Annotated in this window: 120 protein-coding genes and 5 tRNA genes (2 of these 125 only partly in view); 54 read left to right on the forward strand and 71 right to left on the reverse strand. The window is 45.3% G+C overall.

The window, feature by feature from the left end; genetic code table 11:
* The 8 genes from ispF to ICV89_RS05285 all read left to right on the forward strand — a co-directional run.
* Positions 1-454, forward strand: partial view of a 2-C-methyl-D-erythritol 2,4-cyclodiphosphate synthase gene (gene ispF, locus ICV89_RS05250; protein ID WP_215310214.1) — the 3' portion only. The gene continues 50 nt to the left of window position 1, outside the view; only the last 454 of its 504 coding nucleotides appear in the window; its start codon lies beyond the left edge, outside the window; its stop codon occupies positions 452-454.
* 81 nt (positions 455-535) lie between these two features.
* Positions 536-622: transfer RNA gene (locus ICV89_RS05255), tRNA-Leu, on the forward strand.
* A gap of 57 nt (positions 623-679) precedes the next feature.
* The gene (gene tig / locus ICV89_RS05260) at positions 680-2,017 is read left to right on the forward strand and encodes a trigger factor (protein WP_215310215.1); all 1,338 of its coding nucleotides are present in this window, start codon (positions 680-682) and stop codon (positions 2,015-2,017) included.
* Between the two features lie 27 nt (positions 2,018-2,044).
* Positions 2,045-2,674 (forward strand): ATP-dependent Clp endopeptidase proteolytic subunit ClpP, encoded by a 630-nt coding sequence (gene clpP / locus ICV89_RS05265; protein ID WP_215306976.1) that lies wholly within the window; start codon positions 2,045-2,047, stop codon positions 2,672-2,674.
* Between the two features lie 35 nt (positions 2,675-2,709).
* Positions 2,710-4,062 (forward strand): ATP-dependent Clp protease ATP-binding subunit ClpX, encoded by a 1,353-nt coding sequence (gene clpX, locus ICV89_RS05270; protein ID WP_370624487.1) that lies wholly within the window; start codon positions 2,710-2,712, stop codon positions 4,060-4,062.
* Positions 4,063-4,239: 177 nt separating this feature from the next.
* Positions 4,240-6,672: an endopeptidase La gene (gene lon, locus ICV89_RS05275; RefSeq protein WP_215310217.1), complete on the forward strand. Its 2,433-nt coding sequence runs from the start codon at positions 4,240-4,242 to the stop codon at positions 6,670-6,672.
* A gap of 117 nt (positions 6,673-6,789) precedes the next feature.
* Positions 6,790-6,865: transfer RNA gene (locus ICV89_RS05280), tRNA-Val, on the forward strand.
* A gap of 105 nt (positions 6,866-6,970) precedes the next feature.
* Positions 6,971-8,437: a peptidylprolyl isomerase gene (locus tag ICV89_RS05285; protein ID WP_215310218.1), complete on the forward strand. Its 1,467-nt coding sequence runs from the start codon at positions 6,971-6,973 to the stop codon at positions 8,435-8,437.
* 1 nt (position 8,438) lies between these two features.
* On the opposite strand, the gene ICV89_RS05290 is transcribed toward ICV89_RS05285, so the two are convergent.
* Entirely contained in the window at positions 8,439-9,089 is a 651-nt protein-coding gene (locus ICV89_RS05290) for an arylesterase (RefSeq protein WP_215310219.1), read from the reverse strand.
* Positions 9,090-9,114: 25 nt separating this feature from the next.
* Here ICV89_RS05290 and ICV89_RS05295 point away from each other — a divergent pair, with 25 nt between their 5' ends.
* Genes ICV89_RS05295 through ICV89_RS05305 form a run of 3 tightly spaced genes read left to right on the forward strand, consistent with a single transcriptional unit; the run spans position 9,115 to position 14,632 of the window.
* Positions 9,115-9,795 (forward strand): ABC transporter ATP-binding protein, encoded by a 681-nt coding sequence (locus ICV89_RS05295; RefSeq protein WP_215310220.1) that lies wholly within the window; start codon positions 9,115-9,117, stop codon positions 9,793-9,795.
* Positions 9,796-9,816: 21 nt separating this feature from the next.
* Entirely contained in the window at positions 9,817-13,851 is a 4,035-nt protein-coding gene (gene purL / locus ICV89_RS05300) for a phosphoribosylformylglycinamidine synthase (RefSeq protein ID WP_215310221.1), read from the forward strand.
* A gap of 4 nt (positions 13,852-13,855) precedes the next feature.
* Positions 13,856-14,632, forward strand: coding sequence for a spermidine synthase (locus ICV89_RS05305; protein ID WP_251370923.1), 777 nt, complete (start codon positions 13,856-13,858; stop codon positions 14,630-14,632).
* A gap of 74 nt (positions 14,633-14,706) precedes the next feature.
* On the opposite strand, the gene ICV89_RS05310 is transcribed toward ICV89_RS05305, so the two are convergent.
* On the reverse strand, positions 14,707-17,292 hold the full coding sequence (locus ICV89_RS05310) for a bifunctional aconitate hydratase 2/2-methylisocitrate dehydratase (RefSeq protein ID WP_215310222.1): 2,586 nt from the start codon (positions 17,290-17,292) through the stop codon (positions 14,707-14,709).
* 374 nt (positions 17,293-17,666) lie between these two features.
* On the opposite strand from ICV89_RS05310, the gene ICV89_RS05315 reads away from it, so the two are divergent.
* From ICV89_RS05315 to ftsB, 4 genes are read left to right on the forward strand one after another with little or no spacing between them, the layout of a single operon-like run.
* On the forward strand, positions 17,667-19,328 hold the full coding sequence (locus ICV89_RS05315; protein ID WP_215310223.1) for a CTP synthase: 1,662 nt from the start codon (positions 17,667-17,669) through the stop codon (positions 19,326-19,328).
* Positions 19,329-19,337: 9 nt separating this feature from the next.
* Positions 19,338-20,201, forward strand: a complete 864-nt coding sequence (gene kdsA, locus ICV89_RS05320; RefSeq protein ID WP_215310224.1) for a 3-deoxy-8-phosphooctulonate synthase — start codon at positions 19,338-19,340, stop codon at positions 20,199-20,201.
* Positions 20,202-20,234: 33 nt separating this feature from the next.
* Positions 20,235-21,521: a phosphopyruvate hydratase gene (eno, locus tag ICV89_RS05325; RefSeq protein WP_215310225.1), complete on the forward strand. Its 1,287-nt coding sequence runs from the start codon at positions 20,235-20,237 to the stop codon at positions 21,519-21,521.
* Between the two features lie 21 nt (positions 21,522-21,542).
* The gene (gene ftsB, locus ICV89_RS05330; RefSeq protein ID WP_215310226.1) at positions 21,543-21,869 is read left to right on the forward strand and encodes a cell division protein FtsB; all 327 of its coding nucleotides are present in this window, start codon (positions 21,543-21,545) and stop codon (positions 21,867-21,869) included.
* 7 nt (positions 21,870-21,876) lie between these two features.
* On the opposite strand, the gene ICV89_RS05335 is transcribed toward ftsB, so the two are convergent.
* Positions 21,877-22,842 carry an Hsp33 family molecular chaperone HslO gene (locus ICV89_RS05335; RefSeq protein ID WP_215310227.1) on the reverse strand — a complete coding sequence of 322 codons (966 nt, stop codon included), beginning with the start codon at positions 22,840-22,842 and terminating at the stop codon, positions 21,877-21,879.
* Positions 22,843-22,910: 68 nt separating this feature from the next.
* On the opposite strand from ICV89_RS05335, the gene gltX reads away from it, so the two are divergent.
* The 4 genes from gltX to ICV89_RS05355 all read left to right on the forward strand — a co-directional run bounded on the left by gltX (position 22,911) and on the right by ICV89_RS05355 (position 24,721).
* Complete coding sequence (gene gltX / locus ICV89_RS05340) at positions 22,911-24,314, forward strand: glutamate--tRNA ligase (RefSeq protein ID WP_215310228.1); 1,404 nt, start codon at positions 22,911-22,913, stop codon at positions 24,312-24,314.
* An 81-nt stretch (positions 24,315-24,395) separates the two neighbouring features.
* A tRNA-Ala gene (locus ICV89_RS05345) sits at positions 24,396-24,471 on the forward strand.
* A 40-nt stretch (positions 24,472-24,511) separates the two neighbouring features.
* Positions 24,512-24,587: transfer RNA gene (locus tag ICV89_RS05350), tRNA-Glu, on the forward strand.
* A 57-nt stretch (positions 24,588-24,644) separates the two neighbouring features.
* Positions 24,645-24,721, forward strand: a tRNA-Asp gene (locus tag ICV89_RS05355).
* Between the two features lie 56 nt (positions 24,722-24,777).
* Here ICV89_RS05355 and ICV89_RS05360 read toward each other — a convergent pair.
* The 3 genes from ICV89_RS05360 to ICV89_RS05370 all read right to left on the reverse strand — a co-directional run bounded on the left by ICV89_RS05360 (position 24,778) and on the right by ICV89_RS05370 (position 27,243).
* Positions 24,778-25,602: a M48 family metallopeptidase gene (locus ICV89_RS05360; protein WP_251370924.1), complete on the reverse strand. Its 825-nt coding sequence runs from the start codon at positions 25,600-25,602 to the stop codon at positions 24,778-24,780.
* A 39-nt stretch (positions 25,603-25,641) separates the two neighbouring features.
* The gene (locus tag ICV89_RS05365) at positions 25,642-26,238 is read right to left on the reverse strand and encodes a hypothetical protein (RefSeq protein WP_215310229.1); all 597 of its coding nucleotides are present in this window, start codon (positions 26,236-26,238) and stop codon (positions 25,642-25,644) included.
* 99 nt (positions 26,239-26,337) lie between these two features.
* Entirely contained in the window at positions 26,338-27,243 is a 906-nt protein-coding gene (locus ICV89_RS05370) for a LysR family transcriptional regulator (RefSeq protein WP_215310230.1), read from the reverse strand.
* Positions 27,244-27,371: 128 nt separating this feature from the next.
* Between ICV89_RS05370 and gcl the strand changes: the two genes are divergently transcribed.
* The 5 genes from gcl to ICV89_RS05395 all read left to right on the forward strand — a co-directional run bounded on the left by gcl (position 27,372) and on the right by ICV89_RS05395 (position 32,558).
* Complete coding sequence (gcl, locus tag ICV89_RS05375; protein WP_215310231.1) at positions 27,372-29,162, forward strand: glyoxylate carboligase; 1,791 nt, start codon at positions 27,372-27,374, stop codon at positions 29,160-29,162.
* A gap of 62 nt (positions 29,163-29,224) precedes the next feature.
* Entirely contained in the window at positions 29,225-30,004 is a 780-nt protein-coding gene (gene hyi / locus ICV89_RS05380; RefSeq protein ID WP_215310232.1) for a hydroxypyruvate isomerase, read from the forward strand.
* 50 nt (positions 30,005-30,054) lie between these two features.
* Positions 30,055-30,951 (forward strand): 2-hydroxy-3-oxopropionate reductase, encoded by an 897-nt coding sequence (gene glxR, locus ICV89_RS05385; protein ID WP_215310233.1) that lies wholly within the window; start codon positions 30,055-30,057, stop codon positions 30,949-30,951.
* Positions 30,952-30,961: 10 nt separating this feature from the next.
* The gene (locus ICV89_RS05390) at positions 30,962-31,549 is read left to right on the forward strand and encodes a YqiA/YcfP family alpha/beta fold hydrolase (RefSeq protein WP_215310234.1); all 588 of its coding nucleotides are present in this window, start codon (positions 30,962-30,964) and stop codon (positions 31,547-31,549) included.
* Between the two features lie 7 nt (positions 31,550-31,556).
* On the forward strand, positions 31,557-32,558 hold the full coding sequence (locus ICV89_RS05395) for a DUF3108 domain-containing protein (RefSeq protein WP_215310235.1): 1,002 nt from the start codon (positions 31,557-31,559) through the stop codon (positions 32,556-32,558).
* A 33-nt stretch (positions 32,559-32,591) separates the two neighbouring features.
* Here the strand turns inward: ICV89_RS05395 and ICV89_RS05400 are convergent, their stop codons facing one another.
* The 6 genes from ICV89_RS05400 to mltG all read right to left on the reverse strand — a co-directional run bounded on the left by ICV89_RS05400 (position 32,592) and on the right by mltG (position 37,589).
* Positions 32,592-33,131 (reverse strand): ion channel, encoded by a 540-nt coding sequence (locus ICV89_RS05400; RefSeq protein WP_215310236.1) that lies wholly within the window; start codon positions 33,129-33,131, stop codon positions 32,592-32,594.
* 75 nt (positions 33,132-33,206) lie between these two features.
* Positions 33,207-33,908: an ankyrin repeat domain-containing protein gene (locus ICV89_RS05405; protein WP_215310237.1), complete on the reverse strand. Its 702-nt coding sequence runs from the start codon at positions 33,906-33,908 to the stop codon at positions 33,207-33,209.
* Entirely contained in the window at positions 33,905-34,693 is a 789-nt protein-coding gene (locus ICV89_RS05410; protein WP_215310238.1) for a TatD family hydrolase, read from the reverse strand. Before ICV89_RS05410 ends, ICV89_RS05405 begins: the two co-directional genes overlap by 4 nt.
* 11 nt (positions 34,694-34,704) lie before the next feature.
* Positions 34,705-35,850 carry a DNA polymerase III subunit delta' gene (locus tag ICV89_RS05415; protein WP_251370925.1) on the reverse strand — a complete coding sequence of 382 codons (1,146 nt, stop codon included), beginning with the start codon at positions 35,848-35,850 and terminating at the stop codon, positions 34,705-34,707.
* The gene (tmk, locus tag ICV89_RS05420) at positions 35,851-36,489 is read right to left on the reverse strand and encodes a dTMP kinase (RefSeq protein WP_215310239.1); all 639 of its coding nucleotides are present in this window, start codon (positions 36,487-36,489) and stop codon (positions 35,851-35,853) included.
* A gap of 5 nt (positions 36,490-36,494) precedes the next feature.
* Complete coding sequence (gene mltG / locus ICV89_RS05425; protein ID WP_251370926.1) at positions 36,495-37,589, reverse strand: endolytic transglycosylase MltG; 1,095 nt, start codon at positions 37,587-37,589, stop codon at positions 36,495-36,497.
* Here mltG and ICV89_RS05430 point away from each other — a divergent pair.
* Both ICV89_RS05430 and ICV89_RS05435 read left to right on the forward strand, forming a co-directional pair.
* A complete protein-coding gene (locus ICV89_RS05430) occupies positions 37,588-38,595 on the forward strand; it encodes a folate-binding protein YgfZ (protein ID WP_215310240.1) in 1,008 nt (335 codons plus the stop codon). The two genes, mltG and ICV89_RS05430, sit on opposite strands and share 2 nt — an antisense overlap.
* 27 nt (positions 38,596-38,622) lie before the next feature.
* Positions 38,623-39,480 (forward strand): NRDE family protein, encoded by an 858-nt coding sequence (locus tag ICV89_RS05435; RefSeq protein WP_215310241.1) that lies wholly within the window; start codon positions 38,623-38,625, stop codon positions 39,478-39,480.
* Between the two features lie 18 nt (positions 39,481-39,498).
* On the opposite strand, the gene ICV89_RS05440 is transcribed toward ICV89_RS05435, so the two are convergent.
* Complete coding sequence (locus ICV89_RS05440) at positions 39,499-39,984, reverse strand: PaaI family thioesterase (protein ID WP_215310242.1); 486 nt, start codon at positions 39,982-39,984, stop codon at positions 39,499-39,501.
* Between the two features lie 55 nt (positions 39,985-40,039).
* Between ICV89_RS05440 and ICV89_RS05445 the strand changes: the two genes are divergently transcribed.
* The 8 genes from ICV89_RS05445 (at position 40,040) to ICV89_RS05480 (ending at position 45,553) form a co-directional block, all read left to right on the forward strand.
* Positions 40,040-41,506 (forward strand): YdiU family protein, encoded by a 1,467-nt coding sequence (locus ICV89_RS05445; RefSeq protein ID WP_215310243.1) that lies wholly within the window; start codon positions 40,040-40,042, stop codon positions 41,504-41,506.
* Positions 41,507-41,523: 17 nt separating this feature from the next.
* Complete coding sequence (msrB, locus tag ICV89_RS05450) at positions 41,524-41,937, forward strand: peptide-methionine (R)-S-oxide reductase MsrB (RefSeq protein ID WP_215310244.1); 414 nt, start codon at positions 41,524-41,526, stop codon at positions 41,935-41,937.
* 27 nt (positions 41,938-41,964) lie between these two features.
* A complete protein-coding gene (locus tag ICV89_RS05455; RefSeq protein WP_215310245.1) occupies positions 41,965-42,513 on the forward strand; it encodes a septation protein A in 549 nt (182 codons plus the stop codon).
* Complete coding sequence (locus ICV89_RS05460) at positions 42,510-42,794, forward strand: BolA family transcriptional regulator (protein ID WP_215310246.1); 285 nt, start codon at positions 42,510-42,512, stop codon at positions 42,792-42,794. Before ICV89_RS05455 ends, ICV89_RS05460 begins: the two co-directional genes overlap by 4 nt.
* A gap of 50 nt (positions 42,795-42,844) precedes the next feature.
* On the forward strand, positions 42,845-43,639 hold the full coding sequence (locus tag ICV89_RS05465; RefSeq protein WP_215310247.1) for a peptidylprolyl isomerase: 795 nt from the start codon (positions 42,845-42,847) through the stop codon (positions 43,637-43,639).
* A 92-nt stretch (positions 43,640-43,731) separates the two neighbouring features.
* Positions 43,732-44,118, forward strand: a complete 387-nt coding sequence (gloA, locus tag ICV89_RS05470) for a lactoylglutathione lyase (RefSeq protein ID WP_215310248.1) — start codon at positions 43,732-43,734, stop codon at positions 44,116-44,118.
* A 17-nt stretch (positions 44,119-44,135) separates the two neighbouring features.
* The gene (locus ICV89_RS05475) at positions 44,136-45,308 is read left to right on the forward strand and encodes a GNAT family N-acetyltransferase (protein WP_215310249.1); all 1,173 of its coding nucleotides are present in this window, start codon (positions 44,136-44,138) and stop codon (positions 45,306-45,308) included.
* A complete protein-coding gene (locus tag ICV89_RS05480; RefSeq protein WP_215310250.1) occupies positions 45,305-45,553 on the forward strand; it encodes a DUF1289 domain-containing protein in 249 nt (82 codons plus the stop codon). Before ICV89_RS05475 ends, ICV89_RS05480 begins: the two co-directional genes overlap by 4 nt.
* Positions 45,554-45,557: 4 nt before the next feature.
* Here ICV89_RS05480 and ICV89_RS05485 read toward each other — a convergent pair whose 3' ends face one another.
* Positions 45,558-47,165, reverse strand: coding sequence for an ABC-F family ATPase (locus ICV89_RS05485; RefSeq protein WP_215310338.1), 1,608 nt, complete (start codon positions 47,163-47,165; stop codon positions 45,558-45,560).
* A 101-nt stretch (positions 47,166-47,266) separates the two neighbouring features.
* Entirely contained in the window at positions 47,267-47,977 is a 711-nt protein-coding gene (locus ICV89_RS05490) for a queuosine precursor transporter (RefSeq protein ID WP_215310251.1), read from the reverse strand.
* Between the two features lie 95 nt (positions 47,978-48,072).
* Between ICV89_RS05490 and ICV89_RS05495 the strand changes: the two genes are divergently transcribed.
* Positions 48,073-49,251 (forward strand): acyl-CoA dehydrogenase, encoded by a 1,179-nt coding sequence (locus ICV89_RS05495; protein ID WP_215310252.1) that lies wholly within the window; start codon positions 48,073-48,075, stop codon positions 49,249-49,251.
* Here ICV89_RS05495 and mnmH read toward each other — a convergent pair.
* The 17 genes from mnmH to ICV89_RS05580 all read right to left on the reverse strand — a co-directional run bounded on the left by mnmH (position 49,248) and on the right by ICV89_RS05580 (position 62,058).
* Positions 49,248-50,321: a tRNA 2-selenouridine(34) synthase MnmH gene (gene mnmH / locus ICV89_RS05500; protein WP_215307194.1), complete on the reverse strand. Its 1,074-nt coding sequence runs from the start codon at positions 50,319-50,321 to the stop codon at positions 49,248-49,250. The two genes, ICV89_RS05495 and mnmH, sit on opposite strands and share 4 nt — an antisense overlap.
* A gap of 9 nt (positions 50,322-50,330) precedes the next feature.
* Positions 50,331-50,750: a thioesterase family protein gene (locus tag ICV89_RS05505; RefSeq protein ID WP_215307196.1), complete on the reverse strand. Its 420-nt coding sequence runs from the start codon at positions 50,748-50,750 to the stop codon at positions 50,331-50,333.
* 28 nt (positions 50,751-50,778) lie between these two features.
* On the reverse strand, positions 50,779-51,123 hold the full coding sequence (locus tag ICV89_RS05510; protein WP_215307199.1) for a TIGR01244 family sulfur transferase: 345 nt from the start codon (positions 51,121-51,123) through the stop codon (positions 50,779-50,781).
* A 57-nt stretch (positions 51,124-51,180) separates the two neighbouring features.
* The gene (locus ICV89_RS05515) at positions 51,181-51,612 is read right to left on the reverse strand and encodes a YeeE/YedE family protein (RefSeq protein WP_215307201.1); all 432 of its coding nucleotides are present in this window, start codon (positions 51,610-51,612) and stop codon (positions 51,181-51,183) included.
* A 3-nt stretch (positions 51,613-51,615) separates the two neighbouring features.
* A complete protein-coding gene (locus ICV89_RS05520; protein ID WP_215307203.1) occupies positions 51,616-52,053 on the reverse strand; it encodes a YeeE/YedE family protein in 438 nt (145 codons plus the stop codon).
* Between the two features lie 22 nt (positions 52,054-52,075).
* Entirely contained in the window at positions 52,076-53,197 is a 1,122-nt protein-coding gene (locus ICV89_RS05525) for a YeeE/YedE family protein (RefSeq protein WP_215307205.1), read from the reverse strand.
* A gap of 20 nt (positions 53,198-53,217) precedes the next feature.
* On the reverse strand, positions 53,218-53,532 hold the full coding sequence (locus tag ICV89_RS05530; RefSeq protein WP_251370786.1) for a hypothetical protein: 315 nt from the start codon (positions 53,530-53,532) through the stop codon (positions 53,218-53,220).
* Between the two features lie 59 nt (positions 53,533-53,591).
* Entirely contained in the window at positions 53,592-54,560 is a 969-nt protein-coding gene (locus tag ICV89_RS05535) for an MBL fold metallo-hydrolase (RefSeq protein WP_215307207.1), read from the reverse strand.
* Positions 54,561-54,563: 3 nt separating this feature from the next.
* A complete protein-coding gene (locus ICV89_RS05540; protein ID WP_215307209.1) occupies positions 54,564-54,989 on the reverse strand; it encodes a DsrE family protein in 426 nt (141 codons plus the stop codon).
* A 22-nt stretch (positions 54,990-55,011) separates the two neighbouring features.
* Complete coding sequence (gene soxB, locus ICV89_RS05545; protein ID WP_215307211.1) at positions 55,012-56,742, reverse strand: thiosulfohydrolase SoxB; 1,731 nt, start codon at positions 56,740-56,742, stop codon at positions 55,012-55,014.
* Between the two features lie 45 nt (positions 56,743-56,787).
* Entirely contained in the window at positions 56,788-57,426 is a 639-nt protein-coding gene (gene soxX, locus ICV89_RS05550) for a sulfur oxidation c-type cytochrome SoxX (protein ID WP_215307213.1), read from the reverse strand.
* A gap of 16 nt (positions 57,427-57,442) precedes the next feature.
* Complete coding sequence (gene soxA / locus ICV89_RS05555) at positions 57,443-58,258, reverse strand: sulfur oxidation c-type cytochrome SoxA (protein ID WP_215307214.1); 816 nt, start codon at positions 58,256-58,258, stop codon at positions 57,443-57,445.
* Between the two features lie 56 nt (positions 58,259-58,314).
* Positions 58,315-58,623, reverse strand: a complete 309-nt coding sequence (gene soxZ / locus ICV89_RS05560; protein WP_015421154.1) for a thiosulfate oxidation carrier complex protein SoxZ — start codon at positions 58,621-58,623, stop codon at positions 58,315-58,317.
* Positions 58,624-58,679: 56 nt separating this feature from the next.
* Entirely contained in the window at positions 58,680-59,132 is a 453-nt protein-coding gene (gene soxY / locus ICV89_RS05565) for a thiosulfate oxidation carrier protein SoxY (RefSeq protein WP_215307216.1), read from the reverse strand.
* 85 nt (positions 59,133-59,217) lie between these two features.
* On the reverse strand, positions 59,218-60,297 hold the full coding sequence (locus ICV89_RS05570) for a c-type cytochrome (RefSeq protein ID WP_215307218.1): 1,080 nt from the start codon (positions 60,295-60,297) through the stop codon (positions 59,218-59,220).
* Positions 60,281-61,636, reverse strand: coding sequence for a sulfite dehydrogenase (gene soxC, locus ICV89_RS05575; protein WP_370624498.1), 1,356 nt, complete (start codon positions 61,634-61,636; stop codon positions 60,281-60,283). Before soxC ends, ICV89_RS05570 begins: the two co-directional genes overlap by 17 nt.
* Positions 61,637-61,716: 80 nt before the next feature.
* The gene (locus ICV89_RS05580; protein ID WP_215307221.1) at positions 61,717-62,058 is read right to left on the reverse strand and encodes a metalloregulator ArsR/SmtB family transcription factor; all 342 of its coding nucleotides are present in this window, start codon (positions 62,056-62,058) and stop codon (positions 61,717-61,719) included.
* 101 nt (positions 62,059-62,159) lie between these two features.
* Here ICV89_RS05580 and modB point away from each other — a divergent pair, with 101 nt between their 5' ends.
* The 3 genes from modB (at position 62,160) to ICV89_RS05595 (ending at position 64,393) form a co-directional block, all read left to right on the forward strand.
* Positions 62,160-62,816 carry a molybdate ABC transporter permease subunit gene (modB, locus tag ICV89_RS05585; protein ID WP_215307223.1) on the forward strand — a complete coding sequence of 219 codons (657 nt, stop codon included), beginning with the start codon at positions 62,160-62,162 and terminating at the stop codon, positions 62,814-62,816.
* On the forward strand, positions 62,810-63,934 hold the full coding sequence (locus ICV89_RS05590; protein ID WP_215307225.1) for an ABC transporter ATP-binding protein: 1,125 nt from the start codon (positions 62,810-62,812) through the stop codon (positions 63,932-63,934). The genes modB and ICV89_RS05590 overlap by 7 nt, the downstream gene beginning before the upstream one ends.
* A 150-nt stretch (positions 63,935-64,084) precedes the next feature.
* On the forward strand, positions 64,085-64,393 hold the full coding sequence (locus tag ICV89_RS05595) for a high-potential iron-sulfur protein (protein ID WP_215307227.1): 309 nt from the start codon (positions 64,085-64,087) through the stop codon (positions 64,391-64,393).
* Positions 64,394-64,439: 46 nt separating this feature from the next.
* Here the strand turns inward: ICV89_RS05595 and ICV89_RS05600 are convergent, their stop codons facing one another.
* The 24 genes from ICV89_RS05600 to ICV89_RS05715 all read right to left on the reverse strand — a co-directional run bounded on the left by ICV89_RS05600 (position 64,440) and on the right by ICV89_RS05715 (position 86,917).
* Positions 64,440-65,063: a bifunctional 2-polyprenyl-6-hydroxyphenol methylase/3-demethylubiquinol 3-O-methyltransferase UbiG gene (locus ICV89_RS05600; protein WP_215307229.1), complete on the reverse strand. Its 624-nt coding sequence runs from the start codon at positions 65,061-65,063 to the stop codon at positions 64,440-64,442.
* An 18-nt stretch (positions 65,064-65,081) separates the two neighbouring features.
* Positions 65,082-66,290, reverse strand: coding sequence for an O-succinylhomoserine sulfhydrylase (locus tag ICV89_RS05605; protein ID WP_215307231.1), 1,209 nt, complete (start codon positions 66,288-66,290; stop codon positions 65,082-65,084).
* Between the two features lie 69 nt (positions 66,291-66,359).
* Positions 66,360-67,898, reverse strand: a complete 1,539-nt coding sequence (gene purF / locus ICV89_RS05610) for an amidophosphoribosyltransferase (RefSeq protein WP_215307233.1) — start codon at positions 67,896-67,898, stop codon at positions 66,360-66,362.
* Positions 67,899-67,902: 4 nt separating this feature from the next.
* Positions 67,903-68,469, reverse strand: coding sequence for a CvpA family protein (locus ICV89_RS05615; protein WP_215307235.1), 567 nt, complete (start codon positions 68,467-68,469; stop codon positions 67,903-67,905).
* Positions 68,469-69,236, reverse strand: a complete 768-nt coding sequence (locus ICV89_RS05620) for an SPOR domain-containing protein (protein ID WP_215307237.1) — start codon at positions 69,234-69,236, stop codon at positions 68,469-68,471. The genes ICV89_RS05615 and ICV89_RS05620 overlap by 1 nt, the downstream gene beginning before the upstream one ends.
* Positions 69,237-69,239: 3 nt before the next feature.
* Positions 69,240-70,565: a bifunctional tetrahydrofolate synthase/dihydrofolate synthase gene (folC, locus tag ICV89_RS05625; RefSeq protein WP_215307238.1), complete on the reverse strand. Its 1,326-nt coding sequence runs from the start codon at positions 70,563-70,565 to the stop codon at positions 69,240-69,242.
* A gap of 5 nt (positions 70,566-70,570) precedes the next feature.
* Positions 70,571-71,458 (reverse strand): acetyl-CoA carboxylase, carboxyltransferase subunit beta, encoded by an 888-nt coding sequence (gene accD, locus ICV89_RS05630; RefSeq protein ID WP_215307240.1) that lies wholly within the window; start codon positions 71,456-71,458, stop codon positions 70,571-70,573.
* 22 nt (positions 71,459-71,480) lie between these two features.
* Positions 71,481-72,278 carry a tryptophan synthase subunit alpha gene (gene trpA / locus ICV89_RS05635; protein ID WP_215307242.1) on the reverse strand — a complete coding sequence of 266 codons (798 nt, stop codon included), beginning with the start codon at positions 72,276-72,278 and terminating at the stop codon, positions 71,481-71,483.
* A 3-nt stretch (positions 72,279-72,281) separates the two neighbouring features.
* Positions 72,282-73,475 carry a tryptophan synthase subunit beta gene (gene trpB / locus ICV89_RS05640; RefSeq protein ID WP_215307244.1) on the reverse strand — a complete coding sequence of 398 codons (1,194 nt, stop codon included), beginning with the start codon at positions 73,473-73,475 and terminating at the stop codon, positions 72,282-72,284.
* Between the two features lie 31 nt (positions 73,476-73,506).
* Positions 73,507-74,181, reverse strand: coding sequence for a phosphoribosylanthranilate isomerase (locus tag ICV89_RS05645; protein WP_215307246.1), 675 nt, complete (start codon positions 74,179-74,181; stop codon positions 73,507-73,509).
* 40 nt (positions 74,182-74,221) lie between these two features.
* Positions 74,222-75,049: a tRNA pseudouridine(38-40) synthase TruA gene (gene truA / locus ICV89_RS05650; protein WP_215307248.1), complete on the reverse strand. Its 828-nt coding sequence runs from the start codon at positions 75,047-75,049 to the stop codon at positions 74,222-74,224.
* A 5-nt stretch (positions 75,050-75,054) separates the two neighbouring features.
* Entirely contained in the window at positions 75,055-76,428 is a 1,374-nt protein-coding gene (locus tag ICV89_RS05655) for a FimV/HubP family polar landmark protein (RefSeq protein ID WP_215307250.1), read from the reverse strand.
* The gene (asd, locus tag ICV89_RS05660; protein ID WP_215307252.1) at positions 76,421-77,584 is read right to left on the reverse strand and encodes an aspartate-semialdehyde dehydrogenase; all 1,164 of its coding nucleotides are present in this window, start codon (positions 77,582-77,584) and stop codon (positions 76,421-76,423) included. Before asd ends, ICV89_RS05655 begins: the two co-directional genes overlap by 8 nt.
* 50 nt (positions 77,585-77,634) lie before the next feature.
* Positions 77,635-78,711, reverse strand: coding sequence for a 3-isopropylmalate dehydrogenase (gene leuB / locus ICV89_RS05665; protein WP_215307254.1), 1,077 nt, complete (start codon positions 78,709-78,711; stop codon positions 77,635-77,637).
* A 24-nt stretch (positions 78,712-78,735) separates the two neighbouring features.
* Entirely contained in the window at positions 78,736-79,383 is a 648-nt protein-coding gene (leuD, locus tag ICV89_RS05670; protein ID WP_215307256.1) for a 3-isopropylmalate dehydratase small subunit, read from the reverse strand.
* Between the two features lie 29 nt (positions 79,384-79,412).
* Complete coding sequence (locus ICV89_RS05675; RefSeq protein WP_215307258.1) at positions 79,413-79,598, reverse strand: hypothetical protein; 186 nt, start codon at positions 79,596-79,598, stop codon at positions 79,413-79,415.
* A gap of 33 nt (positions 79,599-79,631) precedes the next feature.
* Entirely contained in the window at positions 79,632-81,041 is a 1,410-nt protein-coding gene (leuC, locus tag ICV89_RS05680; RefSeq protein WP_215307260.1) for a 3-isopropylmalate dehydratase large subunit, read from the reverse strand.
* 20 nt (positions 81,042-81,061) lie between these two features.
* Positions 81,062-82,375 (reverse strand): citrate synthase, encoded by a 1,314-nt coding sequence (gltA, locus tag ICV89_RS05685; protein WP_215307262.1) that lies wholly within the window; start codon positions 82,373-82,375, stop codon positions 81,062-81,064.
* Between the two features lie 82 nt (positions 82,376-82,457).
* Entirely contained in the window at positions 82,458-82,727 is a 270-nt protein-coding gene (locus ICV89_RS05690; protein WP_215307264.1) for a succinate dehydrogenase assembly factor 2, read from the reverse strand.
* Positions 82,724-83,428 (reverse strand): succinate dehydrogenase iron-sulfur subunit, encoded by a 705-nt coding sequence (locus tag ICV89_RS05695; RefSeq protein WP_215307266.1) that lies wholly within the window; start codon positions 83,426-83,428, stop codon positions 82,724-82,726. Before ICV89_RS05695 ends, ICV89_RS05690 begins: the two co-directional genes overlap by 4 nt.
* 17 nt (positions 83,429-83,445) lie before the next feature.
* Positions 83,446-85,224: a succinate dehydrogenase flavoprotein subunit gene (gene sdhA / locus ICV89_RS05700; protein ID WP_215307268.1), complete on the reverse strand. Its 1,779-nt coding sequence runs from the start codon at positions 85,222-85,224 to the stop codon at positions 83,446-83,448.
* Between the two features lie 4 nt (positions 85,225-85,228).
* Positions 85,229-85,594, reverse strand: a complete 366-nt coding sequence (sdhD, locus tag ICV89_RS05705) for a succinate dehydrogenase, hydrophobic membrane anchor protein (protein WP_215304178.1) — start codon at positions 85,592-85,594, stop codon at positions 85,229-85,231.
* A gap of 24 nt (positions 85,595-85,618) precedes the next feature.
* Entirely contained in the window at positions 85,619-86,038 is a 420-nt protein-coding gene (sdhC, locus tag ICV89_RS05710) for a succinate dehydrogenase, cytochrome b556 subunit (RefSeq protein WP_215307270.1), read from the reverse strand.
* Between the two features lie 141 nt (positions 86,039-86,179).
* Complete coding sequence (locus tag ICV89_RS05715; RefSeq protein WP_215307272.1) at positions 86,180-86,917, reverse strand: GntR family transcriptional regulator; 738 nt, start codon at positions 86,915-86,917, stop codon at positions 86,180-86,182.
* Positions 86,918-87,065: 148 nt separating this feature from the next.
* Between ICV89_RS05715 and ICV89_RS05720 the strand changes: the two genes are divergently transcribed.
* Both ICV89_RS05720 and ICV89_RS05725 read left to right on the forward strand, forming a co-directional pair.
* Positions 87,066-88,055, forward strand: coding sequence for a malate dehydrogenase (locus ICV89_RS05720; RefSeq protein WP_215307274.1), 990 nt, complete (start codon positions 87,066-87,068; stop codon positions 88,053-88,055).
* Between the two features lie 12 nt (positions 88,056-88,067).
* Positions 88,068-88,442 (forward strand): hypothetical protein, encoded by a 375-nt coding sequence (locus ICV89_RS05725; protein ID WP_215307276.1) that lies wholly within the window; start codon positions 88,068-88,070, stop codon positions 88,440-88,442.
* Between the two features lie 81 nt (positions 88,443-88,523).
* Here ICV89_RS05725 and ICV89_RS05730 read toward each other — a convergent pair whose 3' ends face one another.
* Positions 88,524-89,735, reverse strand: coding sequence for a DUF2863 family protein (locus ICV89_RS05730; RefSeq protein ID WP_215307278.1), 1,212 nt, complete (start codon positions 89,733-89,735; stop codon positions 88,524-88,526).
* A gap of 11 nt (positions 89,736-89,746) precedes the next feature.
* Positions 89,747-90,523 carry a peroxide stress protein YaaA gene (yaaA, locus tag ICV89_RS05735; RefSeq protein WP_215307280.1) on the reverse strand — a complete coding sequence of 259 codons (777 nt, stop codon included), beginning with the start codon at positions 90,521-90,523 and terminating at the stop codon, positions 89,747-89,749.
* A 68-nt stretch (positions 90,524-90,591) separates the two neighbouring features.
* Between yaaA and ICV89_RS05740 the strand changes: the two genes are divergently transcribed.
* From ICV89_RS05740 to ICV89_RS05800, 13 genes are all read left to right on the forward strand, one after another.
* Positions 90,592-91,794, forward strand: a complete 1,203-nt coding sequence (locus ICV89_RS05740) for a methionine aminotransferase (RefSeq protein ID WP_215307282.1) — start codon at positions 90,592-90,594, stop codon at positions 91,792-91,794.
* A 41-nt stretch (positions 91,795-91,835) separates the two neighbouring features.
* Positions 91,836-92,543 carry a glutathione binding-like protein gene (locus tag ICV89_RS05745; RefSeq protein ID WP_215310340.1) on the forward strand — a complete coding sequence of 236 codons (708 nt, stop codon included), beginning with the start codon at positions 91,836-91,838 and terminating at the stop codon, positions 92,541-92,543.
* A 1-nt stretch (position 92,544) separates the two neighbouring features.
* Positions 92,545-93,399, forward strand: coding sequence for a 3-hydroxybutyryl-CoA dehydrogenase (locus tag ICV89_RS05750; protein WP_215307284.1), 855 nt, complete (start codon positions 92,545-92,547; stop codon positions 93,397-93,399).
* A 49-nt stretch (positions 93,400-93,448) separates the two neighbouring features.
* Positions 93,449-93,928: a DUF3429 domain-containing protein gene (locus ICV89_RS05755; RefSeq protein ID WP_215307285.1), complete on the forward strand. Its 480-nt coding sequence runs from the start codon at positions 93,449-93,451 to the stop codon at positions 93,926-93,928.
* A gap of 10 nt (positions 93,929-93,938) precedes the next feature.
* The gene (locus tag ICV89_RS05760) at positions 93,939-95,246 is read left to right on the forward strand and encodes a replication-associated recombination protein A (RefSeq protein ID WP_215307287.1); all 1,308 of its coding nucleotides are present in this window, start codon (positions 93,939-93,941) and stop codon (positions 95,244-95,246) included.
* A gap of 2 nt (positions 95,247-95,248) precedes the next feature.
* On the forward strand, positions 95,249-95,890 hold the full coding sequence (locus ICV89_RS05765) for a 2-hydroxychromene-2-carboxylate isomerase (RefSeq protein ID WP_215307289.1): 642 nt from the start codon (positions 95,249-95,251) through the stop codon (positions 95,888-95,890).
* A 52-nt stretch (positions 95,891-95,942) separates the two neighbouring features.
* The gene (locus ICV89_RS05770; RefSeq protein WP_215307291.1) at positions 95,943-96,518 is read left to right on the forward strand and encodes a peptidylprolyl isomerase; all 576 of its coding nucleotides are present in this window, start codon (positions 95,943-95,945) and stop codon (positions 96,516-96,518) included.
* 37 nt (positions 96,519-96,555) lie between these two features.
* The gene (locus tag ICV89_RS05775; RefSeq protein ID WP_215307292.1) at positions 96,556-98,382 is read left to right on the forward strand and encodes a bifunctional chorismate-binding protein/class IV aminotransferase; all 1,827 of its coding nucleotides are present in this window, start codon (positions 96,556-96,558) and stop codon (positions 98,380-98,382) included.
* Positions 98,383-98,391: 9 nt separating this feature from the next.
* A complete protein-coding gene (locus tag ICV89_RS05780; protein ID WP_215307294.1) occupies positions 98,392-98,952 on the forward strand; it encodes an NUDIX hydrolase in 561 nt (186 codons plus the stop codon).
* Between the two features lie 13 nt (positions 98,953-98,965).
* Complete coding sequence (aat, locus tag ICV89_RS05785) at positions 98,966-99,703, forward strand: leucyl/phenylalanyl-tRNA--protein transferase (RefSeq protein ID WP_215307296.1); 738 nt, start codon at positions 98,966-98,968, stop codon at positions 99,701-99,703.
* Positions 99,700-100,446: an arginyltransferase gene (locus tag ICV89_RS05790; RefSeq protein WP_215307297.1), complete on the forward strand. Its 747-nt coding sequence runs from the start codon at positions 99,700-99,702 to the stop codon at positions 100,444-100,446. Before aat ends, ICV89_RS05790 begins: the two co-directional genes overlap by 4 nt.
* Before the next feature lie 9 nt (positions 100,447-100,455).
* On the forward strand, positions 100,456-101,490 hold the full coding sequence (locus tag ICV89_RS05795; protein WP_215307299.1) for a quinone-dependent dihydroorotate dehydrogenase: 1,035 nt from the start codon (positions 100,456-100,458) through the stop codon (positions 101,488-101,490).
* 79 nt (positions 101,491-101,569) lie between these two features.
* On the forward strand, positions 101,570-102,388 hold the full coding sequence (locus tag ICV89_RS05800; RefSeq protein ID WP_215307301.1) for an IclR family transcriptional regulator: 819 nt from the start codon (positions 101,570-101,572) through the stop codon (positions 102,386-102,388).
* Between the two features lie 28 nt (positions 102,389-102,416).
* Here the strand turns inward: ICV89_RS05800 and ICV89_RS05805 are convergent, their stop codons facing one another.
* Both ICV89_RS05805 and ICV89_RS05810 read right to left on the reverse strand, forming a co-directional pair.
* On the reverse strand, positions 102,417-103,382 hold the full coding sequence (locus ICV89_RS05805; protein WP_251370788.1) for a serine hydrolase: 966 nt from the start codon (positions 103,380-103,382) through the stop codon (positions 102,417-102,419).
* A 194-nt stretch (positions 103,383-103,576) separates the two neighbouring features.
* Positions 103,577-104,464: a DMT family transporter gene (locus ICV89_RS05810; RefSeq protein WP_215307305.1), complete on the reverse strand. Its 888-nt coding sequence runs from the start codon at positions 104,462-104,464 to the stop codon at positions 103,577-103,579.
* Positions 104,465-104,661: 197 nt separating this feature from the next.
* Between ICV89_RS05810 and ICV89_RS05815 the strand changes: the two genes are divergently transcribed.
* Positions 104,662-105,216, forward strand: a complete 555-nt coding sequence (locus ICV89_RS05815; protein WP_215307307.1) for a phasin family protein — start codon at positions 104,662-104,664, stop codon at positions 105,214-105,216.
* Positions 105,217-105,241: 25 nt separating this feature from the next.
* On the opposite strand, the gene ICV89_RS05820 is transcribed toward ICV89_RS05815, so the two are convergent.
* The 11 genes from ICV89_RS05820 to ICV89_RS05870 form a co-directional block, all read right to left on the reverse strand.
* Positions 105,242-105,523 (reverse strand): DUF4936 family protein, encoded by a 282-nt coding sequence (locus ICV89_RS05820; protein WP_215307309.1) that lies wholly within the window; start codon positions 105,521-105,523, stop codon positions 105,242-105,244.
* Positions 105,520-106,098, reverse strand: coding sequence for a UbiX family flavin prenyltransferase (locus tag ICV89_RS05825; protein WP_215310341.1), 579 nt, complete (start codon positions 106,096-106,098; stop codon positions 105,520-105,522). Before ICV89_RS05825 ends, ICV89_RS05820 begins: the two co-directional genes overlap by 4 nt.
* A 12-nt stretch (positions 106,099-106,110) precedes the next feature.
* Entirely contained in the window at positions 106,111-107,535 is a 1,425-nt protein-coding gene (locus ICV89_RS05830; protein WP_215307311.1) for a UbiD family decarboxylase, read from the reverse strand.
* A gap of 32 nt (positions 107,536-107,567) precedes the next feature.
* A complete protein-coding gene (locus ICV89_RS05835; RefSeq protein WP_215307313.1) occupies positions 107,568-108,554 on the reverse strand; it encodes a tripartite tricarboxylate transporter substrate binding protein in 987 nt (328 codons plus the stop codon).
* An 18-nt stretch (positions 108,555-108,572) separates the two neighbouring features.
* Entirely contained in the window at positions 108,573-109,283 is a 711-nt protein-coding gene (locus ICV89_RS05840) for an ABC transporter ATP-binding protein (protein ID WP_216861250.1), read from the reverse strand.
* Complete coding sequence (locus ICV89_RS05845) at positions 109,280-110,035, reverse strand: ABC transporter ATP-binding protein (protein ID WP_251370789.1); 756 nt, start codon at positions 110,033-110,035, stop codon at positions 109,280-109,282. The genes ICV89_RS05840 and ICV89_RS05845 overlap by 4 nt, the downstream gene beginning before the upstream one ends.
* The gene (locus ICV89_RS05850) at positions 110,035-111,018 is read right to left on the reverse strand and encodes a branched-chain amino acid ABC transporter permease (protein WP_215307315.1); all 984 of its coding nucleotides are present in this window, start codon (positions 111,016-111,018) and stop codon (positions 110,035-110,037) included. The genes ICV89_RS05845 and ICV89_RS05850 overlap by 1 nt, the downstream gene beginning before the upstream one ends.
* Positions 111,011-111,895: a branched-chain amino acid ABC transporter permease gene (locus ICV89_RS05855; protein ID WP_215307317.1), complete on the reverse strand. Its 885-nt coding sequence runs from the start codon at positions 111,893-111,895 to the stop codon at positions 111,011-111,013. The genes ICV89_RS05850 and ICV89_RS05855 overlap by 8 nt, the downstream gene beginning before the upstream one ends.
* A gap of 84 nt (positions 111,896-111,979) precedes the next feature.
* Positions 111,980-113,161: an ABC transporter substrate-binding protein gene (locus tag ICV89_RS05860; protein WP_215307319.1), complete on the reverse strand. Its 1,182-nt coding sequence runs from the start codon at positions 113,159-113,161 to the stop codon at positions 111,980-111,982.
* A 22-nt stretch (positions 113,162-113,183) separates the two neighbouring features.
* A complete protein-coding gene (locus tag ICV89_RS05865; RefSeq protein ID WP_215307320.1) occupies positions 113,184-113,993 on the reverse strand; it encodes an enoyl-CoA hydratase/isomerase family protein in 810 nt (269 codons plus the stop codon).
* 20 nt (positions 113,994-114,013) lie between these two features.
* Positions 114,014-115,343, reverse strand: partial view of an AMP-binding protein gene (locus ICV89_RS05870; RefSeq protein WP_215307322.1) — the 3' portion only. The gene runs 206 nt beyond the window's last position; the window shows 1,330 of its 1,536 coding nt (coding positions 207-1,536); the start codon falls outside the window, past its right edge — the gene reads right to left on this strand; its stop codon occupies positions 114,014-114,016.

Here is a 115,343-nt window from a genome sequence, read left to right on the forward strand (position 1 = left end):
TGACGTTCATGCCTTAGTCGAGGGTCGCAAGCTCATCCTCGGCGGAGTTCATGTTCCTAGTGAAAAGGGCTTGCTGGGACATTCGGACGCGGATGCCTTGTTGCATGCTCTCACTGATGCTTTGTTAGGCGCTGCAGGCCTAAATGATATTGGCCAGCTATTTCCAGATACAGATCCGCAGTACAAGGATATGGATAGCCGCATTTTGCTCAGAGCGGCTTTGCAAAAGATCCAAGCAGCTGGGTTCCATTTAGGTAATGTGGATGCAACGATTATTTGCCAAAAACCTAAATTAGCTACTTTTTTACCGGAAATGGTCCGTAATATCGCAGCAGACTTGCTGCTTACGCCCAGTCATGTCAACCTCAAAGCGAAAACCAATGAATCTCTTGGGCACCTTGGCAGGGGCGAGGGCATAGCAGTCCATGCTGTAGCTTTGCTTTACAAGGTCTAAATATCCTCCAAAACCGCTAAGCATTGTAGAATTACGGTCTTTAGAGTGAAGCTTCAGCTCGGTAGTGTTTGCGGAATTCGCGCGAGGATGGCGAAATTGGTAGACGCACCAGGTTTAGGTCCTGACGCCAGCAATGGTGTGGGGGTTCGAGTCCCCCTCCTCGCACCACAAGATAGCTACTTGGCTTGGGCTTCACGTAATCCGATTTTCAATTAAGAGACGAGAATGGCTGTGCAGATAGAAAATTTAGGTCAGTTAGACCGCAAAGTGACCTTAGAGTTCGCTCGTGCCGATTTGGCTAAGGCGAGAGAAGACCGTTTAGCTAAATTGGGTAAAACCATGAAAGCTGCAGGCTTTCGTCCAGGCAAAGTGCCTAAGACTATGGTTGAAAAGCAATACGGTATGCAGGTCGATTTTGAACTCCAGTTTGATAAAGCCTCTGAACTGTTCTATGAACTGGCTCAAAAAGAAAAAATTCTATTGGCTGGCCAACCCCGTCTTGATCCTAAATCAGAATTAGACGCAGATAAAATAGTGTTTGATGCTTACTTTGAAGTCTTGCCAGAAGTAAAAATTGGCGATTTCAGCAAAGCAGAAGTAACCAAATACACAACCGATATCTCTGATGCAGAGATCGATCGTGCACTGGATGTATTACGCAAGCAACAAGTTCATTACCATCCACGTGGCGATGCCGGTGCTCATGGTGATGGCGGCCCAAATACAGCCGCGCAAGCTGGCGACCAGGTTGTAATAGATTTTGTTGGCAAGATTGATGGTGTTGAATTTGCTGGCGGTAAAGCAGAAAACTTTGAATACGTACTTGGCGAAGGCCGTATGCTCCCTGAATTTGAAGCTGCTACATTAGGCCTTAAAGCAGGTGATAGCAAGACTTTCCCATTAAGCTTCCCAGCCGATTACCACGGTAAAGATGTTGCCGGTAAAACTGCTGATTTCACCATCACCGTAAAGTCAGTCAATTGGGCGCACCTGCCAGTAGTCGATGATGCATTCGCTTTATCCATGGGGGTTGCTGAAGGTGGTGTTGCGAAGATGCGTGAAGAGGTCAAAGAAAATTTAGATCGTGAAACCAAGAGACGCATTACTTCCTTGTTAAAAGGCGAAGTCATGGAGAAGCTCAACAGCATTTGTGAGCTGGATGCACCTAAGTCTTTGGTTGCTCAAGAGCAAGAGCGTTTAGTAGAGTCTGCGCGTCAAGACTTAATGCAACGTGGCATTCCAAATGCTAAAGATGCCCCAATTCCGGCTGAGATGTTTGCTGAACAAGCCCTTAAGCGTGTTCGCCTTGGTTTAATTTTGAGCGACTTGGTTAAGCAGCAGAATTTGGCTGCTACTGCAGATCAAATTAAAGCGGAGATTGATGAGCAAGCTGCTACTTACGAAGATCCAAAAGAAGTGGTGCGTTGGTTCTACAGCAATCCTAGCCGCCTCAAAGATATCGAGAACTTGGTACTTGAAGATAACGTGATTAAGTATTTCACTTCGCAAGCTAAAGTGATTGACAAAGCAGTTACCTTCGAAGAACTCAGCAAGCTCAACTAAGTCATTAATTAATAAAGGTCTGATCACATGAACCAGAATCATTTCCAGTCTGAGAATTTAGAGCCCAAAGGTTTGGGTTTAGTTCCAATGGTCATTGAAACCTCTGGTCGAGGTGAGAGGGCTTATGACATTTACTCTCGCTTACTTAGAGAACGCGTAGTTTTCTTGGTTGGTGAAGTAAATGATCAAACTGCTAACTTAGTGATTGCACAGTTGCTATTCCTCGAGAGCGAAAACCCGGATAAAGAAATTTCTCTCTACATTAACTCTCCTGGTGGATCTGTATCCGCTGGACTGGCAATTTACGACACGATGCAATTCATCAAGCCGCATGTGAGCACATTGTGTATGGGTATGGCTGCCAGTATGGGAGCATTCTTATTATGTGCTGGCGAGAAGGGCAAGCGTTATGCCTTGCCGAATTCACGCGTCATGATTCATCAGCCATTAGGCGGTGCACGTGGTCAAGCTTCGGATATTGAGATTCAAGCTCGTGAAATTCTTTACCTACGTGAGCGCTTGAATAAGATTTTGTCTGATCGCACAGGTCAAACGATTGAAACAATTGCCAAAGATACTGATCGCGATAACTTTATGTCAGCAGACCAAGCCCAAGAGTATGGCTTGATCGATAAAGTCATTGATAAGCGTCCTTAATTCAAATTTCTTTATAGACGACCATTTTGAGCGATATCAACACTACTACTAGCGCAGACAAAGTTCTGTATTGCTCTTTTTGTGGCAAGAGTCAGCACGAAGTTAAAAAGCTGATTGCCGGTCCGTCGGTATTTATTTGCGACGAGTGTATTGACCTCTGTACAGACATTATTCAAGAAGAGTTATCAAAGCTGCCTAAGCTTGAGGGCGATGATTCACTGCCAACACCACATCAGATTCGTGAGAATTTAGATCAATATGTGATTGGTCAAGATCATGCCAAGAAGACTTTGGCGGTAGCGGTTTATAACCACTACAAACGCTTGCAGTATTTGCCAAAGCCAAAAAAAGAGAAGCTCGATAAAGATGGTAAGCCTGTAGATTCTTCTGATAAAAAAGAATCTAAGCTTCCTGCTAAAGCCATGGTTGACGGTGTCGAGTTGGCTAAGAGCAATATCTTGCTGATCGGCCCAACGGGCTCTGGTAAAACATTGTTGGCTCAGACCTTAGCGCGTATGTTGGATGTGCCGTTTGTGATGGCTGATGCAACTACCTTGACCGAAGCGGGTTATGTTGGTGAAGACGTAGAAAATATTATTCAAAAACTGTTACAGGCTTGCGACTACAACGTAGAAAAAGCGCAGCGTGGCATTGTTTATATCGATGAGATTGATAAGATTTCTCGTAAATCAGATAATCCATCGATCACTCGTGACGTATCGGGAGAGGGTGTTCAGCAAGCGCTCTTAAAGCTAGTTGAGGGCACTATGGCTTCTGTGCCGCCCCAAGGCGGACGCAAGCATCCAAACCAAGATTTCTTGCAAGTCGACACTACCAACATCCTATTCATCTGTGGTGGCGCATTTGATGGTCTTGAGAAGGTCATTCAGCAACGTACTGCGAAGACCGGTATCGGATTTAATGCTACGGTTCCAGGTAAGGATGATCGCGGTATCAGCGACCTCTTAATTGAAGTGGAGCCCGAAGATCTCATTAAGTTCGGCCTCATTCCTGAATTGATTGGTCGATTACCAGTTGTAGCTACTTTGGCGCAATTGGATGAATCCGCCTTGATCCAAATTTTGACTGAGCCTAAAAATGCCTTGGTTAAGCAATACCAGGCCCTGCTGACGATGGAGGGCTCTGAGTTGGAAGTTCGCCAAACTGCTTTGTCAGCCATTGCTAAAAAAGCGATTGCTCGCAAAACTGGTGCTCGCGGTCTTCGCTCTATTCTTGAAGGATCCCTTATGGAGGTGATGTATGACCTGCCATCCCTGAAGAATGTTCAAAAGGTGGTCATTGATGAAAGTACCATTGCCGAGGGTGGCAAGCCCATTTTGGTCTACAAGCAAGGTGAAGAATCTACGGAATTGAGCAAAAAAGCCTAATTTTTGCTATTTTTTGCTGTTTTCAGTAGTTTTTTGCCACTTTTTGCACATTTCCCCCTTGTTTTTCGCCAGGCGGCACCCACATAGGTAGTATCCTGTTCTTAAATAATGACCGTATCTAGTGGTGCGGCATTTTTAGAGATTTTTACGGAACGACTATTTTGGAGGAATTGCCCTATGCCTGGCCACTTATTACTACCCTCTGAACCTATTCAACTGCCACTGCTCCCATTAAGGGATGTGGTGGTGTTTCCCCACATGGTCATTCCATTGTTTGTGGGTCGCCCAAAATCCATCAAAGCACTAGAAGCTGCTATGGAGACTGGCAAGAATGTGCTCTTAGTAGCGCAAAAGACTGCTGCGAAAGATGAGCCTGGCGTAGAGGATCTCTACGATGTTGGTTGCATTGCCAATATTCTGCAGATGCTTAAATTACCTGACGGTACTGTCAAAGTATTGGTGGAAGGGGTTCAACGCGCTGAAGTCAGTCAAGTCGAAGATAGCCAAGGCTACTTCTCTTGCGAAGCTACTCCAACGCCAATGTCTTCATTAGACGCTCACGAGACTGAGGCATTACGTCGCGCCATCATGGCCCAATTTGATCAGTATGTGAAGCTGAACAAAAAAGTCCCCCAAGAAATTCTTTCCTCATTAGGTGGCATTGATGATCCAAGCCGTTTAGCGGATACCATTTGCGCGCATCTGCCAGTCAAGCTTGAGCAAAAGCAACGTTTGCTGGAAATGGCTGATGTAGTGCAGCGACTTGAAAGTCTATTGGCTGATCTTGAGAGCGAGATTGATATCTTGCAAGTGGAGAAGCGTATTCGTGGACGTGTAAAGCGTCAGATGGAAAAGAGTCAGCGTGAGTACTACTTGAATGAACAAGTCAAAGCCATTCAAAAAGAATTAGGCGAGGGTGAAGAGGGCGCTGATCTCGAGGAACTCGAGAAGCGCATTAAAGCGGCTCGCATGCCTAAGGAAGCTCTTAAAAAGGCTGAGTCTGAACTGAAGAAACTGAAGTTGATGTCACCAATGTCCGCCGAAGCAACAGTGATTCGTAACTTTATAGATACTTTGGTGACACTTCCATGGAAGAAGAAAACCAAGATCAACAATGATTTAACGAATGCCGAAAAGGTGCTAGATGAAGATCACTACGGTCTTGATAAAGTTAAAGAACGTATTTTGGAATATCTTGCGGTTCAACAACGAGTTGATCGTGTTAAGGCTCCAATCCTCTGCTTAGTAGGTCCTCCGGGTGTTGGTAAAACTTCCCTAGGCCAATCTATTGCCCGCGCTACAAACCGTAAATTCGTACGTATGGCTTTGGGTGGCGTTCGTGACGAATCTGAAATTCGGGGGCATCGTCGAACCTATATTGGCTCTATGCCAGGCAAGATCCTATCTAGCTTGACTAAAGTGGGTGTGCGTAACCCTTTATTCCTCTTGGATGAAGTCGATAAGATGGGCATGGATTTTCGTGGAGATCCTGCAAGTGCCTTGCTAGAGGTTTTGGATCCGGAGCAGAATCACACGTTCCAAGATCACTATGTTGAAGTTGATTTTGATCTCTCAGATGTGATGTTTGTTGCTACATCGAACTCATTGAATATTCCCGGTCCACTATTAGATCGATTGGAAATTATTCGTCTTGCTGGCTATACGGAAGATGAGAAGACGAGTATTGCTACCAATTACTTGATCCCCAAACAGATTAAAAATAATGGTCTCAAGAAAGATGAATTGAAAATCGAAGAATCTGCTGTCCGCAGCATGATTCGTTATTACACTCGTGAAGCAGGCGTTCGTTCCTTGGAGCGAGAAATCAGCAAGATTTGCCGTAAAGTGGTGAAGTTGCTTCTCCTGAAAAAAGAAGCTGCTCCAGTCACCGTAAACGCTGACAACCTAGAGAAGTTTTTGTCTGTGAAGATGTATGACTTTGGTCTCGCAGCAAAAGAGAATCAAGTTGGCCAAGTAACTGGTCTGGCTTGGACAGAGGTTGGCGGCGATCTACTGACTATCGAAGCAGCAGTCATGCCGGGCAAAGGTGTTATTACTCGTACGGGCTCCATTGGCGATGTCATGAAAGAGTCTGTAGAAGCAGCAAAAACTGTCGTGCGCTCACGAGCAAGAGCGCTTGGTATTACTGACGAAGCATTTGAGAAGAAGGATATTCATATTCACTTCCCCGATGGCGCGACTCCGAAAGATGGCCCATCAGCTGGTATCGCAATCACGACTGCCTTGGTATCTGTATTTACAGGGATTCCAATCCGTTCAGATGTCGCAATGACGGGTGAGATTACCTTGCGTGGAGAGGTTCTTCCGATTGGTGGTTTAAAAGAGAAGCTATTGGCAGCGCATCGCGGCGGCATCAAGTTAGCATTGATTCCAGAGGAGAACGTCAAAGATTTAATTGACATTCCTGACAACGTCAAGAATGCAATTGAAATCGTACCGGTTCGCTGGATTGATAAAGTCCTGGAATTGGCTTTAGAGAGAAAACCGGTTGCTTTGCCTGAGCCCACGCCTGAAGAGCTTGCAAAAAAGGCTACCGAAGCCAGCAAAGCCAATGAAAAGATTTCTTCTGGAGAGGTCTTGAAGCACTGATGCCATTGGATGTATGAGGGATTTTGAGTCAGATTGAACGGTTTATTACAGCCCAATTTGGTGAAGAATCCCTCTTTTATTCTCACACTAGGTTACAATCTCGTCTGTATTAATTTGGGGCGCTTAGCTCAGATGGTAGAGCGTCTGCCTTACACGCAGAATGTCGGCGGTTCGATCCCGTCAGCGCCCACCAGTTTCCCATTTGCAATTGTTTTCCCTCCAATAGGCTTTCTAGTTCCTTCTAGACCTTCCGCCTAGTACACTCGTATTATTGATTTTATTTTCGAGCGATTAATTCATGTTTGATTCAGTACGTAAACACCAAAGACTTCTGCAGTTTGTTTTGATGTTGTTCATAGTGCCTTCTTTCGCCTTATTCGGCATCTCGAGTTATTCCGAATTTATGGATAAAGAAACTGACATTGTGAAAGTAAACGGTAAACCCATTACTGCACAAGAAGTAGATGCAGCTGCAAAACGTCAAGCTGAGCGTGTTGGTGGAAATGTTCAGATTGCTCAAAGCTTGCCGTTTCGTCAGGCAATCCTAAATGAGTTATTGCAACAGCGCATTCTTGGATTTGCTGTCAGCGACCTCCGCCTGCAAGTAGGTAAGCAAGAGCTTGTCAATAGCCTGCAAAAGATTCCGCAGATTCGCGCTTTATATCGGCAAGATGGCACATTTGATGATGCGCGCTTTAAGCAGTTGCTCGCTAGCAACGGCATGAATGAGGAGCAGTTTTATGCTGGCCAAAGTTTTGATTTAAAAATTCAACAGCTAGTAAATTCAGTGGCCAGAACAGAGTTAGCCAGTCCAAAATTATCTGAGATTGTTTCATCTTTATATGAGACTGAAAGACAGATTCAGACTTTGCAGTTCAATGCTAAAGATTATTTAGCTAAAGTAAATCCAAGCACTGAAGAGTTGCAGGCTTTTTATGATGCCAACGCAAAGTTGTTTGAACAGCCCGAATATATTGATGTTGAATATATTGTGTTAAAGGCTGATCCGAAAGAGGATTCCAAGGCTTTTAATGAAAAAGCAGATCAGTTTGCCAATATGACTTACGACCAGTCGGACAGCTTAAAACCAACTGCGGATAAATTAAAGCTCAGCATTCAAACTCAGAAGGGCGTGACTCGTGGCGGCGCAACTGGTGTATCCAGAGACCATCCTTTAGCCAATGCCAAGGTAGTCCAGTCCCTCTATGGTGATGAGGCTCTTAAAAATAAGCGCAACACCGAGGCTGTGCAGATATCGCCCGGTGTGTTTGTATCTGCTCGAGTGCTGACTTTTTATCCAGCACAAGTCTTACCTTATAAGGAGGTTGCGGCAGAAGTGCGGCGCCAAGTGAGTCAACGTGCCGCTGAGAAGTTGGCAATTACCGCTGCTAATGAACGATTAGCTGTCCTTCAAAAGGATCCCAAAGATACTACGGGCTTTAGTAGCCCTACATGGATTTCACGTAATAAGCCTGGCAGCCTAGTGGGCCCATCCATGGATGAGGTCATGTCCGTAAGTGCAAACGGATTGCCAGCCGTAGTTTCTGTTAATAATCCAGGTATTGGCAGTACGATTTATCGTATTGATCAGGTTCGTCAACCGTCAACGGTAGATGCCAAGGTTCATCAAGCGCAAGCACAGCAGATCCAAGCATTGGCTGCGCAGTCAGAGTTTGCGGGTTTTATGAGTTACTGGCGTAATAGCGCTGGTGTTAAGGTGATTAACCCACTAAAGCAAGCAAGCACGGGTAGTGCGGGAAGCTAAGCTAGGGTAGTTTTTTCAGCAAGTTACTGTATGGGGCCATTGAGCCCCATACATTTTTAAAGATCATGCTTTGCGCCTCTACATTGGGGTGTAGTCGATCCGCTTGAAATAATTCTGGTTTAGTGGCAACGCCTTCTAAGAAGAAGGGTAGTAACTCAATTCGCTCCTGATTCGCTATCTGAGGATAGAGCTGTTGAAATTGCTTGGTATAGGTTTGGCCATAGTTTGGAGGAATCTGAATGCCGCAGAGTAAAACCTTCGCGCCGGATTTTTTACTCATCTGAATCATCTGTCGTAGATTTGCCTCAGTTTGATTTATAGGCAAGCCCCTCAAAGCATCGTTAGCGCCTAACTCGATGAGGACAATTCCCGGTTTTTTCTGACTTAAGAGGGCGGGTAGACGAGTTAATCCACCAGAGCTTGTCTCACCGCTAATGCTGGCATTAAATACGCTCCAAGGACTTTTTTCCTTTCCAAGCTCTGCCTCAAGCAGCGTAACCCAGCCAGTGCCCCGTGGTAGGCCATATTCCGCTGAAAGACTATCGCCCAACACCAGAATGACAGGCTTTACTTGTGCCCAAGAACAAATACTCATTAAGAGGCAAAATAGACCCGTAATAAATTTATTGGCGATTAAAAGCTGAGTCTGCATTTTTCCATTCTTGAAAATTTTTCACATGAACAAACAGTCTAATTCCATTGTTGCCGATCGGGTAAGCAAGCTGGTTAATACGGCTGATGGCAACCTCAGTATTTTGCACGACCTGAGCTTTGAGATTGAGCAGGGCGAAAGTGTGGCCATTGTGGGGTCGTCAGGCTCTGGAAAAAGTACTTTGTTAAGTCTGCTGGCTGGACTAGATCTGCCCAGCACAGGGCAAATTGAGCTCATGGGTCAAAACCTGAGCTTGCTAGATGAAGATGGTAGGGCACGTTTACGTGGTCAGTTAGTTGGATTCGTCTTTCAATCATTCCAGCTCTTACCTCACCTGACTGCTCTAGAGAATGTGATGCTTCCACTTGAGATTGCTGGAGAAGCTCAGGCGCAAGCTCGTTTGTCCGCCCTAGAGTGGCTAGAAAAGGTCAGCTTAACTCCTAGGGCTAATCATTTTCCTAAAACCCTTTCTGGTGGCGAGCAACAGCGAGTGGCGCTAGCACGAGCCTTCATCAATAAGCCCACCATCCTGTTTGCTGATGAACCCACTGGAAGCCTTGATGAGGCCAGCGGAAATAGGGTGATTGAGCTCCTTTTTGAGCTAAATCGAGAGAATTCCTCGACACTAGTTTTGGTAACCCATGATCCAGCCTTGGCTGCTCGGTGTGGACGCCAATTGAGTCTGCATGGCGGACGATTGGCTTAATCAAAACCTTATAATCTTGGCATGTCATCATTCTGTTGCTTGCCCGGGGCAAATGCCCTTTCTGCCTTCCGCCAACAGCGACTTTTAGCTTCGCTCGCAGCCCAAGGAATTCAACTTGAGTCTATTGAGGCTCAATATCTTCATTTCATTTGGTCCGAGTCTGAACTCAACACCAAATATAAAGAGGTGCTCGATAGTCTGCTGACTTACGGCCAGCCTTTTGTATCGATCATGAAGAATAGCGGTTTGGTATTTAGTAAAGCTGCTGACAAACAATCTGCGATTTCGATTCCCCGTTTTGGCACAGTTTCTCCATGGGCTAGTAAAGCCACGGATATTGCTCGGCAGTGTGGCCTTCAAATTTTACGGATTGAACGTGGTGTTCGATACGCATGGCAAAGTAAAAAATCACTCAATGCGGAACAAGAACGGCTGATATTAACCGCGCTTCATGATCGGATGACGGAAGTTGTTATCGGCGATGTCAATGAAGCAAACGCTTTGTACCAATCTCTTCCCGACAGGCCTTTTGTACGTATCCCCGTGCTTGCTGAAGGTAGAGCGGCATTAGATAAAGCCAATCAAGAATTAGGCCTTGCCCTCTCTGAAGATGAGGTGCTTTACCTAGTTGAGAACTTTATACGCTTAAAGCGCAATCCGAGTGATGTGGAATTGATTATGTTTGCTCAGGCAAACAGTGAGCATTGCCGTCACAAGATATTTAATTCCAGCTGGACGATTGATGGAGATGATCAGGAAAAATCCTTATTTGCGATGATTCGTAATACACATCAACTTCAGCCTGAAGGTACTATCGTTGCCTACTCTGATAACTCAGCGGTGATGGTAGGGGCTGAATCGGAAACTTGGTCAGCTAAAGGTCAAGATCGTCGTTACGAAAAAGATACGCGACTAGTGCACACCTTAATGAAGGTGGAGACGCACAATCATCCTACGGCAATTGCACCATTTCAAGGTGCATCCACTGGTGCTGGTGGTGAAATTCGAGATGAGGGTGCTACTGGTGTAGGTGGGCGCCCTAAGGCTGGACTTACTGGTTTCACTGTATCCAACCTGAATATCCCAGGTACTAATTTACCTTGGGAAGCTGAGAAATACGGTAAGCCTGAGCGCATCGCTACACCACTCCAAATCATGATTGATGGACCCTTAGGCGGCGCTGCATTTAATAATGAATTCGGCCGCCCTATCCTGGGTGGTTATTTCCGCGTGTTCGAACAAACCTTAGAAGGAGTTCGTCGCGGTTATCACAAACCCATCATGATTGCGGGTGGTATTGGTAGCATCGACTCTATCCACACGGCCAAGAAACAAATTAAAGCAGGTCACTTGTTTATTCAATTGGGTGGTCCTGGTATGCGCATTGGTATGGGTGGCGCAACGGGGAGTTCTGTTGCAACCGGCACTAACACGGCAGATTTAGATTTTGATTCAGTCCAGCGCGGTAATCCAGAAATGGAACGTCGCGCTCAAGAGGTGATTAACTCTTGTATTGCCATGGGCACGAATAATCCCATTGTGTCGATTCATGACGTTGGTGCTGGTGGCGTATCTAATGCATTCCCAGAACTTGCTGATGGTGCTGGTTTAGGTGCGCAATTTCAATTGCGTAAAGTGCCGCTAGAAGAAAGCGGTATGAGCCCTGCAGAAATTTGGTGCAATGAATCTCAAGAGCGCTATGTTCTAGCAATTGAAGCTAAAGACCTAGAGCTTTTCAAGTCTCTATGTGAGCGGGAGCGTTGCCCATTTGCTGTAGTCGGTGAAGCGACAATAGAGCGTCAACTTCAGTTAAGCGATAGCAAAGAAGTTGCTGGTAGCGATGCTGCCATGCCAATTGATATGCCAATGGAGGTATTGCTTGGGAAGCCCCCACGCATGCATCGTGATGTAAAGCGCGTTGCTCAAGAATTTGAAGAGCTAGATGTCACCGACGCCGATCTAGCTCAATGCATTGCCTGGGTTCTTCAGCAACCTACCGTTGCTAGTAAGTCATTCTTAATCACTATCGGTGACCGTACCGTCGGTGGCCTGAACGCGCGCGACCCCTTTGTAGGCCCATGGCAAGTACCTGTGGCCGACTGTGCTGTTACCTTAATGGATTACAAAGGTTATCGCGGTGAAGCAATGTCGATGGGTGAGCGCACTCCATTAGCCGTGATCGATGCACCAGCAGCCGCCAAAATGGCTGTAGGTGAAGCCATCACGAACTTATTGGCTGCAGATATTCGCCGCTTAGAGGACGTTAAGCTTTCTGCTAACTGGATGGCCGCCTGTGGATCACCTGGTGAGGATGCAAAGTTATACGACTCAGTTCAAGCTATTGGTATGGATTTATGTCCAGCGCTAGGAATTTCTATTCCAGTTGGCAAAGACTCCTTATCTATGGCGACAGCATGGCAAGAGGGTGGTCAAGCTAAAAAAGTCGTTTCTCCAGTTTCGCTGATCATCTCTGCTTTTGCTGCAGTTCAGGATGTTCGTAAAACATCAACGCCTTTGCTACAACTGCAAGATGAGTCTGGCACAGCCTTAGAGACTGAATTGATTTTGATTGATTTGGGTCGCGGTAAAAACCGCATGGCTGGAAGTATCTTGGCTCAAGTGCTCAATCAATCCGGTAAATCAGCTCCTAATGTAGATTACCCGGAAGACCTCAAAGCCCTGGCCGCCGCGATCATTGAGTTGCGTAAAGGCAATCAATTACTGGCATATCACGATCGCTCAGATGGTGGTTTATTTGCCTGTATCGCAGAGATGGCTTTCGCATCTCATACTGGTATCTCCATCAATGTCGACATGATTGCAGTAGATGTTGGACAAGAGGCTGATTGGGGGGATGCTAAGAACTGGGCGCAACAGGTATCTGGACTTCGTCATGAACAGACCATACGTGCATTATTTAATGAAGAGCTGGGTGCAGTCATTCAGACGCGAAAATCAGATCGTGAAGCTGTATTTTCCGTTCTGCGTAAGTTGAACCTCAGCGCTTATAGTCATGTGATTGCGCAGCCTAATACCAATGGTCGTATTGAAATTTGGCGCGATGCTAAGAATATTTTTGCAGAGTCGCGTGAAGTACTTCAAAAAATGTGGGCAAACACCAGTTATCAGATTGCTCGCTTACGCGATAACCCAGACTGCGCTGATAACGAATTTTCACTCCTCGATCATGTTGCTGATGCAGGAATGTCTCCCAAGTTAACGTTTGATATTGCGGATGATGTTGCGGCGCCATTCATTAATCAGAATGTTCGTCCTAAAGTTGCTATCTTGCGAGAGCAGGGCGTCAACTCTCATGTGGAAATGGCCTACGCTATGAACTGGGCAGGCTTTGATAGCTACGATGTTCACATGTCAGATTTACTTTCTGGTAAATCCAAGTTGGATGATTTCCGTGGCTTGATTGCCTGTGGTGGATTTAGCTATGGAGATGTATTGGGTGCAGGTGAGGGTTGGGCGAAGACTATTTTATTTAATAGCCAACTACGAGATCAGTTTTCCACATTCTTTAGCCGTCAGGATAGCTTTGCGCTAGGTGTTTGTAATGGTTGCCAAATGATGAGCAATCTTGCAGGCATTATTCCAGGCGCAGAAGCTTGGCCAAAATTTACGCGTAATCAGTCTGAGCAATACGAAGCGCGCTTGGTGATGGCTGAGGTAATGGCTTCACCTTCAATCTTTACGCAAGGCATGGCAGGTAGTCAGTTACCAATTGCTATTGCGCACGGTGAAGGTTTTGCTAATTTCAGCCAGCAAGGTAACTTAGAGGCTTTGCAAAAACAAGGATTATCGGCACTACGATTTGTAGATCACCAAGGTAGTCCAACTGAAATCTACCCAATGAACCCAAACGGTTCGCCTGGTGGCTTGACAGGGCTTACTACTCCGGATGGACGATTTACTGTGATGATGCCGCACCCTGAGCGAGTGTTCAGGACTGTGCAGATGAGCTGGGCTCCAAAGGAATGGTTGGATATGCCTGATGGAGCGAGTCCTTGGATGCGCTTATTCCGCAATGCGAGAGTCTGGGCTAAATAAGTTAATGTCAGATATATCTATGGCTATGGAGCCGGTCACGTTTTCTGAGAGCGGTGGAGTACGTTATTTGCATTTTGGTAGTGAATTAATTCAAGGTGCCATGCGCATCCGTGATCCGGATGAGATTTATCTCGAATATAACCAGCAGATGATGGCTTGGTTGCTATTCCTAGAGACCAAGCCAGGTATGCGTGTTGCTCAACTTGGCCTTGGCACTGGCGCTCTCACCAAATTTACGCATCGCTATTGTCCTGCGGTTAAAACTACCGTTGTCGAACTAAATCCCTCTGTGATTGTTTCTGCCAGAAGTATGTTTTTTACACCCTCTGATGGTCGGCGTCTTGAGACACTTCAGACAGATGCAAAAGCCTTTGTGAAGAGCGCTAAATATCAAAACCACTTTGATGCAGTTCAAGTTGATCTCTACGATGCAATTTGTGACGGCCCATCTGCCAGCTCCCTAGAGTTTTATCAGGGCTGTTTCGATATCCTGAGATCACCTGGCGTATTAACGGTGAACTTATTCTCACGCCACAAGAGTTTTGATATAAATCTCAATAATATTTGCGAAGCATTTGATAACCGAGTTCTGTTATTTCCAGAATCGCATGATTGCAATGTGGTAGCAATCGCTTTTAAAGGTCCACTCCTAGATGTAGAGTGGAAAGAGGTCTCAAAGCGTGCCAAACTAATTATGGAAAAAACGGGCTTGCCGACTAATACCTGGGTATCTGGGTTGAACCGTGAAAATGCGCATCAAGAAAATAAGCTATCGATCTAAAGAAAGCGGGATAAGAAAAAAGGCGATCAACTGATCGCCTTTTTTGTTGCCCTTAGATTCAGGGCTGATTTGACTTAAATTGTCACTGTGTCAGCAACATCGCTAAATGACTTAATCTTGTCAAAGTTCATGTACTTATAGACTTCACCAGCCTTAGCATTCAAGGATTCCACTTGCTCGAAATATTCTTGTGGAGTTGGTAGACGACCCAAGAGTGCGGCAACAGCTGAAAGCTCGGCAGAGGCTAAATAGACGCGAGTATCAATACCTAAGCGGTTCGGGAAATTACGCGTCGACGTAGAAACTGCTGTTGAGCCTTTGCGGATCTGCGCCTGATTACCCATGCAGAGAGAGCAGCCTGGGGTTTCCATACGAGCACCAGTGGCACCAAGAATCCCGTAATAACCTTCCTCGGTCAGAATCATTTGATCCATTTTGGTTGGTGGCGCAACCCAAAGACGCGTAGGCATATCTTTTTTGCCCTGAAGAACTTGTCCTGCTGCACGGAAGTGCCCAATATTAGTCATGCATGAACCAATAAATACCTCATCAATTTTCTCGCCAGATACTTCGGATAAAAACTTTACGTCATCCGGGTCGTTAGGGCAGGCGAGGATAGGCTCTTTAATTTCGCTCATATCAATTTCGATAATCTCAGCATAGTCTGCATCAGCATCTGCCTTGAGCAACTCAGGCTTAGCAATCCAAGCTTCCATTGCTTTAATGCGACGACCTAAAGTACGCTTATCTTCGTAGCCATTAGCGATCATCCACTTCATTAAGGTGATGTTGGAGCGCATGTATTCAATGATTGGCTCTTTGCTTAATTGAACGGCACAACCGCCAGCTGAACGTTCAGCCGAGGCATCTGATAATTCAAATGCTTGCTCAACCTTCAGGTCAGGCAAACCTTCAATCTCTAGAATGCGGCCAGAGAAAATATTTTTCTTACCTTGCTTCTCAACTGTTAATAAACCTTTTTTGATTGCATACAAAGGAATTGCATTGACCATGTCGCGTAATGTAATACCAGGTTGCATCTTGCCTTTAAAGCGTATCAATACAGACTCAGGCATATCCAAAGGCATTACGCCAGTGGCGGCAGCAAAAGCAACTAAGCCAGAGCCAGCAGGGAAGGAGATCCCGATAGGAAAACGAGTATGGCTATCGCCACCAGTTCCACAAGTATCTGGCATTAGTAGACGATTTAACCAACTGTGAATCACGCCATCACCTGGGCGTAAAGATACGCCACCGCGGTTAGTCATGAACGCTGGTAATTCATGGTGTGTACGAATATCTACTGGTTTTGGATAAGCAGAGGTGTGACAGAATGATTGCATGACTAAATCAGCTGAGAATCCTAGGCAAGCAAGATCTTTTAATTCATCACGGGTCATTGGGCCAGTGGTGTCTTGTGAACCTACGGTAGTCATGTGTGGCTCACAATAAGTACCTGGGCGAACGCCTTGACCCTCAGGTAGGCCACATGCACGACCGACCATCTTTTGAGCCAAGCTAAACCCTTTTTTGTTGTCTGGAGGACTAACTGGAATACGGAATTCTGTAGAGGCTGGTAAGCCAAGTGCGGCGCGGGCTTTGGCAGTAAGGCCGCGACCGACGATCAAAGGAATGCGTCCACCTGCACGAACTTCATCCAAGATGACTGGAGACTTCAATGAGAAAGAAGCAATTTCTTTCCCGTTTTTAAATGCCTTGCCTTCATATGGACGTAGCTCAATTTCGTCGCCCATATTCATGTCAGAAACATCAAGCTCAACAGGCAATGCACCAGCATCTTCCATCGTATTAAAAAAGATTGGGGCAATCTTCGCTCCTAAGCAAACACCGCCAAAGCGCTTGTTTGGTACAAATGGGATATCTTGACCGGTCCACCACAACACAGAATTCGTTGCGGATTTGCGTGAAGATCCTGTACCCACTACGTCCCCAACATAGGCAATTTGATTGCCTTTTTTCTGGAGTGCTTCAATTTGTTTCATGGGGCCACGCACACCAACCTCATCTGGCTCAATACCTGGACGTGGGTTCTTCAACATAATGGTTGCATGCAACGGAATGTCTGGACGGCTCCATGCGTCTGGTGCAGGTGACAAATCATCGGTATTAGTTTCGCCGGTAACTTTAAATACGGTGAGCTTCATGCTTTCTGGAACAGCTGTGCGGCTTGTAAACCATTCGGCATCTGCCCAGCTTTGCATGACTGCCTTAGCCTGCACATTGCCTTTTTCTGCCAATTCCTGAACATCATGGAAGTAGTCAAACATCAATAAAGTCTTTTTCAATGCCGCTGCTGCACTTGCTGCACACTCAGAATCTGATAACAATTCAACCAAAGGTTTAATGTTGTAACCACCCAGCATCGTCCCCAAGAGTTCAGTTGCCTTGATGCGTGAAATCAGTGGTGACTTCTCCACTCCTTTGGCGATGGCATCTAAAAACTCGGCTTTTACTTTAGCTGCTTCATCCACTCCAGCGGGTACGCGATTGGTAATTAGCTCAACCAATTCCGCCTCTTTACCCTTCGGAGGATTTTTAAGCAAACTCACTAATTCAGCAGTTTGATCTTTAGTCAGGGGGAGGGCTGGAATTCCAAGGGCTGCGCGTTCGGCAACTTGAGCGTTGTAGGCTTCTAGCATCGTGTTTCCTATTGGGTAAGAGTTATCAACAGTAAGACTAAGCGGGGTGTGTCCCTTAATGAGTCTATTGTAATTGCTAAATCATGTCTTATATAAGACTTAATGATCAAAATTGCCAAAATTGCTTAATATTTAGGCAATTTAGAGTCTATCTGACTATTTTGGACTCAATTTGAGTAATGATGAGCGGAGGAAGGGCGGAGTTTCTTGAGCTCGAAGATGCTTCAAAAGATTCTGTTTTATACAAACATAAGCCTAAAAGCCTGAATTGACTTAATAACTGATATCTATCCACTCGCTCTTTCAGCCTGCAAAGAATTTTTAATGGCTCAGTCGCTATCGTTATAATTACTTTTTCCAACAGAGCTTAAGCGATGACCAAATACGTTTTTGTCACTGGTGGTGTGGTTTCTTCTTTAGGGAAAGGAATCGCAGCTGCCTCGCTTGCCGCGATTCTTGAATCCCGCGGTCTGAAAGTCACCCTCCTAAAATTAGACCCTTATATCAACGTTGACCCGGGGACGATGAGCCCGCTTCAGCATGGTGAAGTTTTTGTTACCGAAGATGGTGCTGAAACCGATCTCGATCTTGGGCATTACGAGCGCTTTGTTTCTGCAAAAATGCGCAAGAGTAACAACTTCACAACTGGCCAGATCTATGAGTCAGTAATCAGTAAAGAGCGGCGTGGAGAGTACCTTGGTAAAACCGTCCAAGTGATCCCACATATTACGAATGAGATACAGGCCTTCGTAGAGCGGGGCGCCAAAGCGAGTCACGATGGTCAGGCCGACATTGCAATCTGTGAAATCGGTGGAACTGTTGGCGATATCGAGTCCTTGCCGTTTCTGGAGGCCGCTCGCCAAATGAGTATTCGTCTGCCAAAGCACAGTTGCGCATTTGTTCACCTTACTTTAGTTCCCTATATTGCTAGTGCAGGGGAATTGAAGACAAAACCCACACAGCACTCAGTACAAAAGCTGCGAGAAATAGGGATCATGCCGACGGTACTGTTGTGCCGTGCAGATCGCCCAATTCCAGAAGATGAGCGCGCCAAGATCTCTCTGTTCTCAAATGTACGTGAAGAGGCCGTAATCTCAGTTTGGGATGTTGACACAATCTACAAAATCCCAGAGATGCTACAAGCGCAAGGTATGGATGACTTGATTTGTCGCGAATTAGATATTCAAGCTAAACCAGCAGACCTATCCGTTTGGGCAAACTTAGTTTACGAACTGGCTAACCCACAACACGAAGTCACCATTGGCATGGTTGGCAAGTATGTTGAGTTAACCGAGTCTTATAAGTCATTGATCGAAGCATTGCGCCACGCTGGAATTCATAATCACACTCGTGTCAACATCAACTACATAGATTCTGAAGTGATTGAAAAAGATGGTGTTGATTGCCTGCACAGTTTAGATGCGATATTGGTTCCGGGTGGCTTTGGTAAGCGTGGCACCGAAGGAAAGATTGCTGCCATTCGTTATGCCCGTGAAAATAATGTTCCATATCTTGGCATTTGCTTAGGAATGCAGTTAGCTGTAATCGAATTTGGTCGCCATGTTGCTAACATTGCTCATGCTAACAGCACTGAGTTTGATCCTGAAACCGAGAGTCCGGTTGTTGCTTTGATTACAGAATGGCTTGATCGCGAAGGTCGAGTTGAGAAGCGTACTAATGATTCGGATCTGGGTGGAACAATGCGCTTAGGTTCCCAGCGTTGTCCCGTCAAGGCTGGCACTCTAGCTCACAAGATCTATGGTGCCGAAGTAAATGAACGGCATCGACATCGCTATGAAGTAAATAATATTTACGTTCCTCGCCTGGAGAAGGCTGGTTTAATTATTTCCGCTAGAACTCCAAATGAGTCCTTGCCAGAAATGATGGAGTTACCCAATTCTATGCACCCTTGGTTCTTTGGTGTGCAGTTCCATCCAGAGTTCACCTCGACACCGCGTGATGGCCACCCATTATTTTCCGCATTTATTAATGCATCATTAGTTCATCAAGCTGCAACCGAAAAGCAAGTTGCCTAGGAGAAATACATGAGTGCATTTAAGTTATGTGGTTTTGATGTTGGCTTAGACCATCGCTTCTTTTTGATTGCGGGTCCTTGCGTGATTGAGTCTGAGCAATCAGCCTTAGACATCGCAGGTGAACTAAAAGAGATTACTGCTGCTCTAGGTATTCCATTTATCTACAAGTCCTCTTTTGACAAAGCTAATCGCTCCTCTGGAACTTCTTTTCGTGGCCTAGGCATGGAAAAGGGTCTGGAAATTCTGGCTCGAGTTAAGCGCGAGATTGGTGTTCCGGTATTGACTGACATTCATGACATCAGCGAAATTGCGCCAGTATCTAAAGTAGTGGATGTGCTTCAAACGCCAGCCTTCTTGTGCAGACAAACGGACTTCATTCGCGCATGCGCTCAAAGTGGCAAGCCAGTGAATTTCAAGAAGGGTCAATTTTTATCCCCTCATGAAATGCTCAATGTAATTGACAAAGCACGTGCAGCTGCTAAAGAAGCGAACTTACCTGATCAGTTTATGGTTTGCGAGCGTGGCGCTTCATTTGGTTATAACAACTTAGTTTCTGATATGCGTAGTTTGGCTATTTTGCGTGAAGCAAAAGCTCCGGTTGTATTTGATGCCACCCATTCGGTGCAGCTTCCTGGTGGTCAAGGCAACGCCAGTGGTGGCCAACGTGAATTTGTTCCCGTACTGGCTCGTGCTGCTGTTGCAGTTGGCATCAGCGGCTTATTTATGGAGACGCACCCAGATCCTGCAAAAGCACTTTCTGATGGCCCAAATGCTGTACCTTTGAACCGCATGAAGGAATTACTTGAGTCTTTAGTTGCAATTGACTCTGTTGTGAAAAAGCCCGGATCATTTTTAGAAGATAGCTTTAAGTAAGACCCCATATTTATTTAATTTAGGAGAAGGTGCATGAGCGCCATTGTTGACATCATCGGTAGAGAAGTTTTAGATTCACGCGGCAATCCCACAGTTGAATGCGATGTATTACTTGAGTCTGGCGTAATGGGCCGTGCAGCTGTGCCTTCAGGTGCATCGACTGGTTCACGTGAAGCTATTGAACTACGTGATGGAGATCAGGCGCGTTATTTAGGCAAAGGCGTTCTCAAGGCTGTACAAAATATTAATATTGAGATTGCTGAATCTATTCTCGGTCTTGATGCTAGCGAACAAGCATTCCTTGATCACACCTTAATTGAACTAGATGGAACTCATAACAAAGCACGCTTAGGTGCAAATGCAACCTTGGCTGTTTCTATGGCCGTAGCACGCGCTGCCGCAGAGGAAGCTGGCTTACCTTTGTACCGCTATTTTGGTGGCTCAGGCGGCATGCAATTGCCGGTCCCCATGATGAATATCGTGAATGGGGGTGCTCACGCAAATAACAGTCTAGATATTCAGGAATTTATGGTGATGCCAGTGGGGGCGCAAAGCTTCCGCGAAGCCTTGCGTTGTGGCGCTGAAATCTTCCATGAATTGAAGAAGATTCTAGGTGCTCAAGGTATGCCAACTACCGTTGGAGATGAAGGCGGCTTTGCACCGAACTTCAAGAGCAATCAAGAGTGCTTACAGACCATTATGAAAGCGATTGAGGGCGCTGGTTACCAAGCGGGTGAAGATGTTTTACTTGCCCTGGATTGCGCTGCTAGTGAATTCTATAAAGATGGTAAATACCACCTGTCTGGAGAGGGCTTACAACTTAGCTCAAGCGAATTTTCAGATTATCTTGGTAACTTGGCTGACCAATTCCCAATCGTATCGATCGAGGACGGCATGCATGAGAGCGACTGGGATGGATGGGCTGACATTACTCAAAAATTGGGCAAGAAGATCCAATTGGTTGGTGATGATCTCTTTGTTACCAATACTCGCATTCTCAAGGAAGGTATTGAGAAAGGTATTGCTAATTCCATCTTGATCAAGATTAATCAAATTGGCACCTTAACTGAGACCTTTGCTGCGATTGAAATGGCTAAGCGTGCCAATTACACGGCAGTTATTTCCCATCGCTCCGGTGAAACAGAAGACAGCACCATTGCGGATATTGCTGTTGGTACAAATGCCGGCCAAATTAAGACCGGCTCTTTGTCTCGCTCCGATCGGATTGCCAAGTACAACCAGTTGTTACGTATAGAAGAAGACTTGGGCGATGTTGCGACTTACCCGGGTAAATCTGTTTTTTATAACCTCAAACGCTAACCATTGGCTAGTTTTTAGTTTATGAGAATTGTCATTTACTCGATGCTGTTATTGCTGATCGCAATACAGTACCCACTTTGGTTGGGTAAGGGTGGATGGCTGAAGGTATACGAGATGGAGAAACAGCTTGAGTTGCAACAGGCTAAAAACAGTCTTCTGAGTTTGCGTAATGCCAAACTGACTGGCGACGTTAAGGACTTAAAAGATGGTACCCGAGCGATTGAAGAGCGGGCTCGTGTTGAGCACGGCATGCTGAAAGAAGGGGAGTTCTTTGTGCAAATCCTGCCTACCGAAAAGTCTGCCTCCAATGCTGCGGATGGCGTAAAGCCATCAACAACGAGACAATAAGTACCGCTTAATGTCCGCTAGAGGGTGGTCTTGTGGCATCTGCCAATAAATCTGTTTTAAAGACCTGCCTACAATCAACCGCATCAAAGCGATAAGCTTTTGCGCAAAAATCACACTCTGTTTCTACAGCGCCTTGCTCTGCCAGAATACTTTCAACTTCTTCTTCGCCCAGCATTCTCAGAATATCGGCCACCTTGGTGCGTGAACAGCGGCAGCTAAAGCGAACAGGGCGAGATGGGAAACTTCGGACACCGCTTTCTGCCGACTCTTCTAAAAAGAGGCGACGGAGGATAGTTTGCGGTGAAAGTGTGAGCAACTCTTCATTGGTAATCGTCTCACCGAGCGTCTGAATTCTGGTCCACCCTTCAGCCGCAAGTTGAGGATCAAGATGGGCATGACCCCCTGAATCTGGTAACCGCTGCAACAGCAATCCTCCAACATGGGTGTCATTGGATGCTAGCCAGATGCGGGTATCTAATTGTTCTGAGTTTTGCATGTACAGGGCAATAGCTTCGGCAGCGCTGGTAACGGGCTTATTGACTGTACCGCGGTGCTCCTGAAGAGCCACGATCCCTTGGTAGGGCGGTTGACCAGGTTGACGGTCTGATGGATCTAGAGTGATTACTAGACGCCCAGTATTGTCCGCATCCAGCAATTCACCTAGAGTGGCATTGGGATCGATGCTGGCGGGATCTACGGATAGCTTTACAGTGGCTCGCATGGTCAGGTCGGACTTGCATTCCACCACGAGAAGCTGAATAGGGCCCTTACTTTGGGCCTGAATAATCAAAGTCCCATCAAATTTAAGGCTAGCGCTCAACAGAGTCGCTGCACCCACAAAATCACCCAAGATCCGTCTGACCACGGGAGGATCATTACGGCGCTCTAAGACGGACTGCCAGGCGCTGCTAATGGAAACAATTTCCCCGCGGACCGGGGCGCCATCACACATAAATACAAGTAATTCATTCATAAGTGAAAGTATCCACTTTTTTGATGATCAGAGTACCAAATAATCAAATCTAAAGCTGACCTGAGATAATGTTACTTATGCATATAAGAACACGTTTCGCCCCCAGTCCAACGGGCTTTATTCACTTGGGCAACCTTCGCAGCGCTTTATATCCCTGGGCTTTTGCTCGCCACAACCAAGGCGACTTTATTTTGCGTATTGAGGATACCGATGTAGAGCGCTCCACACAGGAAGCTGTCGACGTCATTATTGAAGGTATGGCATGGCTTGGCCTAGATTTAGACGAAGGCCCAATTTATCAAATGCAGCGCATTGATCGTTATCGTGCGGTGGTGAAGCAGATGCTCGATGCTGGCCTTGCTTACCCTTGCTACATGAGCGAAGCAGAGCTCAATAAGCTTCGTGACCAACAAATGGCCAATAAAGAAAAGCCGCGCTATAACGGCCAATGGCGTCCTGAGCCGGGCAAAACTTTGCCAGCAATACCAGAGGGCGTTCTACCAGTGATTCGGTTCAAGAATCCTATTGGTGGATCCGTGATTTGGGATGATGCAGTGAAAGGCAAGATCGAAATCAGTAATGATGAGCTGGATGATTTGGTGATTGCCCGTCCTGATGGCACGCCAACCTATAACTTTTGTGTTGTAGTTGATGATCTTGATATGAACATCACTCATGTGATTCGTGGCGATGACCATGTCAACAACACGCCACGCCAAATTAACATCATGAAGGCACTTGGTGGTACGCCACCGGTATATGCCCACTTACCAACAGTCCTGAACGACTCTGGTGAAAAAATGAGTAAGCGTAACGGCGCTATGAGTGTGCGTGATTATCAAAAAGCAGGCTACCTGCCTGAAGCTATTCTGAATTACCTGGCAAGACTAGGTTGGTCACATGGCGATGCAGAGGTTTTTACTAAAGAGCAGTTTGTCAATTGGTTTGACTTAGGCAGCCTTGGTCGATCACCGGCTCAACACAATCCAGAAAAACTACTTTGGTTAAATCATCAATATATTCAGAACGCAGATCCAGAAAAACTAGCGCAAGCAACTAAGCCATTTGCACATGAACTCGGTATCGATACTGAAAATGGCCCAGACTTTGTGCAAGTAGTTGCACTCCTTAAAGATCGCGCCAATACGCTGATTGAAATTGCAGAAGGTGCAAAGCTATTCTATTTACCGGCACCTGCTCATACGAGTGAACAAATTGCAGAAAATATCCCAGCTGAAATCATTCCCGCCCTGAAGGATTTGATTGAAGCGATTCAATCTGCAGAACATACGAAAGCGGCCTATGGAGCAGCTTTTAAAGATGTTTTAACTAAGCATCAGATCAAAATGCCAGCATTAGCAATGCCCGTGCGTTACGCTTTATTTGCTACTACACAGACGCCAGCCATTGATTCTGTCTTGTTGGTTATGGGCAAGAATGAGGCGATAGCAAGGCTTTCCAAGGTTGTCTAAACCAGAACTTGCCCCCCCTTATAAAAATAGGCTAAAATCTTGGATTGTTTTGAGTGTCTTGTAGAGTTTCAACGAGATTACGGGGGTATAGCTCAGCTGGGAGAGCGCTTGCATGGCATGCAAGAGGTCAGCGGTTCGATCCCGCTTATCTCCACCAAGCATTTAGAATGACAGCATTAGTTTGAGTAGTAGTCCAGGTCCCCATCGTCTAGAGGCCTAGGACATCACCCTTTCACGGTGAGTACGGGGGTTCGAATCCCCCTGGGGACGCCAAAATTTTTGGCTAGTTGTGAGTTGTAAGAAGTGACACAAGTAGCATGCGATGTAATTGGAGCGGTAGTTCAGTTGGTTAGAATATCGGCCTGTCACGCCGAGGGTCGCGGGTTCGAGTCCCGTCCGCTCCGCCAAGTTTGTTTAAAAAGCCCCTGCATAAGGGGCTTTTTTCATTTCTACAGAATCTTTTTTAAAGCTTTTTCGTGGGCGGCGGTTTTGGTGCCACTTTATACAACGGCTCAACCGCCGGCATTAGTGCGGTTAGTTGCTCGATTCTGGTTTCACCAGAAGGGTGGGTGGATAAGAATTCTGGAGAACTTTTTCCTTTTGTGGCTTTCAACATTTTTTGCCAAACACTAATTGCACCCATGGGGTTATATCCCGCTCTTGCTGCAAGCTCTAATCCAATTGCATCTGCTTCCGACTCATTCTCTCTTGAGTTTGGTAAAACAATTGCGTATTGAGCAACTTGGTTTGCAGCGCTCACTGCAGAACCATAAGGTCCTGCTACGGCCATCGCAATATTCACCAATACGTTTTGTGCAGTCGCTTGTGATACGCGCTCCCGACCATGCTCTCTTAGGGCATGCGCAATTTCATGCCCCATGATGGCTGCAATTTCATCATCATTTAGATTGAGTTGCTCAATAATTCCGGTGTAGAAAGTGATCTTTCCGCCGGGTGCACAGGTAGCATTCAGTATGGGAGCATCGATTAGGGTTAGTCGCCAATCCCATTGCTTGGTGTCATCTCGAAATGCCTCGGTCTGAGGAATTAGTCTATTTGCAATGAACTTCAATCGATCATAGGCTGGCCCAGAAGTGACCAGTATATTTTTCTCTTTTGCTTTTTGATTCTGCTCGTTATAACTCACTGCAGAAAGACGATTGACCTCTTCAGAAGAAGCCATCATAAATTGAGATCGATTCACGCCAACCGCTCCCGAGCGCGTAGTGCTGGCGCATGCCGAGAGTAAAGCAACTAGCGCAAGGATCCCAAAGGTGCGAATGCTCAAATGAAATCCTTGCTGTTAATAGGCACTCTATTCTTTAAATTACTTCTTCTTTGGAGGCGTTATGGATGCAGCCATCGCATCAAAGTAGATGACTCGAACCTGTTCACCAACATTGACATCCGCTAAGAGCTGTGGATTCTTCACGGTAACAACGGTAACCTTGCCGCTAGGACCTTTAACCGAGACCAATTTCTTAGCGCGATCTACGGCTACGATATCGGCAATGATAGTAGTGGTGTTTGTAATGGTACGAGTTGGTTTTTCGCCCGGCTTAGATGCTACTTCTGATGAGGTCTCCACTTTGCTGCGAATACCATCGCTTTTAGTCTTAATCAATTCAATTGCAACGGCAAGCTCATAGGTCACATTGAGTCGGTCACCCACTTTTATCTGATCAAAGCTCTTAATTTCAGGGCCGGCAATGAACTTAGATTCGCCTTCATTGTTTTTAAAGAAAATCGTACGTGTTTTCTTATCGATCTTCGTAACAGTACCTTCGTACAATTGAAAAATGTTGTCAGTAACTGCTGCGTCCACCACTACTGCATTTGCAGCTGGCATTTGTGCCATTACCAATCCTGTACCTGCCAACAATGTGGCGACTACGAGAGTAATCTGGGCGAATTTGATTTTCATAACTTTCCTTAATATTAAGTATCTATAGTGATATTAGCGTATTTCAATTGCCAAATTCTGTTGGTAAGACCACGGATGAATTACCTAAGAGCGCTTCGCTTAAAGCCGCTCCCACCAGTTGCCAGAAAAGTGGCATTGCAACCAGTCAATGCACTGACTCACCTTGCCCGGCACCAAACGAGGTGACGAAAACACCGCGTGAATTTCTTGGGAAGGTAGACTCCAATCAGTCAATATCGGCTGTAAGGTGCCCTTGTTAATAGAGTGATAAGCAACGTACCAAGGAATGGTAGCCAAACCCATGTTACCGATGGTTGCGGCTAGCAATGCAGATAAGTTATTGGAATACAGGGGGCCTTTGACGGGTATGGAGATGGTCTCGCCATCACCACCACTAAAGTGCCAGCGGTGATTATCTTGAACTGAGCTATAGATTAAGGCCTGATGTCCCGCCAAATCCTCTGGATGATTTGGGGTTCCGTACTGCCTTAGATAATCTGGGCTGGCTACCAAGACCCAGGGATTTAAGCCCAAATAGCGTGAGCCCAAAGAGGAGTCTGCGAGGCGACCCATGCGGATCGCAAGATCAACGCCACCTTCAACCAAATTGACATATTGGTCCTCAAGGCTCAGATGCACCTCTAATTTTGGGTTTTGACTCATAAATTGGAGTACCAGCGGTGTCAAAATACGGCGCCCAAAGGCAACGGAAGAGCTGATAGTCAATTTGCCCTGCATTTCTCCTTGGAGTAGGGCGGCTAGATTGTCTGCCTCTTCTAGCTCTCTTGAAATAATCTTGCATTTTTCATAGTAAATCTCACCAATTTCCGTTGGTGTAACCCCTCTTGTGCTGCGATGCAATAAAAGTGAACCAAGCCGCTTTTCTAAAAAGGCAATGTGTTTGGTTGCTGTAGGCTGAGTAATGCCCAGACTGGCTGCAGCCTTGCTAAATGAGCCGGTTTCTACGACTCGGACAAAAAGGGCTATTCCCTGAATACGATCCATTCATGAATTCTAACTGGATTTTCCTGAGGTATTCCATTTTGGAATAGTTCATATGATGGCTAGTGGCATTCTCATTTCGCTCTCAAGTGTTGATGATGTACCCATTCTTAAACAGCGAGGGAAACATCATGGCCAAAATGAAAGCCGCAATGGCAGCAGTGCTTGTAATGGAAAAAGAAGGTATCACCACTGCATTTGGTGTTCCTGGAGCCGCTATTAATCCACTCTACGCGCAGTTGCGTGAGCGTCAGTCAATTACCCATATCCTAGCCCGACATGTTGAAGGTGCTTCACACATGGCTGAAGGTTATACAAGAGCTAAAGCAGGCAACATTGGCGTATGTATTGGTACTTCTGGCCCAGCTGGCACAGACATGATGACAGGCCTATATTCTGCAAGCGCTGACTCAATTCCTATTCTCTGTATTACTGGACAAGCTCCACGTGCCCGTCTTTATAAAGAAGATTTTCAGGCTGTTGATATCGAGACAATTTCCAAGCCAGTAACAAAGATGTCTGTAACGGTTCGTGAGCCAGGTTTAGTGCCACGCGTTTTCCAGCAGGCGTTTCATGTTATGCGTTCAGGCCGCCCCGGACCTGTATTAATTGATTTGCCGATTGATGTTCAATTAGCTGAAATTGAATTTGATATTGATACGTATGAACCATTGCCAGTATATAAACCAGCAGCTAGCCGCAAGCAGATCGAAAAAGCACTTGAAATGTTAATGTCGGCTAAAAAGCCATTAATTGTTGCTGGCGGCGGAATTATTAACGCTGATGCAGATGCACTGTTAGTAGAGTTTGCAGAATTGACTGGTATTCCAGTGATTCCAACCCTCATGGGCTGGGGCACTATTCCGGATGATCACCCGCTCATGGCCGGTATGGTTGGCCTTCAAACCTCGCACCGCTATGGCAATGCCACTATGTTAGCTAGTGATCTTGTTTTGGGTATTGGTAACCGCTGGGCTAATCGCCATACTGGATCAATTGATGTGTATTGCAAAGATCGCAAGTTTATTCACGTTGATATTGAGCCAACCCAAATTGGTCGCGTATTTAATCCCGACTACGGCATTGTTTCAGATGCAAAAGCGGCGCTAGAGTTGTTTGTTGAGGTTGCTAAAGAATGGAAAGCAAAAGGTAAGCTTACCAACTACAGCGAGTGGGTTGAGCGTTGCCAGGAGCGTAAGAGCTTGATGCACCGTAAAACCAACTTTGATAATGTGCCCATCAAGCCACAGCGCGTCTATCAAGAAATGAATTCCGTATTTGGTCGTGATACCGTGTATGTATCGACTATTGGCCTATCGCAAATTGCTGGTGGACAATTCTTGCATGTCTATGGCGCTCGTCAATGGATCAACTGCGGTCAAGCTGGTCCGCTTGGCTGGACAATTCCAGCAGCATTAGGCGTGTTAGCCTCCGACACAACCAAAACTGTAGTTGGACTTGCTGGTGATTACGACTTCCAATTCTTAATTGAGGAACTGGCAGTTGGCGCACAATTTAACTTGCCATTAGTGATGGTCTTAGTAAATAACAGTTACCTAGGTTTAATCCGTCAAGCGCAGCGTGGTTTTGAGATGGATTATTGCGTGCAACTAGCTTTTGACAATATCAATGTGGACGATCAAAACCTGAAGGGCTATGGCGTAGATCACGTTCAAGTCGTTGAAGGACTTGGTTGCAAGGCTATCAGAGTCTCTGATCCGAATAGAATCAGTGCTGCATTGATTGAGGCACAAAAGATGGCCAAAGAGCATCGTGTACCAGTAGTGGTGGAGATCATTTTAGAAAAAATCACCAATATTGCGATGGGTACCGAAATTAATAATGTGAATGAATTTGAAGATATTGATTGCCGTCATCCTGCTGGAACAGAGGGATTGGTGGCGGCCGGCCTTCTAGAGTAATCGGTTCATCGCCCTGAATTTACCCATGTATCATCCAATTTGATTGTTATTAAGGAATAGGAATGCCCAAGTTTGCAGCTAACCTCACCATGTTGTTTAATGAAAAACCATTTTTGGAGCGTTTTGCGCTAGCCAAGATTGGAGGTTTCAAAGCAGTTGAGTTTCTATTTCCTTATGCTTTTGAAGCTAGCGAAATCAAATCCGCTCTTGATAACAATGCCTTAAAGCTGGTATTGCACAACTTGCCAGCTGGAGATTGGGATGCAGGGGAGAGGGGTATCGCATGTCACCCAGACCGTGTTCCTGAGTTTCGCTCCGGAGTTGCGAAGGCAATTGAGTACGCCAGCATTTTGGGCGTACCTCAACTCAATTGTTTAGCAGGAAAGACCCCCGAGGGTGTTGATCCGGCTTTGGTTCATGACACCTTTGTCAGCAATTTGCAGTTTGCTGCTGCTGAACTAAAAAAGTCGGGATTAAAACTGTTGATTGAGCCAATCAATACTTTTGACATCCCCGGTTTCTATCTTTCTAAAACTGCCCAAGGAATTGCAATACTCGATGCCGTTGCTGCTGATAATGCATTTTTGCAATACGACATTTACCATGCCCAGCGCATGGAGGGTGAGCTAGCGAATACGATTCAAAAATACTTTGATCGAATCGCGCATATTCAGTTGGCGGATAATCCAGGTCGTAATGAACCTGGTACTGGAGAAATAAACTACAGCTACTTATTTGATTTGTTAACTCGTCTTGGTTACAAGGGGTACATCGGTTGCGAGTACAAGCCTTTGAAAACAACTGAGGCCGGCCTACATTGGATGGGTCAATACGAGCAGTAATATCAGTTGAGCTGTATATCAATAAATCAATCACAATTTGGGAATGAACGATGAGTAAGTTAAAACTAGGCTTTGTGGGTTTAGGCATTATGGGCGCGCCAATGGCAGGACATTTGGTCGCAGCTGGTCATGAGCTTTTTATCAATACCCGCAGTAAAGTTCCAGATGAGTTAGCTAATACTGCTGCCGTTCTCTGCGCAACTCCAGCAGAAGTTGCGACTAAGGCAGACATCATCATTACGATGGTTCCAGATACTCCTGATGTAGAAAAAGTTCTTTTTGGAGAGAGCGGTATTGCTTCAGGTCTTAGCAAAGGCAAGATTGTTGTTGATATGAGTTCAATCTCTCCGATTGCTACTAAAGACTTTGCGAAGCGCATCAATGATCTAGGTTGTGAATATTTAGATGCGCCTGTATCTGGTGGCCAATTGGGCGCAAAGGGTGCAAGCCTAACCATCATGGTTGGCGGCAAGCAATCATGCTTTGACAAAGTCAAGCCTGTCTTTGATTTGATGGGAAAAAACATAACCTTAGTTGGTGACAATGGTGCTGGGCAAGTTACTAAGGTTGCCAATCAAATTATTGTGGCCTTAAATATTGAAGCGGTTGCAGAGGCCCTAGTGTTCGCCTCCAAGGCAGGTGCCGATCCAGCAAAAGTTAGACAGGCATTAATGGGTGGCTTTGCCAGCTCAAAAATACTTGAAGTTCATGGTGAACGCATGATTAATCGCACCTTTGATCCTGGCTTTAGGATTGAGCTTCACCAGAAGGATTTAAGTTTGGCTCTGAGCAGCGCTAAGGCTTTAGGTGTCAGTTTGCCTAATACAGCTAGCGCACAAGAATTATTTAATTCCTGTGCAGCGCACGGTGGAAAATCGTGGGATCATTCTGCTATGGTCAAAGCATTAGAAAAAATGGCTAATTTTGAAATAGGTCAAAAAAGCTAGAGGAAGAAGTATGGCAGTAACCCTGGTTGTTTATTTGCATGGCTTTCGGTCTTCACCAAACTCAACTAAAGCAGTAATGACTGGGGAGGCGGTGAGGGCGCTTTCATCGAAAGACTATGCTTACGAGTGGTATTGCCCTCAATTGCTGGCATCTCCAAAAGCGAGTTTGGAGATGGTGGTCAAGCATATTGATCAAGCTAAAGTTGATCGCATAGTGATTGTCGGATCCTCCTTGGGCGGTTTTTACACTAACTACCTTGCAGAAAAATATCAATGCAAAGGCGTCGCCCTCAATCCTGCTGTATATGCCGCTAGAGAATTAGAGCCCCATGTTGGCATGATGACTGCTTACGATAGTGATGAGCCATTTGATTTCAAGGCTGAGTACATCGATGAATTGCGTGCTTTACAGATAGACTCAATTACTGACCCAAAGCGTTATTTTTTGATTGCCGCAAAAGGCGATGAGCTTTTGGATTGGAAAGAAATGGCCTCTTTTTATCCCGGCGCTAAACAGCTTATCCTCGAAGGTGGCGATCACGGAATTTCTGACTATGCCAACCATCTACCTGCAGTAATCGACTTTATCAAGCATTAATGTCTTGATGGATGCAAGCAGCTATCAACTTCAATTTGTGCCAAAAAAATCCCTGTGGATTCTGGCTGCTGCAATTTTTCTATCAATTCTTGGCCACCTCATTTTATTTTTTGGGATTCCATTCTTCTCTTTTGCTAGTGCGCCCCCCATTGCTGAAGATCTCATCATCAAAACAGAGCTTCGAGTTGAGCCGCCAAAAAAAATACAGCTGACTACAGCACCAAAGAAAAAAGCGTCACCCAAGCAAACTAGCGCCGTATCAGCTGACCCTTTAAGAGATCAGCGTAAAGTGGAGCAGGGCGCATTAGGCAATCAGTCTGGGCAAGCCTTTCGCCTTCCTGAATCTGGCACTTATTATTTTGATGCCTATGTCGATGGGCAACTCATTCAAGCTGCTCAACTGGACTGGATTACGGAGGGTAATAACTACCGTTTGTATATCAACATACCTTACGCCATCGTCGGCCCTTTTATTTTTGAGTCCAGAGGCTCTGTCGACGCCTATGGCATAGCACCATCTATTTATTGGACTCAGCGGGGTACAAAACCACCGCGCTATTCTCGCTTTGATCGTGATCAGAGTGGAGCAGGGAAGATGTACTTCTCTGAAAAGCCTGAGTTCACACCAGATCTACTACCAGGAACTCAAGATCGATTTAGCCTACTTTTTCAACTAGCCTCCCTACTCAATGGTAGCGACAAGATTGATGAGGCCGGCAGTATCCGAAGTATTCCTGTCGTGGACTATGACACTCTTGAGATGTGGCAATTTAAAAGTTATGGCGAGAAAGAATCAGAAGATATTCCTAGCCTTGGTAAGGGGGTTAATCGCCATTACGCTTTGATGCAACGCGAAAGTAGTCCTTACAAGCGTCAGGTCGATATATGGCTGGCAAGAGACCTAGATTGGCTACCTGGAAGAATGCGTTCTCTAGAATCCAATGGACGGATATTAGAGCTCGTATTTAAGCAAAGGGCTCCCATTGATAAATCCAAGCTAGTTAATTAAGCTTAGGGGCAGCTACAACCACATCAATTCAATTTAAAACCCTGAGCCTGATCTAGGGTTTTGATTTGATCTTCCCAATAAAGCGCCCATCATGGTGTAGAGCGCAGCTCCAGACATCGATACAGCAAAGATTCCGGAGAAGGAAATAATAATGGGGAGAATCCTCCAGCGCTCAGTAAGAACATATTCACCATAGCCAACAGTCGTGTACATCTCGCCGGCAAAATACAAGGTTTGCAAATTGGTTGGGAATACCTGTAATCCCAAACAAATATAGGCCCAGGCAATAATTTCAAGCAGGTGAATAGCAATAATCAATAAGATTGCAAAGAAATAGGATACAAAGTTCGCACCGTAGACCCGTTTATTTTCGAGTTTTTGGTCAATCCAATGAAAAATACCCGCGATTGATAAAACGCTTAAGCCATGGAATGCCAGCATCAAACACGTGAGAAATAACAGAACCCAAATATCGCTATCGCCCATATCCGCATTAATTTCAGCAAAGAGCGTGCTGAAGCTGGGGAGGGAGTGTAGGCCAGGAAGCCTTTCTAACAAGCTAGTCAAAGTCATTGATGCTATCCGTTAAATCCAGTTAGATTTCTTATTTGACATAATAATGATTATACGCAGTATTAGATATATCAATTATGAAGGAGACTTCTTTGGGCCACCTGGATAAGGCTGGTTATAGAGCTTTTGCCAACGTGACATTAAGCCATCACGAATATCATCTTTGCCAAATAATTGAGCAACGTCGATAGCCGTATATCCCTCATGATTTCTCATGCGCAAGTCTGCGCCGTTATCAAGCAGGTATTTGATTAATTGCTCATTTCCAGAGCCTATAGACATCATTAATGGCGTTGTCTCGCTTGGACTTAATGCATTCACCTGAGCACCATTAGCCATTAAGAATTGAGTGATTTCTAAGTGCCCATTGGTGACTGCATAGTGAATTGGTGCCCAACCAGGCTTATTGATAGCTGCCTTTTTTTCAAGCACCAAGGTTTTCACTAAAGCCAGTTGACCATCAAAAGCAGCCATCATAAGTGCATTTTCACCACTTTTATTAGCTAAATTGACGTTTGTAGCTGGATTGGCAAGCAATAAATCCGTGACCTTAAGAGATTTGTCCCGAATAGCCAAGATCAACATCGGAGTGCCTCTAGGATCCAGCGTATTTGGGGTAACGCCTGCTTTTATTAGGGATTGCACCTCAGAGACGTCATCAAATTTTGCCGCTTTGGTGAAATCCGTGATCTGATCTGCAGTTTGAGCAATTGCCAGGCCAGAAAAACACAAAAAATAGGTATATAAAAGGCAGTTAGATTTAAGTGAACTTCTCATGATATTGCTCTATTAATTTGAAAACATTGAAAAAAATTACGTGAGGTCTGATCTGCCAGCAATTCAACAGAAACACCCTTCAACTCAGCAACAAATTCACCAACCTTGGAAACCCAGGCTGGCTCATTCGTCTTGCCGCGATAAGGAATTGGAGCTAAATATGGTGAATCCGTTTCAATCAGCATGCGCTCTAAGGGAACTTCTCTGCAGGTTGCCTGTAGGTCCTTGGCACTCTTAAAAGTCACAATGCCTGAAAACGAGATGTAAAAACCCATCTCAATAGCAGCCTTGGCAACTTCCGTGGTTTCTGTAAAGCAATGCATGACACCACCAATCTGATCAGCGCCCTCTTCTTTGAGGATTCTGAGTGTGTCAGCGGAAGAGGCACGCGTATGGATGATCAAGGGCTTCTTAGCAGCTATTGCGGCCCGTATATGCGTTCTGAACCGCTCTCTCTGCCATTCCATGGATTCATAGCTACGATCACCCATGCGAAAGTAGTCAAGTCCAGTTTCGCCAATCGCAATGATTTTAGGATGCTTTGCTTCTTCAACCAGGAATTCAAAGCTGGGTTCTGGCGTACCTTCATAATCTGGATGCACCCCAACCGAAGCATACAAATGAGCATGATCTTCAGCCAGCTTTCGAACCTTGGGAAAGTCAGGAATATCTACTGATACGCACAAGGCATGACTCACCTTGCAGGTGGCCATATTGGACAAAACCTCAGGTAGACGGGTTTGAAATTCTGGGAAATCGAGATGGCAATGTGAGTCTATAAACATGACTCGCTATTTTAGTCTTCAAATACCTGCTGGTATTGAGAAAGCAATGCCTCTAACTGAATCCGGGTAGCTAGCGGGTGATTTTCATGACGCCGCGCCTGCGTCAAAGACTTCCAGAAGCCCAGAAGCTTTGGAAGGCGTGCCTGTTGCGCAAGCGTCTTGATAGTAGCCTCATGCTTGGGGTAATAGCGAGGCAAACCCATTTGTGCGCAGCTTTGTACATCAGAGACCCAGCGCTGCATAGTAGCCAACAAAATTGAATACCGGGCTTTTTGCGTCTTATCTGCAGCCTCTAGCCAATTGATCCGAGCGCCCTGCGCCATCGCCTGCAATAAATAACGTGAAGCTTGGATGGCAATCGTAAGCTCATCCTTTTCATCTTGATTGTGACGTGCAATTAAGGAATCTAATACTGCATAGGGCGCCCCACCCTGCTCGTCATAAATGGACTCCACATCGGCATCACTCATTTTCAGACCAGGAATCTTATTCAGCTGGGCATGCAGCCAATGGAGCCCACTCAATCGATCTGGTCGCGGTGCAGATAACAAGCGACAGCGAGACCGAATAGTTGGTAAGACACGATCAAGACGATCTGCCAGCAAAATAAAGATCGTATTTTTTGGTGGCTCTTCAAGAGATTTCAGCAAAGTATTTGCGGAGTCTGATCTGAGCATTTCTAGCGGATAGACCAGAATGACTCGGTTTCCGCCGCGGTGAGATCCAATCGAAAGCCCCTCAATTGCACCTCGGGCATCTTCGATAGAAATACTTTTCTTTTCCTTTTTCTCGGGCGCATCACCATCGCCATCAGCCTGACTGTTCTTAGATTTTTTTGGAAACTCAGCGTCTGAATCGAAATCACCCTGTGGCAAAAGCTTGCGATGTGTTTCCGGCACCAGTGCAATAAAGTCAGGATGATTACCGGAGTCAAACCACCGACAGGCTTCACATTGATTGCAAGGCTTTATGGTACTCGGCGTCTCGCACAAAAGCGCTTTTGCCAACTCAATGGAAAACTCAAACTTGCCGATACCGGATTGGCCATGAATCAAAACGGCATTAGGAAATGCAGCTAAGTTCATGCTATCCCAGATAGGGTCAAGCCATGGGGCTATTTTCTTATGTGACTCATTTGAAAGCATTGCATCACTCATTTAGAACTTAATCTTTAGTGACTCGAGCTCATTCCAAATGGCCTCTGGTGTTTTAGTGGCATCCACTAGATAGAAGCGATTTGGGTCTGCCTTTGCCCTACGCAAATACTCTTGACGAACCTTTTCAAAAAAATCTAGATCCATCTTTTCAAATTTATCAGGCACCCTTACCTTTGATCTCCTTGCTTGCGCAACTGAGCCGGGTAAATCAAAAAGGAAGGTTAAATTAGGTTGGAGCAATGAACCATCAGCGCGGGCCTGAACCCATTTCTCTAAATCATTTAACTTTGCCAAGCTTAAGCCCCGACCACCACCTTGATAAGCAAAGCTGGCATCCGTAAATCGATCAGAAATCACAATCTTTCCTAGCTTCAAGGCTGGCTCTATGACTTGTGCAATATGCTCCCGACGAGCAGCAAACATCAGCAATGCCTCAGTTTCTAAATTCATGGGGGCTTCAAGCAATAAGGCGCGAAGTTGTTCTCCTAATTGAGTGCCGCCGGGCTCCCTAGTCATCACAACATCGCGATCAGGGTGTCGCTGTTGAATTAGCTTGCTGAACGATTCGATGTGGGTACTTTTACCTGCGCCATCGATGCCCTCAAAACTAATGAAATAACCTGGAAATTGATCTGTCATCGCGATTACTGTGGCTTTGATTGAGTGGAAGAATTGCGTTTACGTTGAAATTGATCAACCGCGCTTTCATGCTCTTTATAGGTTTTGGAGAAATGGCTAGTGCCATCGCCTCGCGCTACAAAATACACTGCATCACTTTTTGCCGGATGCACCACAGCGAGGAGCGACTCCTTGCTCGGCATAGCTATCGGCGTTGGTGGTAAACCCTTGTACATATAAGTATTGTAGGGACTGTCCTTGCGCAAATCCGCTTTTCGAAGATTGCCATCAAATTTGGGGCCAATTCCATAAATTACGGTTGGATCAGTCTGTAAGGGCATATTCAAATTGAGGCGATTCAAGAAAACTGCTGAGATTAGCGACCTATCGCTAGAGCGACCCGTCTCTTTTTCCACAATGGAAGCCAATGTGAGCAAGTCGTAGGGCGTTTTTAAGGGTGAAGCTGCGTCCTTCTGCTCCCAAGCAGCCATTAGCTGCTTCTGCATGGCCTGTGAAGCTCTTCGATAAATTGAAGTATCTGAATCATCGGGATCAAAAATATAGGTATCTGGATAAAAGAGTCCTTCATCACCTGGATAAGTAAGTCCGATAGTCTGTAGCAGCTCCTTGGAGCTCATACCCTTAGTTTGATGAATGAGCGCTGGATGTTTATCAATTAGGCTTCTAAGTTGCCAGATGGTCATGCCGGGAATAATGGCTACACTCTCTCGAACTCGGTCGCCGCGGGCTATTTGCAACAAGATATTTCCCAAGCTAGCGCGGGGAGCCAATAGATAGGTTCCCGGCTTTAACTTAGAGCTAACAAAAAGTGCTCTTGCTGCCACTTGAAAAGTAACTACATTTGTAGATACGCCCTGCTCTGACAATTGACCTGCAATCGCAGATAGGCCAGATTGGGGGTTTATCTTGACCTTATAGGCAGAGACCTTCTCAACATTGGATGTAGCAGGCACAACTGGCCATAAAAAGATGGCTCCGTACAAGATAAGCAGCAGGGAAATAATGATGAGGGCATAGGATTTCCATCCACCGCCTATTGGGGGTTTAATAAAAAGGCTTCTCTGAAATTTTCTGCTCATCAAGCTATGATAAAAGCTCATGACCCCAACTCCAAAAAACAACACAATGCCCGCCCCTAGCCTGAACCATGGATTTACCCCTCTAAGCCATTGGGGCTTGATATTGGTCGAGGGGCCTGATGCCGCAGCCTTACTACAAAGTCAATTAAGCAACTCCGTACTTGGCCTCAAGCGCACCATGTTGGGTGATGTTGCACAAGGCTCCGATTCTGTTCGATTGGTTGGCTATTGCAGCCCCAAAGGACGTCTACTAGCCAGTGCTTGGCTTGGCTTGTTTCCAGAAACAGCTGATTCAGATGACCGTTTTGCCCTGTTTGTTTCAAAAGATATTGCAGCTAGTACTGCAAAGCGATTGTCGATGTACGTACTACGCTCAAAAGTTAAAGTAGTCGATGCTTCGGATGAATGGGAAGTATTTGGTGCTTATCAAAACGCGGATACTAGCCAATCAACCAGTCCACCTAAAAAGTCTCTCGCCTTGCGCATGCCTGATGTACTAGCTCATGGTCAATCTTTTCAGCGCACCCTGGTTGCCCAGAAAAAGGTGGGGCAAACACCGTCGTCAATAGATCAGACCTCACTAGATCAGTGGAATTCTTTAGAGGTATTGAGCGCCATCCCCAGAATTGTCTTGGCAACACAGGAGCAATTTGTTCCGCAGATGATTAACTTTGAATCCGTTGCTGGCGTAGATTTCAAAAAAGGTTGCTATCCAGGTCAAGAAATTGTTGCTCGAAGCCAGTACCGTGGCGCAGTAAAACGTAGGCTCCAACTCGCGCACATCGATATCAGCGTAACTGCATTGGAACTAGCAAAACCAGGCGTGGAATTATTTCAAGCAGACGATGCTAGCCAGCCATGCGGCATGGTGGTGCTGGGCGCCAGAAATGCAGCAGATTCAACTCGCATTGATCTTCAGGTGGAATGTAAGCTAGAGGCCCTTGAAATTGGAGTGATTCATCTTGGTACAAGCGATGGACCGGCCTTAATGTTGGATTCTCTGCCCTACCCTTTATTAGAAATTTAATCTCACTCTGACCCCACTCATACTCTTATGTGCTTGATTCTCTTTGCCTGGAAATCCCATCCAGACTACCCTTTGGTAGTTGCGGCAAACCGTGATGAATTTTATGAGCGCGATACTGATGCTATGGGGTGGTGGTCTGAACACCCTCATGTATTGGCCGGTAAAGACCGAGCAGATGTATTGGGTAGTCCCGGAACTTGGCTGGGCTTCACAAAGACCGGACGCTTTGCCGCATTGACAAATGTCAGAGCGCCCAGCGAAAAAAATCCTGATGCAAGAACTCGTGGTGAGCTCAGTCTTCACTATCTTACGGGCAACCACAAGCCGCATGCTTACATACAAGAAAATGCAAAACGGTTTGAGCTATACAACGGATTTAATCTATTAATGGCTGATCTCAGCGATCCAGATAACGCAGAAATGCATTGGGTAAGTAATCGCCTTATGATGGGTCAAAGTATTCGTCCAAGAAAAGTATTTCCTGAGCAAGCACTGAGTCCTGGAGTTTATGGCCTATCGAATGCCATGCTGGATACACCATGGCCTAAAGTAAATCACCGGGTAGCAGCATTCGCTCAAACATTAGCAATGGATAGTGGACAACTCAAAAACGCGGATCACTATTTGCGTATATTGGCAGATACTCACGAAGCAAGCCCACAAGAACTTCCAAATACAGGTATTAATCCTGATTGGGAAAAGGCTTTATCTGCCGCATTTATTAAGACCCCAAGCTATGGCACACGTTCAAGCACCATTTTGCGCGTTCGTAAGGATGGTCAGTTTGAAATGGTGGAGAGACGATTTGATGCCAATGGCACCGTGGGTCATGATGTTGTTACTGGTGAACTTACTGCTGCTCCGGGATCCAACCTTTCGGTGTAGGCGAGCAATTAGCGTGAATTATTTCTGCTGACGAGAGTCCTCATTAATAACCCGTTCGCCATTCGCATTTTTGCTTGCCAGTCGCTTTATAAACTGAAACGTACCTGTTGACATGCAACAGATCTCACCTTGATCGTTAAAGAGCTTGGCCTCGCAAAAAGCCATCGTTGCGGTACGACGCACGGTATCGGCTTTGACACGCAAGATGCCGTTAGCAGCCTGCATGAAGTTATTTTTCATCTCAACAGTAACAACGCTGCGATCGCTAGGATCACTTGAGCGTGCAGCTACGGCCATGGCCACATCCATTAGAGTAAGCAAAACACCGCCATGGGCCACATCCCAAGTATTGGTATGTTCGGGCTTGAGGGCTAGGAGTATTTCGCCCTTACCCATTTCGGCAGTAATTAGCCTCACCCCTAAAAGCTTCAAAAAAGGAACATTAAGCTCTTCACCTAGGTTGGCAAGTTGAGTTTCTGCATTTAGTTGTACTTTATTTGTCATAGGGTCATTCTAGAGGCTTCTGCGACGCTTGTGAATTACCCATAGAATACAAAATATGCCTTTTACTCTCCGCGGCGATGATGTATGCCAGCCAACTCCACCTACACCGATATCTAAACCCTATTGGGTTGCATTTTCACCCTCCGCTGCCAAGCTCATTGGCCTCGAGCTCGGAGACGGTGACTTACCCAAAGATCCTGATTGGCTTGAAGTTTTAGCTGGAAATCAATTGAATGTGGGTGAACTCACATTTTCTAACCCGATTTCTACTGCCTATAGCGGCCATCAATTTGGATCCTGGGCAGGACAACTGGGGGATGGTCGTGCCATCCTGCTGGGCGATATGAATCAGCTTGAGCTCCAACTGAAAGGGGCTGGTAAGACGCACTACTCCAGAATGGGTGATGGCAGAGCTGTCTTAAGATCATCCATACGCGAGTTCCTTTGTAGCGAAGCAATGCATGCCTTGGGCATCCCTAGTAGCAGGGCCCTTTCGGTAGTTGGGTCTAAGCAACGAGTTATCAGAGAAACGTTAGAGACCGCAGCAGTATGTTCGCGCATTGCCCCAAGCTTTATTCGCATTGGCCATTTTGAGCACTTTGCCTCACTTCAGAATGTGGTCCGCCTTAAAGAGTTGGCAGATTTACTGATGAGCCAATTCTATCCGGAGTGCCTCAATACAAAAGAGCCCTATTTAGGTTTATTTAAAGAGATCAGCGCTCGCAATGCGAAATTAGTCACTAAGTGGCAATCGGTCGGATTTTGTCATGGCGTCTTAAATAGTGACAACATCAGCGCCCTTGGTCTGACTATTGACTATGGACCATTTGGATTTCTAGATCAATTTGAAATAGATCACATTTGCAACCATAGCGATCATGGCGGCCGATATGCCTATCATCGTCAGCCACAAATCATGCATTGGAATATGGCCTGCCTCGCTAGCGCTATGCTTCCTCTGCTTGAGCTGGGGCATTCAACGGAAGAATCCCAAACTCTTTTACGTTCCGCGTTAGAAGAGTTCCCGGTGACTTATGCAGATGAATGGCAGCGCATATTCCGCTCTAAATTAGGTCTGCAATTAGAGCATGATGATGATATTGAGCTTATTGAGCGCCTCTTACAAGCGATGCATGATTCAAAAGTAGACTTCACCACATTTTTCCGTCAGCTCAGCAATATCCAAAAAGATTCTAAGCCATCGGATATTGCACAAAGAGATGAATTCCTCGATCGTGAAAGTATTGATCAATGGTTTGCCGACTATCTCCATAGACTTCAAGCAGAAGTTTTCAGTGACAAGGCCAGAAAGGAAATGATGGATCAGATCAACCCTAAATATATTCTCAGAAATCACCTCGCTCAAGTTGCAATTGAAAAGGCTCAGCAAGATGATTTTTCTGAAATCGAACGATTACAGCTCATACTCAGCAAACCGTTTGATGAGCAGGAGCCATTTGAGGCTTACGCAAAACCGCCACCCGTCGACATGCAACGTATAGAAGTCAGCTGCTCCTCATAACCTACTACCTTCCAGCCATGAACAAGAAAACAGACCAAGAATACAAAAAATCACTGAGCGATATTCAATATCGAGTCACCCGAGAGGCTGCGACAGAAAGACCGTTTTCGGGGGAATTCTGGGATCACTGGGCGGTCGGTCAATATCGCTGCATTTGCTGTGATACACCGTTATTTGAATCCACAACGAAGTTTGATGCTGGTTGTGGGTGGCCCAGCTACAACGCACCAGAAAACAATGAGGTCATTACTGAAATTCGAGATGTCAGTCATGGAATGATTCGTACTGAGGTACGCTGCACCAAATGTGATGCACATTTGGGTCACGTATTTGAAGATGGTCCACAACCTACCGGATTGCGCTACTGCATCAATTCAGCGTCTTTGGCGTTTGAACCCTCCGAGAATGCCGCGCCAAGTAAAGCGGAATAATTTATAAATAGCTGGATAATCAAGCCCATGAAATTTCTATTCGACTTATTTCCGATCATCCTCTTTTTTATCGCCTTTAAATTCGGTGATATTTACACTGCAACTATCGTAGCGATGGTTGCTACTATTGGCCAAATACTTTGGGTGTATTACCGACATCGTAAGATTGATGCTATGCAGTGGGTTAGCCTTGTAATGATTCTGGTATTTGGAAGCCTAACTATTTTTTTGCACGATAAGACTTTTATTCAACTTAAGCCAACTGCGCTTTACTGGTTATTTGCAGGCGCCCTGTTCATTAGCGCTCAATTTTTTCAAAAGAACTGGATTCAAGTTTTAATGGGAAAACAAATTACCCTGAAAGAGCACAATTCAAAATCAGTTTGGCATCAAGTGAATATGGCCTGGGCAACCTTCTTCTTTTTTATGGGCGCACTCAATCTCTATATTGCATTTGAGTACTCCGAGGAAACCTGGGTCAACTTTAAGCTTTTTGGTAGCACGGGATTACTGGTGGTATTTGTGATTCTTCAAGGCGTTTGGCTCACCCGCCATATGGAGCATCCTGCAGAATGAATATCAATCAGGAGCGAATTAGCCGATTTGAATCTGACCTCAGGTTAGCGTTTCAGGTAAGCCATTTACATATTGAGGATGAAAGCCATCTTCATGCAGGTCATGCGGGTGCCGCTTCTGGTGGCGGCCACTTTAAACTGACTATCGTAGCTCCAGAATTTGAGGGGATGACCAAGGTGGCTCGTCATAGGGCCATCTATAGCGCTTTAAATAGTCACTTTCCTGAGGCCATTCATGCTCTGACTATCTTGGCATACACACCTAGCGAAAGCACCCATTAAGCGCAGATTGCTTTAACATTCTCATTTACCTATATTTAAATTTCTCACCCATGTTCAACACACGCCAAATTTTGACCATCAGCGCCTGTAGTGCTGCGCTTTTTTCAACAGCCATTTATGCCCAAAATGCTGCCATTGTGAATGGCAAGGCAATACCAAAGGCACAACTGGATAAATTAGTTCAAAAATCGAACCAACCAGATAATCCGCAAGTACGAGATCAGGCAAGAGAAATGCTCGTTACTCGAGAACTCATCTTGCAGGAGGCTAATAACCGGGGCATCACACAAAAAGAATCCGTTCGAGAACAACTGGAACAGTCCAAGATGGGTGTGCTAATTGCAGCCGTATTCGAGGACTTCGTAGAAAGAGAAGGCGTCACTGAAGCCGAGTTAAAAGCTGCATACGAACAAGTGAAGAGCCAATACACCGGCAAGGAATATCACGTAGAGCATATTTTGGTTGAAAAAGAGGCGGATGCTAAAGCTATAACCGCTCAAATTAAAGCCGGTGGTAATTTTGCACAAATTGCAAAAGAGAAATCCAAAGACCCCGGCTCTGCGCCCAATGGTGGAGATCTTGGCTGGGTAAGCGATAAAGCACTAGTCCCAGAATTCTCCAAGGCGATGGTGCAACTCAAAAAAGGCCAAATCACTGACAAGCCAGTGAAGACTCAATATGGTTGGCATATTATTAAAGTGGATGATGTACGGGATGTTAAGGCGCCAAGCATGGATGAAATCAAAGACCAGCTAAAGCAAATGATTACAGCAGATCAAAATTGGCAAAAAGCGAAGTTCTCTGAGTTGATGCAAAAGCTCCGCGCTAAAGCAAAGATCCAATGAGAATATTGTCTCTCTAACTTATAAACCCAGGCAAACCTCCCTGGGTTTTTTCTTGACCAACGGGAAACCGGATTTACCTTTATATTGGCAGAATGATGATTCTTCACACCATGCTCAGAGTCGGCAATATGACTCGCTCAATCAATTTCTATACCAAAGTATTGGGAATGAATCTACTTCGTAGTACTGAGCGACCCGAGCAAAAATATTCTCTCGCATTTGTAGGTTTCGGCAAAGGCAATATGGACGGCCAATCTGAGATTGAGCTCACTTACAACCATGGTGTTGAGAACTATCAGCTGGGTGATGCCTACGGACACATTGCGATTGGCGTTGCTGACGCCTATGCTGCCTGTGAAAAAATCAAGGCTGCCGGCGGTAATGTCACTCGTGAGTCTGGCCCGGTCATGGGTGGGGATACCATCATCGCCTTTGTCACAGACCCAGATGGTTACAAAATTGAATTAATTCAACGCTAAATTTTCTTTGAACTTAGTTGAAGCAAGGCACCATCCAACTTCGAGTTATTGATAGTCTTTCGCAGATTGCTGAAGATGAGTGGAATGCCTTGTTATGCCCTGAAGCTGGACCATTTCTAAAATACGCATTTCTCAATACATTAGAAGTAAGCGGATGCGTGGGCGGCAATACTGGATGGCAAGTTGCTCACTTGCTCGTTGAGGACTCTGAATCAAGGCTACTTGGTGCAATGCCTCTGTATCTTAAGCAACACTCTTATGGAGAGTTTGTTTTCGACTGGGCCTGGGCTCAAGCATACGAGCAAAACAACATGCCTTACTATCCAAAAGCACTGTCTGCCATTCCCTTCACTCCAGTACGCGGACCTAGATTACTTGTAGCGCAAACTGCTGATCAGAGTGTTATACAGCAAGTCTTAGTCTCTGGCTTAAAGACGCTTGTTGATCAAAATGCACTCTCATCTGCTCATATTCTCTTTCCCGAGAGTAGTGAATTATTAGAGCTAGAGAAACAAGGATTTATGTTGCGCAACTCAGTACAGTTTCATTGGCAAAATATCGGCTACAAGGATTTTGAACAATTTCTGGTAGACCTCACAATGAAACGTCGGAAGAATATTCGGCGAGAGCGTGCATCTGTGGCCATGCATAAAATATCTTATCGCCATATTCCAGGATCAATAGCAACGAGAGAGGATTGGTCATTTTTTTATCGCTGCTATGAAAATACGTATATTGAGCACCGCTCTTCTCCCTACCTAACCGAAGAGTGCATTCAAATGCTTGGAAGGGATATGCCTGAGAATTTTCATCTCATTATTGCCACTCAGGATGAGAGGCCAATTGCATCGTCGTTGCTAGTAGTAGATCGCCCAAACTCAAAAGCATACGGGCGTTATTGGGGTGCAATCGAGCATATCCCCTGCCTTCATTTTGAGTTAGCTTATTACCAGGCAATTGAGTATTGCATACGGGAAGATATTAAGATCTTTGAGGGTGGCGCTCAAGGAGAACACAAGATGGCAAGAGGTTTTTTACCAACCACTCTGCAATCAGCACATTGGATGGCAGATGCTGGTTTTTCCAATGCAGTGAAGCATTTTTTAGAGCGTGAACGTGAAGGTATGACAGCTTATGTTGATGAGCTCGAACAACACATTCCTTTGAAATCGTCTAAAGTACAACCATGACCGAATCTAATAACAACACACCAGAACAAGCAGGAGCAAATTCTTTAGCTGTGGGTGATGATAGTTCTGACTCCCCTTGTATCGGAGTCTGCACAACGCTTTACGATGATGTCTGCCAAGGCTGTGGTCGTACTCTAGGCGAGGTCAGTAATTGGGTCTTCTTTAGCCAAGAAGAAAAAGATTCTGTGTGGAAACGCATTCGTGCCGAAGGCACTGCAATGCGCTTCCAACGTCAAACCAAGTAAGTATTTAGCCAGCTAAAGCTTGGCTTCGTAAATACTCTTCGTAGGTCCCTGAGTAATCAGCAATAGTTCCATCCATCTTCACTTCGAGGATGCGATTAGCTAAGGCCGAGACAAACTCACGATCATGAGATACGAAAATTAAAGTGCCTTCGTATTTTTCAAGAGCAATTTGCAAGCTCTCAATTGACTCCATGTCCATATGGTTAGTAGGCTCATCCATTGCGAGTACGTTGTGCTTTTGCAGCATCAACTTACCCCAAATCATCCGACCCTTTTCACCGCCTGAAAGCACTTTGACAGACTTGCCGATGTCATCACCAGAAAATAAGAGGCGGCCAAGGGTGCCACGAATGACCTGATCATCATCACCAGTATTGCGCCACTCATTCATCCAATCCATGAGCAATTCGTCTTTTGCGAACATCTCGGTATTGTCCTGAGGCATGACGCCGACGTTAGCATTCTCCGCCCACTTCACATCGCCACTATCTGCCGAAATCCCATTAAAGCGTTTGCTAAGGATAGTCTTGAGCAGTGTTGTCTTGCCGGCACCATTCTGACCAATGATGGCGATCTTTTCGCCTGCACGAATACCGATCTTAAAGTTCTTAAAAATCGGGCGATCATATGCTTTGGAGAGCGCATTACACTCAACCGCCATATTGTGTAACTTCTTTTCAGAATCAAAACGAATAAATGGGTTCTGACGTGAAGAAGGCTTTATTTCAACAATCTCAATTTTCTCTAATTGTTTTTGTCGTGAAGTCGCCTGACGCGCCTTTGATGCATTTGCAGAGAATCGAGCTACGAAAGCCGCTAATTCAGCAATCTTTTCCTTAGCCTTATCGTTGGAACTTAACTGTTGAGCGCGAGCCTGAACAGAAGCCAGCATGTAGGAGTCATAGTTGCCCGGATAAACCTTCAGGGTACCGAAGTCCATATCAGCCATATGTGTACATACTTCATTAAGGAAGTGGCGATCATGGGAAATGATGACAATCGTGCTCTTAATTTGGTTCAGAATATCTTCAAGCCAATGAATCGAGTGAATATCCAAGTTATTGGTTGGCTCATCTAAGAGCAAGACATCTGGGTCGGAGAATAAAGCCTGTGCTAAAAGCACACGTAATTTCCAACCGGGTGCTACGTTACTCATTGGGCCATTATGTTGTTCAATCGGAATACCGATTCCCAATAACAACTCCCCCGCTTTAGCTTCAGCCGTGTAACCACCGTACTCTGCATAACTACCCTCGAGTTCAGCAGCCCTCATGTAATCTTCGTCAGTGGCATCGGGATTCGCGTAGATGGCATCACGCTCCGCAGCTGCCTTCCACATTTCTTCGTGACCCATCATCACTACATCAAGCACGCGCTGATCTTCGTAAGCAAATTGATCTTGGCGCAATTTACCCAAGCGAATACCAGGATCGAGACTCACGTTTCCGCTGGTTGGCTCTAGCTCGCCACCCAAAATCTTCATGAAAGTGGATTTTCCGCAACCGTTAGCCCCAATGAGACCATAGCGATTACCGCCGCCAAACTTAACGGAAATGTTTTCAAATAGGGGTTTTGCCCCAAACTGCATAGTGATATTAGATGCGGACAGCACGGATGTATTTTTACTTTCTGATAGGTCAATTCGAGGATGCGGATGCAGGTTTTGCATCAAAGACCATTATTTTAACGGCTTGCGGCTAAAAAAGCCGTAAATTAGACTTTCAGCTTAAACGGCGTGAAATCGGTGTGAATATCGTAATGATCTTGATTTTCCTTACGCTTCAGAAAACCAATCACCCAATAGGTTAAGGGGGTTGCTAGAACCTCCCAGGCAGTCTTCAGGACGTATTGTGAGACCGCAACAGCCAAGACCTCATTTATTGGCCACAGACCGTAAAAGGCCAGCATGTAAAAGAGTGAGGAATCGACCAATTCACCACACGCAGTAGAGCCAATAGTACGCATCCAAAGGTGGCGCCCTTGGGTCAGGATCTTCATTTTGGCCAAGGTATAGCTATTTACGAAACTGCCACAACAAAAAGCGATCATGGAGGCAAGCGCTACTCGCCAAGAATTACCAAATACTGTTTCCATGCCCTGCTGGTAGTTAGCCATATAGGAACCTGGAGCGACAGGCAAAGCAATGACTAGTTGGGCCATGATGGCGGCAAAGGCAAGCGCTGCAAAACCTGCCCAAACAGCCCGACGATCGTATGCATAGCCATAGACCTCAGTCAATATGTCGCCAAAGAAATAGGCGATCGGAAAAAAAAGGATTCCAGCCCCGAATGTGACGTTGCCAAAATAAGGTAAATCTAAAGTAGCAGCCTTGCCAGCGCCAATAAAGTTGGAGCACAGCAGAACCACAACAAAGGCAGCCAATATCAGGTCGTAATAGCGATGGTGACGTCTAGTTGCGTCCATATGTCTAGAAAAATGGATAATAGAATAAAGAATATCCGTATTCTTGAAAATTAACAGGATGCAGATTAAAACCCCCTATAGGATCATTAAGAACCATGAGTAAAGCTAGTTTTAATTGGGCTGACCCCCTACTCCTTGATACGCAACTGACAGAAGATGAGCGTATGGTTCGTGATGCTGCAGCTGAATATGCACAAGGCCGTTTAATGCCCCGTGTACATGATGCTTACCGCAATGAAACTACGGATCCCGCCATCTTTCGCGAAATGGGTGAATTGGGTCTACTCGGCATTACGATCCCCGAGCAGTACGGTGGCGCAAACCTGAATTACGTTTCATATGGCTTAATAGCACGCGAAATTGAGCGTGTCGATTCAGGTTACCGTTCCATGATGAGCGTACAGTCTTCTTTAGTGATGGTGCCAATCAATGAATTTGGTAGTGAAGCACAAAAGCAAAAATACTTACCCAAGTTAGCCACCGGCGAATGGATTGGCTGCTTTGGCTTGACTGAGCCCAACTATGGCTCTGATGCGGGTGGCATGATCACTAGGGCCAAAAAAGTTCCAGGCGGCTTCTCGTTAACTGGTTCTAAGATGTGGATCTCTAATTCCCCCATCGCAGATGTATTTGTTGTTTGGGCTAAAAATGATGAGGGCTTAATTAGAGGCTTTATTTTAGAAAAAGGGATGAAGGGCTTATCGGCGCCCAAGATCAGCGGCAAGATGGGTCTACGTGCCTCTATTACCGGTGAAATCGTGATGGATGAAGTCTTTGTCCCTGCTGAAAATGAATTCCCAGAAATCACCGGCCTCAAGGGTCCTTTTACCTGCTTGAACTCAGCCAGATATGGCATTGCTTGGGGCACGCTTGGAGCTGCTGAGTGGTGTTGGTATGCAGCGCGCCAATACACGATGGATCGCAAGCAATTTGATCGCCCTCTCGCAGCAAATCAGTTGGTGCAAAAGAAGCTCGCAGATATGCAGACCGAAATTACCATGGCGCTACAAGGCTGCTTGCGTTTAGGTCGCATGAAAGATGAAGGCATTGCCGCACCAGAAATCACTTCCATCATGAAGCGTAACTCTTGCGGCAAGTCTTTAGATATAGCTCGTTTAGCAAGAGATATGCATGGCGGTAACGGTATCTCGGATGAGTATGGAGTCGTGCGTCACATGCTCAATCTAGAGGTAGTCAACACATACGAGGGTACGCATGATATTCATGCCCTCATCTTAGGTCGCGCGCAAACTGGAATCCAGGCTTTTAGTTAAAGCCCAAGTTTGGTGATGAGGTCTTTTGCTGTTTTTGCAAAGGCTTCATCACTATCATCCTCAAGCTCTACGAAATGGTTCTCACGATAGCTCGGGAAATTTCGAATAATTGAGGATTGGTACGATGGGTCGTAATGCATCACCAATAACTCCTCGACCAGACCCTCAAAATCGCCCGCATCAATGGCCTCATGCCATTTCGTGATTTGCTCTTTGCCATATCGTGATGTCAGCAAACTCAGCTTTTCTTTGAAGCTTTCGGGGTTGGATAAAAAATGATGATATTCCCGCAGCAACCAAGATACTCGCGTATGAGTGCTAGATCTAAGCTCAATGCACTGGCCATCTCGAATGCGCTCCATCAAGGGGTCGGGAATATGCAATCCTCCTACCTTTTTGCTTTCAGACTCAACAAACACTATCTTAGACGGATCCAGTGAATTCAAAGCATTCCACAGATTAGTCTCAAAGCCTTTTTGCGAAGGTTGCTCTATATTAGGTTCGTTACCCAATACCGATCCTCGATGAATAGCTAAACCTTCAAGGTCTAGTATCTGCTGGCCGAGTAAACCAATTTCCTGAAGAATGCGGGTCTTTCCGCTTCCAGTCATGCCGGCAATTACCTGAAAAGAAAAGTCTTTAGCAGCTTGGTCAAGATCATTGATCACAACACGCCGGAAGCCTTGATAACCACTTTGCAATTGGAGGGCTTTCCAGCCGATACGATTGAGGATATGAGTAAAGGCTCCACTACGTTCGCCACCACGCCAACAGTAAATTAAGGGGCGCCACTCTCTTGGCAAATCAATCAGGGAATTTTCTAAATGATTGGCAATATTGCGTGAAACATAAGCAGCACCTAATTTCTTGGCAACAAAGGGGGACGCCTGTTTATACAAGGTTCCAATCTCAATACGCTCCTCATTACTCAGCACTGGAAAATTGATTGCACCGGGAATGTGATCTAGAGCAAACTCCGCAGGAGTTCTCACATCAATAATGGCATCAAACTCAGGTAAAGAGGATGCTAGCTTGTCAATACTGAGAATATGCGGGTTACTAGGCTGCAAAAAGATATCCTATTGCAGCTTAGAGAGCACGTGATCGGGCCAAGGTATCGATTTACCTGTCTTCAGGTCTACCCAGACCATAGTAGCTCCGCCGACTGCGGCCATAATATCTGGCTCAGTAGTTAAAGCCATCGTAGTGTAAACATCCAAACTCGAGCGCCCAATATTACCAATGTAGGTTTTTAGAGTGAGTTCACCTGGATAGGTAAGTTGTTGATGGAAGTTACAAAAGCCATTCATCATCAACATAGATTCATCACCAGGGGCAACGCTATATCCGAGGGATGTAATCCACTCTACCCTAGCCTGCTCCATATACCGAAAGTACACGGTGTTATTAACATGTCCAAATGCATCCATGTCACCCCAACGAATCGGCATACACATCTGATGAACAAACTTTTTTTCTTCTGGGATCTCAATGCGCATGAATGCTTACTGGGTATTCAATGAGATATCAACGAACTTGCAATGCCATTTGATACAAATTAGTAGAGCGAGCTCCAGAACGACAGAAGGCCAAAATAGGACCTGGCATAGTTTTTAGTAAGCGCGCCATTTCAACCACTTGATCCGGCGTAAAAGCACCAGGAATTACAGGCAAAAAAGCATAGTTCAAACCCAAGGCTTCAGCTTGAGCCTGAATTTGTGCGTTCGTAGGTTGGCTTGGGCCACCCTCAAAATCTGGGCGATTATTGATTACACTTTTGTAACCTTGTTTAACAATCTCAGCTAAGTGGCTTGGGTCAATTTGACCCAAGGTAGCAAATTGATCGGAATGACAGGCAATAGGAAGGCTCATCTAAACCTCAAAAATAATAAGAATTTAAAAACGAATAGCTTAGATTCTAAATCAGACTTACTTTTTATGGCCCGTAAAGAAGCGGTTGCAGATAGCCATACCAGCCAACATTGCTAATATAAAGACGAGAGCCTTGAGGTGACCAGCCCCAAGAGCAACAATTGCAGGACCTGGGCAAAAGCCAGCAATACCCCAACCCGCTCCAAAAATGAGGCTGCCTATGACGAGAGGCCTCGAAATATCTCTACGGGTGGGAATATGAAGTGCGCCACCAAAAAAAGCTTCAGTGCGCTTGGAGACCAAATAAAAACCGGCAAGGCCCACCAAAATTGCACCACCCATTACAAAGATTAAGGATGGGTCCCAGTTACCGGTGAGATCAAGAAAATTCAGAATCTTTTGCGGGTTACTCATACCGGAAATAATCAAACCAAATCCGAATAAAACACCAATGAAATATTGGCTAACAAAATTGAAATGTCTTCTCATGACTTACAGACCCAGTACATGACGAATAACAAAGACTATTAAAAATCCAGCGCTCATAAAAGAGAGAGTAGCAACTAAAGATCTTGGCGAAAGACGGGATAAGCCGCAAACACCATGACCGCTGGTACAACCAGAGCCATAGTTCGCACCAAAGCCCACCAGTACACCGGCAAGAATGAGAGCGAACCAATCGGCATCAATTACAGTGATTGTGTGAATATCAAAAAAGATGCTGGTCAAGAATGGCGCGCTCAATAATCCCAAAATAAGACTTAAGCGCCAATCAATATCACCCTCTTTAGGCGATAGCAGTCCTGAAACAATTCCACTGATACCTAAGATACGACCATGGAGGATGACGTATAAGGCTGCAGCAGCGCCAAGCAAAATTCCACCAAAAAACGCGGGACCAGGAGTAAAAGCAAGCCAATCGATCTGCATATGATCTCGCCTAATTTATGAGTTAACTGCAGGGATTAGGTGCATTGCGAGTTTCTAAATATAAAAGGGCTAGGTAGGCACCGAAGATAAATCCTGGTAAGGCAAGTAGCGATCCAATTGCCAATGTGGAGATACCACTTAAGCCTTGGCCGACAGTACAGCCAAGTGCAGTAACCCCGCCAAATCCCATCAAGGTCGCACCAAGCAAATGGTTAGCCGTATCTTCAGTATCGCGAAAGCTCTCCCACCGGAATGACTTGGTAAAAATAGAAACACATGCGGAGCCGGAGATCATTCCAATGACAGCAGCAATACCAACAGTAAGCACCTTAGAAGTGTCGCTGTACATCATCAACCAATCCAGAAAAAAGGCGTAAGGCGCTACAAACGAGAGGCTTTCCATTCGACCAGAGTTAGTCACCAAGAAAACTTCTTCTAGGGTATTAGGATCCTCAGCAACAAAGCCCAAGTTACCTGAAATCCACCACACAGCACAAATAGCAAGGCCAACAAAGGTTCCGGCAAATAGATTTTCAGCGGTCCAAAAAGTTTTGCTCGCAAGTGCATAAGCAATAAAGGCAAATCCCACTATTAAACCCAAAGCAAGATGTAAGTTGCTGCGAGCAATTCCAGTAATTGGAGCCAAGATACTTGGCAAATCTTGCGAGGTATTGAGAGCGATAAACACAGAATCCAAGGTGTTAACCCGAATCACACCCAAAAAGCCCTTCATCGTCATGTAGGCCGAAAGTCCGAGGACGAGAAACACAATAACGGATTTCAGATTGCCCCCGCCTATGCGGACAAGAGTCTTGCTTCCGCAACCAGAGGAAAGCACCATGCCAAAACCAAATAATGTGCTGCCTACTATTGCTGATAACCATAAAAACTTATTGCTAGTGTAGATACTTTTAAGGGGGTCAATGAGCCCCAAGTAAGACATCAAAGCAAACCCGACAATGGCAACACCGATGGCCAGAAACCATTGCTTCAAACGACCCCAGCTAGACATAATAAAAATATCAGAGACTGCACCCATGCTACAAAAACCTGTTTTTTGCATCACTGCGCCAAGCAAAAAGGTCACTGCAAAGGTGGCAAGTAAAACTGATTTACTAAGAGAGGAAATATCTACTGCATCCATAATAAAAATCTTTACTGAAATTATTTAAATTTATAAAACTGTTTATTGAGAAAGGCTGTTACGTCAGCCTCATCCTCAGGAAAAAGATCAAGACGTAATTCTGTATTGCACATTGAAACCATGGTCTTTAAGTTCTGAAGGCTTTTAACCTTGCTATCACTGCGGGTGTAGATCATGTCACCATTGCCAAAGCCAGATTTTTTTGCATGGCAGGCGTAGCATTTCTGCTGATCAATTTTTTTGCCATTCGCAAGATCCGCTGTAGCGTAGACGGCTACATTCAGGCCAAACATTGCCGCGAAGGTAAATCCAAGCTTAATTAGCAGTAATTTCATTTGAAATCAGTCATTTAGCGAAGTAAACCGCTATTTTAAAGCCAGATGGCAAATTTGCCTTATTCCGCCTGAATTGATAGGTAAACGTTATAGGCATTCATGCGGTTGGCCGCCCTAAACAAGGGCATTCCTTCATATTCTGACCAATCCGTTTGTTGATAGGCCTCATCAAAAGGATCCATATCCATTGCCGACTTTGCCATTGATTGACGTAAATACCTCAAATACTCCCTGGTGAAACGGATATCTTGACTGGGATTAATGGAGTGGGCGCCATGGCCGGGAATCACGATACTAGGGCTAAGTGATTCAATCTCATTCAAGGCTTGCAACCAGCCTTTGCTATCGGCATTACCAACAAAGGGTATGCGACCCCGAAAAACCAAGTCACCTGCAAAAAGGACTTTTTCAGATGGCACATAAATAATTAAGTCCTCAGGCGCATGTGCAGGACCTACTCTAGCGATCTTAAATTCCACACCACCGACAGTCAGCGTGAAACTCTGATCAATCCAGACATCTGCTGATATTAAGTTGGTAGATGCATTTATCCAGGGGGCAAAGTCGGTTCGTGATGCGATCAGGCGCTGTTTAGCAGTTTCAGAAGAGATATAGTTTCTGCCCTCTCCTTGCGCATAAATCTTTGCCCCGATATGCTTGAATTCTTGGAGTCCATAAACGTGGTCTGCATGGTAGTGCGTTACGATGACAGCGACTACTTTTTGAGTTGTCAGCTTTTTAATTTCCGCTATGAGTTTCTTGGCAAGCGTTGGTGAACCCAAGGCGTCAACCACCACCACCCCTTTTGGTGTAATCACAAAGCCTGCATTAGAAATAAAGTTTTGATTTTTACTGCTACCCATTTCCGGCAAACCTTGGACGAAATAGGTATTTGGCGCTACTTGAATAGGCTTTAGGATTAAATCATCAGAAGCATAAACAGTGGATATTGATATCAGCAGCCAGATCACGCCAAATGAAAGTACACGAAGTACATTTGAGCGCAACTCTAGATGCAGCAACTGCATAGCTTAAGGCTTTATGTAAGCGAAATGATTTTGATACTGAAGATCGGCAACTCGAACCACTCCCGATGGGGTGAAGTCTGTATCTAGAATAAATTGATCTTTCTTCAGATTACGATTCTTTAAGGTAATCTCGCAGACCTCAAAACGGACGCCGCGTGACTTCAATGCGCCAACTAGAGGTGCGTATTCGATTCCATTCTTCTTATCTTTTGCACCTTCCATCATGATATCGACACCATTAGCATGAGTAACAACAATGATTTTGGTCTGCGGGGATACATCCAAATGATTCCGTATATTACGTAAACCTTTAATGCCCTGAGACTCAGCATCATCAATGTGATAAACCACTTCTGTGGGCCCTGCAGCATAAGCTCCGCTAGCACACAGGGTAAACGTTACTGCTAGGCACTGAAGTAATTTTTTCATCGTTTATCTCGAGTTAAAAGTATTAGAGCGATACCATTCCAGGATTATTTTTTAGACCCTTAATGATCGGTTCATTAAGCTTCACAGCCTTTACCACCTTCACGTCGCGCAAATGGCGTTCCATCACATCCCAAATTGCTTCGCCACCAGCGTTCTTAGCATCTTCGCTAACCGGCGCCCAACCGGCAACCTTGTATGTCTTACTAGGATCAATGTCCTTGCCATTTAAACGCATATCACTAATCCGCTTACCAGCAGATGCTGACGGATCAATGGTGTATTGCATACCACCCACACGTACCATGTCGCCACCCTGTTGGTAATACGGATCGGGGTTAAATAAGTTGTCTGCTACATCTTCCAAAATAGTCTTGATAGTGTCACCGGTCATATTAGTCACAGTGGTGTATGGATAGGTAATAGCAGTTTGGTCCAGCAGGTTTTCGCGAGTGATGGCTTGACCTGGCAATAAGCTTGTACCCCAACGGAAGCCTGGAGAGAAAGCAATCTCCGCATTCTTCTGGGCCATCAGTCCGTCCAAAATTAACTGGTCGAAACTGCCATTGAAATTACCACGGCGATACAAAAGACCATCTGTAGTTGCCAGTTTTTCATTCAACTTCGCTTCATATGGGGCTCGTACTTTAGCGATCAACTTGTTCATCGCAGGATCAGCTGGAATCATGTTCGAGAAGATTGGGAAGAGCTTGTAGCGGAAATCTACCGGCTTACCACCCTTCACATCAAAATCCAGTACACCCAAGAATTTACTATTAGAGCCTGCATTGGTAACTAAAGTTACTCCACCCGAGTTCTTTACCTTGACTGGAATTGGAACCCCATCATGCGTATGACCTCCCATAATCGCATCTAAGCCTGTAACACGAGACGCCATCTTTAAATCAACGTCCATTCCATTATGGGACAGCAACACAACCACTTTTGCGCCTTTAGCCTTTACTTCATTAATAGTCTTCTGAAGATTTTCTTCCTGAATACCAAATGTCCAGTCTGGCGTGAAATAACGTGGGTTAGCAATCGGCGTATATGGGAAAGCCTGACCAATGATGGCCACTTGAATACCATTCTGCACCTTCATCACATATGGATTAAAGACGGAGTCACCAAAGTCTGCCGTCTTAATGTTTTGAGCCAGGAAAGAAACTTTGCCTTTGAAATCCCCGTTCACAATTTCCATGACGCGTTTCTCGCCTAGGGTCATTTCCCAGTGCGGAGTCATCACGTCGACACCCAGGAGCAAGGCAGCATCAACCATATCCTGACCATTAGTCCACAGTGCAGTACCAGATCCCTGCCAAGTATCACCACCATCTAATAACTGCGCACCTGGACGGCTTGCTTTGATTTGTTTAATCAAAGTTGCCATGTGGGCGAAGCCACCCATCTTGCCGTAATTTTGCGCGGCTGCGACGTAATCAAGATAAGTAAAGGCATGCGCATCTCGCGTCCCTGACTTGATACCGTTAGCCTTTAGAAAATATTCGCCGACTAAGTGAGGTGTCTTACCCTCTTGCGCACCAATACCGAGATTGACATTAGGCTCACGGAAATAGATTGGTAGTAGCTGGGCATGGCAATCCGTGAAATGCAAGAAGTGTACATTCCCAAACTTCGGCAAATCATAGAATTTGTGAGCAGTTGTTTGTGCGTTAGCAAAATTAGATTGCAAACTCATGCCACCAGCGGAGGCGATAGCCAATGCCTGCAAAAATTCCCGTCGATTTAAAGACATATTTATTTCCTTAAGAAAACAGGCCTTGCGGCCTGTTTAAATGTGTTATTTATTCACAGGTGATTCTGGATCAAGCAATAAGGCCATGACATCCTGAATTTGCTGCTCATTCAATAATTTGAAATGGGCAAAACGTGGCATATTGCTGCAAGCGTTATAGGCCTTGGAGTTATTAATACGATTCCAGGTGTAGGTGACCACCTCTTTGGAATAACCGCGCATTTTTCCATAACCAGTTAGCGATGGGCCAATATTTCCATAGGAAATTTCTTTAGCGTCAATTTGATGGCAGTTATAACAACCGCCACCAATTGGGGTATCGGCTTTATCAGACCATGTGGCTCCACGACCGCTTTGCGCAATTCGCTCACCATTCTTCCAATCACCAATATATTTTCCATCGGCAGGCTGCTTAATGGAATCCATATTGATTTTTTGGATTTTCTCGCGCATAGCTTGACCTTGCTTGCTATTGGCGAACTGAGGATCTGAACAGAATTTCTGGGTTGCATCTTGGTCAATACGATCCAAACCAGCAATACCGTCTGCGCGGAAGCTATCTTGAATCATCTTGTTAAATTTTGGATCATTTTTCTGTTGTGCATGAGCCGGAGTTTGAATTAAACCGGCGGCAAAAATAAATCCAGTGACAGCTAAGAGTTGCTTTAAGTGTGTAATTTTCATATTCATCTCTTATCCATTAACGCTTCAAACCAGGTGTTTCGACTATTCCGCCGTTTGCGGTTTTTGCCATATACATAGACAAAGCAATAGTCACGTCGGAGCTGTATATAGGGAACGGAAAGCGTTGCTGACGGAAGCAATCATTCAAACGCTGTTGCATGGTCCAAAACTGACCACTCGATACACGGTAGGCTGGCCAGTAACCCCAACCTAAAGCAGCACCTTTTTGCTCTGTAATGTTCGGTAAGTCTTGCAAACGAATCCGTTTAGCGTTTTCAGCATGGCAAGATGCACAGGAGAAGTCCATCGGACCGCCTTGGAAAAAGAAAGCACGCTTACCAAGGTCATACATCTCTTTTTCTTTTGGATGTGCGGTACTAACCTTAATCTTCTCACCCTTAGACAAAGTAACAACATAGGCAACAATAGCCTCCATATCCTTCTTGGGGCCCTTTTGGAATTGGGCATCAATCATTTCCTGTGGGTCGCGGCCCTGCAATACTTGCATACAGGTCATCAAACGCGACTCTAAGTCTTGAACCTTATTAGTGTCCTTGAAGTAACGTGGCAACTGAGCTGCGGCACCTTTCACAACCCCAGGCCCTAAACCTAAATTACATTGCTCAAGAGTTGCATTCTTTGGACCGGCTGGCTTTTTCCACAAATCTTCACCAGCCGCCTCGTAGAGTTCTGAAGGATTTCCGTCGGCAATCATCTCGCGATATTTAGCAATATCGTCTGTAGCACTTTTTTGTGCTGACACCGAAGATGTCATTGTTAATAAAGCTGCCACTAAACCAGTAGCTAGCCCTAAGGTCAATTTACGCTGCATTTCCTACCCTTTCAGAACCACGGAGGCGGTGAAGATTTATTAAAGCCAAAAAACAATTAAGAAGCGGTTGCTTCATCAGTACGCTTATCGCCCTTACTATCATTCCAAGTCACAACAATTTTGTCACCCTTAGCGCCTTTGTACTTGAAGTTTAAAAATGGATCCTTGGATACTGCTGGACCAAATTGACCATTAAATACATCCTTGCCGTTTGCCTTCACATTAATTGTGCTGATAAACCAAGCTGGAATAGTTTTGCCAGACGCATCTTTACGCTGACCAGATTCCATATCGTGTTTCATCAAAATTTTTACGTCTACAGTGCCACCATTTTCAGCAGCTCTTACGCGCATTGGATCAGCCATTTTGTTTCCTTTTTTACTCTATATATAAATAAATTGTTCTATTGAATTACCGCGAATTAACCGCCGCAACCACCAAGCGTTACTTTGACTTCTTTAACAGTCATCAACCACTTGCCATCAGCCTTGACTAATCCATAGACATTGGATGTTTGACCCATCTTGATACGAGTGGTGACAAAAGCGTCTGTACCGGCTGGGATAAAGAATTGAGCTGCAAGTGCGCTTGGATTCTTTTCAACCAAGATTGCCATTTGCTCCGCTTTAAGCGAAGTGATAATTCCAACAGGAACGACTGCGCCGTTTTCAGCAATATCAGGGGCATTTAAAGTAACCGCGGATGATTTTTCTGGGCTACTAGCACCCATGATCTTAAATACATCATCGATACCCTTACCCTCAAAAGCGGCTTTGTTCCACTCTTGGGCTTGAGCAGTACTAATAAGGCCTGCAGAAGCCATCAAGCCAAATACTGCTGAGTACTTCAATACACTGCGACGCTGCTGATTCATAAAAACTCCTTTATTAATCTTTACTTCTCTCAATTTATTGCTTATTTTGCATTAAAACACCCTGCTTACTACTAAAAATAGCTTTTTATTTACCGCCAGAAAGCATCCAGACCACTAAAGCCTTGCGATCTTCGTCCGAAAGCTGTGCTTGTGCTGGCATCGGGATTGATCCCCACACACCAGCCCCCCCTAATTTCACCTTGGTCATCAGCCTATCAACTGCACCGCTCTGACCATCATACTTTTTAGCAATATCTGCAATTGAAGGTCCGACTAACTTAGCATTAGGAGCATGGCAAGCCGAGCAGTTCTCATTTTTAAAGAGTGCTGACGGACCTTTTGCTGCAGAGGAATGGGTATCTGCTGCATGTGCCAAGCCAGTTCCTGAAGAACCAGGTAATTGCTGAATGGGTGGCTTCGTGGTGTCTGCGCCACGATATGGGCCATACATCCGATTTTGCTCCGCAATATTTTCATGTGCGTTGCGAGCAAAGTCAGGCAAGGTTGAACCAATTTGCACAAATGGGACGCAGTTATGCATGCAAGCGCTGCCATTGACATCAGGCTTATCTTTGACATTCCAGAAACCATGCTTAGTCGTCATACCGTTACGGTTCGGCATTTTAATTTCAGCAATATTTTTATCGCTGAGAACAAAATCATCTGGAACGATTTCACCCAGACTCAAGATAAATGCCACTAATGCATAGGTGTCATCAGGAGTCAGTGATCTAGGTGCATTCCATGGCATAGCGCGGTAAATGTAATCCCATAATGTAGATACTGTGGGCACTTTCATTAAGGTCGTTCTTTGCGGCTGCTTCATGTCTTTTAATGAGGCAACTCGACCTGTCTTCGTATCATCCTTAGAGGTGCCACCAGCGATGGGTGTAAAGATTTCATTAGACTCACCAAAGGTACCATGGCAACTGGCGCATTTAGCCTCCCATATAACCTGACCCTTTTCAACGGAACCGGATCCTTTTGGCAAACCTTTAAAGTCTGGGCGCACATCAATATCCCAAGCTGCAACTTCTGCCGGGGTAGCCGCTCTACCAATACCAGGGAATTTGGCTGAGCCAGATTGTGCTAAAGCTTGTTGAGAACTCATTGCGATAAGAGCCACAAATACTAGGCCGATGCTAAATTTATCCAACTTGAACATTGCTCACCTCGCCGTTTGAATCCAATTTCCAGGATTGGATTGCATTGTTGTGATAGATCGAGCGTGTGCCGCGAACATTACGTAGCGTTTTGATCGACGGTTGAATGTAGCCGGTGTCGTCTACAGCTCTTGATTGCATGATTGCCGGGGAGCCATCCCATACCCAATCGATATTAAATCGCGTAATGGACTTAGTGAGGACAGGTGTTTCTAGGCGAGCTGTTCGCCAGTTATTGCCGCCATCAAAAGAAACATCGACTCGAGTAATCTTTCCCCGACCAGACCAGGCCATACCACTCACGTTATAGAAGCCCTTATCCAGCAATTGTTGACCGCCTGAAGGCGTTGTAATGACGGACTTACACTCTTGGATTGATGCATATTGACGATGTATTCCATCTGGCATGAGCTCAATGTAGTGAACTGCTTCGTCTTTGGTATTCCAAGGCATATCGCCTACTTCTAAACGTCGCAACCATTTCACCCAACTCACACCCTGAACCCCAGGAACTACCAAGCGCAATGGAAAGCCGTTTTCTGGACGCAACATTTCGCCATTCATGGCCCAGGCAACAATGGTGTCATTAAGGCAACTCTCGAGATTGATGGTGCGAGTCATTCCTGAACCATCACCACCCTCGGCTAACATGAACCTGCCCTTTTTAAGGTCGGCGCCACACTCTTCCAGCAATACCTTTAAAGGAACCCCTGTGAATTCACAGCAAGAGAGCATGCCATGGGTGTATTGCACGGTTGGAACGGCTACGTTGCCCCACTCTAATCCGGTATTCGCACCACACTCAATAAAGTGAGTACGAGATATCGAAGGCAAACGCATTAAATCATTCATCGTGAAAACACGTGGATTCTTAACCAAGCCATTCACCATTAAGCGATGTGTTTCTGGATTGACGTTGTACCAACCTTGGTGGTGACGTTCAAAATGCAAACCGTTTGGCGTGATAGTTCCAAACAGACCTTGGAGAGGTGTAAAGGCGACAGATGCAGCAGAGACACGCGTAAGCCCAGGAGACTCACGTCGAATTAAATTAGATTCATAAATAGATGGCACGCCGTATGGCATGGTTGCTACGTTTTTGCCAAGCGTTGTTTGCCATTCCTGTTTCTCAAGGATAGCTGGATCGCCCTCGCCTGTTGCCATAGCTAGTGGAGCCGCTAGTCCAGCGGTTACGCCACCAAGTGCAGACATAAAACCTTTACGTAAGAAGCCACGGCGGTTTTCATCTAAACCATTTGCATTGATATCGGCGATGAGTTCCTGCGAAATAAAATGTTCTGGTGCCTTTACTAGGCGAGCCTGACTAGCTGGCTTTTCAATTGCGCCGATGTCCTGAGCGCTAATCTCGATTTGTTTTTTATTCATGTGATCTCTACTTTGGTCAATAGATACTATAAAAATTAATGCAAACTCTCAGCAATCTTGGCGCACACGGTTTGGCACATTTCCACAGTGGCGTTATCAGCAATTGAGTAAAAAACAGTGATACCCTCTTTGCGTCTCAGCAAAATGCCTGCTTTATGAAGCGCAGAAAGGTGACGTGAAACATTAGCCTGGCTTGAGCCGCATAACTCAACAACCTCAGATACAGACTTTTCGCCGCTACATACTGCATACATGATGCGTAGGCGAGACGGCTCCGATAGGACATTGAAATATTGAGTAACTTGTGCAAAAACCTCTTCCATTGCCTCTGGAGATAGCTTTTTAGTAGCTTTCTTTACTTTTGCTTTGATATTCACTAGTGATAACCGTATATGCGTATATATGCATATATTAGACTCCACCTCGAAGTAATTACATAGAGAGATACCCTAGGTACAAAAACAATACAATCAAAGAGATGGATATTGATGCAATTCTGCTGTCCTTAAAGCTTGCTTTTTGGACCATGGCCCTAATGTTGCCATTTGGGATATGGGCAGCCCATAAATTAGTGAATCTCAATAGAAGCCGACCATGGGTTGAGGCTGCACTAGCGCTTCCCTTGGTGCTTCCGCCTACAGTTTTAGGCTATTACTTTCTAGTTTCATTTGGTAATACTAATATTTTGGGCGTTCCCCTTGTATTCTCATTTGCAGGAATCCTACTCGCATCGCTCATTGCAAACATCCCATTTGCCATTCAACCTATACAGCGAGCCTTTGAGGCCATAAATCCTGAAATTCGAGAGGCAGCTCAAGTCAGCGGCCTGAGCAACTGGCAAATCTTTCGTTTAATTGAACTTCCTCTCTCTTGGCGTGGCATCACTGGTGCTGCCGCCCTCACCTTTGCACATACCCTTGGGGAATTTGGTGTTGTCCTCATGGTGGGCGGCGCAATACCAGGGGAGACAAAAACAGCCTCTATTGCAATTTATGACAAGGTTCAGGGCTTTGATACCACCGGTGCTGGAGCCATTGCTCTCGTGCTTCTGGGTATATCCTTAATATGCATTGCCCTCTCCTACGGAGTATTGGGGCGTAAGCCAAATCTGCGCAAAGGCTTAAGCTCATGTTGAAGGTCAAAATTCAGCAGATCACCCCAAGCCCTCTGCAAATTAGCTTGGAATGTGCCCCAGGCGAGTTGCATGCCCTCGTTGGACCATCCGGGAGCGGAAAAACTACCGTGCTCAGAACCATTGCAGGCTTAAACAAACCCGCTAGTGGAAAAATTGAGTGTGATGGTGAGGTCTGGTTTGAAGCCGATGATCTCGGAAATAAAGCGCAACAGCTCTCGCCGGCAGAACGCTCTTGCGGCTTCTTATTTCAGCAGTATGCTCTTTTCCCCCATCTGAGCACCTTGGATAATGTGATGATTCCGCTGCAGAACTCTGAACTCAGCAGATCTCAGCGCAAGGAAATCAGCCTCGATCTGCTTGATCGCATGGGTATTGCCAATCTCGCAGCGCGTATGCCAAATCAACTGTCTGGCGGACAACAGCAACGTGTTGCCCTTGCAAGAGCACTTGCTAGACAGCCGAAAGTCTTATTGCTAGATGAACCGTTCTCTGCGATCGATACACCAACACGCCAAGGTCTATATAAAACATTGGCCGAGCTCCGTTCAAACTTACATATCCCCATCTTATTAGTTACGCATGATCTACGTGAGGCTGATTTATTGGCTGATCAAATTACGGTTATTGACCAAGGTATCAGCCTACAAACTGCAGCGCCACAAGTACTGTTTCAGAAACCAAGAAATTCAAGGGTTGCGCAATTGGTTGGTATTAGCAATATGTTTAATGGCGTATTCGATACCGGCAGCTTGAGTTGGGATGGCTGCGCCAAGGTTTTTTCAGTTGCGGATAAAGGAAAGATTCCACCAAAAGCCCGGGTTGCTTGGGTTATCCCGCAAAGTGGCTTGAGTGTTCATAACAAACCAACCCAAACTAGCATGCCTGCCTTAGTTGAGAAGATGAGTAGTCTGGGTCAGATAGCGGTAACTCAATTACGTATTCAAGACAGTAACAACACTATTGAATGGGAAGCTTCCTCAGCCGAAGTCAGGAGACTGGAAATGGAAGTTGGCAAGCAAATGCATATTGAGCTCGATGGCAATCAAATTCATATCATGCCGCTTAGGCCTATAAACGACCCGCGAAGATTTATTGGGCATCATAACGAGAATTTTTAATCACCAATATTCTCCCAATACAAATTTCGAAACTTTGAATATGACTCTCTAGTCTTTCGAAATCATTTATTTCAATCGGTAGCATCTCTTTTTATATGCTAGTATCCTCAAAATTACGCTTTTTACCCCTTAATAAAAATGGAGTTTTTAATGAAAAATAGTCGTCGCCAATTCATGATTTTGTCTGCAGCTGGTGCTTGCACCTTGGCTTTGAACGGTAAAGTTCAAGCTCAAGCCATGGTTGCTGAAAATGATCCACAAGCTGCTGCTTTAGGTTATAAAGCGGTTGCCACAACTGTTGATAAGGCAAAGTATGCAAAATATGCTGCCGGTCAAGAGTGTGATAACTGCGCCCTATACCAAGCTAAAGGCTCGGCAACACAAGGTGGCTGCTCTTTGTTTGGAACAAAGCAAGTGGCAGCAAAAGGCTGGTGTTCTGCTTACGCTAAGAAGGCTTAGTACTAAATTAGTTAATAGTTCAAAAAGCTGCTTCGGCAGCTTTTTTTTACAAGCTCTTTTTAGCTACCATCCCAAGCAAGGCTGACATGCCAGCGTGCCTCGCACCCTCAGACAATTCTTTTTCGTAACACTGCAGATCGAGGATTTCATATCCTTGACTTAGCTCACGAATCATTTCTTCGGTATACAGGTGTTCTATAAGTGATGGACCACCGGTTTTGTATTGCAATTGCTTTGGGGTATATCCTTGCAAAATGAATAGACCCCCTAGCTTCAATGTCTGATGTATTTGTTTGAAAATTCTGGTGCGCATTTCAGGATCAGCAAACTGGATGAAAATGCCAATTACCGCATCATATAAATTAGCCTGCCAATCAAAGCTATCGGTGTCACAGAGGCTGTACTGAATATTGACTTCACTATCAGTAGCAAACTGATTTGCCTTGGCAAGTGCAATATCCGAAACATCAAATCCTGTGACTCGCATGCCTTGCTTTGCAAGCCAAACACCATTGCGCCCTTCTCCATCAGCAATGCAGAGAACTGAAGAGTTGGGCTCTAGATAACGAGACGCTTGCTCAACCAGATATTCATTCGGCTCTTTACCAAAGATGAATTCTTTTTTATCGAAGCGTTCATTCCAGAACTGAGTAGCATCTGTAAAGCCCATGAATTGCCTGATCTTGGATTACTTCTTCAAGCCACCAATCAGATCATTCTTTAAATCCACTACGCTCTCGAGTCCAACTGCGATACGAACCAAGCCATCAGTGATGCCTGCAGCTTTGCGGGCCTCAGGACTTACCCGGCAGTGTGTCGTTGTAGCAGGATGTGTAATCGTTGTGCGAGTGTCCCCCAGATTTGCGGTAATGGAGCAAAGTTTTGTTTGATTGATCAACTTGAAAGCCGCTTTTTTTCCGCCCTTCAGAGTGAAAGATAAAATAGCACCACCCGCTTTTTGCTGGCGCTTTGCCAACGCATGTTGAGGATGAGATTTCAAACCAGGATGATAAACACGCTCTACTCCCGGCTGTTTTTCCAACCACTGAGCAATCTCTAGAGCATTCTGACTCTGCTGCTTCATGCGCAACTCTAGAGTCTCTAAACCTTTTAAGAACACCCAAGCATTGAAGGCTGAAAGTGTTGGGCCTGCAGTACGTACATAGGGAAATACTTTGCCCATGATGAAATCATTGCTGCCCACAATTGCGCCACCAACTACGCGACCCTGACCATCCAAATACTTGGTTGCGGAATGAATCACTACGTCAGCGCCTAATGAAAGGGGTTTTTGCAAGGCCGGCGTACAAAAGCAGTTATCAACTGCAAATAGCGCCTTAGCTTTTTTTGCTATCTTTGAGATAGCTTTGATATCAGCAATCTCAGTTAAGGGATTGGATGGTGTTTCTAGGTAAAACAATTTAGTATTTTCTTGGATAGCACTTTGCCAAGCCTTGGTATCCGACAAATCCACATAAGTCGTTGTAATACCAAAGCGTCCTAGAATATTGCTAAATAATTGGATGGTGGCACCAAACACAGAGCGAGAACAAACCACATGATCTCCTGCCTGAAGATGCGACATTGCCATTGTTAAAATCGCAGCCATACCAGAAGAAGTTGCAATGCATGCTTCGCCACCCTCTAGCGCAGCTAATCGGTCCTGGAACATACTGACTGTAGGATTGGTAAAGCGAGAATAAATAAAGCCCTGATCTGCATGCGCAAAGCCATCTGCTGCAAGTTCAGCACTATCAAAGCAAAAGCTAGAAGTGAGGAACATGGCCTCAGAGTGCTCTTGGTATTCAGCAGTACGGCGCGTACCTGCACGAACCGCTAAGGTTTCAAGCGCTAGCTTAGAAAAATCAGGCTTTTTACGGGTAGTTTTACTCTTCATACCGCTATTTTGACACCGAATTACAGAATTGCCTCAGACACGCATATCTGAGGAATGTGATCGTTGTTTTTAGTCTTCTGTGGCTAAGTGCAAATGCAGTTGCGAGCGGGCAAAATCACTTGAATCACGTTGACGGTCGGCTTTGGCCTCGGAGGTATTGCGAGCAGCCTCTAGAGCATCTAAATAAGATTCATTGATATCGCCAGTAATGTAGTGACCATCAAAACAAGAGGCCTCAAAATGCTGGATTGCCGGATTGATATCCTTTACAGCCTGCTTCATATCTTCGACGCTTTGATAAATTAATTGATCTGCACCAATCATTTTATTGATCTCTTCATCAGTGCGGCCATAAGCCACTAGCTCACTACGAGTTGGCATATCGATACCATACACATTAGGGAATCGTACAGGAGGTGCAGCAGAAGCAAAAATCACCTTCTTAGCGCCAGACTCTCGTGCCATCTGCACAATCTCAAATGAGGTTGTACCGCGAACAATAGAGTCATCCACAATGAGGACGGTCTTATCTTTGAACTCAATGCGCATGGCATTGAGTTTCTGGCGTACTGATTTTTTACGAACAGCCTGGCCAGGCATGATGAACGTTCTACCGATATAGCGATTCTTGAAGAATCCTTCTCGGTAATCTACGCCTAGACGTTTAGCAACCTGCATTGCTGCGGGACGACTAGAGTCAGGAATCGGCATGACAACATCAATCTCACCAGGAATGGTTTCTTTGCGGATCTTTTCGGCAAGATAATCGCCCATACGCATCCGTACGTTATAAACAGTCACGCCATCAATTGTGGAATCTGGACGAGCCATGTAAACGTATTCGAAAATACAAGGCGTCAGAACTGCATCGGCAACACACTGACGTGAAGAGAAATTACCATCCAAATCAATATAAATTGCTTCACCAGGATTTACATCACGTACAAAGGTAAAGCCAAGGCCATCAAGCGCAACCGACTCAGAGGCGATCATCCACTCCGGACCCTTCGGTGTATCCATACGTCCAATACACAGGGGTCGAATTCCAAACGGATCGCGAAATGCCAATAAGCCATAACCAGCTATCAAAGAAACAACTGCATAAGAGCCTTTAACGCGCTTAGTTACTTGTGTAACGGCGTTAAACATGGCGCCTTCATCTAATGCCGCGCTATTGGTTTCTTTTTGAAGCTCATCTGCCAATACATTCAACAACACCTCTGTATCTGAACTGGTGTTGATGTGGCGACGATCGCGATAAGCCATCTCTACACGCAGGCTAGCTGCATTAGTCAGATTACCGTTGTGAGCCAAAATAATGCCGTAAGGAGCGCTGACATAAAACGGTTGAGCCTCTTCCTCACTACTTGCAGAGCCAGCCGTTGGATAGCGAACCTGTCCAATACCGGCACTCCCTACTAGACTTCGCATATTACGAGTTCTAAATACATCTCGCACTAGACCATTAGCTTTATGCATTGTGAATGAATTGCCATTCATGGTTGCCATGCCGGCAGCATCTTGACCGCGATGTTGGAGCAATAACAACGCGTCATAAATGAGTTGATTAACTGGGGAGTGGGAAACTGTTCCGACGACGCCGCACATAAGCCTAGATCCCTATTGTTAATGAAGGTGTAATGGTGGGTGTAATTTTAGGCATTGCATTACTTAATTGCTTTGCCCAGTCAGCCGGCAACCACCCTTTGATTAAACTGGTTGCCATATCAATGGCTGGTCGGGTAATTGCCTTTTGCCAAGCGACGCTTTGAGGAATAGGAGTCAAGGCCGCTAATGTTGCCATTACTACTACAACCACACCACCACGCGCTAAACCAAATACTAGACCCAGAAATCGATCTGTCATGCTCAATCCAGCAGACAAGATAATCTTTTGAATCACATTGCCGATCAAGCCACAGACAATCAAGGTAAGAATAAATAGAATGAGGAAGCTGACACCCAGACTCAGAAGCTCATCCATATGAAAAGTAGATAGCCATTCAACAGAAAGATAGTTTGTATAGTGATAAGCAACCCAAGCAGCTACAAACCAAGAGGCTAGTGCCAGCACCTCTTTAAAAAGACCCCGAGAAATGCCCACTAATGCGGAAACCAATAGCACTACCAAGGTGAAGTAATCCACCGTAGTTAACTTCAGGGTGGATAAATATTCCATTAAGGGGCTTCCACCTCAACTAGCCTTGGAGACAGGCCCATGGCTTTCACTTTTTTCTCAGCAGCTTCAGCAGCGTCCTTATCGGTAAATGGCCCAGCTCTTAATAGAAAAAGCTTTACACCATCAGCGCCGGTTTTATTCAAAACATAATTAGGAATCTTTTGATCCTTCATCTTAGCTATCCAGCCTTTGGCTCGCTCTTCAGATGCAAAAGCACCGACCTGAATGACATATTTACCTGGCCCCACTTTTTTTGGGAGTTCTTCAGCTTTTGATTTAGCGCTTGCATTTGGCACTGCAATAACCTCTTCACCAGCAGCTAAGCCACTAATAGAATTTGTTTTACTTACCGCAGGCGATGATGGCACTACAACTTCTTTGGATGGAGAAGGCGCTTTTTCTTTCGCTGGCATCTCAACAGCAGCTACTGGATTTACCTTCGCATCATTTATGGGCATTGCAGCGTTAGGGGCTGGCAGGCTAGTCACGATATTCACAGCAATATCGTTATTCACAGACTTAGGTTTGTTATCCAAAATACGAGGAAGGCCAACTACCGCAATTAATACTAGGACGGCTGCGCCAATGAGACGATGGCGGGCACGTTGCTGATCAGGATCTTCTGTTAGCGCTAGCTCTTCATTTTCTTGGGCACGCTGAAAGCTACGGGGGGCTAATTTATTGACTGTACGACGACCCCTCGCCGAAGCCCGATCAAGGTCTTCAGTCTCAGAGTTTCGCCTAAAAAGCTTCGATAAACGAATCATGGATCAATGGGCCTGGTTATTTCGATATGCCATTACTCCGGCAACAGTATAGAAGGATCCGAAGATCACAATTCTATCACCCTCACCGGCCTTAGAAAGCGCTTTTTGATACGCTGAAGCAGGATCTGGGAAGCACTCAATACCACCATCTTCCCCATTTTTAACGGATACACCCAAATCTACCAACTTCTCAGATAGTGCCACCGCACTAGCGGCGCGTGGGGTTGGTAAATCAGTACAAAACCAGAAATCCACACTATTTAACAGGGGCTTAATAACGCCGGCAATATCTTTATCCGCCATTGCGCCAAAAATGGCATAGGTATAGGGGTGATAGCCCATCTTATCCAAACCCTGCCCCAAGGTAGCTGCCGCATGGGGGTTGTGAGCAACATCCAAAACGATGGTTGGCTGACCGGGTAGAACCTGAAAACGACCTGGCAGCTCCACCATGGCAAAACCATTGCGAATATCCTGTGCGCTAACTGGTAGTCGCTGATGCAAGGCGATTAATGCGGCTATCACAGCAGATGCATTCAGGATCTGATTGGCACCACGTAATGCAGGGTAACCTAGACCGCTAAAGCGTTTTTGTCGTCCAGCCCAACCCCACTGCTGCTTATCACCTTGAAAGTTGTAGTCACGGCCCTGTAGCCATAAATCACATCCAAGTTTTGCGGCGTGATCAATTAAAGATTGTGGAGGCACGGGGTCGCCACAGACTGCAATACCGCCGGCTCGGAAAATGCCAGCTTTTTCAAAACCAATTGCCTCACGTGTGCCACCCAAAAAATCAGCATGGTCAATATCAATACTCGTGACGATCGCACAATCTGCATCAACAATATTGACAGCATCTAGGCGACCCCCCATGCCCACTTCAAGCACTACCGCATCCAAGCTCGCCTTGGAAAATAAATGCATGATGGCCAAGGTAGTAAATTCAAAATACGTTAACGTTGGCGCATCCGCTAAGCTGACGCGAGCTTTTTCAACGACTGCAAAATGCTCTAGTAAAAGATCATCTTTCACCTCTTCACCATTAACGCGAGCACGCTCGTTAAATACGAGTAAATGTGGAGACATATGACAACCAACCTTGTAGCCAGAAGCTAGCAAAATACTCTCAAGATAGGCGCAAGTAGAGCCCTTGCCATTGGTACCAGCCACAGTGATAACTGGGCAATCAAAGTGAAGACCTAGCGCATCTTTAACCCGATTAATGCGAGCAAGACCCATGTCGATGCCAACAGGGTGAGCTGTTTCGAGGTGACTAAGCCAAGCCGTTAAGCTAGAAAAAAGGATGGGGGTTTGGAGGGCGAGATTCAAGCGCTTTATACAGCTGCGCTACCCGCAATCGCAGGCTCAGGGAGTTGCTGTAGTAAGGCCAACAAACGAGCAATCTCACCACGCATCTGCCGACGATCAACGATCATATCGATGCCGCCCTTTTGCATCAAAAACTCAGAGCGCTGAAAACCTTCGGGTAATTTTTCACGTACAGTTTGCTCGATCACGCGTGGACCAGCAAAGCCAATTAACGCTTTTGGTTCGGCCATCACCACATCGCCCATAAACGCAAAGCTGGCAGAAATTCCACCCATGGTTGGGTCTGTTAGGACGCTAATGTAGGGCAAACCTTTTTTAGAGAGCAAAGTGAGCATCGAGTTAGTCTTCGCCATCTGAAAAAGAGATAACAAGCTTTCTTGCATACGCGCACCGCCAGTGGCGGTCACACAAATAAAAGCACATTTCTTAGCAATGGCTTCCTGTACGCCGCGAGCAAAACGCTCACCTACTACCGAACCCATTGAGCCACCCATATATTGGAACTCAAAGCAGGCCGCAACCACTGGAATGCTCTCAATCTTTCCACCAAGAACAATTAGGGCCTCGGTTTCTCCGGAAGCATCACTAGCTTCCTTTAATCGATCAGGGTACTTTTTGGAATCTTTAAATTTGAGTGGGTCAGTTGGGTAAATATCTGCGCCAATCTCATAGCGACCCTTGGGATCCAAAAGACTATCGAGACGCTGACGGGCGCCAATGCGCATGTGATGACTGCATTTGGGACAAACCGATAAATTCGCTTCGATATCAGTGCTGTAGAGCACGGTTTCACAACTGGGGCACTTAACCCAAAGTCCTTCAGGAACAGATTTGCGATTGGCAGGGTCCGTATGTTGGATTTGTGGGGGTAGTAATTTATCGATCCAGCTCATCAGTTTTTAACTATCCAGTGCATTAACTATCTAAAGCGACGCGAATTTCACGAATGAAGGTTTCGAGTGATTGTACCGCTTGGCCAGGGGCAGAATCCTCCAAAAGACGAATAATTCGACTGCCAATCACCACTGCATCAGTTGTTTTTGATACTGCACGGGCACTTTCAGCATCATTGATACCAAAACCTACTGCAATCGGAATTGGGGTAGCCTCACGAATCTTAGGAATAATGCTGGCCACATCTTGCGTATTCAAATGAGATGCGCCTGTTACGCCTCGCATCGAGACATAGTAGATATAACCAGAAGCTATTTTGGCCGCGTCCTTTATACGCTCTTGTGATGAAGTGGGAGCCAATAGAAAAATAGGGTCAACACCGGCCAACTTCATTTGGTCAGCAAAATCAACGCACTCTTCTGGAGGGTAGTCGACGATCAAAACACCATCAACGCCTGCAGCTTTAGCTTCCCCTGCAAAGCGCTCTGCTCCCATCTGTTCGACTGGGTTGGCATAGCCCATGAGGACAACCGGCGTATCCGCATCTGCTTTACGAAACTCTTTGACCATGTCTAGGCAAGTACGCAGAGTTACGCCTTGAGTAAGCGCTCTTTCAGATGAGCGCTGAATAACTGGACCATCTGCCATCGGATCAGAAAATGGCACCCCAAGCTCTATGACGTTAGCACCACCACGAACTAATGCATGCATTAATTCAACAGTGAGTTTTGGGTCAGGATCACCAGCAGTAATAAAAGGGATTAAACCTTTTTTTCCGCTAGCTTTTAATTCATTGAAGAGTGCAGTAATTTTTGACATGGATTAGCCTTCAGAACCAGTGGCTTGAGCAACGGTATGCATATCCTTGTCACCTCGACCAGATAAGTTCACTAAGATGGTTTTATCTTTAGAGAGCGTGGGCGCTAATTTACAGGCATATGCAATCGCATGAGCAGATTCTAGGGCAGGAATAATGCCTTCAATACGGCAGCAGTCATGAAAAGCTTTCAATGCTTCTTCATCAGTTATTGCCACATAGTCAGCGCGACCTGAATCTTTTAACCATGCATGCTCGGGACCAACGCCGGGGTAATCCATGCCAGCTGAAACAGAATGCGTTTCAGATATCTGTCCATTTTCATCTTGCAAAAGATAGGTTCGATTGCCGTGCAAAACACCAGGCTTTCCAACGCAAAGGGCTGCAGAGTGAAGACCACTATTGAGACCGTGACCTGCAGCTTCAACGCCAATCAATTTCACTTCCGGGAAATCAATATAGGGATAGAAAATACCCATGGCGTTAGAACCGCCGCCAACACAGGCCATTACATAGTCAGGCTGACGCCCAGTCATGACAGGCATTTGTATTTTGCATTCCTCACCGATCACACTTTGAAAGTCTCGGACCATCATTGGGTAGGGATGAGGTCCAGCGACAGTACCAATAATGTAGAAGGTATCCTCTACGTTAGTGACCCAATCACGCATTGCTTCATTTAAGGCGTCCTTCAGCGTCTTTGTTCCTGATTCCACAGGCACTACTTTTGCACCAAGCAATTTCATGCGGAACACATTTTGCGCTTGACGCGCTACGTCAACAGAACCTTGATATACAGTGCAGTCCAAACCGAAACGAGCGCAAATAGTTGCAGTAGCGACACCATGCTGCCCTGCTCCAGTCTCAGCAATGATGCGCGGCTTACCCATACGCTTAGCCAGCATGGCTTGACCGATAACATTATTAATTTTATGTGCGCCAGTGTGATTCAAATCTTCACGCTTAAGATAGATTTGTGCGCCGCCCAACATCTCACTCCAACGTTTAGCGTGATAGACCGGGGAGGGACGGCCTACAAAATGCTTGAGCTCATAATGAAATTCTTCTATGAATTCAGGATCGTATTGATATTTTGCATAAGCTGCTTTGAGCTCATCCAAGGCGAACATGAGCGTTTCAGAAACAAATACGCCACCGTAAGGACCGAAGTGTCCCCGTGCGTCTGGCTTATCGTACATAAATACCTCTTTTATTAGTTACAGCAAATGATTAGGTTGGCGTGCTTGCGTCTGCCGCACGCACTGCCTCGATAAACTCTTTCATCAAGGCGTGGTCTTTTACACCTTTGCTGATTTCTACGCCGCTAGAGACGTCAACCGCGCAAGGGTGAAGACGAGCAATAGCTTCGCCCACGTTGTGAACGTTCAATCCACCACTCAAAACGACCCGAGGCGCGTTTGCGCTTATCCATGCTTGTGGAATTCCTGACCAATCAAAAGGAATGCCCCCTCCTCCATAGCCCTCAACGAGTGCATCGAGCAAAAGAGCATTTGCTTGCCTATATTGTAGGGAAAAATCATCAAATGCGAAGCCTGCTCCAACACGTGCAGCCTTCATCCATGGCTGACCTGCAGCTAGGCGGTGGCATTCCTCTGGTGACTCATCCCCATGAAACTGCCACAAAGTAATCGGGGCCGCGGCCCTAATAGCCTCAAATTCAGCATCGGTAGCATTGACGACCAATCCCACAGCATCAACCCCTGCTGGAAGCCTAGAAATCAATGTGGCAGCAATATTTGGAGTAACGGCTCTAGGACTAGGAGGGTAAAACACGAAGCCAAGCGCATCAACACCAGAGGTAATGGCAGCATCAACGTCGCCTGGTGTTTTGAGGCCGCAGATTTTGACCCTAGTTCGGCCTGGAGTGTTTGTTATTAAGCCCATATGGGGAAATGATAAGGGTCTTGAGCTATTAAAGGCACATTTAGACGAAAATCGCCTTGGGCAACCAAGAATTCGAAAGCCATGGTTTTGGGATGTTAAATTCTTCTGGGTAGGCAATTTGGGCTAAATAGAGGCCTGCAGGTGAAAAAGTAGGGGCTGCAACACTACGATCTTTTGCTGCCAAAACCTCGGCCATCCAATTGGCTGATTGTTTGCCTACACCAATTTGGATGAAGCTCCCTACTAAATTGCGAACCATGTGATGCAAGAAGGCATTCCCTTTGATCCTAAAATACAGCCATGGCTCATTCGAGAAGATTTCGATGGAATACATAGTCTTCACTGGAGTCTTGCTTTGACATTCTGAGGAACGAAAAGAGGTGAAGTCATGTTCACCAATCAAACATTCAGACGCCAATCTCATCGCGTGAATATCAAACCAGCGATCGGCTGGAAGCATCACATAACCAGCACGATCGGCAGCCATAGGTGAGCGGCAAGGCCCAGCATGTAATGCATAAACATAAGTTCGCTCATGAGCGGAATAGCGAGCGCTAAATGCATCCGAAACTGGCTGAGCCCAATTGATCACAATAGATTCTGGCAGGAATGCATTAACCCCCCTCACCCAAGACCAGTTGTCTCGCTCAACTTCGACATCAAAGTGAACAACTTGACCCAATGCATGAACACCGGCATCTGTTCGACCAGCAGTAATAACGCGAATAGGATGAGAGTGCTGGGCCTCACTACCAACAAACGAGGCAATAGCTTTCTCCAACTCAGCTTGAATGGTAGGCTGATTTACCTGTGTCTGCCAACCAGAAAAAGCGTTACCGTCATACTGAAGTCCGAGGGCAATGCGCATTCAGTTTAGCTATTACTATGCGAAAGCTCAGCTAAAACACCTCGCGCTTCAACCACAATCTCAGGGTCAATTGATGCGCCAATACGGACAATCTCTTCAAGTGATTTCTTGGCGGCTGAAAAATCTTCAATAGTGATGTAGGCGCGGGCTAGATTTAATCTAACTCTAAGCTCATCAGGCGTCAGTTCTGATGTGGCAGGCTTGGTAACAGGCAAATCCAGATTAATACTTCCGAATAATGCCTTAGCTTTATCCGAGATACCCTCATGATGAGCATGATCACTAGCATGGTGATCGTGCGCTGTGGATTGCACTTGCTCGTGTTCTGACGTGTAGTCACGAGCATGAATATGAGGGGAAGGATTTTTACGCGAATGACTGATAAAGAACCAAATCAAAACAGCCGTAACTAAAACAAAAGCAAGCAAGCCAAGAAAAACAGCCTTTGCGTTAAACCCACTCTTTCCAGAATCAAGCACCTCTGCGGTACCTTGAGATTCAGCTAATATTTTTTTTAAGTCTGCAATATTCTTCTCTAACTCTTGAGCTCTAGCATTAGTTTGTTCGAGGGCCTTTTCTTGGGCTACTATTTCTTCAGTAATGCGCTTAGTATCTGCATCCCGGTCTCCACTAGAGCCGATCTTTAAACGATTTGCAGAATTGACAACATCATCCACACTAACTTCTACGCTAGCTTGGTCACTCTTTTTCTCAACCCATTGTTGCGCTGCCGAGTCTACAAAATCCTTAGCAAGCTTTGAATCAATCGCCTGTACTGTGGCTGGATCAGGAATCAAGAGCTCAGAACCAGCCCGCAAACGATTAATATTGCCGCCTGCAAATGCATCTGGATTGGCTTGATATAAAGCCATCATTTTCTGGTCGATCGAGAATTCTGGTGAGCCTGAATCCATCTGTGATGCAATCGAAGACAGCGTTTGTCCAGGCTCTACAATAAACTTCGGAATAGTCCCATTCAAAAATGTATATATTCGAGTGATTGAGCCTGTTGACCAATTTAAGGTGAGCAATAAGTCTACAAAGATATCCTCAGAGATCGGCACGGCTTTCACCGTTTCAACCAAAACCATCAAGCGTCCATCCTTTGCTCGATAGACCATGACTTGGGTATTGAAGTCCAAAATTTTAGGTGAAATGCCGAGGCGCTCATAAGCGCTTGCCGATGGTATTGAGGCTGATAATGTTGTTAAAAGAGCTTGCTCATCTGGAGCCAACTCAATGGGCACCTCAATTCGAAGACTTTCGCCGGGATTAGATACCAAATTCGCCTTGCCCAATGTAACAGCGAATACACTAGTCGATAGTGCAATACCAATAAGACTAGCAAAGAGAAATTTCAGCATCTGAATATTAGGCATTGCTATCCAATAGAATTTTTAACATTCGACGTAAGGGCTCAGCTGCACCCCACAAAAGTTGATCGCCTACAGTAAAAGCACCAAGATATTCAGGGCCCATTGCCATCTTATGCAATCGTCCGATAGGCACTATCAATGTGCCGCTAACAGCTGCCGGAGATAATTCACGCTCGGTAGTCTCGCGATCATTTGGTATCACCTTGACCCATTGATTGTCATTGGCCAATATTGCCTCAATCTCTTTAAGCGGAATATCTTTTTTGAGTTTCACGGTGAGACCTTGTGAGTGGCAGCGCATAGCGCCAACACGGACACATAAACCATCAATGGGAATGCTGCCCGGAGTTCTAAATGCAGGTCGACCTAAGATCTTATTAAATTCAGCTCCGCCCTTCCACTCTTCTTTTGTTTGACCGTTCTCGACTGGAACATCAATCCAAGGAATGAGACTGCCCGCTAAAGGAGTATTGCGGAAGTTTTTCTTTGGAAAATCAGGTGAACGTAATGTCTCGGTGATTTTGCGATCAATATCCAGAATCCAAGAAGAAGGGTCAGCTAATTCAGTAGCTACGCTATCGCGCAATGCGCCCATTTGCAACAATAGTTCGCGCATATTCTGGGCGCCAGCACCTGAAGCTGCCTGGTAGGTCATGGCGCTAATCCACTCGACCATATCAGCCTTAACAAGGCCACCCATCGCCATCATCATTAAACTGACCGTGCAGTTACTACCAATCCAGTTCTTTCCACCAGCAGCCAGCGCTTTATCAATTACCGGACGATTCACTGGATCCAAAATTAATACCGCATCATCCTTCATGCGTAAGGCACTAGCAGCATCAATCCAGTGACCCTGCCAACCAGCGGCACGCAGTTGTGGAAAAATCGCATTGGTGTAGTCACCACCCTGACAAGTCAAAATAATGTCGCAACGCGAAAGTGCTTTGATGTCATTCGCATCTAGCAAAGTATTCTCACTCTTAGTCACTTTTAGTCCATTTAAGAGCGGCACTTCACCACCAGCCTGACTAGTGCTAAAAAATACAGGTTCGATCAGGTCAAAATCTTTTTCAGCCAGCATTCTCTCCATGAGAACGCTACCAACCATACCGCGCCAGCCAACTAAGCCTACTAAGGGAGTTTTTGTATTTGACATGATGATCAACTATGTGTTCAGTGTGTTGAAATATTTACGAGTGTAAGTAATTATGATTTTGAAAGAGCGGCAACAACAGCATTGCCCATTTCAACGGTAGAAACTTTCTTTGTACCTTCGGTGTAGATATCAGCGGTACGTAAACCTTGAGACAAAACTTGTTGGACTGCTGCCTCAATACGATCCGCTTGGGCAGGCAAACCCAAAGAGTAACGTAGCATCATGGCAGCAGAAAGAATCGTTGCCAGTGGATTAGCGATACCCTTGCCCGCGATATCAGGGGCTGAGCCGTGACTTGGCTCGTACAAGCCTTTATTGTTTTTATCTAATGAAGCGGATGGCAGCATGCCAATTGAGCCGGTCAACATCGAAGCTTCATCTGAGAGAATGTCGCCAAACAAGTTACCAGTCACCACCACATCAAATGCCTTGGGCGCCTTCACTAATTGCATGGCGGCGTTATCGACATACATATGCGTTAACTCAACATCTGGATAGTCTTTGCCAACACGAATCATGACATCACGCCACAACTGTGAGGTCTCTAAGACATTAGCCTTATCCACGCTACATACCTTTTTGCCGCGTTTACGAGCTGCTTCAAAAGCTACACGACCAATACGCTCTACTTCAGGCTCACTGTAATGCATCATATCGAAACCTTCGCGCGCACCCTTAAATAGGGGCAATTCAGAAGTACGAATTCCGCGTGGCTGACCAAAGTAGATATCGCCATTCAGTTCGCGAATAATCAATATATCCAGGCCACTAACAATTTCAGGCTTCAAGCTTGATGCGGCCGTTAGCTCGTCATAGCAAATAGCAGGTCTAAAATTGGCAAAGAGCTCAAGATGCTTGCGCAAGCCCAAGATGGCTTGTTCTGGACGAAGTTCGCGAGCCAAGGCGTCATATTTCCAGTCGCCCACAGCACCAAACAAAATAGCATCTGCTTTTTTAGCAAGTTCAAGAGTTGCAGGCGGCAATGGATGTCCAGCAATATCATAAGCAGCACCCCCGACAGGCGCTGTCTCCAGATCAAACTGAGGGCCGAGCGCATTTAATACCTTAACGGCTTCAGCAACGATTTCCGGGCCGATACCATCGCCCGGTAGGACTGCAATTTTCATGAAAAGGCCTTTAACTCTATAAAACTACGGCAGTTGTGTAGCAAGCCAAGGCATCTTAAGAATGCGCTCAGCTTCGTAGGCCTTGATTTTATCTGCATGTTGCAGGGTTAAGCCAATATCGTCTAAGCCGTTTAGCAGGCAATGCTTCCTGAATGGCGCCACATCAAAGCTGTAAGCGGTTCCATCAGGGGAGATGACTTGCTGAGCCTCTAGGTCGATTGTGAGCTGATAGCCACTAAAAGCCAGGGTTTCATTGAATAAATGGTCTACCTGCAACTCTGAGAGGGCAATCGGTAAAAGGCCATTTTTGAAGCAATTGTTGTAAAAGATATCCGCAAAACTAGGTGCAATAACCGCTCTGAATCCATACTGATCTAATGCCCAAGGTGCATGCTCACGGGAGCTGCCGCAGCCAAAGTTCTTACGGGCTAGCAAAATACCGGCATCTTTATAGCGCGGCTGATTTAAAACAAAATCTGGATTAATTGGACGCGTACTGCAGTCTTGACCAGGCTCACCATGATCGAGATAACGCCACTCATCAAACAAATTCTGGCCAAAACCCGTTTTCTTAATGGATTTTAAGAACTGCTTGGGGATGATGGCATCGGTATCTACATTTTCGCGATTAAGCGGAGCTACCAAGCCTTTGTATACCGTAAATTTTTCCATAGTGATTTGTCTGATGTTTTTTTGTGAACTTACTTCACCGGGGTCACAACAACATCTTTCCCTTGAGTTTGGGACTGATTGGATGTGTTGGAATTTTTGCTTCCGCCCATAGAGTTACCCATAGTTTGAAGATCTTTACCAACGCCTTCCATTGTGTTTGCGCAAGCAGATAGGATGATGCCGATGGCAGCAACTATCGTCAATTTTTTAATCATTGTGAAAGAAGACCATTTAAACACTGTAACTCCTTAAGAAATCTTACGAACATCAACAAAATGACCTTCAATCGCAGCGGCAGCAGCCATCGCTGGGCTCACCAAGTGCGTTCTTCCGCCATTACCTTGACGACCTTCAAAGTTGCGATTTGAAGTGGATGCACAACGTTCACCAGGCTCAAGCCGATCAGCATTCATTGCCAAGCACATAGAGCAACCGGGCTCACGCCACTCAAAGCCAGCTGCTTTAAAAACACGATCCAAACCTTCACGCTCAGCTTGGGCTTTTACCAATCCAGAACCGGGAACAACCAGTGCTAACTTCACATTAGCAGCCACCTTCTTGCCTAGACGATCAACCACCTTAGCGGCAGCACGAATATCTTCGATACGGCTATTAGTGCAAGATCCGATAAATACTTTATCAATAGAGATATTGCCTAATGGTGTATTAGGCACGAGACCCATATATTCAAGCGCACGCTCCATTGCGGAACGCTTATTTCCATCGCGCTCTTTTTCAGGATCTGGAACGCGATCACTGATAGCCAAAACCATTTCTGGCGAAGTCCCCCAAGTCACTTGAGGAGCAATTTCTTCTGCACGCAGTTCAACCACAGCATCAAACTGCGCATCTAAATCAGAATGTAGGGTGCGCCAGTATTGCAAAGCATGACGTAAAGCCTCGCCTTTGGGGGCGTATGGCCTACCTTGAATATATTCGATCGTGGTTTCATCAACTGCCACCAATCCGGCGCGTGCACCTGCTTCAATTGCCATGTTGCAGATTGTCATACGACCTTCCATGGACAAGCTACGAATAGCTTCACCTGCAAACTCAATGGTGTAGCCAGTTCCGCCTGCAGTACCAATCTTGCCAATGACTGCGAGCACAATATCTTTCGCAGTAGAGCCGGGCTGGAGGCGTCCATCCACCCTCACCAACATATTCTTGCTTTTTTTCATCAGCAAAGTTTGGGTAGCTAGTACATGCTCAACTTCAGATGTACCAATGCCAAAAGCTAGTGCGCCAAAGGCACCATGCGTACTAGTATGTGAATCACCACAGACCACAGTCATACCCGGCAAGGTTGCGCCTTGCTCTGGTCCAATGACATGAACAATCCCTTGACGGGTATCGTTCATTTTGTATTGCGTAATACCAAAGGCATCGCAGTTTTGATCTAGCGTATCTACTTGCAACTTGGATATAGGGTCAGAAATCCCCTCAGAGCGATCCGTCGTTGGAACATTGTGATCAGAAACAGCCAAATTGGCAGAGATTCGCCACACTGGACGGCCAGCTAAGTTAAGCCCCTCAAAAGCCTGAGGGCTTGTTACTTCATGCAATAACTGACGATCTATATAAATCGTGGCCGTGCCATCTTCCTCAGAATAGACGACATGGTCATCCCACAATTTGTCGTAAAGCGTGCGTGACATGAATACCCTCGAGAACTTTTTTATTTGCGGACAGAAATATTGGGAACTTTTCGCGAAGTTTCTCCAACGTATAACTGACGTGGACGACCAATCTTGTATTCAGGATCAGTGATCATTTCCTCCCACTGAGCAATCCAGCCAACCGTTCTCGCCAAAGCAAATACACAGGTAAACATTTCAGTTGGGATGCCCAAAGCGCGCTGTACGATTCCAGAGTAGAAATCTACGTTTGGATAGAGCTTGCGGCTGACAAAATATTCATCTTCCAATGCAATCTTCTCAAGAGTCATTGCTAGCTTGAATAATGGGTCATTCTCTAGACCCAATTCTTTTAATACTTCATGGCAAGTTTCACGCATCAGTTTTGCACGTGGATCGAAGTTTTTGTATACACGATGACCAAAGCCCATCAAGCGAACACTGGAGTTCTTATCCTTAACTTGAGCAATAAACTCATGAATCTTATCTACACCACCACTAGCCTGTATTTCATTGAGCATCTCTAAGCAAGCTTCATTTGCTCCGCCGTGAGCAGGACCCCAGAGACAAGCAATACCTGCAGAGATAGCAGCAAATGGATTGGTACCAGAGGAGCCACACAAACGCACTGTTGAAGTTGAGGCATTTTGCTCATGGTCAGCATGTAGAGTAAAGATGCGATCCAAAGCGCGTACCAATACTGGATTTACTTTGTACTCTTCGCAGGGTGTTGCAAACATCATGCGCATAAAGTTGGCTGTGTAAGACAAAGAGTTATCTGGATAGATAAATGGCTGCCCTACAGAGTATTTATAAGACATTGCAACCAAGGTTGGCATCTTGGCAATTAGACGAATCTGCGCAATTTCGCGTGCCTTAGGCTGACTGTAATCAATGGCGTCATGGTAAAAAGCTGCCATCGCACCAACTAAGCCAGTTAATACAGACATTGGGTGCGCATCACGACGGAAACCGCGCAAGAAAAATTGCATTTGCTCATGAACCATCGTGTGATGCATGACCAAATTCTCGAAATCTTTTTTCTCGGTAGCATTTGGCAGCTCACCATTAATGAGTAGATAACAAACTTCCAAGAAATCGCAGTTGTGAGCAAGATCTTCAATTGGGTAGCCGCGATAGAGCAACTCACCTTTATCACCATCGATATAGGTAATTTTGCTATTACAAGAGGCTGTTGATAAAAAACCTGAATCGTAAGTGAACTTGCCGGTTTGACCGTACAGTTTACGAATATCAATTACATCAGGACCCACTGTGCCTTTGTATATTGGCAAGTCGATATCTGGTGTGCCGTCCGAAAACGATAATTTTGCCTTGATGTCCGATTCAATCATTTCTAATCCTTAGTCATTCAAATTGATGATTACTACATTATGTGATCACGCATCTAAACTACAACTGCAACACCATGCTGAATTATTTCTGTCTCAGCTTTTGTAAAACCGCCTTAAAAGACTCATCTTGAGACTCTTTTTCCAATCCCACCACAGAATCCTTGCGACCAATCAATAGGTCCATCAAGTCATTGTCTTCTAAAGCTAGTAACTGACTCAATACCTTTCCATCCTCCACGCTCAATTGAGAACCATAGCGCTCAAAAAAACGCTGCAGAATAAGATCATTTTCAAGCAAACCCCTGCGGGCATCACTCTTTAAACGATATAACTCTGCATTACCGAGGGTCATACTGCCCTACGAACCATTAATTCCTTAATCTTGCCAATTGCCTTGGTAGGATTTAAATGCTTAGGACAAACGTCTACGCAGTTCATGATGGTATGACAACGGAACAAGCGGTATGGGTCTTCCAAGTTGTCTAAGCGCTGTGCTGTATCTTCATCTCGGCTATCTGCAATAAAGCGATATGCTTGAAGCAAACCAGCTGGGCCAACAAACTTATCTGGATTCCACCAGAAAGATGGGCATGAGGTTGAACATGAGGCACATAAAATGCATTCATATAAACCATTCAACTCTTCACGCTCTTCAGGACTCTGGAGTCGCTCTTTCTCTGGAAATGGATTGTCATTTACCAAGTAAGGCTTGATGGACAAGTACTGCTTGAAGAACAAAGTCATATCGACGATCAAGTCACGCACGACTGGCAAACCAGGCAATGGACGTAATGTAATGACTTTGGGCAAGGTCAACATATTAGTTAAGCAAGCCAATCCATTCTTACCATTAATGTTCATTGCATCTGAGCCACAAACACCCTCACGACATGAGCGACGATAGGAAATGCTTTCATCTTGTTTCTTTAGAGAAATCAAGGCATCCAACAACATACGCTCGCCAGTTAATTCAAGCTCATAGCGCTCCATACGTGGCGCCGCATCGGCATCTGGATCGTAGCGGTAAATTTCAAATACACGAATATCACTCATTTTTAATTTCTCTTCGCTTAGAAAGTACGTTCTTTAGGAGGGAAAGACTCAACAGTCAATGGCTTCAAAATCACCGGCTTGTAATCCAATCGATTACCTTCGCTATACCAAAGTGTGTGCTTCATCCAGTTGTCATCATCACGATGTTGATGATCATCATGTGAATGCGCGCCACGACTTTCAGTACGCGCCGCAGCGGAGATCATAGTTGCATTTGCAGCTTCAATTAAGTTAGCAACTTCTAAGGCTTCGATACGTGCTGTATTAAAAATCTCCGATTTATCTTTCAGCCATAAGTGCTTAGCGCGCTCAGTGAGCTTGGCCATTTGACGAACACCCTCGTCCATCAACTCTTGATTACGGAATACGCCAGCATACTTCTGCATCGTTTTACGAATATCGTTTGCAACGTCTTGCGCATACTCACCAGAAGTCGAGTTATCCAGAGCAGCAATGCGAGCCAAAGTTTGCTCGCCAGCATTTGCAGGCAATGGTTTGAATTCACGCTTCTTAAGATCCATGGCAACAATATGGTTACCTGCTGCACGACCGAATACCAATAAGTCGAGTAATGAGTTCGTGCCCAAACGGTTTGCACCGTGAACCGATACACAGGAGCACTCACCAATGGCATAGAGACCATTAACGATTTCATTGGGTTTGCCATTCGCTGGCACAACAACTTGACCATGAATGTTAGTAGGAATACCACCCATCTGATAGTGAATGGTTGGTACAACTGGAATCGGCTCTTTAGTAACGTCAACGTTAGCAAAATTGATACCGATTTCATAAACTGAAGGTAAACGCTTCATGATGGTCTCAGCACCAATATGCGTTAAGTCGAGGACCACGTAATCGCCATTCGGGCCACAACCGCGCCCTTCTTTAATTTCCTGATCCATGCAGCGCGATACAAAATCGCGTGGCGCTAAGTCTTTATAGGTAGGTGCATAACGCTCCATAAAGCGTTCGCCATCTTTATTACGCAAGATGCCGCCTTCACCACGACAACCTTCGGTCAACAACACGCCTGCACCGGCTACGCCAGTTGGGTGGAATTGCCAGAACTCCATATCTTCTAATGGAATGCCCGCACGTGCTGCAAGACCCATACCGTCGCCAGTATTAATAAATGCATTTGTCGATGCATCCCAAATACGACCAGCACCGCCAGTAGCCATCATGACTACTTTGGTTTCTAAAATATAAACTTGGCCCGTTTCCATTTCGAGCGCAGTTACCCCAACGACATCACCAGCATCATCACGGATGAGGTCAAGAGCTAACCACTCAACGAAGAAATTGGTTTTTGCACGAACGTTTCGTTGGTACAAGGTATGCAACATGGCATGACCAGTTCGGTCAGCAGCAGCGCACGCACGCTGAACCGGTTTCTCACCATAATTGGCCGTATGACCACCAAAAGGACGCTGATAAATCGTGCCGTCTGGATTGCGGTCAAATGGCATACCGAAGTGTTCAAGCTCATAGACAACTTTTGGAGCTTCGCGACACATAAACTCGATCACATCTTGGTCGCCTAACCAGTCCGAACCTTTGATCGTGTCGTAAAAATGATAGTGCCAGTTATCTTCACTCATGTTACCGAGGGAGGCACCAATACCGCCCTGGGCAGCAACGGTATGTGAACGTGTTGGGAAAACCTTAGTTAATACCGCAACATTCAAGCCAGCTTCTGCTAACTGCAAAGAAGCACGCATGCCCGAACCACCTGCACCGATAATTACCGCGTCGAAGCGACGGCGTGGTAACACTTTTTTAATCGCGGTCATTGAATTACACTTTCCACAAAATTTGTACGGCATAGGCCGCACAGGCTACGAGATACAAAACAGTTAACACTTGGAGTGTTAGACGAATGCTGACAGGCTTGATGTAATCCATCCAGATATCACGAATGCCAATCCAAGCGTGATAGAACAAGCTGATGAAAAATAACAGTGTCAACAGTTTCATGAACTGGTTACTAAACAAGGCGGCCCAACCTTCATAAGTTGCACTACCAGTGATGCAGTAATCCACTAACAACACGATCGTAAAAACTACCATCACAATGGCCGTGGCACGCTGAATGATCCACTCTTTGAGGCCGTAATGGGCGCCAACAACTAAGCGCTTGGGTCCAATTTGATAAATAGGCATTCGATTTCCTTAATGAAGAAGTGCTTAATACAAGCCAAAAAGTTTGAGGCCAACAATCGCGGTTAGAGCAAGACCTAAGAAAAACACAAAGATCGCAGAGCGATTGGCATCAGCCTTTTCAACGCCAATTTCCAAATCCAACAAGAGATAGCGGATTCCGGCACAGAAATGGTGCAAAAAGGACCAAATTAATCCAAGAAGGATGATTTTTACAAGCGGATGACCAGTAATTGCCTGAAAGGTTTGATAACTCATCTCAGAAGCCAAGCTTTGATCTAAGAGATAAAGCAAGAATGGCAACATCAAGAACAGTGCTGCCCCGCTGATGCGGTGAAGAATAGAAACTTTCCCAGCCCAAGGAAGGCGGTACTTGATTAACTGAGCAAGACCAATGTTACGGTAAACAGGTCTATCTTTTTTTACATTTTGCTGTGCGTCAACCATGGGTAATCTCAATCTTTCGGTGGAGGTTCAGTGTGGTTTTGTTGTGTTGCAACATATTCTATTAGAAACCTAGGGATGGTGGGGACTTTTTAGCGTTTAAAGGGGTTAAAAACTGGTTTTTACTGATTTTGAGTGTACTACCTAGTTCAATTTATTGTCGTAATGCTGGCCATTAGTGTCATATCTTGCGTGCCGAATTTCTACTGGTTTATTCCCGTAGGTGAAAGCCACACGTTCGACAGAAAGTAAGGCGGCGCCTTCGGCAACTTGTAGGTATTTTGCAAGCTCTGGGCTCGCCAGGACCGCCTTGATTTTTTCCTCCGCCCTAACCATATGGGTGGCATATTCACACTCATAAAAGGCATACATTGGGCCAGACCAAGCATTGAGCATCTCCAGATTTAAGCCTTTAAAGCGGGCCTCTGGCAGCCATATTTCTTCAAAAACGATTGGTCGACCTCCAGAGCTTTGCACTCGGTCGATCCGAATAATCGAATCACCTGGCTTTAACTTCAGCAACTGAGCAATATGGGGATCTGACTGGATGTTTTCACAGGCTAAAAACTGGTTTTTCAGGTGTAACTTCTCGCCAGAATCAGGCTCTAAACGCAAAAAGCGATATTGGAAGTCTTCCTCTTGGTGGGTTGCTACAAAGGTGCCCTTACCCTGACGACGTATTAGCAAGTTTTGGGCAGCTAATTCATCAATAGCCTTGCGAACAGTCCCTTGGCTCACTGCATATCGCGCTGCAAGCTCCATCTCGCTGGGGATTGCATCACCAGGCAACCATTCGGAGGCCTGCAAACTCGCCAGAATCATGGCTTTAATTTGCTCATAGAGCGGACTAAATGAGGCAATTGGTTCGGATATAAGGGACAAATTAGCTCCAGGACAACTTATGTTGGATAAAATTGAGGCTTATCTCATATCTTATATAAGACATGATTGACAGTGTAAATGGAAAGTCCATACACTTGAATGGATAATAGAAAAAATAGTTAATTAACCTCAACTGGAGTTATTAGTAATGGCAAAAGCCCCAATGCGTGTTGCAGTCACCGGTGCAGCCGGTCAAATCGGATATTCCCTCCTCTTTCGTATCGCCAATGGCGACTTATTGGGCAAAGATCAGCCAGTCATCCTTCAGTTACTAGAGATTCCAGACGAAAAAGCTCAAAAGGCCCTTGCTGGCGTCATGATGGAGCTTGAAGACTGTGCTTTCCCATTGTTGGCAGGCATGACAGCTCACTCCGACCCAATGACAGCATTTAAAGATATCGATGTAGCTTTGTTGGTTGGCGCACGTCCACGTGGCCCCGGCATGGAGCGCAAAGATTTGCTCTCAGCCAATGCGCAGATTTTCACAGCGCAAGGCAAGGCATTGAATGCCGTAGCCAAGAAAACAGTCAAAGTATTAGTAGTTGGCAATCCAGCAAATACGAACGCCTATATCGCCATGAAATCGGCACCAGATATTCCTGCGAAGAATTTCACGGCAATGCTCCGCCTAGATCACAACCGCGCTCTCTCACAATTAGCTAGCAAACTGGATAAGCCTGTTGCTGATATCGAGAAATTGGTGGTTTGGGGTAACCATAGCCCGACCATGTACCCAGACTATCGCTTTGCGACCATCAATGGCAAGTCTGTAAAAGACAGCATCAACGATGCAGCATGGAATAAAGATACATTCATCCCTACTGTAGGTAAACGTGGCGCCGCCATTATTGAAGCGCGTGGCCTGTCTTCTGCAGCATCTGCAGCTAATGCCGCAATTGATCATGTGCGCGATTGGGTTCTCGGTACCAATGGTAAGTGGGTCACCATGGGTATTCCATCTAAAGGCGAATACGGCATTCCTGCTGAAGTAATCTACGGCTATCCAGTAGTTTGCGAGAATGGCGAATACAAGATGGTTGAAGGTTTAGAAATTGATGAGTTCTCTCGCGAACGCATGAATCACACGCTCAACGAATTACTTGAAGAGCAAGCTGGCGTTAAGCATCTTCTCTCTTAAGGATTTATGCACATGAAGCAAACCCTTCTCATCGCTAGCTTAGTTGTAGCCGCCCTGTTAGGATCCGCCCCAGCTGCTGCTAGCGAAGAAGTATCCACTTGGACTTGTAGCGAAAGTAAGCAATTCAAAACTTCCGGAACAACTGAAACGGTTCGCCTGACTTGGGAATCTAAAACGTTTGACTTGAAGCGCGAAAATTCCCTACCGGGAAGCTTGCGTTATAAAAATGCTACTACCGGACACGATCTTGTCGTGCTGGGTAACAAGGCAATGCTGTTCAATATCAAATCCGGAACTCGCCTTGCTGATTTCTGCCAAACAGCAGAAATGAAAACTGGCAAGCTTCCGCACTTGTTTGCGAATTCAGAGCCATTTGTACAGAACTAAAAGCAATGCTTCATAGTAAAAAAGCCGAGACATTCTCGGCTTTTTTCTTTGTATCTTTCAGCATTAAAAAACTGAATTTACTTAATGAAACAAGGGTTGCTGAGTCGGCGCATCATCTGGCAACTCAGCATGCACAGCATCACCAGATCGGTCTGGAAAGAGTGGCGCTCCGCAGTCATCACAAAGCTCTGGGTCAAAGAGCATGGCATGACGAAAAACATCTTCGACACCTGCATTACGAAGCGCATCTGCAATTCGCTTCATTGGACTTTCGTCATCTGATAAATCATTCAGTGCATCATTGGCAACACTCTCGCGATCGTACAAGGGCCAAATCACTCCGTACACAACTTCAGCAGAGCCTTTTAAACTAAATGAAATTCGATACTCATCAGCCTGGTCCTCACCAAAAGCCCCGACTACGCAGGACAATCCAGCAGGCATCACTCCGAGAGTACTCTCCAGAAAATTCACAGCAGCTCGAATGCTCAGTGGACGCACTTGTTTATCTGCCAATCGACAGTTAGTGAAATACGCTTCTGGTAATAAAAGCTCAAACTCGCAACCCGGTAAGAGTGCGGCAATAGGTTCTTGCATCGCATTTTGCCAACCAATTAAACTCACGCCACGCTCTTGACGTGTTGGCACCTCAGCTTGCCAACGGAATAGCGGCATTCCAGAGGGAGCAGCAACGGCGGCGATGATAAAGCGTGGATCAGCTAAAACCGCAATGGTCTCTGACATATCGCGCAACTCTAACTTAACATCACTAGCGGTGATGGCGGCTGATGCTAAAGCCTCGGTTAGCAAACGCGTTTGACAATGGGAGTGCGGCATTTGATCAATGCTGTAAAGCCAGGGAACAATCGCTAAGCGTGTGTCCGTAGAAGCTATTGAGTTGTGTAATGCAGCGGCAGTAGATTCAATCACATTAACCGGTAATGCCCCAGAGGGAATCTGATAGCGGGTATGAGCAATAATTGGCAAAGCCAATAGCAGCACATCCCAGCTCTGACCCTCATGCTCCATCACCAAGGATTCAGCCAGTGTCTCAGCACAATCAGCAAGGACCTCGAAAGCTAGCGTATTAATGCGAAATGTTTGATCTAAGGAAGCATCGATCACATTTTGATTCTGGCTTTTGAGCAGGCGCATTAAGCGAACATTTAAGCGCTCCTCCCAATATTGGTCTTCAATATGACTGCCAGAAGCCGCCAAAGAAATAGCATCTGCTACGAGGCGCTCAACATCTGGTGAAGCGCGTTGCGAGGATTTAGTGCGATGAACAGCCATGGTGCACTCTCCTACTTTATTTCGGGGCGTCTAAATAACGGTTTTTCTGGCTTAGATTCGGAGGCAACATATTTATAACCATCCAAATTGAAACCCTTCAAATCTACTGGATCAGTGATCCGGTTTTCAACAACATAGCGGGCCATCAACCCCCTAGCTCGCTTTGCATAGAAGGAGATGATTTTGTACTTACCATCCTTACCATCTTGAAATACCGGAGAAATCACCGGGCAATCCAGGTTTTTGGCTTGTAATACCTTGAAATATTCTTCAGAGGCTAAATTGAGAAGCACGGGTTTCTTTTGCTGCTCCAACAGCTTCTTTAGCGAGTCAGTGACACGTTCACCCCAAAAAGCGTATAGATCTTTGCCTCGGGGATTCTTAAAGGCAGTGCCCATCTCGAGGCGGTAAGGCTGCATTAAGTCCAGGGGGCGAAGAGCGCCATACAAGCCTGACAAGATACGGACATGATCTTGCGCAAAATCCATGGCTTTAGGATTTAGCGTCTTGACATCAAATCCGTCATAGACGTCGCCATCAAAAGCATAAATAGCCGGCTTGCTGTTGGCATCCGTAAATTTCTTCGACCAATCGCGATAACGGCCCACATTCAATGCGGCCAACTGATCCGAGAGACCCATCAGATCAGCGACCTCCTGAGGCGAGAGCTTCTTTAGATCAGCTATCAACTTGGCTGATTCGGAGACAAACTCTGGCAAGGTTGAAGCCTTGACCTTGACTGGGGTTTTGTAATCTAGGGATTTCGCGGGTGAAAGGACGATCAACATGGCACAATTTGAAGATGAATTTCTACCATTCTAGCGACTACCTCTCTTATTTGCCCTAAACCGCCTGCATGGACCAAAACCTCGCCCTAAGCCCAGACTTTCCAAGTCGCCTACCTAAGGTGGGCACAACTGTGTTTACGATCATGTCAGCCCTCGCTGCAGAGCATCAAGCTATTAACTTAGGGCAAGGTTTTCCGGACTTTCCCTGCGACCGAAAGCTCATATCCGCTGTTCATGCGGCAATGCTGGCTGATCACAATCAATATCCGCCTATGGTGGGGATTACAGAATTACGCCAGGGTGTGTCACAAAAAATATCGACTCTATATGGTCATGAGTACGATTCCGATACGGAGATCACCATTACTGCCGGCGGTACCCAAGGAATCATGACAGCTATTTTGTGCTGTGTGAGCCCTGGTGATGAAGTTGTCATCATTGAACCTGCCTACGATAGCTATCGCCCATCAATTGATCTGGCGGGAGGCAAAACTGTTGCCGTATCGTTGACTGCCAATCGCGATGATCAAGGAATGGTGAGTTCTTATTCAATACCCTGGGACGATCTAACAAAAGCAATCAACACAAAAACGCGACTCGTCATAATCAATACACCACACAATCCAACCGGCATGGTGTGGCAGACATCTGATCTGGAGCGCCTAGCAAATTTAGTCAGAAATACGAATGCGCTGATCTTAAGCGACGAGGTCTACGAGCACATGGTATTTGATGGCCATCAACATATCAGTATTGCAAGTCTCCCTGAATTAGCAGAGCGCAGTTTTCTGATATCGAGTTTTGGCAAAACTTATCATGTCACCGGCTGGAAGATAGGCTATGTAGCGGCGCCTGTAGCGATGATGAAAGAGTTTCGTAAGGTGCACCAGTTCAACGTGTTTACAGTAAATACGCCAATGCAATACGGTCTTGCAGAGTATCTCAAGAACCCAGATCACTACATAGGATTACCAGCTTTTTATCAAGCCAAGCGAGATTACTTTAGACAAGGTTTGCAGCAAACCAAGTTCAAACTATTGCCAGCGCCAGCAAGCTATTTTCAGTGCGTTAATTACACCAAGCTGGATATCCCCCAAGCCAAATTAAGTGAAGCAGATTTTTGCTCTTGGCTAACCACCGAGATTGGCGTGGCAGCTATACCGGTCTCTGCTTTTTATGCGCAGCCAGTAGAGTCAGGTGTCATCCGTTTTTGTTTTGCTAAAGAAGAAAAGACGCTTTCAAACGCATTAGAGCGTTTACAAACCCTATAGAAAAGGAATTCATTGTGGCGATAAACAAACCGAATAAAGACATCATTGATGTTTACAGTTGGCCAACACCAAATGGTCACAAAGTTCACATCATGCTCGAGGAGTGTGGCTATAAGTTAGGTAAAGACTGGTTTGCTCATCCAATTGATATTGGAGCTGGCGATCAGTTTAAGAAAGAATTCTTGGCGATCAGCCCAAATAACAAGATTCCAGCTATCACCGATCCTAATGGGCCCGACGGCAAGCCTATACATTTATTTGAATCTGGTGCAATCTTGCTATACCTAGCCGCCAAAACGGGAAAGTTTTTACCCAAATCTACCCGGGGCAAATATGAGGTGTTGCAATGGCTCATGTTCCAAATGGGGGGCTTGGGCCCCCTTTTAGGACAAAACCACCATTTTCGAATCTACGCTCCGGAGAAAATTGATTACGCAATTAATCGCTACACCAATGAAGCTAAGCGCTTGTATGGAGTCATAGATCACCAACTGAAAGATAATGCTTACATTGCCGGGAAAAATTACTCCATTGCGGATATTGCTATTTTTCCTTGGACGCGTAATTGGAAGAACCAAGGTATTGATATCAACGAATATCCTCATTTCAAGCGTTGGTTTGAAATGGTTGGTGAACGCCCTGCCGTTAAGCGTGGCGTTGAAGTGTTAACTGCATTACGCAAGCCCTTGCACGATGACAAGGCAAGAGAACAATTATTTGGTTCATCACAGTATCAAAAAAGGAACTAGCATGAAGATTCAATCGGTCGGAGTCATTGGGGCGGGTACGATGGGCAATGGTATTGCGCAGGTTTGCGCAGTTGCCGGTCTTGATGTCGTCATGGTTGATATCAGCGATGCTGCCGTTGAGCGCGGCTTAAACCAAATTAGCAAAAGCTTAGATCGCTTGGTAAAAAAAGAAACGCTCACCCATGAAGATAAAGATGCCGCACTCAAACGCATCAAGGGTGGAACCTCCTACTCTGAATTCAAGGGACTTCAACTAGTCATTGAGGCTGCTACTGAGAACCAAGCTATTAAAGAAAAAATCCTAAAGCAGGTTGATGAGATCGTCGGCAAAGAAACCATCATTGCCACCAATACCTCTTCACTCTCCATCACTAAGCTTGCCGCCTTAGATTCGAATCCGGGCCGTTTTATTGGCATGCACTTTTTCAATCCGCCACCGATGATGGCATTAGTTGAGGTGATTCGAGGCTTGCAAACCTCAGACACCACCCATGCTGCCATTATTGAAATGGCGAAACGAATTGGTAAAGAGCCCATCACCGTGAAGAACTCTCCCGGCTTTGTGGTGAACCGTATTTTGCTGCCAATGATTAATGAAGCTTTCTTTGTTCTGCACGAAGGCCTTGCTAGCCCCGAAGATATAGATGCCGGCATGAAATTAGGCTGCAATCAACCGATTGGTCCACTCGCTTTAGCCGACTTAATTGGTCTGGACACATGCTTAGCTGTTATGGAAGTCTATTTTGAGAACTTCAGCGACTCTAAGTATCGCCCTTGCCCACTGCTGCGCGAAATGGTTGCCGCTGGCTACCTCGGTCGCAAGTCCGGACGTGGCGTCTATACCTACGATCAATGATTTTGCAATTCACCATTCACCCTACACCAACCCAAGTAAAGAAGTTTTTGTGAACCCATTACCCCCTCTAGTTACTAAATTAGCCTATGCAGGCTTAATTCCTTTTGTTGGTCTCGCACTGATGGTGCAGCTCGCGCCAACCCCACTCAATTACCTCAGTGCAGAGTCCTTAGCTGGTTACGGGGCGGTGATTACTGCATTCATGGGTGCATTGCATTGGGGCGCAAATCTACATGCCCTAGGAAAAATACCTCAAGGTGATCGGTGGGGCGATCGCAACGCATGGATCTGGGGAGTGATACCAGCCTTAGTTGCTTGGCTTGCTTTGCATATTTACATCCCAGTTGGCCTAGTCATCTTGGCATCAGCATTAGTGATTCAGCGCAATATCGATAAAGAAACTTATCAATATTATTTTTCCAATGAAGAGGCGCTTAATGCATTTGTCGCCTTACGAAATCGACTCACATTGGTTTCTGCTGGGTGCTTAATTTGGGCAGCGTTAGTTATTTTATTTGTACAGAATTAAATCAGTACCGATGGGCAACCTATTTGACCAAGCACCTCCGCCACCATTGGCAGAGGTATTACGCCCACAATCCATAGAAGAAGTAATCGGTCAGACACATCTGCTCGCAACTGGCAAACCACTGAGTCTTGCCTTTGGATCTGGTAAGCCACATTCGATGATTCTTTGGGGTCCGCCGGGAGTTGGCAAGACTACCTTAGCAAGACTGTCAGCGAAAGCTTTTGATCGAGAATTTATCGCCATTTCAGCTGTGCTTGCCGGGGTAAAAGAAATTCGGGAGGCTATTGAGCAAGCGCAACGGAGCATGTCTCAATATGGCAGACAGACTATATTGTTTGTAGATGAGATTCATCGATTTAATAAAAGTCAGCAAGATGCCTTGTTGCCATATGTTGAGTCTGGCTTATTTAACTTCATTGGTGCTACAACTGAAAACCCTTCATTTGAGGTGAACTCAGCCCTACTTTCACGCGCACAAGTCTATGTACTGAAATCATTGGATGCTGTGGAGCTTAAGCAGTTATTTGATCGAGCATGTAACTATGCAATGCCTGATATTCCTTTTGAACCAGAGGCAATTGATAGCTTAATTTCTCATGCAGATGGTGATGCAAGGCGATTACTCAATCTAGTAGAGCAAGTGCGTAATGCAGTCTCAACACCAAACTCTCAGATTCGCAGAATAGATCAGCAGTTTATTGAAAATGCCTTAACAGTCCAGGCACGTCGTTTCGATAAAGGCGGAGATCACTTTTACGATCAAATATCTGCTCTACATAAATCGGTGCGCGGCTCCAATCCCGATGCTGCGCTGTATTGGTTTTGTCGAATGATAGATGGCGGTGCAGACCCCCGATATCTTGCACGCAGAATTATTCGCATGGCGTGGGAAGATATTGGACTTGCCGACCCCAGAGCGATGCAACTAGCTAATGATGCTGCTCAAACTTTTGAGCGGCTTGGCTCACCGGAGGGTGAATTAGCACTAGGTCAAGCCGTTGTTTATTTAGCGATCGCCGCTAAAAGTAATGCAAGTTATCAGGCGTACAACGCGGCAAGGGCTTATGTTGCTAGCGATCAAAGTAAACCTGTGCCCAACCATTTACGCAATGCCCCAAGCAAACTCATGAAAGATTTGGGTCACGGCAAAGAATACCGTTATGCACATGATGAACCACATGCCTATGCTGCTGGAGAAACTTACTTACCCGATGGAATGGCTGAGCCTCATTGGTATCAGCCAGTTGATCGGGGCTTAGAAAGCCAGATTGCCGAGAAGATGGCCTTCTTGCGCAAGTTAGATGAGGAGGCTAAATAGAAATGAGCCAAGATCAAGTAGAGCAAAAACGGACTACAGGTACGTTCTACTACGACATCATTTCTCCATTCTCCTATTTTTATATCAAGCAACGTCATCGCCTTGAAAAACGCATCGACATTCAACCCATACCCATCTTATTAGGCGGCCTACTCCGCGCGACTGATAATCGCGGACCTGGAGAGGTAGAAGCCAAACGCCCCCATACCTATCAATATTGCGTGTGGCTAGCTGAAAAGTTAGATTTACCCTTTCGCTTTCCAGAGCATCACCCTTTTCTTACCGTTGCAGCACAGCGTTTACTAGTAGAGCAAGATGCTCAATGGGACATGGTTGAGCGCGCGTTTGCATATGTATGGGTAGAAGGTAAAGATCCCAATTTATCTTGGCGTGAGTTTTGCCAATACCTTGGCTTAGAAGCAAACACTCCAAAACCAGATACCCCAGAAGTCAAAGCCCAACTCATTCGTAATACAGAGAAGGCGAAAGTGGATGGAGCATTTGGTGTGCCTACTCTCGTGATCAATGGGCATGCTTTTTGGGGCGTCGACACCATTGATTGGGCCTTAAATTATCTCGATCGGCCGAATATGTTTGAGGAGGCGGCTTATTCCTATGCCGGTCAAGTACCCTCAGGGCTTTGAGCAATACAATCAGATTTACTCTATTTTCACTCGATTCTTAAGGACACTTAGTATGCGTAAGATCATTGCCTCCCTATTTTTGGTTTCCAGCCTCATTGCTAGTGCTGCAAGCTTTGCTGGCCCTAAAGTGGAATTTAAAACCACCATGGGTAATTTTGTTGTTGAGCTTGATTCAGTAAAGGCACCAAAAACTTCGGCTAACTTTTTGAACTATGTGAATAGCGGTTTCTATAACGGCACAATTTTTCACCGCGTAATAGATGGCTTCATGATTCAGGGCGGTGGATTTACTTCGGACTTGACACAAAAACCGACCAATGCGCCTGTAGTTTCAGAAGCTCAAAATGGTCTTAAGAATCAAACTTACACGATCGCTATGGCACGCACTTCTGACCCCGATTCAGCAACAGCACAATTCTTCATCAATGTGAAAGATAATGAGGGCTTGAATTACCCTAATGCTATGGGTAATGGCTATACCGTTTTCGGTACAGTGATTTCAGGTACCCAAACAATCGATGCCATTCGTAAAATCCCAACCATGGTGGCATCATCGCCAAAAATGGGTCGCATGTCAGACGTACCTAGCAAGACTGTCACGATTGAATCGGCTACTGTTTTAAAGTAATTTCCACCAGATTATTAGAGCGCTGACGGTAGATAGCATGATCCTGCTCGACGATGCCCAGAGCACTACAGCAAAGCCGAGCAGTCGCCTGTATGAGCAGGCGCTCCAGTACTGGACGATCTATCCTCAGTCCTGCCATACGCAGACAATTAAGACTATAGATCAATGCCTGCAGGATATTAATAAAGCATTGACCCAGGGAGAGTATGTTGTCGCTGCGTTTGCTTATGAACTTGGTCTATACATTCACAATATAGATGTACTAGCTCAACGTGAAAGTAAAGAGCATCCATTAATCCAGGCATGGTCTTTTAAATCCTACGAAAGATTTAGCAAGGCAGATGTTGATCATTACATCGCAAAAAAGATAGCAACTCTAGAACCCGAGGCTCAAGCTGCAGGCGTAGCTAATCTTCATTTTTCTGTTGACCAAGAGGGGTTTACCTCTGACATTCAGACTATTCAAGAGTACATTCGCAATGGCGACACTTATCAAATTAATCATACCTTTCGGATTACGGGTGAAGTCTATGGTGACCCACTCTCTCTATACGCACGATTAAGGGAGCGACAGCCGGGAAGATTTGGTGCATTTATTGCACAAGACTCAAACTTTATCCTGTCCCAATCGCCCGAATTATTTATTCAAAGGCAAGGCAATACTGTGAAAGCCATGCCGATGAAAGGCACTGCCAGTGCGTTAAACGATACGGCCGAGCATTTATCGGCGGATACAAAGAATCAAGCAGAGAATGTGATGATCGTCGATTTATTACGCAACGATCTGAGTCGACTTGCCTTACCAGGAACAGTCACCGTTCCCAAGCTATTTGAGGTGACTCAGTACGGCGATGTCCTGCAAATGACATCTACCGTTCAAGCTGAAATAAAGCCTGAGATGAAATTAGGAGACGTGCTCAATGCGGTATTCCCCTGTGGATCTGTGACGGGTGCCCCCAAAAAACGCAGCATGGAGATCATCCAAGAATTAGAACCTCAAGATCGAGCCTACTATTGTGGCGCCCTGGGCTGGATTGATCCGAGTGGTGACTTTGCGTTTAGCGTTCCCATTCGCACACTTGAAATTCATCAGGATGCAAAAACACATGCCTTACCCTTTTCTTTGGGCATTGGTGCCGGCATTACGATTGACTCAGAGCCTGAGCAGGAGTGGGAAGAATGTCAAATTAAAGCTGCATTCTTAAGCAAGCTACCAAGTAGCCTAGGATTATTTGAAACTATCTTAGTTCGAAAAGGTCAGGCTCAGCATGTTCAGCTTCATCTAGCACGCATAGTCAATTCCGCATTAGCGCTTGGCATTCCCTGCTCAGTGCCGGACATCATGAAACTGATTGAGATTGGGTGTAAAAACTGCTCAATAGATACTGAGTATCGATTGCGCTTGGATCTCGATCATCTAGGGATTGCGACTTATCAAATAGCGCCCATCAGCCCACTAGAAGGATCCGTAAAAATCTTTTGGGCAAGGGATATTTTGCCCAATTCAAATATGGCCACACTTCACTCCGGCAATATTTTATTGAGACATAAGGTGAGCACTCGAAATCTCTATGACCAAGCCTGGAGATTGGCAGAGGACCTTAGTGGCTTTGATGCCCTTTTTACAAATGAGCAAGGGTATGTCACTGAAGGTGGAAGAAGCAGTATTTTTGTAAAATCTGGAGATAGCTGGCTGACACCGCCCGTCTCAGCAGGTTTGTTGCCAGGGGTGATGAGATCCATCATATTGAATGATCCTCAATGGAATGCCCATGAAGTCAACCTGACTATTGATGATATTCAGAATGCAAAAGAGATTATGCTTAGCAATGCTTTACGCGGCCTCATCCCCGCCCATTTCTAGAAAGTCCGCATGAAGTTTTGCTCGCACTGTGCAGCACCCATCAGCATCAAGATTCCTGTGGATGATTCACGGGAACGTCATGTATGCGACTCTTGTGGAAGCATTCATTATTTCAATCCACGTAACGTAGTTGGCAGCATCCCTGTCTTTGGCAATCAAGTTTTATTGTGCCGTCGCGCTATAGAACCTCGCCATGGTTACTGGACTTTACCTGCTGGATTCATGGAGCTTGGTGAAAGTACTAGCACTGGGGCAGCACGTGAAACACAGGAAGAGGCCGGCGCTATTGTTCAAATCGGTCCACTCTACTCTCTTCTCAATGTGCCACATGCAGAACAGGTACATCTTTTTTATCTAGCTTCGATGAATTCTCCAAACTTTCAAGCGGGAGAAGAAAGTCTAGAGGTTGCGCTATTTGATGAGCAGGATATTCCGTGGGAGGAAATTGCCTTTCCAACCGTGAAGCAAACTCTTGAGTGGTTCTTTGCTGATCGTGCTGCCGGTGTATTTGAGTCTGGTAATGAGTTTAGCGTTCGTAGCAGAGACATTCTGCCAACTGAAAAAATTTAAATACCACAAGCGCATGAGCAACATCAGCTGGCTAGGTTCTCAGGATGCATTTCCTAATCCGATTCATGATTCAGATCCTGATCCGAGCGTCCCCGGCTTAATTGCAGTGAGTGAACGAATATATCCAGGGCAGTTGGCTCGCGCATATCAAATGGGTATCTTTCCCTGGTACTCCGATAATCAACCAGTGTTATGGTGGTCACCCAATCCGCGGATGGTATTAAAGCCTGATCAATTTAAATGTCATGACTCACTTAAAAAATCGATTCGACATTTTTTATCCGATCCTCGCAAAGAAATCTGGGTTGATGAAGACTTTAGTGCCGTTGTCCGCTCCTGTGCAACTGCGAACCGCAAGGATCAGGATGGCACTTGGATTACCCATGAAATCATGGATGCCTACACAAATCTTCATGAAGAGGGTCACGCTCACAGTATTGCAATCATGGAGGATAGACGTCTAGTAGGTGGGCTCTATTGCGTCTCATTTGGCGGGATGGTTTTTGGTGAGTCGATGTTTAGCCATCAGACAGATGCCTCTAAAATTGCCTTGGCTGCTCTTACTAGCTGGTGCGAGCAAAACCAAGTGGCAATGATCGATTGCCAGCAAGAGACATCTCACCTCAATTCCTTAGGGGCCGCACCGATTTCTCGCGATGAATTTTTAGCACATCTGCAAGTTGCCTTAAATCAAACTAATATAGAGATTCCCTGGAAATTTGATAAACAGATTCTTCGTCACTGGCTATGACTCAACTAAAAGAGCTTCCTCTTACTGAATTGCAGTTTTATGCAACTGCACCTTATCCCTGCAGCTATCTACCAGGTAAGACTGCACGCTCACAAGTAGCAACTCCCTCACATTTAATACACGCTGATTTATATGGCGAATTGGTGAATGCAGGATTTCGTCGCAGCGGTTTATACACATATCGGCCTTATTGTGATGAATGCCATGCTTGTACTGCTACTCGTATTCCAGTGAAGCATTTCTCACCGAATCGCAGTCAAAAACGCAGCTGGAAAAAACATGCAGGACTAGATGTTCGCGTTCTCAATTTAGGCTACCAAGAAGAGCACTATCAACTCTATCAACTCTATCAACATGAGCGTCATGCTGGTGGGGACTCAGATCAAGACGATCAAGACCAGTACATGCAGTTTTTATTGCAAAGCCGCGTGAACTCCAGAATTGTTGAATTTCGGGATGGTCCACACGATTCACATCCCGGACGTCTGCGTATGGTCAGCATGATTGATATCCTAGATCAAGGAATCTCTTCGGTTTACACCTTCTTTGATACCAGCAATGTCTCTGCAAGCTATGGAAGTTATAGTATCTTGTGGCAAATTCAGCAGGCCTTAGAGTTGGATCTTCCTTATCTTTACCTTGGTTACTACATTGAGCAGAGCGAAAAAATGTCCTATAAGGCGAAGTTTCAGCCTATTGAGGGCTTGATTGATGATCACTGGCAACCCATCATTGGGCCATAATATCCACTCATGATTGATAGCTACCCTCTTCTGCGCCCCTGGCTTTTTTCCTTAGATCCAGAGCAAGCCCACAACATCACCCTAAGCAATCTAGATCGCGCTCAGCGCTGGGGTTTATTGCGCTTCTTAAGTGATCAACCTGCGCCAGATCCGCGCAAGTTATGCGGCATTAACTTTCCAAACCCAGTTGGTCTTGCTGCTGGTCTGGATAAAGATGGCAAACATATTGATGCGCTTGGCACCTTAGGGTTTGGGTTTTTAGAAATCGGCACCGTTACCCCAAAACCGCAACCCGGCAATCCAAAGCCTCGTATGTTTCGTTTGCCACAAGCCCAGGCCATCATTAATCGCATGGGCTTTAATAATGATGGTGTTGATGCATGCGTAAGGCGGGTTCGTAATTCTACTTATTGGCAGAATGGCGGCATTGTTGGCTTAAATATCGGCAAGAATGCGAGTACCCCAATCGAGAATGCTGCAAGCGATTACGTCACGGCCATGGAAGCGGTCTATGAGGTGGCCTCTTACATCACAGTCAATATCTCATCGCCAAATACACAGAATTTACGCGCTCTCCAAGGTGAAGATATGCTGCGCTCTTTGCTGCAATCACTGCACATTGCACGCGAAGCTTTGAGTGACCGATTTGGCGTACGCAAACCCCTCTTTTTAAAAATTGCACCCGACCTTGAGCAAAACGATCTCAAATTCATCACTGATCTCTTGATGGAATTTGGGATTGATGCAATCATCGCGACCAATACAACCATTGCCCGTGATGCTGTTCAAGGTCTTGAATTTGGTCAAGAAGCTGGCGGCCTCTCTGGCGCACCTGTTCGTGATGCCTCCACAGAAGTAATTAGGAGTCTTAAAAGATATCTAGGTGATGCTATTCCGATTGTTGGCGTTGGCGGCATTATGTCCGGCAAAGATGCGCAAGAGAAGATGGCTGCTGGTGCTAGTTTGGTACAAATTTATAGCGGCTTGATCTATCGCGGTCCGAAACTCATTTCTGAGTGTGCCGCTGCCCTGAGGGCTAATTAAGAGCCAATAATCGCTTTTTTAGAGTCGTAGTGGTATTTCATATTGTGCAATTTGAGCAAAAATCGCTACAATTGCCAGCATGGCATTAAATAAATCTGAAAAAGTTACAAAATCACCGGGTGAAGCTGGCAAAACAGCTATACAGGTGGTTGAACGCATGATGAACCTGCTCGACGCCCTTGCATCCCATGAAGAGTCCAGCAGCCTTAAAAACCTTGCAGAAGAAACGCATTTACACCCCTCCACAGCTCACCGTATTCTCAATGACTTAGTAGCCTGCCGCTTGGTGGAGCGTGGCGATGGTGGCACATATCGCCTTGGACTGAAGTTACTTGAGCTGGGCAACCTCGTCAAAGCCCGTTTATCGGTCCGTGAGGCAGCACAAGGGCCGATGCGAGCATTACATAAACTTACCGGCGAAACCATCAACCTTTCAGTTCGCCAAGGCGATGAGATTGTCTATATTGACCGCGCTTATAGCGAACGATCTGGCATGCAAGTAGTTCGCGCCATTGGTGGTCGTGCACCGCTCCACCTGACATCTGTTGGCAAACTATTCCTAGCAAGCGATGACCCAAACCAAGTTCGCGCTTATGTAACACGCACTGGTTTAGCTGGTCACACCAGAAATAGTATTACTGAATTGGGAAAATTAGATTCAGAACTCGATCAGGTTCGTAAGTTAGGTCATGCACGCGATAATGAAGAGCTAGAGTTAGGTGTCAGTTGCGTGGCAGCTGAAATTTATGATGACAGCGGTAAGTTGGTGGCAGGACTCTCATTGAGCTCGCCTACTGATCGTATTCAGGCAGACTGGCTCAAACTTTTACAGGATACCGCCCTACAAATTTCTAAGGGCATGGGCTACAAACCCAAGATCAGCGACCCTCATTCGTAAGATTTGATTTATTTTACGTATGTAGCTCTTACATCAAGCGACGAATTGCCTGAGGTTCACCCAATGGCATGCGCTCATACCAATCGCGGACTCTCACTGCATCAGCAAAACGCGATTGCGTTCCAACAGAATCTAAGAAAACCAGCAGTAAGGGTGTGTTGTTTATACGAGCCTGCATCACTAAGCACTTGCCTGCTGCGTTAATAAATCCTGTTTTTTGTAAGCCGATATTCATATCACCTGAACGTACCAAGCGATTAGTGTTTAAGAACTTCTGTGGTCGCTTGGCAATCACCATAGTCAAATCAGGCCAAGTAGAAAAATCACGAATCATTTTGTATTGATAGGCGGCGCTCAACATACGTGCGAGGTCTTCTGCGGACGCAACGTTTTCACTCCTGAGGCCAGTCGGATCGGCAAAATAAGAATGTGTCATGCCTATCTCTTTTGCCTTGCGGTTCATGGCATCAATAAATGCAGAAATACCGCCTGGATAATTTCGGCCAAGTGTGTAGGCTGCTCGATTCTCAGAGGACATGAGCGACAACAACAAAGCCTCTTCTCGCGTCAACACTGTTCCCCCAGCAAGGCGGGACGAGCGATATATATTGACGTCATCCGCATTAATGACCATGGTTTCATCTAGGGGTAATTTAGAATCAAGGACGACCATTGCCGTCATCAACTTGGTAATAGAAGCAATCGGCAAACTGACCGAGGAGTTCTTTTCAAAATACACTTCCTTGGTATCTTGATTAACAACCATGGCTACGCTGGACTGCAAACTTAAATCGTCGTGCTGACCACGCAAACCAAGTGCTGTTGCAAATGAGGGTCTTGCTGGGACAACGGACTCACCTGGACGAGTAACAGTAGTCCTGACTGTTTTTGGCTTTTTAGTTGACTTAACAACCTTTTTAGACTCAGATTTTGCAGGCGCCTTTCCTGCTGCTTTGGTGGACTTTGCAGTTTTCGAATCTGAATTGTTCGCCATTACTGGAGAGGAGCTAGCAGCTCCAAACGAGATTAGGCAAACGAGGGCGACGAGCCAAAAACGATTCAAATACATCCCAAATTGCCTTCCAAAACTTTTAACATACGGAATGATAAATAACTTTTACTTCTCGACTGCAGTTTTTAGCTACTGAGGCAACAATAATGCTTCTATTTAGTGCGCTTTTAGAGAGCTTATTCTGCAATCGTAGCAACAGTACTTGTTTGACCACGATTAACTAGAACAACTCCAGTCATCGTGAGCAATAAACCACCTGCCATCATAAAGGTAAAGGGCTCATCAAATAAGAACCATGCCATCGCCGCAGTGGTGGGCGGCGTTAAATAAAGAAGGCTCGTTACCTTGGTTGCAGCCCCCTTGCGAATCATCATAAATAGCAAACTAATGGATCCAATAGATATAGGAAAGATGGCCCATAGCAATGCACTGATAACTGAGAGATTCCAAACCATCTCTCCCGACTCAAACAAAAACATACAGATAAAGCACAGCACTGCCGATACGCCAAACTGAATGGATGATCCAGCACGTAAATCAAATACAGGACAGAATTTCTTTTGATATAAGGTGCCGAACGTAATAGAAAAAAGTGCAATAAACGCCAATACATAACTAGCCAATGGGATGTGTGCAAAGCCAATCTTTTCGATAACTACCAAAGCAACCCCCGTAAACCCAAACCCTAGGCCAATCCACTGATGTGGCGTTACCTTTTCTGAAATCCAAGCAGCAAACCAAGCGGTCACAATTGGCTGAAGCCCAACGATGATCGCTACCAAACCCGCCGTCATCCCTAATCTGACAGCAAACCAAACTCCCAGCAAATATCCAAACTGCAACAAGATGCCTGCAATAGCGATATGCTTGATTTGAGACCAGCTAGGCCATGTAATTTTCCAAACTAGACTAAGGGCTGCCATAGCCGCTAAAACCCCTGCAAAGCGCCAAAATAGAAAGGTGGCTGGCTCTACATATGGCATTGCTAAGCGTGCGATTACAAAACCAGTACTCCAAATTAATACAAAAATCGGCGCAATGGCACTATCTAACGAGAGCTTCATGAATAACTTATTGAAAATATTGAGATTTTTACTAAGAGTCTAATTTTAGGCTCTTTTCTCAATCAACCCCTCTTAAATCCACTTCGCTTATATTATGTTGCAACGCAATATAATATAAGCGAAGTGGAAATAGAAAAAGAGTACATTTAGGAAATCTAAAAAAAAAATACAGAACCAGTCAAATGGGAAAGAGATAGATGAACTTAACTCCAGAACAAATTGTCACGGCACAAAAAGCAAACCTAGAGACTTTAAGTGAATTAACCAAACAAGCATTACAAAGTATTGAAAAATTAGTGGAACTCAATTTATATATTGCCAAGCAAAGTTTGAGCGACAGCATGAATAGCGCCAAGAAAGCATTAGAAGTAAAAGACATCCAGCAATTGCTCGCACATCAAGCAGAGGCGGTGCAGCCAATGGCAGAAAAAATGATGGCTTACAGTCGTCATTTGAATGAGTTAGCACATGAGACACAAAACAGCTTTACTCAATCTGCTGAAAAAGAATTTCAAGCGGGTCAGAAAAAAATGAATTCTTTAGTACAAGAGTGGACTAAATATGCGCCAGCAGGATCTGATGGTGCCGCTCAAGCAATGAAGCAAGCTATTGCCACTGCGAACAATGTCTTTGAAACTAGCCAAAAGGCTGTGAAGCATGCGGTTGAAGTTGCACAAAATAATTTAAGCGGTGCTACTAATACTGTTTTGAAGAAAACTGATACTGTGCGTAAAAATATAAAGAAGAAGTAATTTATAACGCAGTCTCAAAAAAGTCCTACTCGATTGAAATAAAAACTTCATTTCTCCTAGGCTGGGGCAAATCGTTTTTTAAAACTAATTCTGCAAGTCGCTCATTGAATTCAGAAGTCTTAGTTACTACTCCGCAGTAAACCTCCATCCAAGTCTCCTTGCCATCTTGATCGGGCAATGGTCTTTTGAGTAACTCACAAGTTAACCCCGGAAACTCAAGCGCTAACTGATCATGCATAGCTCTGATAAGCTTCAAGACCATGGGATGGTCTGACACAATAAATTTAAAGTAGACATATAAACTCATTTCCCACCATCCATTCCGTTCCAACGAGTGACTAATGCATTATCTAAGTCGAAAAGATCTAAGCATCTACCAACCGTTTGATTCACCATATCATCAATAGATTCTGGCTTGGCATAGAAAGCTGGTACCGGAGGCATCACAATTGCACCGCATTCAGTAACCTGAGACATTGAACGTAAGTGCCCCGCATGCAACGGTGTCTCTCTGACCAGTAATACCAAGCGACGACGCTCTTTCAGCACTACATCAGCAGCCCTAGAAACCAAACTACTAGTCACCCCACTAGCTATTTCTGACAAAGTTCTAATTGAACATGGGGCAATCACCATGCCAAGACTTTTAAATGAACCAGAAGATATTGAAGCGCCAATATTTTTTGCTGAATGAACAAAATCAGCCATAGCCTCAATTTGTGCTGGCTTGTAATTCGTTTCAGCAGCCATGGTGAGCTTGGCAGAGTCGCTCATCACCAAATGAGATTCAACACCAAGATGTTTTAAGGCTTCAAGAATTCGGATTCCGTAGATTGTTCCCGATGCTCCTGTAATAGCGACTATTAAACGTTTTTGCACGATGAGCCCTAAAAATTAGTTTGTCTTTAAATAGGAAGATACGGGAAATTCAGCATCAAGAACGGTCTCCAGATTCACAACATCCTCTCCAGGTATCTTCACTTTGGTAAAAACATGACCCTCATAACTTAGCGGCTTAGTTGCATCTAAACCCATTTTTGAGCTCATCCCTTGAAATTGAGCTGGGATAACTCCATCCGCATCAACAGGCAATCCAACCGTCGTTGAAGGATCCAAAACAGAACCTTGTGCATCGTGAATCACCACTAAACCGCGCTTAGCCTGAAATCTCGTAGCAATAGCCCACTCAACCTGAACTGGATCATGAACTTCGACATCTTCGTCGACAATCACAACATGCTTCACATCATAGTGAGAACTAAAAGCGCCCGAGATCACATTCTTAGGCAAGCCCTCGTGCGTCTTTTTAATCTTGATATAAAGATGATATCGCCCAACTCCCCCTAGCGATAAATGCACATCTAAGACTCCAGGAAAGCTTCTGCGAAGATGGGACAAGATGGTCGCTTCTCTCGGGATTGATCCAAGCAATAAATGCTCTAATTCTGCTGGAACAATAGTGTGAAAGATAGGATCTTTTCTATGAGTAACCGTATCCACCACAATGACTTGGCGCTTCTCCTTAGAACTATAGTATTTGGGATACTCGCCGAATGGACCTTCAAGCTCACGTACCTTAGGTGGAATATGCCCTTCTATAACAATCTCCGCATTTGCAGGCACTACAACATCGTTAGTTAAGCATTTCACTACCTCCAGGGGCGCTCCATGCAATGCGCCAGCAATTTCAAGCTCATCTGCATCAATCGGGGCAATTGCCTGAGAGGCTAAGAGTGTTAGAGGGTCTACGCCAATAACCACCGCAACAGACAATGGCTGATTTAACTCTTCGGCAACCTGTTGAAAAGCATGAAGATGCCTAGGCAAAATCAGAACAGCCATACGATCTTTTGAATTTACTTGAATGCGATTAATAGATACATTTTGTATTCCAGTCTTGGGATTTCTGGCTATCACCAAACCAGCGGTAATGTAGGGTCCGCTATCGTGCTCACTGTGTGTGGGCACTGGCAGCAAAGTCCTTACATCAAATTCCTGATGCACAATCTCTTGACAGGGTGCCTTTGTGACTAATTTACAAGGTAGCGGATTGTCGGCCGCTAATCGAAATGCATTCAACAAATCAGATTCATTTACACCCATTGCTTCTGCAATCCATGAGCGCGAAGACATGAAACCAGAAACTACAGGAATTGAATGACCATCTGGACTTGGAAAAAATACACTACTTTTGCCATCGAGCTTTTTAGCTATAGCTGCTAATTCATGCTTAAGTAATACATTCTTCTTTGTCGCAACCAGTCGATTGGTATCAGCAAGCTGCGATAGCCATGGCCGAAGTTGGGTAAACTTTTTCATCAATACCACCTATACGAGATAAAACATGGCCATCATTCTGGAGTGATGCCTGCGCTTGAAACCACTTTTTTCCAAATATCCATTTGTTTACGAATAAAAATTTCAAATTGAGCAGCTGTTCCCCCATCTGGAACAACGCCCTGCTCGTTGAATGTTTTTCTAATATCCTCTTGCTTTAGGATCAAATTGATTTGTTTATTCAACTTATCAACAACTGGCTGTGGTGTCCCTGCTGGCACTACAAAACCATGCCATGATGAAGCTTCATATCCTTTCACGCCAGATTCGCTTACTGTTGGCACATCTGGCATCAACGGGGATCTCGCTTCTGTTGCTATGGCAACTGGTCGAATTTTTCCTGACTGGAGAAAAGGTCGCACATGAGGATAAGCATCAAACGCCACTTCCACTTGGCCGCCTGCTAAATCAGTCAGCAGTGGCGTACTGCCTTTATAAGGCACCTGATTCAAACTAACGCCAGCCATCATCTCAAACAAAACCATTGCCAAATGATTTGAAGATCCTGGGCCCGATGTACCGTAATTCATAAAGCCAGGCTTTGCTTTAGCAAGCGCTAAGAAATCTCCCATTGTCTTAACTGGTGAATTGGAATTAGCGACTAATACCATCGGAGATCTACCAGCCAAGACCACCGGACTGAAGGCTTTTAAGGTGTCGTAAGGTAAAGATTTGTACAAATATGGATTGGCCGCAAAGGGAAACTGAGAAACCAATATTGTGTAGCCATCTGGCGAGGAGCGCGCAACAAAATTAGTTCCAATGGTAGTACCGGCTCCTGGCTTATTTTCTATCACCACGTTTACACCCCAAGCATCACTTAATTTTTTGCCGACTATTCTGCCAAGCGTATCGTTAAATCCACCAGGCGGATAAGGGACAACTATGGTGATTGGTTTCTCTGGATATGTAACTGGGGTTTGCGCAAACAAATGACTCGCACTAAAACCAAAAATAGTAACTACACATGTAAGAAAAAAACCTGTTTTGATGGCTCTCATGAATTTCTCCAATTTGTATTAAACACTGACACGCCTAATTAATTCTTTACGCTCTTCTTGATCTCGAGAATTGCCCTCAAGCACAACCCTCCCCCGCTCAACCACATAATGTCTATCGCATAAATGAATGGCTTTATGAATATTTTGCTCAATTAATAGAATTGAAATTCCTTGAGACTTTAGCTCTTCCATCAACCGAAAGATATCAGCAACCACCATTGGTGCAAGGCCTTCTGTAGGCTCATCTATTAACAGTAATTTTGGATTACCTACCAACACACGAGCCATTGCTAACATTTGCTGCTCGCCGCCAGATAAGGTTGTTCCCGATTGATTTTGCCTCTCCCTTAGCCGCGGAAATCGCTCAAACACCATTTGCATTCGCTGTTCAGCAGCCTTACGCTCACTTGCTTGAACTTGCATCAATCCAAGCCTAAGATTGCCTTCGACACTCAAGCCTGGAAATATTCTGCGGTCTTCGGGAACTAAGCCCATGCCCAATCGGGTAATTTCATTTGGCGGTAAAGCTTCGATAGATTGATCTTGAAATAGTATTTTTCCCTGAGAAGGCCTATGCCATCCGGCAATAGTTTTTACAATGGTAGTCTTGCCGACCCCATTTCTTCCAAACAGGCCTACTGTCTCACCGGGTTTAATGGCTAAATTAACACCCTGCAAAACATGGGATAGGCCAAGATTGACATGTACATCAAGCATCTCCAAAATCATGCCAACTCCTCACCAAAGTATGCCGTTTGCACATGCGGATTAGCGCGAACCTCACTAGGAATATCTTCCGCTAATTTCTTACCCTGCGCCATGACGATTACTGTTTTAGATAGATCCATCACAAGATCTACATCATGCTCAATCAATAGCACTGTAATTTTTGATCCTAGGTGCTTAATAAGCTCAGCGGTGTCCTGAGTATCCCCCTGGGACATCCCTTGAGTTGGCTCATCTAGCAGCAGAAGTTTTGGCCGAGTTGCTAAGGTCACCGCAATCTCTAAGCGTCTTTGCTGGCCATGGGATAAGGCTCCCGCAAGTTGATCGCGACATTCAAGCAAGCCAAATTCTTCTAATAATTCATTAGCCCTATGTATTGCTATGGTGCTTTTGCTTAAAGGTAAAAACAAATGAGAACTTGGCTCTAACGCTTGACTTGCAATTCTTAGGTTATCAATCACAGAAAGATCAAAGAAAAGATTGGTGATCTGAAATGATCGAGCCATTCCACATGACAATCTTTCTTCAGGACTCATTCGCGTAATATTTTTATGCTCCAGCTCAACCAGCCCAGAATCAGCCATGAAAGTACCACTAAGTAAATTGAAAAGAGTGCTCTTGCCGGCACCATTTGGCCCAATAATAGAGGTGACACCTAAACGTGTTACCTCAAAGCTAACATCATCGACAGCCGCAAGACCGCCAAAACGCTTGCTTAGACTCTTCGCTTTAAGAATGATTTCCATATTCTCCATCACTCCTCTCCTTTGCGAGAATGAGTTTTTCTGAAATAGGTAGCTAGCAATCCTGCTATACCCTTGGGAGCGGAGACAACCACTGCTACGAATATCAGTCCAATAACAATATGGTGATGCACCGTCCAAGTTCCAATGATGGATTTAAACGAGGTTAGAAGAACGCTCCCCAGTATGGGTCCAATTAAGGTGCCCACTCCGCCTAAAACAACCGTTACAACCGCATTTCCAGAAACGCTGAAGAACATTAACTCCGGAGAAACAAAACCCCTCAACATTGGATAAAGCGCACCAGATACTGCAGCCACCACTGTAGCCAAAATAAAAGCTACCTGTTTTGGGCCTTTGGATTTGTAGCCTATATAGGCCAAACGGTCCTCATTAGATCGAATGGCATGCCAAATAGATCCCATCGGGGTTGTCAAAAAATACTTTAGGACACTATATAACCCACCAATCGTAAGCAATGTGATGACAAAAAATACACCGGGCTGACCAGCATCAACAGAGCCAATTGGAGTCCAGATTTGCAAAATGGGCACTCCCATCATGCCGTCAGAGGCGCCAAGGCTGCGAGTGTTGTAAACAACTTTTGCGGCTACTTGCGCCAAGCCAAAGGTAATTAAAGCAAAGTAAACACCCTTTGATCTCAGTGCTACAAAGCTAGCAACCCAACCTAACAAGATAGATGAAAGGGTAACAATTCCGATTGCCAAGAAAAAAGATGGGGAAACCTCTTTTAAAATCAAGGCAGATAAATAGGCGCCAAAGCCAAAATATAGAGCTTGACCAAGAGACAGTAAACCAACAATGCCGAGCAATAAGTCAACGGACATTGCTAGCCCACCAAAAATCAATGACTCTGTAGCTAGCCTCAGAAAGAAAGTGTCCCCAAGAACACTTCCTACTACAAATAAGACGATGGCAGATACTAATAAAAATATCTCAATAATCCTAATTGCCTTTACCTGCGGATTATGCATTTTTCATGCCTCCGTACAAACCAGCTGGTTTAAACATAAGCACTAAAACCATCACCGTAAAGACCAGGGGATCTGACCATACTGGCGAAATAAATAAAGAAGATATTGATTGCAATTGGGTTAATAAGATTCCGGCAATAACAGCCCCTTTAATGCTTCCAAGACCTCCGACAATGACAACACTAAAGGCCATCAAAATAAAGTCTCGCCCCATGGTAGGGAATACCGAATAGATAGGAGCAAGCAACACTCCTGCAAGTCCAGCTAAGGCAACACCAAATGCAAAAGTTAGTGCATAAACGCGCATGACCGGTATACCCAATGATGAGCTCATATCCTTGTCATATGCTGAAGCCCTCACAATTGCACCCAACTGGGTTTTATAAATAAGCGCCCAAACAGAAAAAATAATTAATGCGCCAAATCCCATTAAAAATAATCGGTAATTTGGGAACATCACTCCAAGCAACTCACTTGCCCCTGAGATTGGGGCACTGGGTTTTATTGGGTTTGCGCCCCAAATAATCTTATATCCATCTTCCAAAACCATTGCCACGCCAAAAGTGAGGAGCAATGTCAGGATATGTCGGTCTTTATAGTGAAATACTTTTTGAATCAACAGCCTTTCCATTCCAAATCCAATTGGCATCAATATCAAAGGAACCAATATTAGGCAAAGCCAGAATGAGACGCCTATAGCCATGAGACTCACGCTGATGAAAGCACCAGCTGCATAGAACTCACCATGCGACATATTAATAACATCTAGCAAGCCAAAAATAATAGTTAACCCCAAAGCCATGAGGACTACAGCAACCCCAATTGAAAGTCCATTGACTATCTGTGGCGCATAAATATATTGCAAGCTCTCTAGCATTGAAAACCCAATCCCTTAATGAAATTCACAAGCCTAAAAACTCCACATCCGCATAAGATGGATATGGAGTAATTTACAGATTAATTAAAAACGAGTACATGTATCAGGGCCAATTGCCTGATCAGAAGGTACTCTTCCAACAATATTGAACTCGCCATTTTCTACACGAACTGCAAACATATCCTGCATGGCTTGGTGATCACCAGCACGCATCTTCTTTGTGCCTTGCGGGGTTTGCCAGCTTAAGTCATTCATGGCAGCGCGGACCTTATCAGTTTCTGTGGACTTAGCCTTTTCTACAGCAGCCTTATAAAAATACATTAGTCCGTAGGAGTCAGCCCCATAAAGATCAGGGAGCTTGTTATAGGCTTTTTGGAAATCAGCTACAAACTTTTTATTAGCTGGGTTATCTAGCTTGGGTGAGTAGCCAACACCAGTAACAAATCCATTCGCAGACTTACCAATTGCACCTAGATTTTGCGATGTCACTGTGCCAGAGGCGCCAACAACCGTGACGCCTTTATTCACGCCATACTCTTCCATTTGAGTGAATAAGCGTACAGTGTCGTTACCGGCTACAGAGGTATAAATAACGTTTGGCTTAGCAGCCCTTACCTGACCAAAATATGGTGAGTAATCCTTATTATCGAGTGGTGCAAAAACTTCACCAACATCTTTGGCGCCTTTTTCAGTAGATGCTTTCTTAAATGCGGAGACCGTACTCCGCCCCATTTCATAGTCAGGGCCAATAAAGAAAATATTCGCCTTAGGAATCTCTTTATCCACCCAAGCAGCTAATGCAGCAGACTGCATACCTGCACGTGCATTTACTCGGAATACATTTGGTGAGCATTTATCAGCTGTAATTGAATCAGCAAATGAAACAGTTGTCGCAATCAGCTTATTGTTTCTCTCTGCCAACTGCCCAACAGCCAAGGTAGAGCCTGAATTTACTGTACCTGTCAAAAAGTCTACTTTTTCAACTTGGAATAATTTTTCTGCCTTTTGAGTCGCAACGGCAGGATTGGCTTCTTCATCCTCGTAAATTAAGTCAATTTTTCGGCCATTAATGCCGCCTGCAGCATTAATTTCTTTTGCCGCTAAATCTAAACCCATTTTGACTTGCTCGCCAATTGGTGTGTAAGTACCAGATAAAGGTGTCACAACACCGATTTTGATTGGGCCTGTTTGCGCCGAAACTAATGACGCCCCAAGGCTTAACACTACTGCTAGAGCGATTTTCTTTGTTTGAAATTGCTTTTTCATTATGCACGTCTCCTTTAAAAAATTAACGACCAACAAAATTTGGTTGACGCTTCCCATGGAATGCCTCAACCCCTTCTTTAAAATCTTCAGAACTACGCAAACGGCTATAGCAATGACCCTCAACTTCTATTGCCGTAGTTAATAAACAATCCTCTGTTTCATTAAGCATCTTTTTGGCAGTTCTCTGAGCCATAGGCGAGAATGCGCGAAGCTCATCTACCAATTTAGAAACAGCACTGCTGAGTTCAGAATCAGGAACGCATTCAGTTGCAACACCCCATTCATAAGCTTGCTGCCCTTTGATCCGCCTAGAGCGCATCACAATATCCTTAGTTCTCGTGATACCAACCATTTTTTGTAGGCGCGCTGATCCACCTGAGCCAGGAATTTGTCCTAATTTTTGCTCTGGTAAGGCATACAGAGTTGATTCGGCTGCAATACGAAAATCGCATGCTAAAGAAATTTCAAAGCCTACTCCGAAGCAATAGCCATGATTTGCAGCAATGACAGGCTTAGAGCAACGCGTTGGTGCTGCAATATTCCACGCAAGCTTTGATAAGTGCTCAGGTGTTGCTTCTAAAAAGCCCTTAATATCTCCCCCACTTGAGAAATGCTCCCCTTCAGCCCTCAATACAATGATGCGTACGCGGTCATCTGCATCTAAAGTCTCGAAAGTAGCCCGCAATTGATCACGCTGAGGCATTTGTATGACATTAAATGGCGGCCTCTTTAAAACAATGTCAGCCCTTTGCTGGGATTCGTTAATCTCCACATAAAAACCATCAAGATTGTCGAGAATATTGCTAAAGGGGTGCTTCAAAATAGTAGTCATAAGGTCTTTCTAGTAAAAAATTAAGCTCTTTCATATTCGCCAGCGACTAACATTCGTCGCAATACCTTCCCCACAGGCGACTTGGGAATTTCTTTCACAAATACATACTCACGGGGACGTTTAAAGTTGATCAAATCTGATCCACGACAATATTCATCCAGAGTATTTGAATCCACACTCCCAGACGCCCTAATGAAGGCCACCACTTTTTGTCCGAGTCGGTCATCTTTTAAGCCTGCAACAGCCACTTCACTCACAGACGGATGCAATGACAAAATAGATTCAATTTCAACCGGAGAAATATTTTCTCCACCGGAAATAATCATGTCATCGACACGCCCAGTAACGAATAAGTCACCCGACCCATCAAAATAACCCGTATCACCAGTGAAATACCAACCATCACGAATTAACTTTTGATCAGCATCAGGTCTTTTCCAATAACCCTCAAACGCTTCATCACCTGAGAGATCGCAGATAATCTGACCCTCTTCATTGATAACCACCATTTGATTTGGCAATGTTTGTACAGAGCCTTGATCCAGCTTTACCACTCTAATACGTGCATTCAACCCTGCTTTTCCAGCGCAACCTGGCTTCAACACGGCATTTTGATTGATGGTGTATGTATAAATCTCGCTTGAACCATAATGATTCACAAATAATTCAGGAGAAAAGGCTTCGCTTAATTTAAGCAATAAAGCGTCATGCATTGGAGCACCTGCAAATCCAAGCTTCTTAACCGTCCTAACTCTACTTGAATTGAAATTTTTTGACTCGATCATGTCGTGATAAAGGGTCGGAACTAAGTAAAGATGCGTCACTGCTTCGCGCTCAATTGCTTCAATAGCTTTATTCACATCCCAACGAGGAACTGCGATATAAGTACCATTAACGATGCATAGGGATAACAATGTTCGTACACCCATAGTGTGATACAGGGGCATTACTCCCAAGGTCACTTCACCCATTGCATACTGATTTTGTGCCACATGCGCAATGCCTGCAGCTCGCTCTGCGCGCTGCTTTCTTGGAACCCCTTTCGGTTTACCAGTGGTGCCTGAGGTAAAGAGCATGACAGATATATCCTCAACGTGACCGCGCGCAACAGGTTCAATCCCTTTCTGAATGAGGCTCTCAAAATACCTGTAAGCATCTGAATCCGTCTTCTCCATACATAGAATCACAGAGATTGACTTGCTTGTTTCGGATTCTAAATAGTTATTGAGTGAAATCTCCTCGACAAACGCTAATTTCACATCAGCATTTTGTGCACAGTAATCAATTTCATCTGGCTTGGAGCGCCAATTTAAAGGAACAATTGCGATACCAGCCATCTGGCATGCCCAG

This window comes from Polynucleobacter sp. Adler-ghost, assembly GCF_018688495.1.
Classification (GTDB): domain Bacteria; phylum Pseudomonadota; class Gammaproteobacteria; order Burkholderiales; family Burkholderiaceae; genus Polynucleobacter.

Excerpts from the sequence above, each read along its gene's own strand:
- purL (WP_215310221.1), top strand. The coding sequence starts at position 9,817 with ATGTCATCATTCTGTTGCTTGCCCGGGGCAAATGCCCTTTCTGCCTTC.
- leuC (WP_215307260.1), bottom strand. The coding sequence starts at position 81,041 with ATGTCACGCACGCTTTACGACAAATTGTGGGATGACCATGTCGTCTAT.
- ICV89_RS05740 (WP_215307282.1), top strand. The coding sequence starts at position 90,592 with ATGGACCAAAACCTCGCCCTAAGCCCAGACTTTCCAAGTCGCCTACCT.
- sdhA (WP_215307268.1), bottom strand. The coding sequence starts at position 85,224 with ATGACCGCGATTAAAAAAGTGTTACCACGCCGTCGCTTCGACGCGGTA.
- ICV89_RS05645 (WP_215307246.1), bottom strand. The coding sequence starts at position 74,181 with ATGGGCTTAATAACAAACACTCCAGGCCGAACTAGGGTCAAAATCTGC.
- ICV89_RS05455 (WP_215310245.1), top strand. The coding sequence starts at position 41,965 with ATGAAATTTCTATTCGACTTATTTCCGATCATCCTCTTTTTTATCGCC.
- soxA (WP_215307214.1), bottom strand. The coding sequence starts at position 58,258 with ATGCAGCGTAAATTGACCTTAGGGCTAGCTACTGGTTTAGTGGCAGCT.
- ICV89_RS05395 (WP_215310235.1), top strand. The coding sequence starts at position 31,557 with ATGGATGCAAGCAGCTATCAACTTCAATTTGTGCCAAAAAAATCCCTG.
- ICV89_RS05695 (WP_215307266.1), bottom strand. The coding sequence starts at position 83,428 with ATGAGTGATATTCGTGTATTTGAAATTTACCGCTACGATCCAGATGCC.
- tmk (WP_215310239.1), bottom strand. The coding sequence starts at position 36,489 with ATGACAGATCAATTTCCAGGTTATTTCATTAGTTTTGAGGGCATCGAT.
- eno (WP_215310225.1), top strand. The coding sequence starts at position 20,235 with ATGAGCGCCATTGTTGACATCATCGGTAGAGAAGTTTTAGATTCACGC.
- ICV89_RS05845 (WP_251370789.1), bottom strand. The coding sequence starts at position 110,035 with ATGGAGAATATGGAAATCATTCTTAAAGCGAAGAGTCTAAGCAAGCGT.
- ICV89_RS05370 (WP_215310230.1), bottom strand. The coding sequence starts at position 27,243 with ATGGATCGTATTCAGGGAATAGCCCTTTTTGTCCGAGTCGTAGAAACC.
- gcl (WP_215310231.1), top strand. The coding sequence starts at position 27,372 with ATGGCCAAAATGAAAGCCGCAATGGCAGCAGTGCTTGTAATGGAAAAA.
- ICV89_RS05860 (WP_215307319.1), bottom strand. The coding sequence starts at position 113,161 with ATGAAAAAGCAATTTCAAACAAAGAAAATCGCTCTAGCAGTAGTGTTA.
- ICV89_RS05540 (WP_215307209.1), bottom strand. The coding sequence starts at position 54,989 with ATGAAAAAATTACTTCAGTGCCTAGCAGTAACGTTTACCCTGTGTGCT.
- ICV89_RS05440 (WP_215310242.1), bottom strand. The coding sequence starts at position 39,984 with ATGACAAATAAAGTACAACTAAATGCAGAAACTCAACTTGCCAACCTA.
- ICV89_RS05605 (WP_215307231.1), bottom strand. The coding sequence starts at position 66,290 with ATGAAGAGTAAAACTACCCGTAAAAAGCCTGATTTTTCTAAGCTAGCG.
- ICV89_RS05750 (WP_215307284.1), top strand. The coding sequence starts at position 92,545 with ATGAAGATTCAATCGGTCGGAGTCATTGGGGCGGGTACGATGGGCAAT.
- ICV89_RS05770 (WP_215307291.1), top strand. The coding sequence starts at position 95,943 with ATGCGTAAGATCATTGCCTCCCTATTTTTGGTTTCCAGCCTCATTGCT.
- ICV89_RS05690 (WP_215307264.1), bottom strand. The coding sequence starts at position 82,727 with ATGACCCTCGGTAATGCAGAGTTATATCGTTTAAAGAGTGATGCCCGC.
- sdhD (WP_215304178.1), bottom strand. The coding sequence starts at position 85,594 with ATGCCTATTTATCAAATTGGACCCAAGCGCTTAGTTGTTGGCGCCCAT.
- ICV89_RS05315 (WP_215310223.1), top strand. The coding sequence starts at position 17,667 with ATGACCAAATACGTTTTTGTCACTGGTGGTGTGGTTTCTTCTTTAGGG.
- ICV89_RS05810 (WP_215307305.1), bottom strand. The coding sequence starts at position 104,464 with ATGAAGCTCTCGTTAGATAGTGCCATTGCGCCGATTTTTGTATTAATT.
- ICV89_RS05805 (WP_251370788.1), bottom strand. The coding sequence starts at position 103,382 with ATGGCGAACAATTCAGATTCGAAAACTGCAAAGTCCACCAAAGCAGCA.
- trpB (WP_215307244.1), bottom strand. The coding sequence starts at position 73,475 with ATGTACGATAAGCCAGACGCACGGGGACACTTCGGTCCTTACGGTGGC.
- ICV89_RS05515 (WP_215307201.1), bottom strand. The coding sequence starts at position 51,612 with ATGAGAAGACATTTCAATTTTGTTAGCCAATATTTCATTGGTGTTTTA.
- ICV89_RS05435 (WP_215310241.1), top strand. The coding sequence starts at position 38,623 with ATGTGCTTGATTCTCTTTGCCTGGAAATCCCATCCAGACTACCCTTTG.
- sdhC (WP_215307270.1), bottom strand. The coding sequence starts at position 86,038 with ATGGTTGACGCACAGCAAAATGTAAAAAAAGATAGACCTGTTTACCGT.
- soxY (WP_215307216.1), bottom strand. The coding sequence starts at position 59,132 with ATGAATCAGCAGCGTCGCAGTGTATTGAAGTACTCAGCAGTATTTGGC.
- ICV89_RS05620 (WP_215307237.1), bottom strand. The coding sequence starts at position 69,236 with ATGATTCGTTTATCGAAGCTTTTTAGGCGAAACTCTGAGACTGAAGAC.
- ICV89_RS05850 (WP_215307315.1), bottom strand. The coding sequence starts at position 111,018 with ATGCATAATCCGCAGGTAAAGGCAATTAGGATTATTGAGATATTTTTA.
- ICV89_RS05405 (WP_215310237.1), bottom strand. The coding sequence starts at position 33,908 with ATGAGAAGTTCACTTAAATCTAACTGCCTTTTATATACCTATTTTTTG.
- ICV89_RS05720 (WP_215307274.1), top strand. The coding sequence starts at position 87,066 with ATGGCAAAAGCCCCAATGCGTGTTGCAGTCACCGGTGCAGCCGGTCAA.
- leuD (WP_215307256.1), bottom strand. The coding sequence starts at position 79,383 with ATGGAAAAATTTACGGTATACAAAGGCTTGGTAGCTCCGCTTAATCGC.
- gltX (WP_215310228.1), top strand. The coding sequence starts at position 22,911 with ATGTTACTTATGCATATAAGAACACGTTTCGCCCCCAGTCCAACGGGC.
- ICV89_RS05590 (WP_215307225.1), top strand. The coding sequence starts at position 62,810 with ATGTTGAAGGTCAAAATTCAGCAGATCACCCCAAGCCCTCTGCAAATT.
- mltG (WP_251370926.1), bottom strand. The coding sequence starts at position 37,589 with ATGAGCTTTTATCATAGCTTGATGAGCAGAAAATTTCAGAGAAGCCTT.
- ICV89_RS05730 (WP_215307278.1), bottom strand. The coding sequence starts at position 89,735 with ATGGCTGTTCATCGCACTAAATCCTCGCAACGCGCTTCACCAGATGTT.
- ICV89_RS05765 (WP_215307289.1), top strand. The coding sequence starts at position 95,249 with ATGAGCCAAGATCAAGTAGAGCAAAAACGGACTACAGGTACGTTCTAC.
- ICV89_RS05495 (WP_215310252.1), top strand. The coding sequence starts at position 48,073 with ATGAGTAAAGCTAGTTTTAATTGGGCTGACCCCCTACTCCTTGATACG.
- gltA (WP_215307262.1), bottom strand. The coding sequence starts at position 82,375 with ATGATTGAATCGGACATCAAGGCAAAATTATCGTTTTCGGACGGCACA.
- ICV89_RS05520 (WP_215307203.1), bottom strand. The coding sequence starts at position 52,053 with ATGCAGATCGATTGGCTTGCTTTTACTCCTGGTCCCGCGTTTTTTGGT.
- asd (WP_215307252.1), bottom strand. The coding sequence starts at position 77,584 with ATGTCAAATACAAAAACTCCCTTAGTAGGCTTAGTTGGCTGGCGCGGT.
- ICV89_RS05600 (WP_215307229.1), bottom strand. The coding sequence starts at position 65,063 with ATGGGCTTTACAGATGCTACTCAGTTCTGGAATGAACGCTTCGATAAA.
- ICV89_RS05840 (WP_216861250.1), bottom strand. The coding sequence starts at position 109,283 with ATGATTTTGGAGATGCTTGATGTACATGTCAATCTTGGCCTATCCCAT.
- leuB (WP_215307254.1), bottom strand. The coding sequence starts at position 78,711 with ATGAAAATTGCAGTCCTACCGGGCGATGGTATCGGCCCGGAAATCGTT.
- kdsA (WP_215310224.1), top strand. The coding sequence starts at position 19,338 with ATGAGTGCATTTAAGTTATGTGGTTTTGATGTTGGCTTAGACCATCGC.
- ICV89_RS05830 (WP_215307311.1), bottom strand. The coding sequence starts at position 107,535 with ATGAAAAAGTTTACCCAACTTCGGCCATGGCTATCGCAGCTTGCTGAT.
- ICV89_RS05285 (WP_215310218.1), top strand. The coding sequence starts at position 6,971 with ATGTTTGATTCAGTACGTAAACACCAAAGACTTCTGCAGTTTGTTTTG.
- soxX (WP_215307213.1), bottom strand. The coding sequence starts at position 57,426 with ATGAAAATTACACACTTAAAGCAACTCTTAGCTGTCACTGGATTTATT.
- ICV89_RS05775 (WP_215307292.1), top strand. The coding sequence starts at position 96,556 with ATGATCCTGCTCGACGATGCCCAGAGCACTACAGCAAAGCCGAGCAGT.
- ICV89_RS05480 (WP_215310250.1), top strand. The coding sequence starts at position 45,305 with ATGACCGAATCTAATAACAACACACCAGAACAAGCAGGAGCAAATTCT.
- gloA (WP_215310248.1), top strand. The coding sequence starts at position 43,732 with ATGATGATTCTTCACACCATGCTCAGAGTCGGCAATATGACTCGCTCA.
- ICV89_RS05390 (WP_215310234.1), top strand. The coding sequence starts at position 30,962 with ATGGCAGTAACCCTGGTTGTTTATTTGCATGGCTTTCGGTCTTCACCA.
- ICV89_RS05365 (WP_215310229.1), bottom strand. The coding sequence starts at position 26,238 with ATGAAAATCAAATTCGCCCAGATTACTCTCGTAGTCGCCACATTGTTG.
- ICV89_RS05570 (WP_215307218.1), bottom strand. The coding sequence starts at position 60,297 with ATGTTCAAGTTGGATAAATTTAGCATCGGCCTAGTATTTGTGGCTCTT.
- hyi (WP_215310232.1), top strand. The coding sequence starts at position 29,225 with ATGCCCAAGTTTGCAGCTAACCTCACCATGTTGTTTAATGAAAAACCA.
- soxZ (WP_015421154.1), bottom strand. The coding sequence starts at position 58,623 with ATGGCTGATCCAATGCGCGTAAGAGCTGCTGAAAATGGTGGCACTGTA.
- ICV89_RS05525 (WP_215307205.1), bottom strand. The coding sequence starts at position 53,197 with ATGGATGCAGTAGATATTTCCTCTCTTAGTAAATCAGTTTTACTTGCC.
- aat (WP_215307296.1), top strand. The coding sequence starts at position 98,966 with ATGAGCAACATCAGCTGGCTAGGTTCTCAGGATGCATTTCCTAATCCG.
- modB (WP_215307223.1), top strand. The coding sequence starts at position 62,160 with ATGGATATTGATGCAATTCTGCTGTCCTTAAAGCTTGCTTTTTGGACC.
- ICV89_RS05835 (WP_215307313.1), bottom strand. The coding sequence starts at position 108,554 with ATGAGAGCCATCAAAACAGGTTTTTTTCTTACATGTGTAGTTACTATT.
- ICV89_RS05505 (WP_215307196.1), bottom strand. The coding sequence starts at position 50,750 with ATGCGCATTGAGATCCCAGAAGAAAAAAAGTTTGTTCATCAGATGTGT.
- ICV89_RS05675 (WP_215307258.1), bottom strand. The coding sequence starts at position 79,598 with ATGATTAAAAAATTGACGATAGTTGCTGCCATCGGCATCATCCTATCT.
- purF (WP_215307233.1), bottom strand. The coding sequence starts at position 67,898 with ATGTGCGGCGTCGTCGGAACAGTTTCCCACTCCCCAGTTAATCAACTC.
- ICV89_RS05310 (WP_215310222.1), bottom strand. The coding sequence starts at position 17,292 with ATGCTAGAAGCCTACAACGCTCAAGTTGCCGAACGCGCAGCCCTTGGA.
- ICV89_RS05820 (WP_215307309.1), bottom strand. The coding sequence starts at position 105,523 with ATGAGTTTATATGTCTACTTTAAATTTATTGTGTCAGACCATCCCATG.
- ICV89_RS05780 (WP_215307294.1), top strand. The coding sequence starts at position 98,392 with ATGAAGTTTTGCTCGCACTGTGCAGCACCCATCAGCATCAAGATTCCT.
- ICV89_RS05530 (WP_251370786.1), bottom strand. The coding sequence starts at position 53,532 with ATGAAATTACTGCTAATTAAGCTTGGATTTACCTTCGCGGCAATGTTT.
- ftsB (WP_215310226.1), top strand. The coding sequence starts at position 21,543 with ATGAGAATTGTCATTTACTCGATGCTGTTATTGCTGATCGCAATACAG.
- ICV89_RS05335 (WP_215310227.1), bottom strand. The coding sequence starts at position 22,842 with ATGAATGAATTACTTGTATTTATGTGTGATGGCGCCCCGGTCCGCGGG.
- ICV89_RS05865 (WP_215307320.1), bottom strand. The coding sequence starts at position 113,993 with ATGACTACTATTTTGAAGCACCCCTTTAGCAATATTCTCGACAATCTT.
- ICV89_RS05410 (WP_215310238.1), bottom strand. The coding sequence starts at position 34,693 with ATGTTTATAGACTCACATTGCCATCTCGATTTCCCAGAATTTCAAACC.
- ICV89_RS05460 (WP_215310246.1), top strand. The coding sequence starts at position 42,510 with ATGAATATCAATCAGGAGCGAATTAGCCGATTTGAATCTGACCTCAGG.
- yaaA (WP_215307280.1), bottom strand. The coding sequence starts at position 90,523 with ATGTTGATCGTCCTTTCACCCGCGAAATCCCTAGATTACAAAACCCCA.
- msrB (WP_215310244.1), top strand. The coding sequence starts at position 41,524 with ATGAACAAGAAAACAGACCAAGAATACAAAAAATCACTGAGCGATATT.
- ICV89_RS05465 (WP_215310247.1), top strand. The coding sequence starts at position 42,845 with ATGTTCAACACACGCCAAATTTTGACCATCAGCGCCTGTAGTGCTGCG.
- lon (WP_215310217.1), top strand. The coding sequence starts at position 4,240 with ATGCCTGGCCACTTATTACTACCCTCTGAACCTATTCAACTGCCACTG.
- tig (WP_215310215.1), top strand. The coding sequence starts at position 680 with ATGGCTGTGCAGATAGAAAATTTAGGTCAGTTAGACCGCAAAGTGACC.
- ICV89_RS05615 (WP_215307235.1), bottom strand. The coding sequence starts at position 68,469 with ATGGAATATTTATCCACCCTGAAGTTAACTACGGTGGATTACTTCACC.
- ICV89_RS05535 (WP_215307207.1), bottom strand. The coding sequence starts at position 54,560 with ATGCAGTTGCTGCATCTAGAGTTGCGCTCAAATGTACTTCGTGTACTT.
- truA (WP_215307248.1), bottom strand. The coding sequence starts at position 75,049 with ATGCGCATTGCCCTCGGACTTCAGTATGACGGTAACGCTTTTTCTGGT.
- glxR (WP_215310233.1), top strand. The coding sequence starts at position 30,055 with ATGAGTAAGTTAAAACTAGGCTTTGTGGGTTTAGGCATTATGGGCGCG.
- clpP (WP_215306976.1), top strand. The coding sequence starts at position 2,045 with ATGAACCAGAATCATTTCCAGTCTGAGAATTTAGAGCCCAAAGGTTTG.
- ICV89_RS05430 (WP_215310240.1), top strand. The coding sequence starts at position 37,588 with ATGACCCCAACTCCAAAAAACAACACAATGCCCGCCCCTAGCCTGAAC.
- ICV89_RS05490 (WP_215310251.1), bottom strand. The coding sequence starts at position 47,977 with ATGGACGCAACTAGACGTCACCATCGCTATTACGACCTGATATTGGCT.
- ICV89_RS05855 (WP_215307317.1), bottom strand. The coding sequence starts at position 111,895 with ATGCTAGAGAGCTTGCAATATATTTATGCGCCACAGATAGTCAATGGA.
- trpA (WP_215307242.1), bottom strand. The coding sequence starts at position 72,278 with ATGTCAAAAATTACTGCACTCTTCAATGAATTAAAAGCTAGCGGAAAA.
- ICV89_RS05445 (WP_215310243.1), top strand. The coding sequence starts at position 40,040 with ATGCCTTTTACTCTCCGCGGCGATGATGTATGCCAGCCAACTCCACCT.
- ICV89_RS05415 (WP_251370925.1), bottom strand. The coding sequence starts at position 35,850 with ATGAGTGATGCAATGCTTTCAAATGAGTCACATAAGAAAATAGCCCCA.
- ICV89_RS05295 (WP_215310220.1), top strand. The coding sequence starts at position 9,115 with ATGAACAAACAGTCTAATTCCATTGTTGCCGATCGGGTAAGCAAGCTG.
- ICV89_RS05400 (WP_215310236.1), bottom strand. The coding sequence starts at position 33,131 with ATGACTTTGACTAGCTTGTTAGAAAGGCTTCCTGGCCTACACTCCCTC.
- ICV89_RS05595 (WP_215307227.1), top strand. The coding sequence starts at position 64,085 with ATGAAAAATAGTCGTCGCCAATTCATGATTTTGTCTGCAGCTGGTGCT.
- soxB (WP_215307211.1), bottom strand. The coding sequence starts at position 56,742 with ATGTCTTTAAATCGACGGGAATTTTTGCAGGCATTGGCTATCGCCTCC.
- ICV89_RS05790 (WP_215307297.1), top strand. The coding sequence starts at position 99,700 with ATGACTCAACTAAAAGAGCTTCCTCTTACTGAATTGCAGTTTTATGCA.
- ICV89_RS05305 (WP_251370923.1), top strand. The coding sequence starts at position 13,856 with ATGTCAGATATATCTATGGCTATGGAGCCGGTCACGTTTTCTGAGAGC.
- ICV89_RS05510 (WP_215307199.1), bottom strand. The coding sequence starts at position 51,123 with ATGAGCCTTCCTATTGCCTGTCATTCCGATCAATTTGCTACCTTGGGT.
- ICV89_RS05795 (WP_215307299.1), top strand. The coding sequence starts at position 100,456 with ATGATTGATAGCTACCCTCTTCTGCGCCCCTGGCTTTTTTCCTTAGAT.
- ICV89_RS05760 (WP_215307287.1), top strand. The coding sequence starts at position 93,939 with ATGGGCAACCTATTTGACCAAGCACCTCCGCCACCATTGGCAGAGGTA.
- ICV89_RS05290 (WP_215310219.1), bottom strand. The coding sequence starts at position 9,089 with ATGCAGACTCAGCTTTTAATCGCCAATAAATTTATTACGGGTCTATTT.
- accD (WP_215307240.1), bottom strand. The coding sequence starts at position 71,458 with ATGAGCTGGATCGATAAATTACTACCCCCACAAATCCAACATACGGAC.
- ICV89_RS05800 (WP_215307301.1), top strand. The coding sequence starts at position 101,570 with ATGGCATTAAATAAATCTGAAAAAGTTACAAAATCACCGGGTGAAGCT.
- ICV89_RS05815 (WP_215307307.1), top strand. The coding sequence starts at position 104,662 with ATGAACTTAACTCCAGAACAAATTGTCACGGCACAAAAAGCAAACCTA.
- ICV89_RS05725 (WP_215307276.1), top strand. The coding sequence starts at position 88,068 with ATGAAGCAAACCCTTCTCATCGCTAGCTTAGTTGTAGCCGCCCTGTTA.
- ICV89_RS05655 (WP_215307250.1), bottom strand. The coding sequence starts at position 76,428 with ATGCCTAATATTCAGATGCTGAAATTTCTCTTTGCTAGTCTTATTGGT.